Origin of the sequence: Devosia sp. XGJD_8, from assembly GCF_046614475.1 — a bacterium.
GTDB lineage: Bacteria > Pseudomonadota > Alphaproteobacteria > Rhizobiales > Devosiaceae > Devosia.
This window is the reverse complement of the sequence record NZ_JBKJHF010000001.1, coordinates 1,236,700-1,349,393: the sequence shown is the minus strand read 5'-3', so window position 1 is coordinate 1,349,393 and position 112,694 is coordinate 1,236,700. Positions and strand designations below refer to the sequence as shown.

The 112,694-nt window shown below is 64.9% G+C and carries 104 protein-coding genes, 2 tRNA genes, 1 pseudogene and 1 riboswitch (1 of these 108 running past the window's edge); of the genes and pseudogenes, 46 read left to right on the top strand and 61 right to left on the bottom strand.

The genetic code is table 11. From position 1 onward, the window contains the following. Nucleotides 1-45: 45 nt before the first annotated feature. Entirely contained in the window at nt 46-585 is a 540-nt protein-coding gene (locus ACLI1C_RS06320) for a two-component system response regulator (RefSeq protein ID WP_411396020.1), read from the top strand. 108 nt (nt 586-693) lie between these two features. Here ACLI1C_RS06320 and ACLI1C_RS06315 read toward each other — a convergent pair whose 3' ends face one another. From ACLI1C_RS06315 to ACLI1C_RS06295, 5 genes are all read right to left on the bottom strand, one after another. Then, a complete protein-coding gene (locus tag ACLI1C_RS06315) occupies nt 694-1,263 on the bottom strand; it encodes a hypothetical protein (protein ID WP_411396019.1) in 570 nt (189 codons plus the stop codon). After that, complete coding sequence (locus tag ACLI1C_RS06310; protein ID WP_411396018.1) at nt 1,260-2,750, bottom strand: helicase HerA-like domain-containing protein; 1,491 nt, start codon at nt 2,748-2,750, stop codon at nt 1,260-1,262. Before ACLI1C_RS06310 ends, ACLI1C_RS06315 begins: the two co-directional genes overlap by 4 nt. A 150-nt stretch (nt 2,751-2,900) precedes the next feature. Further along, the gene (locus ACLI1C_RS06305) at nt 2,901-3,899 is read right to left on the bottom strand and encodes an asparaginase (protein ID WP_411396017.1); all 999 of its coding nucleotides are present in this window, start codon (nt 3,897-3,899) and stop codon (nt 2,901-2,903) included. A 189-nt stretch (nt 3,900-4,088) separates the two neighbouring features. Further along, nucleotides 4,089-4,427, bottom strand: coding sequence for an SH3 domain-containing protein (locus ACLI1C_RS06300; protein ID WP_411396016.1), 339 nt, complete (start codon nt 4,425-4,427; stop codon nt 4,089-4,091). A gap of 108 nt (nt 4,428-4,535) precedes the next feature. Then, the gene (locus ACLI1C_RS06295; RefSeq protein WP_411396015.1) at nt 4,536-4,958 is read right to left on the bottom strand and encodes a hypothetical protein; all 423 of its coding nucleotides are present in this window, start codon (nt 4,956-4,958) and stop codon (nt 4,536-4,538) included. Between the two features lie 186 nt (nt 4,959-5,144). Here ACLI1C_RS06295 and ACLI1C_RS06290 point away from each other — a divergent pair, with 186 nt between their 5' ends. From ACLI1C_RS06290 to cysG, 9 genes are all read left to right on the top strand, one after another. Continuing rightward, on the top strand, nt 5,145-6,014 hold the full coding sequence (locus ACLI1C_RS06290) for an NAD-dependent epimerase/dehydratase family protein (RefSeq protein WP_411396014.1): 870 nt from the start codon (nt 5,145-5,147) through the stop codon (nt 6,012-6,014). A gap of 81 nt (nt 6,015-6,095) precedes the next feature. After that, entirely contained in the window at nt 6,096-6,686 is a 591-nt protein-coding gene (locus tag ACLI1C_RS06285; RefSeq protein WP_411396013.1) for an ANTAR domain-containing response regulator, read from the top strand. Between the two features lie 10 nt (nt 6,687-6,696). Then, complete coding sequence (locus tag ACLI1C_RS06280) at nt 6,697-7,905, top strand: CmpA/NrtA family ABC transporter substrate-binding protein (protein WP_411396012.1); 1,209 nt, start codon at nt 6,697-6,699, stop codon at nt 7,903-7,905. Between the two features lie 331 nt (nt 7,906-8,236). Next, nucleotides 8,237-9,526, top strand: a complete 1,290-nt coding sequence (locus tag ACLI1C_RS06275) for a CmpA/NrtA family ABC transporter substrate-binding protein (RefSeq protein ID WP_411396011.1) — start codon at nt 8,237-8,239, stop codon at nt 9,524-9,526. A 65-nt stretch (nt 9,527-9,591) separates the two neighbouring features. Continuing rightward, nucleotides 9,592-10,485: a nitrate ABC transporter permease gene (gene ntrB / locus ACLI1C_RS06270; protein WP_411396010.1), complete on the top strand. Its 894-nt coding sequence runs from the start codon at nt 9,592-9,594 to the stop codon at nt 10,483-10,485. Between the two features lie 11 nt (nt 10,486-10,496). Then, on the top strand, nt 10,497-11,288 hold the full coding sequence (locus tag ACLI1C_RS06265) for an ABC transporter ATP-binding protein (RefSeq protein WP_411396009.1): 792 nt from the start codon (nt 10,497-10,499) through the stop codon (nt 11,286-11,288). Beyond that, nucleotides 11,288-11,623: a nitrite reductase small subunit NirD gene (gene nirD, locus ACLI1C_RS06260; RefSeq protein WP_411396008.1), complete on the top strand. Its 336-nt coding sequence runs from the start codon at nt 11,288-11,290 to the stop codon at nt 11,621-11,623. Before ACLI1C_RS06265 ends, nirD begins: the two co-directional genes overlap by 1 nt. Next, entirely contained in the window at nt 11,620-14,259 is a 2,640-nt protein-coding gene (locus ACLI1C_RS06255; RefSeq protein WP_411396007.1) for a molybdopterin-dependent oxidoreductase, read from the top strand. Before nirD ends, ACLI1C_RS06255 begins: the two co-directional genes overlap by 4 nt. Further along, nucleotides 14,231-15,676 (top strand): siroheme synthase CysG, encoded by a 1,446-nt coding sequence (gene cysG / locus ACLI1C_RS06250; protein ID WP_411396006.1) that lies wholly within the window; start codon nt 14,231-14,233, stop codon nt 15,674-15,676. The genes ACLI1C_RS06255 and cysG overlap by 29 nt, the downstream gene beginning before the upstream one ends. Before the next feature lie 22 nt (nt 15,677-15,698). Here the strand turns inward: cysG and ACLI1C_RS06245 are convergent, their stop codons facing one another. The 15 genes from ACLI1C_RS06245 to ACLI1C_RS06175 form a co-directional block, all read right to left on the bottom strand. Further along, the gene (locus ACLI1C_RS06245; protein ID WP_411396004.1) at nt 15,699-17,360 is read right to left on the bottom strand and encodes a urocanate hydratase; all 1,662 of its coding nucleotides are present in this window, start codon (nt 17,358-17,360) and stop codon (nt 15,699-15,701) included. Nucleotides 17,361-17,419: 59 nt separating this feature from the next. Next, nucleotides 17,420-18,508 carry a DUF917 domain-containing protein gene (locus ACLI1C_RS06240; protein ID WP_411396003.1) on the bottom strand — a complete coding sequence of 363 codons (1,089 nt, stop codon included), beginning with the start codon at nt 18,506-18,508 and terminating at the stop codon, nt 17,420-17,422. Beyond that, nucleotides 18,508-19,761, bottom strand: coding sequence for a Zn-dependent hydrolase (locus tag ACLI1C_RS06235; RefSeq protein ID WP_411396001.1), 1,254 nt, complete (start codon nt 19,759-19,761; stop codon nt 18,508-18,510). The genes ACLI1C_RS06240 and ACLI1C_RS06235 overlap by 1 nt, the downstream gene beginning before the upstream one ends. After that, on the bottom strand, nt 19,758-21,113 hold the full coding sequence (locus tag ACLI1C_RS06230) for a dihydroorotase (RefSeq protein WP_411396000.1): 1,356 nt from the start codon (nt 21,111-21,113) through the stop codon (nt 19,758-19,760). The genes ACLI1C_RS06235 and ACLI1C_RS06230 overlap by 4 nt, the downstream gene beginning before the upstream one ends. 169 nt (nt 21,114-21,282) lie before the next feature. Continuing rightward, nucleotides 21,283-22,035, bottom strand: a complete 753-nt coding sequence (locus ACLI1C_RS06225; RefSeq protein ID WP_411395999.1) for an ABC transporter permease — start codon at nt 22,033-22,035, stop codon at nt 21,283-21,285. Then, entirely contained in the window at nt 22,032-22,967 is a 936-nt protein-coding gene (locus ACLI1C_RS06220; RefSeq protein WP_411398240.1) for an ABC transporter ATP-binding protein, read from the bottom strand. The genes ACLI1C_RS06225 and ACLI1C_RS06220 overlap by 4 nt, the downstream gene beginning before the upstream one ends. Before the next feature lie 172 nt (nt 22,968-23,139). Beyond that, a complete protein-coding gene (locus ACLI1C_RS06215; RefSeq protein ID WP_411395998.1) occupies nt 23,140-24,330 on the bottom strand; it encodes an ABC transporter permease in 1,191 nt (396 codons plus the stop codon). Nucleotides 24,331-24,542: 212 nt separating this feature from the next. Then, complete coding sequence (locus ACLI1C_RS06210) at nt 24,543-25,454, bottom strand: ABC transporter substrate-binding protein (protein ID WP_411395997.1); 912 nt, start codon at nt 25,452-25,454, stop codon at nt 24,543-24,545. 90 nt (nt 25,455-25,544) lie between these two features. Continuing rightward, complete coding sequence (locus ACLI1C_RS06205) at nt 25,545-27,104, bottom strand: aromatic amino acid lyase (protein WP_411395996.1); 1,560 nt, start codon at nt 27,102-27,104, stop codon at nt 25,545-25,547. Nucleotides 27,105-27,157: 53 nt separating this feature from the next. Then, complete coding sequence (gene rhaM, locus ACLI1C_RS06200; protein WP_411395995.1) at nt 27,158-27,490, bottom strand: L-rhamnose mutarotase; 333 nt, start codon at nt 27,488-27,490, stop codon at nt 27,158-27,160. Continuing rightward, complete coding sequence (locus ACLI1C_RS06195; RefSeq protein ID WP_411395994.1) at nt 27,487-28,482, bottom strand: ABC transporter permease; 996 nt, start codon at nt 28,480-28,482, stop codon at nt 27,487-27,489. The genes rhaM and ACLI1C_RS06195 overlap by 4 nt, the downstream gene beginning before the upstream one ends. Then, the gene (locus tag ACLI1C_RS06190; protein WP_411395993.1) at nt 28,479-29,456 is read right to left on the bottom strand and encodes an ABC transporter permease; all 978 of its coding nucleotides are present in this window, start codon (nt 29,454-29,456) and stop codon (nt 28,479-28,481) included. Before ACLI1C_RS06190 ends, ACLI1C_RS06195 begins: the two co-directional genes overlap by 4 nt. Continuing rightward, nucleotides 29,453-30,958 carry a sugar ABC transporter ATP-binding protein gene (locus ACLI1C_RS06185; protein ID WP_411395992.1) on the bottom strand — a complete coding sequence of 502 codons (1,506 nt, stop codon included), beginning with the start codon at nt 30,956-30,958 and terminating at the stop codon, nt 29,453-29,455. The genes ACLI1C_RS06190 and ACLI1C_RS06185 overlap by 4 nt, the downstream gene beginning before the upstream one ends. Nucleotides 30,959-31,169: 211 nt before the next feature. Then, nucleotides 31,170-32,156: a rhamnose ABC transporter substrate-binding protein gene (gene rhaS, locus ACLI1C_RS06180; RefSeq protein WP_411395991.1), complete on the bottom strand. Its 987-nt coding sequence runs from the start codon at nt 32,154-32,156 to the stop codon at nt 31,170-31,172. A 44-nt stretch (nt 32,157-32,200) separates the two neighbouring features. After that, the gene (locus ACLI1C_RS06175; RefSeq protein WP_411395990.1) at nt 32,201-33,007 is read right to left on the bottom strand and encodes a DeoR/GlpR family DNA-binding transcription regulator; all 807 of its coding nucleotides are present in this window, start codon (nt 33,005-33,007) and stop codon (nt 32,201-32,203) included. 180 nt (nt 33,008-33,187) lie between these two features. On the opposite strand from ACLI1C_RS06175, the gene ACLI1C_RS06170 reads away from it, so the two are divergent. Both ACLI1C_RS06170 and rhaI read left to right on the top strand, forming a co-directional pair. Continuing rightward, nucleotides 33,188-35,287: a bifunctional rhamnulose-1-phosphate aldolase/short-chain dehydrogenase gene (locus ACLI1C_RS06170; protein WP_411395989.1), complete on the top strand. Its 2,100-nt coding sequence runs from the start codon at nt 33,188-33,190 to the stop codon at nt 35,285-35,287. A 164-nt stretch (nt 35,288-35,451) separates the two neighbouring features. Continuing rightward, on the top strand, nt 35,452-36,741 hold the full coding sequence (rhaI, locus tag ACLI1C_RS06165) for an L-rhamnose catabolism isomerase (RefSeq protein WP_411395988.1): 1,290 nt from the start codon (nt 35,452-35,454) through the stop codon (nt 36,739-36,741). 182 nt (nt 36,742-36,923) lie between these two features. On the opposite strand, the gene ACLI1C_RS06160 is transcribed toward rhaI, so the two are convergent. Continuing rightward, the gene (locus ACLI1C_RS06160) at nt 36,924-38,420 is read right to left on the bottom strand and encodes a CoA-acylating methylmalonate-semialdehyde dehydrogenase (protein WP_411395987.1); all 1,497 of its coding nucleotides are present in this window, start codon (nt 38,418-38,420) and stop codon (nt 36,924-36,926) included. A 94-nt stretch (nt 38,421-38,514) separates the two neighbouring features. On the opposite strand from ACLI1C_RS06160, the gene ACLI1C_RS06155 reads away from it, so the two are divergent. After that, complete coding sequence (locus ACLI1C_RS06155; RefSeq protein WP_411395986.1) at nt 38,515-39,393, top strand: LysR family transcriptional regulator; 879 nt, start codon at nt 38,515-38,517, stop codon at nt 39,391-39,393. Between the two features lie 20 nt (nt 39,394-39,413). Here the strand turns inward: ACLI1C_RS06155 and ACLI1C_RS06150 are convergent, their stop codons facing one another. Continuing rightward, nucleotides 39,414-40,304, bottom strand: coding sequence for a LysR substrate-binding domain-containing protein (locus ACLI1C_RS06150; protein ID WP_411395985.1), 891 nt, complete (start codon nt 40,302-40,304; stop codon nt 39,414-39,416). Nucleotides 40,305-40,422: 118 nt separating this feature from the next. On the opposite strand from ACLI1C_RS06150, the gene ACLI1C_RS06145 reads away from it, so the two are divergent. Both ACLI1C_RS06145 and ybaK read left to right on the top strand, forming a co-directional pair. Continuing rightward, nucleotides 40,423-40,605 carry a hypothetical protein gene (locus ACLI1C_RS06145; RefSeq protein WP_411395984.1) on the top strand — a complete coding sequence of 61 codons (183 nt, stop codon included), beginning with the start codon at nt 40,423-40,425 and terminating at the stop codon, nt 40,603-40,605. Between the two features lie 52 nt (nt 40,606-40,657). Then, nucleotides 40,658-41,131, top strand: a complete 474-nt coding sequence (ybaK, locus tag ACLI1C_RS06140; RefSeq protein WP_411395983.1) for a Cys-tRNA(Pro) deacylase — start codon at nt 40,658-40,660, stop codon at nt 41,129-41,131. A gap of 117 nt (nt 41,132-41,248) precedes the next feature. On the opposite strand, the gene ACLI1C_RS06135 is transcribed toward ybaK, so the two are convergent. The 4 genes from ACLI1C_RS06135 to ACLI1C_RS06120 form a co-directional block, all read right to left on the bottom strand. After that, the gene (locus ACLI1C_RS06135) at nt 41,249-41,395 is read right to left on the bottom strand and encodes a DUF1127 domain-containing protein (RefSeq protein WP_411395982.1); all 147 of its coding nucleotides are present in this window, start codon (nt 41,393-41,395) and stop codon (nt 41,249-41,251) included. Between the two features lie 264 nt (nt 41,396-41,659). Next, nucleotides 41,660-41,791, bottom strand: a complete 132-nt coding sequence (gene cydX / locus ACLI1C_RS06130; RefSeq protein ID WP_411395981.1) for a cytochrome bd-I oxidase subunit CydX — start codon at nt 41,789-41,791, stop codon at nt 41,660-41,662. 9 nt (nt 41,792-41,800) lie between these two features. Then, nucleotides 41,801-42,949, bottom strand: coding sequence for a cytochrome d ubiquinol oxidase subunit II (gene cydB, locus ACLI1C_RS06125; protein ID WP_411395980.1), 1,149 nt, complete (start codon nt 42,947-42,949; stop codon nt 41,801-41,803). Further along, nucleotides 42,946-44,547: a cytochrome ubiquinol oxidase subunit I gene (locus ACLI1C_RS06120; protein WP_411398238.1), complete on the bottom strand. Its 1,602-nt coding sequence runs from the start codon at nt 44,545-44,547 to the stop codon at nt 42,946-42,948. Before ACLI1C_RS06120 ends, cydB begins: the two co-directional genes overlap by 4 nt. Before the next feature lie 166 nt (nt 44,548-44,713). Here ACLI1C_RS06120 and cydD point away from each other — a divergent pair, with 166 nt between their 5' ends. Together cydD and cydC are read left to right on the top strand one after the other, a co-directional pair. Beyond that, entirely contained in the window at nt 44,714-46,447 is a 1,734-nt protein-coding gene (cydD, locus tag ACLI1C_RS06115; RefSeq protein ID WP_411395979.1) for a thiol reductant ABC exporter subunit CydD, read from the top strand. Then, nucleotides 46,444-48,093 carry a thiol reductant ABC exporter subunit CydC gene (gene cydC / locus ACLI1C_RS06110; RefSeq protein ID WP_411395978.1) on the top strand — a complete coding sequence of 550 codons (1,650 nt, stop codon included), beginning with the start codon at nt 46,444-46,446 and terminating at the stop codon, nt 48,091-48,093. The genes cydD and cydC overlap by 4 nt, the downstream gene beginning before the upstream one ends. 301 nt (nt 48,094-48,394) lie before the next feature. On the opposite strand, the gene ACLI1C_RS06105 is transcribed toward cydC, so the two are convergent. Continuing rightward, entirely contained in the window at nt 48,395-49,114 is a 720-nt protein-coding gene (locus ACLI1C_RS06105; protein ID WP_411395977.1) for a Crp/Fnr family transcriptional regulator, read from the bottom strand. A 427-nt stretch (nt 49,115-49,541) separates the two neighbouring features. Here ACLI1C_RS06105 and ACLI1C_RS06100 point away from each other — a divergent pair, with 427 nt between their 5' ends. Genes ACLI1C_RS06100 through ACLI1C_RS06090 form a run of 3 tightly spaced genes read left to right on the top strand, consistent with a single transcriptional unit; the run spans nt 49,542 to nt 52,409 of the window. Next, complete coding sequence (locus tag ACLI1C_RS06100) at nt 49,542-51,800, top strand: heavy metal translocating P-type ATPase (protein ID WP_411395975.1); 2,259 nt, start codon at nt 49,542-49,544, stop codon at nt 51,798-51,800. Next, nucleotides 51,797-52,207 carry a Cu(I)-responsive transcriptional regulator gene (cueR, locus tag ACLI1C_RS06095; RefSeq protein ID WP_411395974.1) on the top strand — a complete coding sequence of 137 codons (411 nt, stop codon included), beginning with the start codon at nt 51,797-51,799 and terminating at the stop codon, nt 52,205-52,207. The genes ACLI1C_RS06100 and cueR overlap by 4 nt, the downstream gene beginning before the upstream one ends. Nucleotide 52,208: 1 nt before the next feature. Then, a complete protein-coding gene (locus ACLI1C_RS06090; protein ID WP_411395973.1) occupies nt 52,209-52,409 on the top strand; it encodes a heavy-metal-associated domain-containing protein in 201 nt (66 codons plus the stop codon). A 102-nt stretch (nt 52,410-52,511) separates the two neighbouring features. Here the strand turns inward: ACLI1C_RS06090 and ACLI1C_RS06085 are convergent, their stop codons facing one another. From ACLI1C_RS06085 to ACLI1C_RS06075, 3 genes are all read right to left on the bottom strand, one after another. Then, complete coding sequence (locus ACLI1C_RS06085) at nt 52,512-53,459, bottom strand: substrate-binding domain-containing protein (RefSeq protein ID WP_411395972.1); 948 nt, start codon at nt 53,457-53,459, stop codon at nt 52,512-52,514. An 81-nt stretch (nt 53,460-53,540) separates the two neighbouring features. Next, entirely contained in the window at nt 53,541-54,560 is a 1,020-nt protein-coding gene (locus tag ACLI1C_RS06080; protein WP_411395971.1) for an ABC transporter permease, read from the bottom strand. Then, nucleotides 54,541-56,082, bottom strand: coding sequence for a sugar ABC transporter ATP-binding protein (locus ACLI1C_RS06075; protein WP_411395970.1), 1,542 nt, complete (start codon nt 56,080-56,082; stop codon nt 54,541-54,543). Before ACLI1C_RS06075 ends, ACLI1C_RS06080 begins: the two co-directional genes overlap by 20 nt. A gap of 196 nt (nt 56,083-56,278) precedes the next feature. Here ACLI1C_RS06075 and ACLI1C_RS06070 point away from each other — a divergent pair, with 196 nt between their 5' ends. Continuing rightward, entirely contained in the window at nt 56,279-57,304 is a 1,026-nt protein-coding gene (locus tag ACLI1C_RS06070) for a LacI family DNA-binding transcriptional regulator (protein ID WP_411395969.1), read from the top strand. Nucleotides 57,305-57,444: 140 nt separating this feature from the next. On the opposite strand, the gene ACLI1C_RS06065 is transcribed toward ACLI1C_RS06070, so the two are convergent. Further along, entirely contained in the window at nt 57,445-57,798 is a 354-nt protein-coding gene (locus tag ACLI1C_RS06065) for a DUF305 domain-containing protein (RefSeq protein WP_411395968.1), read from the bottom strand. Nucleotides 57,799-57,898: 100 nt separating this feature from the next. Here ACLI1C_RS06065 and ACLI1C_RS06060 point away from each other — a divergent pair, with 100 nt between their 5' ends. Continuing rightward, a complete protein-coding gene (locus ACLI1C_RS06060) occupies nt 57,899-58,237 on the top strand; it encodes an ArsR/SmtB family transcription factor (RefSeq protein WP_411395967.1) in 339 nt (112 codons plus the stop codon). After that, entirely contained in the window at nt 58,234-58,707 is a 474-nt protein-coding gene (locus ACLI1C_RS06055) for an SRPBCC family protein (RefSeq protein WP_411395966.1), read from the top strand. The genes ACLI1C_RS06060 and ACLI1C_RS06055 overlap by 4 nt, the downstream gene beginning before the upstream one ends. A gap of 136 nt (nt 58,708-58,843) precedes the next feature. Here the strand turns inward: ACLI1C_RS06055 and ACLI1C_RS06050 are convergent, their stop codons facing one another. Together ACLI1C_RS06050 and ACLI1C_RS06045 are read right to left on the bottom strand one after the other, a co-directional pair. Then, the gene (locus tag ACLI1C_RS06050; protein WP_411395965.1) at nt 58,844-59,347 is read right to left on the bottom strand and encodes an SRPBCC domain-containing protein; all 504 of its coding nucleotides are present in this window, start codon (nt 59,345-59,347) and stop codon (nt 58,844-58,846) included. An 11-nt stretch (nt 59,348-59,358) separates the two neighbouring features. Then, on the bottom strand, nt 59,359-59,700 hold the full coding sequence (locus ACLI1C_RS06045) for an ArsR/SmtB family transcription factor (protein ID WP_411395964.1): 342 nt from the start codon (nt 59,698-59,700) through the stop codon (nt 59,359-59,361). Between the two features lie 91 nt (nt 59,701-59,791). On the opposite strand from ACLI1C_RS06045, the gene cobF reads away from it, so the two are divergent. From cobF to cobM, 7 genes are all read left to right on the top strand, one after another. Beyond that, nucleotides 59,792-60,520, top strand: coding sequence for a precorrin-6A synthase (deacetylating) (gene cobF / locus ACLI1C_RS06040; RefSeq protein WP_411395963.1), 729 nt, complete (start codon nt 59,792-59,794; stop codon nt 60,518-60,520). A 56-nt stretch (nt 60,521-60,576) separates the two neighbouring features. Further along, nucleotides 60,577-61,755 (top strand): precorrin-3B synthase, encoded by a 1,179-nt coding sequence (locus tag ACLI1C_RS06035; RefSeq protein WP_411395962.1) that lies wholly within the window; start codon nt 60,577-60,579, stop codon nt 61,753-61,755. Nucleotides 61,756-61,757: 2 nt separating this feature from the next. Further along, complete coding sequence (locus ACLI1C_RS06030) at nt 61,758-62,390, top strand: precorrin-8X methylmutase (protein WP_411395961.1); 633 nt, start codon at nt 61,758-61,760, stop codon at nt 62,388-62,390. Next, a complete protein-coding gene (locus tag ACLI1C_RS06025) occupies nt 62,387-63,109 on the top strand; it encodes a precorrin-2 C(20)-methyltransferase (RefSeq protein WP_411395959.1) in 723 nt (240 codons plus the stop codon). Before ACLI1C_RS06030 ends, ACLI1C_RS06025 begins: the two co-directional genes overlap by 4 nt. Beyond that, on the top strand, nt 63,106-63,867 hold the full coding sequence (locus ACLI1C_RS06020) for a precorrin-3B C(17)-methyltransferase (RefSeq protein WP_411395958.1): 762 nt from the start codon (nt 63,106-63,108) through the stop codon (nt 63,865-63,867). The genes ACLI1C_RS06025 and ACLI1C_RS06020 overlap by 4 nt, the downstream gene beginning before the upstream one ends. Beyond that, on the top strand, nt 63,864-65,069 hold the full coding sequence (gene cbiE, locus ACLI1C_RS06015; RefSeq protein ID WP_411395957.1) for a precorrin-6y C5,15-methyltransferase (decarboxylating) subunit CbiE: 1,206 nt from the start codon (nt 63,864-63,866) through the stop codon (nt 65,067-65,069). Before ACLI1C_RS06020 ends, cbiE begins: the two co-directional genes overlap by 4 nt. 157 nt (nt 65,070-65,226) lie before the next feature. Next, complete coding sequence (gene cobM / locus ACLI1C_RS06010) at nt 65,227-65,985, top strand: precorrin-4 C(11)-methyltransferase (protein ID WP_411395956.1); 759 nt, start codon at nt 65,227-65,229, stop codon at nt 65,983-65,985. 54 nt (nt 65,986-66,039) lie between these two features. Here cobM and ugpC read toward each other — a convergent pair whose 3' ends face one another. From ugpC to ACLI1C_RS05985, 5 genes are all read right to left on the bottom strand, one after another. Beyond that, nucleotides 66,040-67,089, bottom strand: a complete 1,050-nt coding sequence (gene ugpC / locus ACLI1C_RS06005; protein WP_411395955.1) for a sn-glycerol-3-phosphate ABC transporter ATP-binding protein UgpC — start codon at nt 67,087-67,089, stop codon at nt 66,040-66,042. Between the two features lie 2 nt (nt 67,090-67,091). Continuing rightward, nucleotides 67,092-67,940 carry a sn-glycerol-3-phosphate ABC transporter permease UgpE gene (ugpE, locus tag ACLI1C_RS06000; RefSeq protein WP_411395954.1) on the bottom strand — a complete coding sequence of 283 codons (849 nt, stop codon included), beginning with the start codon at nt 67,938-67,940 and terminating at the stop codon, nt 67,092-67,094. Between the two features lie 15 nt (nt 67,941-67,955). After that, nucleotides 67,956-68,840 carry a sn-glycerol-3-phosphate ABC transporter permease UgpA gene (gene ugpA / locus ACLI1C_RS05995; RefSeq protein ID WP_411395953.1) on the bottom strand — a complete coding sequence of 295 codons (885 nt, stop codon included), beginning with the start codon at nt 68,838-68,840 and terminating at the stop codon, nt 67,956-67,958. Between the two features lie 108 nt (nt 68,841-68,948). Further along, complete coding sequence (gene ugpB / locus ACLI1C_RS05990; RefSeq protein WP_411395952.1) at nt 68,949-70,277, bottom strand: sn-glycerol-3-phosphate ABC transporter substrate-binding protein UgpB; 1,329 nt, start codon at nt 70,275-70,277, stop codon at nt 68,949-68,951. Nucleotides 70,278-70,647: 370 nt separating this feature from the next. After that, the gene (locus tag ACLI1C_RS05985; RefSeq protein ID WP_411395951.1) at nt 70,648-71,394 is read right to left on the bottom strand and encodes an SDR family NAD(P)-dependent oxidoreductase; all 747 of its coding nucleotides are present in this window, start codon (nt 71,392-71,394) and stop codon (nt 70,648-70,650) included. A gap of 184 nt (nt 71,395-71,578) precedes the next feature. On the opposite strand from ACLI1C_RS05985, the gene treY reads away from it, so the two are divergent. Further along, nucleotides 71,579-74,038, top strand: a complete 2,460-nt coding sequence (treY, locus tag ACLI1C_RS05980; RefSeq protein ID WP_411395950.1) for a malto-oligosyltrehalose synthase — start codon at nt 71,579-71,581, stop codon at nt 74,036-74,038. A gap of 8 nt (nt 74,039-74,046) precedes the next feature. Here the strand turns inward: treY and ACLI1C_RS05975 are convergent, their stop codons facing one another. From ACLI1C_RS05975 to ACLI1C_RS05935, 9 genes and pseudogenes are all read right to left on the bottom strand, one after another. Beyond that, nucleotides 74,047-74,316, bottom strand: a complete 270-nt coding sequence (locus ACLI1C_RS05975) for a hypothetical protein (RefSeq protein ID WP_411395949.1) — start codon at nt 74,314-74,316, stop codon at nt 74,047-74,049. 266 nt (nt 74,317-74,582) lie between these two features. Then, a complete protein-coding gene (atzF, locus tag ACLI1C_RS05970) occupies nt 74,583-76,388 on the bottom strand; it encodes an allophanate hydrolase (protein WP_411395948.1) in 1,806 nt (601 codons plus the stop codon). Then, complete coding sequence (uca, locus tag ACLI1C_RS05965; RefSeq protein WP_411395947.1) at nt 76,388-79,924, bottom strand: urea carboxylase; 3,537 nt, start codon at nt 79,922-79,924, stop codon at nt 76,388-76,390. Before uca ends, atzF begins: the two co-directional genes overlap by 1 nt. A gap of 188 nt (nt 79,925-80,112) precedes the next feature. Next, entirely contained in the window at nt 80,113-80,712 is a 600-nt protein-coding gene (locus ACLI1C_RS05960; protein ID WP_411395946.1) for an urea amidolyase associated protein UAAP2, read from the bottom strand. Nucleotides 80,713-80,724: 12 nt separating this feature from the next. After that, nucleotides 80,725-81,525 (bottom strand): urea amidolyase associated protein UAAP1, encoded by an 801-nt coding sequence (locus tag ACLI1C_RS05955; RefSeq protein WP_411395945.1) that lies wholly within the window; start codon nt 81,523-81,525, stop codon nt 80,725-80,727. After that, nucleotides 81,522-82,343 (bottom strand): ABC transporter ATP-binding protein, encoded by an 822-nt coding sequence (locus ACLI1C_RS05950; RefSeq protein WP_411395944.1) that lies wholly within the window; start codon nt 82,341-82,343, stop codon nt 81,522-81,524. Before ACLI1C_RS05950 ends, ACLI1C_RS05955 begins: the two co-directional genes overlap by 4 nt. Beyond that, nucleotides 82,343-83,158 (bottom strand): ABC transporter permease, encoded by an 816-nt coding sequence (locus tag ACLI1C_RS05945; protein WP_411395943.1) that lies wholly within the window; start codon nt 83,156-83,158, stop codon nt 82,343-82,345. Before ACLI1C_RS05945 ends, ACLI1C_RS05950 begins: the two co-directional genes overlap by 1 nt. 158 nt (nt 83,159-83,316) lie before the next feature. Next, nucleotides 83,317-84,387: pseudogene (locus ACLI1C_RS05940) on the bottom strand (putative urea ABC transporter substrate-binding protein); the annotation flags it as partial. A 72-nt stretch (nt 84,388-84,459) separates the two neighbouring features. Further along, nucleotides 84,460-84,567, bottom strand: a riboswitch (guanidine-I (ykkC/yxkD leader). A gap of 324 nt (nt 84,568-84,891) precedes the next feature. Beyond that, nucleotides 84,892-84,966, bottom strand: a tRNA-Gln gene (locus ACLI1C_RS05935). Nucleotides 84,967-85,144: 178 nt separating this feature from the next. On the opposite strand from ACLI1C_RS05935, the gene ACLI1C_RS05930 reads away from it, so the two are divergent. Beyond that, nucleotides 85,145-85,221: transfer RNA gene (locus ACLI1C_RS05930), tRNA-Pro, on the top strand. 355 nt (nt 85,222-85,576) lie between these two features. Here ACLI1C_RS05930 and ACLI1C_RS05925 read toward each other — a convergent pair. Genes ACLI1C_RS05925 through ACLI1C_RS05915 form a run of 3 tightly spaced genes read right to left on the bottom strand, consistent with a single transcriptional unit; the run spans nt 85,577 to nt 88,440 of the window. After that, the gene (locus tag ACLI1C_RS05925) at nt 85,577-86,395 is read right to left on the bottom strand and encodes a DeoR/GlpR family DNA-binding transcription regulator (RefSeq protein ID WP_411395942.1); all 819 of its coding nucleotides are present in this window, start codon (nt 86,393-86,395) and stop codon (nt 85,577-85,579) included. Then, a complete protein-coding gene (locus tag ACLI1C_RS05920) occupies nt 86,392-87,408 on the bottom strand; it encodes a hypothetical protein (RefSeq protein ID WP_411395941.1) in 1,017 nt (338 codons plus the stop codon). The genes ACLI1C_RS05925 and ACLI1C_RS05920 overlap by 4 nt, the downstream gene beginning before the upstream one ends. A gap of 39 nt (nt 87,409-87,447) precedes the next feature. After that, on the bottom strand, nt 87,448-88,440 hold the full coding sequence (locus ACLI1C_RS05915) for an extracellular solute-binding protein (protein WP_411395940.1): 993 nt from the start codon (nt 88,438-88,440) through the stop codon (nt 87,448-87,450). A 132-nt stretch (nt 88,441-88,572) separates the two neighbouring features. Between ACLI1C_RS05915 and ACLI1C_RS05910 the strand changes: the two genes are divergently transcribed. Genes ACLI1C_RS05910 through ACLI1C_RS05890 form a run of 5 tightly spaced genes read left to right on the top strand, consistent with a single transcriptional unit; the run spans nt 88,573 to nt 95,116 of the window. Further along, on the top strand, nt 88,573-89,628 hold the full coding sequence (locus ACLI1C_RS05910; protein ID WP_411395939.1) for an ABC transporter ATP-binding protein: 1,056 nt from the start codon (nt 88,573-88,575) through the stop codon (nt 89,626-89,628). A 5-nt stretch (nt 89,629-89,633) separates the two neighbouring features. Continuing rightward, a complete protein-coding gene (locus ACLI1C_RS05905; RefSeq protein WP_411395938.1) occupies nt 89,634-91,274 on the top strand; it encodes an ABC transporter permease in 1,641 nt (546 codons plus the stop codon). 50 nt (nt 91,275-91,324) lie between these two features. Beyond that, nucleotides 91,325-92,353 carry an extracellular solute-binding protein gene (locus tag ACLI1C_RS05900; protein WP_411395937.1) on the top strand — a complete coding sequence of 343 codons (1,029 nt, stop codon included), beginning with the start codon at nt 91,325-91,327 and terminating at the stop codon, nt 92,351-92,353. 31 nt (nt 92,354-92,384) lie between these two features. After that, the gene (locus ACLI1C_RS05895; RefSeq protein ID WP_411395936.1) at nt 92,385-93,470 is read left to right on the top strand and encodes an ABC transporter ATP-binding protein; all 1,086 of its coding nucleotides are present in this window, start codon (nt 92,385-92,387) and stop codon (nt 93,468-93,470) included. Then, nucleotides 93,467-95,116 carry an ABC transporter permease gene (locus ACLI1C_RS05890; protein ID WP_411395935.1) on the top strand — a complete coding sequence of 550 codons (1,650 nt, stop codon included), beginning with the start codon at nt 93,467-93,469 and terminating at the stop codon, nt 95,114-95,116. Before ACLI1C_RS05895 ends, ACLI1C_RS05890 begins: the two co-directional genes overlap by 4 nt. A 116-nt stretch (nt 95,117-95,232) precedes the next feature. Here ACLI1C_RS05890 and ACLI1C_RS05885 read toward each other — a convergent pair whose 3' ends face one another. Genes ACLI1C_RS05885 through ACLI1C_RS05870 form a run of 4 tightly spaced genes read right to left on the bottom strand, consistent with a single transcriptional unit; the run spans nt 95,233 to nt 97,937 of the window. Next, a complete protein-coding gene (locus ACLI1C_RS05885; protein WP_411395934.1) occupies nt 95,233-96,108 on the bottom strand; it encodes a sigma-70 family RNA polymerase sigma factor in 876 nt (291 codons plus the stop codon). Beyond that, nucleotides 96,092-96,556 (bottom strand): carboxymuconolactone decarboxylase family protein, encoded by a 465-nt coding sequence (locus ACLI1C_RS05880; RefSeq protein WP_411398236.1) that lies wholly within the window; start codon nt 96,554-96,556, stop codon nt 96,092-96,094. The genes ACLI1C_RS05885 and ACLI1C_RS05880 overlap by 17 nt, the downstream gene beginning before the upstream one ends. Before the next feature lie 23 nt (nt 96,557-96,579). Then, complete coding sequence (locus ACLI1C_RS05875) at nt 96,580-97,185, bottom strand: glutathione S-transferase C-terminal domain-containing protein (protein WP_411395933.1); 606 nt, start codon at nt 97,183-97,185, stop codon at nt 96,580-96,582. After that, on the bottom strand, nt 97,182-97,937 hold the full coding sequence (locus ACLI1C_RS05870; RefSeq protein ID WP_411395932.1) for an SDR family oxidoreductase: 756 nt from the start codon (nt 97,935-97,937) through the stop codon (nt 97,182-97,184). The genes ACLI1C_RS05875 and ACLI1C_RS05870 overlap by 4 nt, the downstream gene beginning before the upstream one ends. A gap of 458 nt (nt 97,938-98,395) precedes the next feature. On the opposite strand from ACLI1C_RS05870, the gene ACLI1C_RS05865 reads away from it, so the two are divergent. The 3 genes from ACLI1C_RS05865 to gabD all read left to right on the top strand — a co-directional run bounded on the left by ACLI1C_RS05865 (nt 98,396) and on the right by gabD (nt 102,101). Then, the gene (locus ACLI1C_RS05865; RefSeq protein ID WP_411395931.1) at nt 98,396-99,265 is read left to right on the top strand and encodes an amidohydrolase family protein; all 870 of its coding nucleotides are present in this window, start codon (nt 98,396-98,398) and stop codon (nt 99,263-99,265) included. Further along, a complete protein-coding gene (locus ACLI1C_RS05860) occupies nt 99,252-100,382 on the top strand; it encodes a Bug family tripartite tricarboxylate transporter substrate binding protein (RefSeq protein WP_411395930.1) in 1,131 nt (376 codons plus the stop codon). Before ACLI1C_RS05865 ends, ACLI1C_RS05860 begins: the two co-directional genes overlap by 14 nt. Nucleotides 100,383-100,637: 255 nt before the next feature. Beyond that, nucleotides 100,638-102,101 (top strand): NADP-dependent succinate-semialdehyde dehydrogenase, encoded by a 1,464-nt coding sequence (gabD, locus tag ACLI1C_RS05855; RefSeq protein ID WP_411395929.1) that lies wholly within the window; start codon nt 100,638-100,640, stop codon nt 102,099-102,101. On the opposite strand, the gene ACLI1C_RS05850 is transcribed toward gabD, so the two are convergent. Continuing rightward, the gene (locus tag ACLI1C_RS05850) at nt 102,102-102,815 is read right to left on the bottom strand and encodes a spermidine synthase (protein ID WP_411395928.1); all 714 of its coding nucleotides are present in this window, start codon (nt 102,813-102,815) and stop codon (nt 102,102-102,104) included. A 67-nt stretch (nt 102,816-102,882) separates the two neighbouring features. After that, nucleotides 102,883-103,494: a biotin transporter BioY gene (locus ACLI1C_RS05845; protein WP_411395927.1), complete on the bottom strand. Its 612-nt coding sequence runs from the start codon at nt 103,492-103,494 to the stop codon at nt 102,883-102,885. Nucleotides 103,495-103,589: 95 nt separating this feature from the next. On the opposite strand from ACLI1C_RS05845, the gene ACLI1C_RS05840 reads away from it, so the two are divergent. Then, a complete protein-coding gene (locus ACLI1C_RS05840; protein WP_411395926.1) occupies nt 103,590-104,498 on the top strand; it encodes an MBL fold metallo-hydrolase in 909 nt (302 codons plus the stop codon). A gap of 41 nt (nt 104,499-104,539) precedes the next feature. On the opposite strand, the gene ACLI1C_RS05835 is transcribed toward ACLI1C_RS05840, so the two are convergent. The 4 genes from ACLI1C_RS05835 to pdxH form a co-directional block, all read right to left on the bottom strand. Then, nucleotides 104,540-105,367 (bottom strand): DUF1499 domain-containing protein, encoded by an 828-nt coding sequence (locus ACLI1C_RS05835; RefSeq protein ID WP_411395925.1) that lies wholly within the window; start codon nt 105,365-105,367, stop codon nt 104,540-104,542. Nucleotides 105,368-105,441: 74 nt separating this feature from the next. Then, nucleotides 105,442-106,593 (bottom strand): M48 family metallopeptidase, encoded by a 1,152-nt coding sequence (locus ACLI1C_RS05830; RefSeq protein WP_411395924.1) that lies wholly within the window; start codon nt 106,591-106,593, stop codon nt 105,442-105,444. Then, on the bottom strand, nt 106,593-107,771 hold the full coding sequence (locus tag ACLI1C_RS05825) for a DUF898 family protein (protein WP_411395923.1): 1,179 nt from the start codon (nt 107,769-107,771) through the stop codon (nt 106,593-106,595). Before ACLI1C_RS05825 ends, ACLI1C_RS05830 begins: the two co-directional genes overlap by 1 nt. 139 nt (nt 107,772-107,910) lie before the next feature. Continuing rightward, nucleotides 107,911-108,528 (bottom strand): pyridoxamine 5'-phosphate oxidase, encoded by a 618-nt coding sequence (gene pdxH, locus ACLI1C_RS05820; protein ID WP_411398234.1) that lies wholly within the window; start codon nt 108,526-108,528, stop codon nt 107,911-107,913. 127 nt (nt 108,529-108,655) lie between these two features. Between pdxH and ACLI1C_RS05815 the strand changes: the two genes are divergently transcribed. Then, a complete protein-coding gene (locus ACLI1C_RS05815) occupies nt 108,656-109,606 on the top strand; it encodes a DnaJ C-terminal domain-containing protein (RefSeq protein ID WP_411395922.1) in 951 nt (316 codons plus the stop codon). A 116-nt stretch (nt 109,607-109,722) separates the two neighbouring features. Here ACLI1C_RS05815 and ACLI1C_RS05810 read toward each other — a convergent pair whose 3' ends face one another. Further along, nucleotides 109,723-110,655 carry an L-threonylcarbamoyladenylate synthase gene (locus ACLI1C_RS05810; RefSeq protein WP_411395921.1) on the bottom strand — a complete coding sequence of 311 codons (933 nt, stop codon included), beginning with the start codon at nt 110,653-110,655 and terminating at the stop codon, nt 109,723-109,725. Between the two features lie 91 nt (nt 110,656-110,746). On the opposite strand from ACLI1C_RS05810, the gene ACLI1C_RS05805 reads away from it, so the two are divergent. The 4 genes in view from ACLI1C_RS05805 to ACLI1C_RS05790 are tightly spaced (at most 34 nt apart) and all read left to right on the top strand, a layout consistent with a single transcriptional unit that may run on beyond the window. After that, complete coding sequence (locus ACLI1C_RS05805; RefSeq protein WP_411395920.1) at nt 110,747-111,694, top strand: histone deacetylase family protein; 948 nt, start codon at nt 110,747-110,749, stop codon at nt 111,692-111,694. Between the two features lie 10 nt (nt 111,695-111,704). Then, nucleotides 111,705-111,953, top strand: coding sequence for an exodeoxyribonuclease VII small subunit (locus ACLI1C_RS05800; RefSeq protein ID WP_411395919.1), 249 nt, complete (start codon nt 111,705-111,707; stop codon nt 111,951-111,953). A gap of 34 nt (nt 111,954-111,987) precedes the next feature. Continuing rightward, nucleotides 111,988-112,593: an SCO family protein gene (locus ACLI1C_RS05795; protein WP_411395918.1), complete on the top strand. Its 606-nt coding sequence runs from the start codon at nt 111,988-111,990 to the stop codon at nt 112,591-112,593. After that, on the top strand, nt 112,590-112,694 hold the start of the coding sequence (locus ACLI1C_RS05790; protein ID WP_411395917.1) for a TlyA family RNA methyltransferase. It continues 633 nt past the right edge of the window; the window shows 105 of its 738 coding nt (coding positions 1-105); its start codon is at nt 112,590-112,592; the stop codon falls past the right edge of the window. The genes ACLI1C_RS05795 and ACLI1C_RS05790 overlap by 4 nt, the downstream gene beginning before the upstream one ends.

Genomic DNA, 112,694 nt, shown 5'->3' with positions numbered 1-112,694 from the left:
CACCCATGGTAACGCTTCGTTTACTATTGGGGAGCTTGAGAGCCCGTGTCGACCAAGGTGGTTGCCATCATCGCCGCAAATCCTGCCCTGTCGTCACTGCTGGCGATGGTGGTGGCCGGCGACTCGCATCTCAAGGTTCGTCAGTTCGAGAGCGAGGCCGAGCTGGTGGCCTATATGCGCATTGCGCCGCTCGACATGCTGGTCTGCGACTTCGACCGCGAGGACCGTCCGGCTTATGAAATGGTCGAGAGCATCCGTCTCAACAATGACCTGCTCAGCCAGGATGTCCCGGTGATTGCGCTGACCCGCACCATCACCCCGCCCATGCGGCACCAGGCGATCAGCGCCGGTATCGACGAGGTTATCATCAAGCCGATGTCGCCCCGCCACTTGCTACAGCGCATCCAGACGCGGCTGCGCAGCCGCAGTGTTGTCGGCGTGCTCGGCGGCTATCGTGGCCCCGAGCGGCGCAATCGCACCACCATGCCGACGCCACAGCCCGTGCCGACCCGGCGCATCACCGACAATGTGATTCCGCTCTTCCCCGACCGCCGCAAGCCAAGGCACCCCGGCCTCGACGGCTAAGCCTTCCTCACCTCTCCCTTCGGGCGAGAGGTCGGCCCTCTTGGGCCGGGTGAGGGGCCTTCCACAACCTTGTCTGTAGAGAAACCTCACCAACGAGAGGTATGTCTCTTACCGCGCCTCGCTGATCAGCCGGCTCAGCCGGCCCCACAGGTCCTCGATCGTATCGGCAAACTGCACGGCGCGCTCGTGGCCGGGCAGTCCTGGCGAGAGGACATCGGCAGCATAGCCGCGGATCACCTCATAGGCACGGTGACGGTTGAGCATGACGACGGGCGGCGTGCGCCCCATGGCCTTGGCCGCTGCCCAGGTGCCGAACAGGGCAGAAGCGGAGGCCAGCGAGCCCGGCAGTGCCACATAGGCCTCGGCCAGCTCCGACAGGCGCGCCAGGCGCTCCTCGCGCGTGGGCAGGATGTCCATTGTCACGCCCGCGAGAGCGGGCGGGAGGGTGATGCCGGGGTCAGCGACGATCCGCACTTGCCCCCCGGCCGCGCGCGCGGCGGTGATCAGCGGCACGGGAATGATGCCGCCTTCGGCAAGACACACGATGCTGGCGCCGCGCTTGGCAAAATAGGTGCCGGTCTGGCTCATGATCGAGGCGCGTTCAGGGTCACCGGGCCCCCGGTCGGAGGCAAAGACAGCGATGACATGGGCGGCGGCGGCAGGTTCCATCGTGCTCATCGGCCGCGCTTCAGCCCGCCCAGGATGCCGCGCACCAGCGCGCTTCCCAGCCGGTTGGCGACAGTGCGCGCCAGCGAGTTCATCGCCGCTTCGGCTGGTGTCTGGCGCGAAGAGGTGCGACGCGGCCGGTCCTCCTGGTAGCTGCGTTCCGCGGTCTTGCGCTCTTCGTCTTCCTGGCGCTGCCGTTCCTCGGCCAGTTGCCGGTCCCGCGCCTTGCGCGCCAGCACCTCGAAGGCGGAATCCCGGTCCACCAGAGTGTCATAGAGCCCGGCCACGGGCGAATTGGCCATGATGGCGCGGCGCTCTTCAGGCAATAGCGGCCCGACCTGGGCCGAGGGCGGCCGGATCATCGTGCGTCCCACCATCGAGGGGACGCCCTTGGATTCCAGCACCGACACCAGGGCTTCGCCAATGCCGAGCTGGGTGATGACCTCTTCTGTCGAAAAGGCCGGATTGGGCCGGAAGGTGTCGGCGGCAACGCGGACCGCCTTCTGCTCGCGCGGCGTATAGGCGCGCAGCGCATGCTGCACCCGGTTGGACAGCTGAGCGAGCACCGTATCGGGAATGTCGACCGGGTTCTGCGTCACGAAATAGACGCCGACGCCCTTGGAGCGCACCAGCTTGACGACCTGTTCGACCTTGTCGATCAGCACCTTGGGGGCGTCATCGAACAGCAGATGCGCTTCGTCGAAAAAGAACACCAGTTTGGGCCGGTCCGGGTCGCCCACCTCGGGCAGTTCCTCGAACAGTTCGGACAGCATCCAGAGCAGGAAAGTCGCGTAGAGCCGCGGCGCGCGCATCAGTTCATCGGCGGCGAGAATCGAGATGAAACCGCGGCCATTGCGATCGGTGCGCATCAGGTCGGCGATATCGAGCGCGCGCTCGCCGAAGAAATTCTCGGCACCCTGCTGTTCCAGCACCAGCAGCGCCCGCTGGATGGCGCCGATCGAGGCGGTGGACACATTGCCATAGGTGGCCGAGATTTCCTTGGCCCGCTCCTGGATGTCGATCAGCAGGGCCCGCAGGTCCTTGAGATCGAGCAGCAGCAGGCCTTCGTCATCGGCCAGCTTGAAGGCGATGTTGAGCACGCCCTCCTGGGTGTCGTTGAGTTCCAGCATGCGGCTGAGCAGCAAGGCGCCCATTTCCGAAATGGTGGCGCGGATCGGATGGCCCTGCCGGCCGAACAGGTCCCAGAAGATCACCGGGAAGATGTCGTCCTTGAAATCGGTGAAGCCGATTTCCTGCGCCCGCTGGGTCTGCCAGCCCTGCGCCGCACCCATCTTGGCCACGCCGGAAAGGTCACCCTTGATGTCTGCCGCGAAAACCGGCACGCCCGCTGCCGAAAATCCCTCGGCCAGCACCTGCAGCGTCACCGTCTTGCCGGTGCCGGTGGCGCCGGTCACCAGGCCATGGCGGTTGCCATATTTGAGGGCGAGATATTCGGGCTGCGTGCTGGTCCCGAGAAAGATCTTGTCGTCAACGAGCATCAGCGCCGCCTTGCTTTGGGTTGGGCTCTTATAGCCGTCCGCGTCGGCGCGGGACAACTCGTAACTCTCTTGTCCCGCAGGGCGCGTCCGGGCGAGCGCGACGCGTCACGGCGCGAACCGCGTGCCGGCCATGCAATCTGCCCGTGGCCACTAGCCGACTGCGCGCAGTTCACCCACCTCGGCCCCGCGCACGCTTCTGATCTTCTGGTGTGCCAGCCCCTCCAGCAGCGCGCGTTGCTTTGCATCGGGATCGGCCAGTTGCAGCAGCATGCCGGCGAGCATGGCCTGTGACGCGGCGATATTGCCGTCGTCGCATTTGAGGGCATAGCCCCAGCCCTTGTCGCGGATGGCGCCGCATTGCACGCCCTCGGCGCCCACCTTCTGCATCAGCCGCCCCTTGAATGCCGCCATCAGCAGCGTATCGGCATGGTCGGTTCCGGCTACCAGGTGTGGGTGGCTGGTCGCGGCATCGAAGAGCCGCCGCGCGGCAGTTGCCAGTTCGTCGGAAATGCCCCTTCCCGTCGCCATGCGGGCGAAGCCAAAGGCGAAGGCGCGCAGCGGTGCTGCATAAGTGGGGATCGAGCAGCCATCGGTGCCGCACTTGCCCTCGCTCAGCGGTTCGCCGATCACCGCTTCCACCGCGGTGCGGACCCGCTTTTGCACCTCATGCTCGCGGCCTACGTAGCCGACGGTCGGCACGCCCATGGCCAAAGCCACGCTCAGCATGCCCGAATGCTTGCCCGAGCAATTGTTGTGCAGGGCGCTCGGCTCGGCGCCGGCAGCCCGCAGCTTTTCGCGGGCAGCGCTGTTGGTGGGCTGATGCGCACCGCATTCGAGGTCGGCCACCGAGAGACCGAGGCGCGTGAGCAATCCCTGGGCCGTCGCCACATGGGCGTCTTCGCCATGATGGCTGGCACAGGCCAGGGCCAGTTCTTCCTCGGTATGGTGGAACTTGTCTTCGGCATGCTGGGCGAAGATCGGCAGGGCCTGCATGGATTTGATCGCCGAGCGCGGAAAGATCGGCCGCTCGATATCGCCGGACGAAGCGATGATCGTCCCATCGGCATCGACCACGACATAGGCGCCGCGGTGGCGGTTCTCGATCCAGTTGCCGCGAATGGTCTCGGCAAGAACGGGATTGGCATCCATCACAAAAAACTCCGGTCCAGGCTGTTCGTCACGAACAGCGCAGGACCGGAAAAGTCAACACAGCATGGGAAGGAGGCAGGCACGAAACTCGCATCGGCGAGGGTGGAGACCCGGACAGTCTGCAGCTGCGATTCGCGGCGATGGTCGAGCCGCAGCCTGCCGGGTCTCCGCCGTCGCCGACGGCCGGGATCAGATATCCCAGTCGTGGACGACGGTCAGGTAACGGGAATTAACCCAGCCCGTGGTGTCCTGCGCGCCAACCAGGCACCAGTCGGCGCCGGTCTTGGCTTCGATGCAGCGCTCGACCCAGACATGGCTGCCGGGGGCGAAAGCACCGACCTTCTGCGAATAGGATGCGGGCCATTTGCGGACATTGAGCTTGTCCCAGTGGGCGACACCGGTCACCTGTGCCAGCTGGTCGACCTGGTAGCCGGCCGCCATGGCTGGTTGCACCGCGAAGGCGCCGGCGGCGGCGATGATCACACCGCAGAGCGTGGCGACCAGAACCTTTTCCTGTTGCTTGTTCATTTCTGTCTCCCTCGACAGTGTTTCATCTGATGCCGGGAGGATGCCCTCCCGGCTTTGAACCGATCGTGATGGGGGCGTTCATTCACCGTTCAGACTCGTGACCGAATTTCAGCGCATGTCGCGCTGGTGGACGAAGAGATTGACCGAGTCATTCCGGCCAAAGCGCAGTGCAACCACGTCGAAATGGTCGTAGCCACGGGTGGTCAGCGTCGCCATCAAGGCCGGATTGCGGGCGATAAACTGGCGCAGCGTCTCGACATTTCCGTCGCGGAACAGCGTGCCGTAATTGTTGCGGTCCAGTTCATCCTCACAGACCGGCGTCAGCCAGATCCGCTGGTCGGCACCGATAGCCGAGACTTCATTCGTCCGCACAAGCGGATGCATGAAGGCATTGAAACTGCACTCGGTTTCGGTGTTGGACTTGGGATAGTTCGGCGTGTTCTTGCCCGGCACGGCCTGAGCATTGGCGCCCAGCGTGGCGAAGGCGGTGAGCAGTCCGGCGGCGAGGATAACGGTTGCGGTATGCTTCATTTTCGATCTCCCTGATTGATGGGCTCTTGGCCCTGTGGTGACCGTTATGTGCCTTTCCAGTTGAACTGCTCGTGAGGGGCGCGTTCATGTTCTATTTACCGAGAGGGACGGCTTGGCATTGGGTCGTTGGCATGCCACCCTTGCGCGATAGAAGGGGGAATTCCCTTGAATGCAGAGGAGGTTAGGATGGCCAAGGTTCTGGTGACGGGCGGCAGTGGCAAGCTTGGGCGCGCGGTGTTGCGCGACCTGGTGGCGCATGGCTACGACGTGCTCAACATCGATCAGCAGGCCCTGCCCGAGCCGATCTGCCCCAGCGTGCGCATCGATCTGACCAATTTCGGCGAGGTCGCAGCGGCGATTCTGGGCGGCGTCGATGAGCGCAAGGGCCCGTTCGACGCCGTGGTTCACCTGGCAGCAATTCCGGCCCCGGGCCTCGCCGCGAATGCCCGGATATTCGCCAACAATGTCCCGACCACCTACAATGTCTTCGAGGCCAGCCGCCTTGCCGGCATCAAGAACATCGTCTTTGCTTCGAGCGAAACCGTGCTGGGCCTGCCCTTTGATACGCCGCCACCCTATGCGCCGGTCGACGAAGAGTATTATCCGCGTCCGGAATCGGCCTATTCGCTGGGCAAGCTGCTGGACGAAACCATGGCCGCCCAATTCTGCCGCTGGGATCCCTCCCTGCGGATCGTCGGCCTGCGCTTCTCCAATGTCATGAACCCCGAGGACTACGCCGCCTTCCCCAAGTTCGACGCCGATCCGCACAGCCGCAAATGGAACCTGTGGGGCTATATCGATGCCCGCGACGGCGCCCAGGCTGTCCGCCGGTCGATCCAAGCCGACTTCACTGGCTTTGAGGCTTTCATCATCGCCAATGCGGACACCGTAATGAGCCGCTCCAACATGTCCCTGCTGGCGGAGGTCTTCCCGAGCGTCCCAACCAAGGGAAATTTGTCGGCCAACGGCACGCTGCTGTCCATCGAGAAGGCGAAGCGAATGCTGGGCTACTCCCCGCAGTTCAGCTGGAAGAGCGAGGCCGCCGCCAAGGTCTGAAAGCGCTGTGAACGTGTTTGCATAGGAAATGTGCACACGTATCACTTGTGCTTTTTGTGGGCACCGGCATAACTGCCGGCAATGCCGAGCCCTGACCTATCCATTCTGATCATCGACGAGAACCGCATTCGTGCGTCCATTATTGAGGACGGCCTGCGGGAGGCCGGCTATGGCCGCGTGGCAGTGATTCACGACGTCAACGAAGTGGCCCGCACCATCCAGGCGACCATGCCGGACGTGGTGTTCATCGATCTCGAAAATCCCAAGCGCGACACGCTCGAGCACTTCTTCTCGCTGTCACGCGCCATTCAGCGCCCGATCGCCATGTTCGTGGATCGCTCTGACGGCGCCATGATCGAGAAGGCGGTGGAGGCCGGGGTGTCGGCCTATGTGGTGGACGGCCTCAAGAAGGAACGGGTCAAGCCGATCCTCGACATGGCCATCTCCCGCTTCAACGCCTTTTCACGCCTGACGCGGGAGCTTGAACAGGCCCGCAGCGAGCTGGAAGACCGCAAGATCATCGAGCAGGCCAAGGGCATATTGATGAAAACGCGCGGACTCGCGGAGGCCGAGGCCTATGCCCTGCTCCGCTCGACCGCCATGAACCAGAACCGGAGGCTGGTCGACATCGCCCAGAGCCTTGTGACCGCCGCCGATCTCCTGGGCCCATAGGAAAATCGCCATGCCCACCACCCACCTCACCGCCGGATTCCTGCCCCTGCTCGACAGCGTGCTGCTGGTGCTGGCGCGCGAGAAGGGCTTTGCCGAGGCGCAGGGACTGGACCTGCACCTGGTACGTGAGACCAGCTGGGCCAATATCCGCGACCGTGCGGCCATCGGCCATTTCGACATTGCCCAGATGCTGGCGCCGATGCCGCTGGCGGCCAGCCTGGGCCTCACCCCGATTGCGACCCCGATGATCGCGCCGGTGGTATTGGGGCTGGGCAACAACGCCATCACCGTGAGCGCCGACCTCTGGAAGGCCATGGCGGATCAGGGCGCACCTGGCGACCTGGCCGCCGGCCCGGCTGGCACGGCACTGGCCAGGGTTGTCGCCGCCGGGCGCAAGCTTCGCTTTGGCGTCGTGCACCAGACTTCGTCGCACAATTACGAGCTGCGCTACTGGCTTGCGGCGAGCGGCATCATGCCGGATCGCGACATAGAGATTGTCGTGCTGCCACCACCCCTGCTGCCTGACGCGCTCGGTGCAGGCGGCATTGACGGCTATTGCGTGGGCGAGCCCTGGAACAGCATTGGCGTGGCAACCAAGGGCGCGCAGATCGCGACCGTCAAGGCCTCGATTTGGCAATCCAGTCCGGACAAGGTCATCGGCATGCGCGCAACCTGGGCCGAGGAGAACCCAGAACTGGTATCGGCCATGGTTCGCGCCATTTACCTCGCGGGCATCTGGTGTGCCGATCCGGCCAATCATGCGGAGGCCGCGCGGATCATGGCCGCACCCGCCTATCTGAACGCGGACGAGGCCATCGTCGCGCGCGCCCTGACGGGCATGCTCGATATCGGCGGCGGCACGGTGCGTCACGTGCCGGACTATTTCATTCCGCATGCCAGCGCGGCCAACTTCCCATGGAAGAGCCATGCCCTGTGGTACTATTCCCAGATGGTGCGCTGGGGCGAAGTATCGGCCAGCCCCGCCCATGCCGAGATTGCCGCAGCCTGCTTCCGCTCCGATCTCTATCGCACGGCCCTCGCCCCCCTGGGCGCCGCGGTACCCGTCTCCGACTACAAGACCGACGGGACACGCCAGACTGCCGCTCCGATACCGGCGGAAGACGGCAGCCTGACGATGGGCCCCGACCTGTTCTTCGATGGCCAGGTGTATGACCCCGACGCGCTCGACGCCTATATCGCGAGCCAGCGGCGTCCCTGATTCAATCTTGGGCATGCCACCCAGGATGATCGCAAAATAGGCAGTTTGGTGCAGATTTGGTCGGTTCTGGTTTCAGAGGGCGATTTTCACATCCGGCCCTCAATCCACCAAGCCGTTGCCTGCATTAAGAAAACTGTCGCACCGACGACTTGGCACGCTTCGTGCAATGTTGTTTGCGAACGGGCTCCTCCCAAGACGCTCTTCAAGTCGATGTCCAACGATGGGCGTCACCCAGGCAAAGCTGCCAACAAGTACGCATGCGGTGCAAACCGGATGCGATGCTCTGTTGGCAGCTTTTTTGTTTTTCCGATCGGTGCAGATGGAGAACTACATGACGAAGAATACGACCACCCGGCGCGGATTTCTCAAGGGGGCCACGGCAACCGCAGCGACGCTGATCGCAGCGCGGTCCCTGTTCCCGTCGGGGGCCTTCGCACAGGGTGCGGGTCCGGAAGTGACCGGTGCCAAGCTGGGCTTCATCGCGCTGACCGACGCAGCTCCATTGATCATCGCCCTCGAGAAGGGGCTCTTTGCCAAGCATGGCGTGCCTGACGTGGAGGTGCTCAAGCAGGCCTCCTGGGGCGCAACGCGTGACAATCTCGTACTTGGCGGCGCTGCCAACGGCATCGACGGCGCGCATATCCTGACACCCATGCCCTATCTGATGAGCCTGGGCACCGTCACCGGCGGCATGCCCGTGCCGATGTCGATCGTGGCCCGCCTGAACTATGACAGCCAGGGCATTTCGGTGGCGCAGGAATACAAGGATGTCGGTGTCGAGCTGGACAGCTCGCCGCTCAAGGCCGTGTTCGCCGAGCGCAAGGCTGCCGGCAAGGAAGTCAACATCGCCATGACCTTCCCTGGCGGTACACATGACCTGTGGATCCGCTATTGGCTGGCTGCCGGCGGTATCGACCCCAATGCCGACGTTTCTGTCATCACCGTGCCGCCGCCCCAGATGGTGGCGAACATGAAGGTGGGCACGATGGACGCCTTCTGCGTGGGCGAGCCCTGGAACGAGCAGCTCGTCAACCAGGGCATCGGCTTCACCGCGACGACTACAGGGGAGCTCTGGAAGCACCACCCCGAAAAGGCGCTTGGCCTGCGCACCGACTTCATCGACGCGAACCCGGTCGCCACGCAAGCCATCCTGATGGCCGTCATGGAAGCCCAGCAGTGGTGCGACGGAATGGAAAACAAGGATGAAATGTCCACCATTCTGGGCAAGCGCAGCTGGTTCAATGTGCCGCCGGTCGATGTTGCCGGCCGGCTCAAGGGCGATATCAACTACGGCAATGGCCGCGTCGCCACCGCCACCGGACTCGAGATGAAGTTCTGGAAGGATTACGCGTCCTACCCCTTCAAGAGCCACGATGCCTGGTTCCTCACCGAGAATATCCGCTGGGGCTATCTTCCGGGCACGACCGACATCACCGCAGCGGTCGACATGGTCAACCGCGAAGACATCTGGCGCGGCGCGGCTGCGGCGCTCGGTATCGCTGCCGCGGACATTCCTGAAGGCACATCGCGCGGTGTCGAGACCTTCTTTGATGGCAAGGTGTTCGATCCGGCCAATCCCTCCGCCTATCTCGACAGCCTCGCCATCAAGGCGATGGTCTGACCCAACGCGGTGCGGGGCCTCTCCCCCCCGCACCCTTTCCGGCCTGCCCCGAAAGGACACTGACCATGACCGCCACCGTCCAGCGCCTCGTCACCCCGACAGCGTCTGCGGCCACCGCCAATGCCGCGGTATTCGCCTTGCCCAAGCCTGCCTCGCGTCCGCGCTCCTGGCAGAAGACGCTGGGCCAGATCGCTGCCAATGTCATTCCGCCGCTGGTGGTCATCGCCCTGGCGCTGATCATCTGGGAAATCCTGTGCTCCACGCCCGGCGCGTCCCTGCCTGCGCCGAGCCGGGTCTGGACCGATGCTGCCGAGCTGATCTACAGCCCGTTCTTTGATTATGGTCAGGGCGATATCGGCCTGGGACTGCGCGTGCTGACCTCGCTGCAGCGCGTCGCCATTGGCTTCGGGATCGCGGCGCTGGTTGGCGTGACGGTCGGGGCCGTCATCGGCCAGTCGATCTGGGCCATGCGCGGGCTGGACCCGATCTTCCAGATCCTGCGCACCGTGCCCCCCCTTGCCTGGCTGCCGCTGTCGCTGGCCGCCTTCATGGATTCGGGGCCCTCGGCCATCTTCGTGATCTTCATCACCTCCGTCTGGCCGGTGCTGATCAATACCGCCGTGGGCGTGCGCAACATCCCGCAGGATTATCGCAACGTCGCCCTGATCCTGCGCCTCAACCAGTTCGAGTTCTTCTTCAAGATCATGATCCCGGCTGCCGCCCCCTACATCTTCACGGGCCTGCGCATCGGTGTGGGCCTGTCTTGGCTGGCCATCGTCGCAGCAGAAATGCTGACCGGCGGCGTCGGTATCGGCTTCTTCATCTGGGATGCGTGGAACAGCTCGCGCCTCTCCGACATCATCGTCGCGCTGGCCTATATCGGGGTCGTAGGGTTCATCCTCGACCGTCTGGTAGCTGCCATCGGCGCCTTCGTCACCCGCGGCACGTCCGCGAACTGAGGAACCCAGCCATGACCTATCTTCGCATCGACAACGTCGACAAGCATTTCGACCGCGGCGGCGTCCGCTCGGAAGTCCTCAAGGGGATCAGCATCGATATCGCCCAGGGCGAGGTGATCTCCATCATCGGCCATTCGGGCTGCGGCAAGTCCACCTTGCTGAACCTGATTGCGGGCCTCACCGAGGTCTCGTCGGGCGGCATCATGCTCGAGGGCAACGAGGTCAACGGCCCCGGCCCGGAACGTGCCGTGGTGTTCCAGAACCACTCCCTGCTGCCCTGGCTCACCGTCTATGAGAACGTCAACCTGGCCGTGGCCAAGGTGTTCGGCCGCAGCAAGACCGGCGCACAGCGCCACGAATGGATCATGCAGAACCTTGACCTGGTCCAGATGAGCCATGCCAAGGACAAGCGCCCGACGGAGATTTCCGGCGGCATGAAGCAGCGCGTCGGGATTGCCCGGGCACTGGCCATGCAGCCCAAGATCCTGCTGCTCGACGAGCCCTTCGGTGCGCTGGACGCCCTGACCCGCGCCCATCTGCAGGACGCCGTCATGGACATCCAGAAAAAGCTCGGCAACACCATGATCATGATCACCCATGACGTGGACGAAGCGGTGCTGCTGAGCGACCGGATCGTCATGATGACCAATGGTCCCTCCGCCCGCATCGGGGAAATCCTCGACGTGCCGCTGGAGCGCCCCCGCCAGCGGCTCGACCTGGCTGCCGACCGCACCTATCTCAAGTGCCGTGAAGCCGTGCTCAAGTTCCTCTACGAACGCCACCGTTTCGTTGAGGCCGCGTAGTGGACGGCTGGATCGACATCGGTACGGTTGACGCCATCCCGCGCCGGGGCGCGCGCTGCGTCAACACACCGACGGGCAAGATCGCGGTCTTCCGGACGCAGGAAGACCAGATCTTTGCCATCGAGAACCGCTGCCCGCACAAGGCCGGGCCCCTGGCCGAGGGCATCGTGCATGGCGCCTCGGTGACCTGTCCGCTGCACAACTGGGTGTTTGACCTGGCGACGGGCCAGGCACTCGGCGCGGACGAGGGGCAGGTCAAGACCTTCCCGACGGAGGTCGTCGACGGCCGCATCTTCATGGCCTACCAGGTGTCCAGCATGGCGGCGGCCGAATGAACCAGCCGCTTGCCAGCACGACCGTTCGCACCACCTGCCCCTATTGCGGGGTGGGCTGCGGCGTGCTTGCGACGCCGCAAGCGGATGGATCGGTGGCGATAGCCGGCGATCCGGAGCATCCGGCCAATTTCGGGCGCCTGTGCTCGAAGGGGTCGGCCCTGGGGGAAACCCTGTCGCTCGATGGTCGTCTGCTTTATCCGGAAATCGATGGCGCCAGAGTCACTTGGGACGAAGCGCTCGAGCGGGTTGCGAACACCTTCACGCAGACCATCGCCGAGTTCGGGCCCGACTCCGTTGCCATCTATGGCTCCGGGCAGTTGCTCACCGAGGACTATTACGTCGCCAACAAGCTGATGAAGGGCTTCATCGGCTCGGGCAATATGGACACCAATTCGCGCCTTTGCATGGCCTCCTCCGTGGCCGGCCACAGGCGCGCCTTCGGCTCCGATACGGTGCCGGGCAATTACGAGGACCTGGAGCTCGCCGACCTCGTGGTGCTAGTCGGCTCCAATCTGGGCTGGTGCCATCCGGTGCTCTACCAGCGCATCGTCAAGGCCAAGGCCGAGCGTCCGAACATGCGCGTCGTGCTCATCGACCCGCGCCGGACCGTCACCGCCGACATCGCCGACCTTCACCTGGCCGTGCAGTCCGATGGGGACAGCGCCCTCTTCGTCGGGTTGCTGGCTCATCTCGCAGACAATGGCGTCACCGCACCGGACTTCGTCGCCGCGCATACCAGTGGGCTCGACGCGACCCTGCTGGTCGCGGAAGACTGGTCCGTCGCCCGCGTCGCCAGCGCTACCGGTCTCTCCGAGAAGTCGGTTGCGCTCTTTTACGACTGGTTTGCCGCAACCGAAAAAGCGGTCACAGTCTATTCGCAGGGCGTCAACCAGTCGGCATCGGGCACCGACAAGGTCAATGCCATCATCAACTGCCATCTGCTCACCGGACGCATCGGCCGGCCGGGCATGGGCCCCTTCTCCGTCACCGGCCAGCCCAATGCCATGGGCGGCCGGGAGGTGGGCGGCTTGGCCAATATGCTTGCCGCCCACATGGATTTCACCCCTGAAGCCATCGATCGGGTCGGGCGCTTCTGGGGCAGCGACCGGGTCGCCAGCAGGCCTGGGCTCAAGGCCGTCGACCTGTTTGCGGCCATGGCGCGCGGCGAGATCAAGGCCGTGTGGATCATGGCGACGAACCCAGTCGACTCCATGCCGGAAGCCGATGCGGTGCGCGCGGCGCTCGCCGCCTGCCCCTTCGTGGTTGTCTCGGACATGTCGGCACGGACCGATACCGGCGTGACGGCGCATGTGCGCCTGCCCGCCGCCGGCTGGGGCGAAAAGGACGGCACGGTCACCAATTCGGAACGCCGCATATCGCGCCAGCGCCCCTTCCTCGCCCTGCCCGGCGAAGTCCGCCCCGACTGGTGGATCGTCAAGGAAGTTGCCAGCCGCATGGGCTTTGAGCAGGCCTTCAGCTATCGCAGCCCCGCGCAGATCTTTGCCGAGCATGTGGCCCTGTCCGCCTTCGAGAATGATGGCGCGCGCGACTTCGACCTCTCCGGCCTTGCCAGTGCTGACTATGGCAACCTGCCGCCGACGCAATGGCCGGTGCGCCACAGGCCCGCCGCCCGAATGTTTGGCGATGGAGCGTTCTTCACCAGTGACGGCAAGGCGCGCTTCGTACCGGTCCTGCCGCCGCCGCCCTTTGCGCCGGCCCCGGGATCCTTCATCCTCAATACCGGCCGCGTGCGCGACCATTGGCACACGATGACGCGTACCGGGAAAACCGCGCGCCTCTCGGCGCATTACGCCGAGCCATTCGTGGAGATTCATCCGGCCGATGCCGAGGCGCTCAACATCCGGCGCGCCAGCCTCGTGCGGCTCAGCAACCGGCATGGCAGCGTCGTGGTGCGGGCCCTGGTCACCGATCGCCAGCGGCGCGGCCACCTGTTCGTGCCCATGCACTGGACCGACCAGTTCGCCTCCAATGGGCGCATCGATGCACTGGTCACCGCCAAGGTCGACCCGTTCTCCGCCCAGCCCGCGCTCAAGATGGCCGAGGTGCATGCCGAACCGGTGCATACCCGGATTTACGGCTTCTTCGTCTCCGCCGGTCGCCCCGTGCTCGATGCGGGCTACTGGGCCATTGCCGAGGCCATCGGGGGCACGCGGGGAGAACTCGGCTGGTTCGAGGAACCCCTCGACTGGTCGGAATGGCTCAGGGCCGCCTTCGGCCTCTCCGGGGCCGCAATTGTCGAATCCGTGCTCGACGCCCGCTCCGGCCGGCGCAACTTTGCCGTCATCGAAAAGGGCCGGCTGGTCGTCGCGCTCTACACGGCGCCCGATCCGGTGCTGGTGTCTCGGCAATGGGCGACGGACCTGCTCGTGGCCGATAATCTCGGCGCCTCTGCAGTCCTCGCCGGCCGGCCGGGAGCCGATATGCCCGATAGCGGCGCCATTATCTGCTCGTGCTTTTCAGTGGGCATCAACACCATCACTGCCGCTGTCACCCAGCAGGGCTGCAGCACAGTCGAGGCCGTCGGCGCCTGCACCAGGGCCGGCACCAATTGCGGCTCCTGCCGCGCCGAAATCAGGGGGATCATCGATGCAAGTCGTCTCCAGGCAGCCGAATAGCACGCGTCACGACAGGGTCGCTCCGCTCGCCGTCCTGCCGGTCTTCTTCGACCTGGTGGGCAAGCGCGTTGTCGCCATCGGCGGTTCGGAACCCGCCACCTGGAAGATCGAGCTGCTCGCTGCAGCCGGCGCGCATGTCCAGGTGCTGGCGCCTATTGCCGAATGGTGCGACGACCTCATAGCCTTGGCCGAGACCGGTGCGGCCGCCGGCACGATCAGCCTCGTCGACCGCCACTGGGCGCCGTCCGACCTGTCCGGCGCGACGCTGGCCGTCGCCGACATCGAGGACGATGCCGACGCCTTGGCCTTCATCGCCGCGGCGCGCGACGCCAGCGTGCCTTACAATGTGATCGACCGCCCGGAATTCTGCCAGTTCCAGTTCGGCACCATCGTCAACCGCTCCCCCGTCGTGGTCGGCATTTCGACGGCCGGTGCGGCGCCCATTCTCGGCCAGGCCGTGCGCCGCCGCATCGAGACACTGCTGCCCAGTACGCTGAGCGCCTGGGCCCAGCTCGCCCAACAGGTGCGCGCCACCGTCATGGAACGCCTCGAAGCCGGCCCGCAGCGCCGCGCCTTCTGGGAGCGCCTGGTCGACCGCGCTTTCGGCGACAGCGCGCCGACGGCGATGGATGAAGATATCGACGCGATCAAAGCGGCGCCCGCGGTGGGTCGTGTCACGCTGGTTGGCGCCGGACCGGGGGATGCAGACCTGCTCACCATCAAGGCGGTGCGCGCGCTGCAGTCCGCCGACGTCATCCTGTTCGACGACCTCGTCTCCGCAGAGGTGCTCGAGCTGGCCCGCCGCGAGGCCAAGCGCATGCTGGTCGGCAAGCGCGCGGCGCGAGAAAGCTGCCGCCAGGAAGACATCAACGAGATGATGCTGACCCTGGCCCGCCAGGGCAAGCATGTGGTGCGTCTCAAGTCCGGCGACCCGATGATCTTCGGCCGCGCCGGCGAGGAGATCGAGATGCTGGAACAGCATGGCATTGCCGTCACGGTCGTGCCCGGCGTCACCGCCGCCCTGGCCCTGGCCAGCCGGCTTGGCCTGTCCCTGACCCATCGCGACCATGCCCAATCGGTGCGCTTCGTCACCGGCCATTCGCGCAAGGGCGTGCTGCCGGAAACCCTCAACTGGGTGGCACTCGCCGACTCCGCCACCACCAGCGTCTATTACATGAGCCGCCGCACCCTTCCCGAGATTGTCAGCCAGCTCCGCGCCCAAGGCATGAGCCTTGAGACGCCGGCGGTCATCGCCTGCAATGTCGGCCGGGCCGACGAGCAGGTCTGGCGCGGCACGATCGGGGAAGCGGTCGCAGCGGTGGAGGCCTTCCCGCTGTCAGCACCGACGATCTTTGCGGTGGGCGATGCGCTGAAGCAGCGTTCGATCGCCAGTGTCGCGATGGCGGCCAGCGCCTGATCCAGGGCGGTGGACTGAAGCTTCAGCCCACGGATATATGCCCAATCCCCTTGTTGGCGATTTCGTCGAGGCTTTCCTCGTAGCCGGCATCGGCATAGCGCATCACGCCCAGTGCCGTGTCATTGGTCAGCGCATGTTCCAGCCGCTCGTCACCGCCCGGCGTGCCATCGGCAATCACTGTTACGCCGGCCGAAGTCATATAGCCCGCATAGCCGCCACCGCCCGAGTGCACCACGACCAGGTCGGCCATAGATGAGCACAGCAGCATGGCATCGAGAATAGGCCAGTCGGCAATGGCGTCCGACCCGTCCTTCATGGCTTCCGTCATGATATTGGGATGCGCCATGGCGCCGGCATCGAGATGATCGCGGCTGAAGGCGACCGGGCCGGCCAGGGTGCCGTCGGCGACCATGGCGTTCACTGCCCGCGCCAGCGCGGTGCGCTCGCCGTGGCCAAACCAGGCGATTCGCGCCGGCAGGCCCTCGAAGGGCACGTGCTGGCGGGCCAGCTTGATCCAGTTTGTGACGATGCGGTTGTCCGGGAACATTTCGAGCAGCTTGTCGTCGATCTTGCGAATGTCCTCTGGATCGCCCGACAATGCCATCCAGCGGAAGGGCCCGATGGCGCGGGCGAAGAGCGGTCGCAGATAGGCTTCGGTGAAGATCCTGATATCGAAGGCATTCTCCACTCCACCCGCCTTGGCGTGGGTGCGGATCAGGTTGCCATTGTCGAATACTTCGGCCCCCGCCTGCTGGAAGGCGAGCATGGCCCGGACATGGTCGACGATCGATGCCCGGCTGGCCGCCATCAGCTGGCCCGGCCCCTCGACGCGCAGGCGCCTGACCTCGTCCAGCGACATGCCCTTGGGCACATAGCCATAGACCAGGTCATGCGCTGACGTCTGGTCGGTGACGATATCGGGAACGATGCCGCGCCGGGCAATCTCGGGATAGATTTCGGCGGCGTTGCCGACGAGGCCGATGGAGGTTGCGCGCTTTTCGGCGACGGCCCTGTCGATCATCGCCAAAGCCGTATCGAGATCGGGGGCAATCTCCTCAAGGTAGCCGATCTCCTTGCGCTTGCGCGCCCGTTCAGGGTCGATGTCGACGCAGAGGATCGCCGCCCCGGCCATGCGCCCGGCCAGCGGCTGCGCGCCACCCATGCCGCCGAGCCCGGCGGTAAGGATGAAGCGTCCCGCGAGCGAGCCGCCGAAGCGGTTCTCGGCAATGCGCATGAAGATTTCGTAGGTGCCCTGGATAACACCCTGGCTGCCGATATATTGCCAGGCGCCGGCAGTGAGCCCGCCCCAGCAGATCAGGCCCTTTTTCTCGAGTTCGTAGAACACCTCGGCCTTGGCCCACTGCCCGACAATGTTGCAATTGGCCATGATGACCAACGGCGCCCTGGCATGGGTCTTGAGCAGGCCGATCGGCTTGCCCGACTGGATGATCAGCGTCTGGTCCTCGTCCATGCGCAGCAGCGTTTCGACGATGGCCTTGTGGCTCGCCCAGTTCCGCGCCGCCTTGCCCAAAGCCGCATAGACGATCAGCTCCTCGGGATTCTCGCCGACCGCGAGAACGTTTTCCAGCAGGCGCAGCAGAGCCTCCTGCCGCCAGCCCCTGGCGCGCAGCTCCGGACCGCCTGGAATCGGAAAATTGGGGTGACGGAGATTGGGTGTGGGCATTTTTCTCGCTCTTTCTCTACCCCTCCCAGGGAGAGGTAAGGCAGGTCAGATCGCCATTTCTAGCCCTGCGCATACTTCGCCAGCTCGATCCCCATCCGCTCCTCGACGAATGGATAGACGGCCGGGTCGAGCACGGACGAACTCAGCGGGATGATGGTCTTGGGCACGTGCAGCACGAAGACATAGAGGCCGAGGCCGAGCTGCCCGACGGACAGCGCCTGCCCTGCCGCGTCGAGTGTGGTGATGACGTCGGGGAAGGTGGCGAGCCGGGTGCCACCGGCGTCGTCTACCGCCATATATTCGTTCATCACATGCAGGGTGGTCGCCGCGTCGCCATCGCCCAGGGTGATGCGGCCGATATCGAAGGCTTCCTTGGTATAGACCACGTCGAGAGCGGTGATGTAGCCCTTCGTGAGGATGGTGCCGCCCGTGGTGGCAACGATGGCATCGATCATCTTGCCCGGCCCCTTGCCTTCGGCCGCGATCATCGCCTCGCCCAGCTTCAGCGCCAGCGAAATACCCCCCAAGGCCGCGTGCTTCTGCACGTAACTCGCGCGCAGCGGGTTGCGGCAGGAGGCAATGAACCCGCCCGACATGTCGGCCGCCGTACGCAGGATGGGCGAGACCTTGGCTGTCGCGCCACGCGTCACCAGTTCTATATATCGGTTCTCGGCGCGATTGCCGCCAACCGCGGTCTGGATGACCTGCTCGGGCGAGCCGGCCATGCCGATGGAGCCCATGTCGCCGGTGGGATGCGCGCGGATATCGCCGACAGCGTCGACCACCTTGAGGCCCAGCGCCGCCGAGGGCAGCCAGCCGTTCAGCGTTGACGACTTGCCGTTCTGCCCCACCATCAGCCCGCTGAGCTTTTCGCCCAAGGCATCCTGCAGCAATTGCACGGCCTTGATATAGTCGACGCCCTGCATTTCCCATGGCGTGGTCGAGGCCGGCGCGCCGATGGCAGCGGCGGTGGCCACCCAGTCATCGGCATCCAGCTCATCAATGCTGACCAGTTCGGGCCTGCCGATGCTCACTGCGGCGTGGCCCAGCATGCGGCCATGGTCGGCCCAGCCGCCGCCGCCCGCCGCATAGACCGATCCTCCCCGCACGGCCGCCTCGACGTCCTTTTCGGTCAGAATACGCCCCATCAGGTCTTTCCTTGCAGTTTGGTATCGAGCGCCAGCACGGCATCGAGCAGCACGGCGGCACCGAGCGCGATGTCCTCGGCGGTGGCAAATTCATCCGCAGAGTGGCTGCGGCCATCGAGGCAGGGCACGAAGATCATTGCGGCCTTGGTGATGCGCGCCATCCAGGCCGTGTCATGCCCGGCGCCCGATGCCATGCGGCGATGCCGGGCGCCGGCGCTGTCGCAGGCGGCGTCGAGGACATTGAGCACATCGGGATCACAGACGGTTGGTAGGTTGTCGGAGACGATGCGCGGCGCCTCTACGGTGACGCCGGTTTTCTCGGCGATCGCGGCGACGCCGCGCTCCAGTTCCTCAATGAACCGCTCCATGTCCTGGCGCAACTCGGCCCGCGCATCGATCAGCATGCGCACGCGCGCCGGCACCACATTCGCGGCGTTGGGAGTCATCTCGAATTCGCCAACCGTTGCAGCAAAATGCTGCTCGCCGCTGGCCAGTGCCTTGCCCAGTTCCTCGACGCCCAGGGCGATCCAGGCCGCCGTGGTCAGGGCATCCTGCCGCGACCCCATGGGGGTCGTTCCCGCATGGTCGGCGCGGCCTTCGACGATGATCTCGATGCGGGTAATGCCGGCAATGGCCGTCACCACGCCCACGTCGAGCTGTTCGTTCTGCAAGACCGGCCCCTGCTCGATATGCAGTTCGAGAAAGGCCTTGATATCGTCGCGCTGGGCCAGGCGGTGGGTGGCGCCACCGACCGAGGCGATGGCCTGTTCCAGCGTCATGCCGTCGCTTTCCCGCGCCAGCCACTCGGCCGGCCGCGTGCCGCTGATGCCCCGGCTGCCGATGCAGGACACGCCGAAAATCGAGACTTCCTCCGCAAGAAAATCAACAACTTCAAGGGTGTGATCCAGCACCAGGCCCTGGTCGCGCAGGGCGCGCGCCACTTCCAGGGCCGCCACAACGCCGGCAATGCCGTCGAACCGGCCGCCATCGGGCACGGTGTCGGAATGGGAGCCGAGCATGATCGTGCCCAACTGCGGGTGTTTGCCGGGAATGGTGCCGACCAGGTTGCCTGCCGCGTCGATCCGGGTCACCGCGCCGGCCTCGCGCATCGCGGTTTCCAGCCATTTGCGGCCTTCGAGGAACATCGGCGTAAAGGCGCGGCGGGTCCAGGGGCGCTCCGGCTCGGTGATCGCGGCCAGTGCGTCGATGTCGGCGGCGATACGTTCGGCGCGGATAGACGTGTTTGGAATCAAGCCCTTACCTCCGGTCGAACGAAGCGGCCGGTGCCGGGTTCGGCGACGGTGGTGCCGTCAAAGACCTGTTGGCCGCGCAGGTAGGTGAGGCCGACGGTCCAGGGCAGTTCGATGCCGTTATAGGGGGACCAGCCCACGACATTGTGGCCACTGGCGGCGGCGTCGTAGCGGGTGGGCCGGGGGAAAAGCACTGTAATATCAGCGTCTTTTCCGGCCGTGAGCGCACCTTTCTGGGCCAGCCGGAAGTGTTTGGCCGGGTTTTCGGCCATCAGTCTGGCGGCCCACGTCAGCGGGATATCGCGCTGCAGCGCGCCCTTGACGAAGAGCGGCACCATCACTTCAAGGCCAGGCACGCCGGAAGCATTCGCCAGCATGCTGGCACTTTTCTTGCGGTTTTCTGACCAGCTGACGTGGTCGGTGGACACCAGCGTGACATTGCCGGCCCGCACATGCTCCCAGAGCTTTTCCACCTCGGCACGCGGACGGATCGGCGGATTGATCTTGGCCTTGCCGCCGAGGCGGGCGACGTCGTTTTCCTCGTCGAGCGTCAGGTAGTGGATGCAGCACTCGATGGTGGCGGCATAGCCTTGGTCGCGATAGGTGCGGGCGATCTCGTAGCCACGGCCGAGCGAGCAGTGCACGACATGGGCCGGGCAGCCGGTAGCGGCGCCGGTCTCGTAGATCTGCAGGCTGGCCAGGAGTTCGGTCAGCGGGGGGCGGCTCAGGGCATGGGCGCGATAATCGGTTATGCCGGCGGCCTCGACCTTGGCCATGGCGGCGCGGACCATTTCGTCGTCTTCGTTGTGCACGCCAGCGGTCAGGCCGGTTTTCGCGACGGCGGCGAAGCACTCCTCCAGCAGGGCCGGCGGAATGCGGGGGAAACGGATCGGGTCGGTGCCGAAGGTCGAGAACTTGAAGGCGGCGACGCCGGCCTCGGCCTGTTCGGCGATGCGGGTTGCGCCCTCTTCCGGGTTGATGGTGCCGTAAAGGGCAAAATCCACCCGCGCCTGCGGGCTGGCATGGGCCACCTTGATGCGCACGGCCTCGGCCGAGCAGACGAGGTTGCCCTCGTCATAGGGCATGTCGACGATGGTGGTGACGCCGCCGGCCGCTGCCGAGCGGGTCGACCAGATGAAATCCTCCTGGTTCTTCTGGCTCAACGAATGCACCTGGGCATCGATGGCGCCGGGCAGGATCAGCGCATTGCCCAGCTCGTGCCGCTCATGGGCTGAGGGCGCCTTGCCCTCGCCGACATGGATCACCTTGCCGCCGCGTACCGCGACATAACCGTCTTCAATGATGAGGCCGGGCAGGACGACCGTGCCGGACAGGACGAGGTCGAAATCGGACATTATGGGTGCTCCCAAGCAGGGGTCGTGGCTCCCAACACCCCCACCCGGCCTCCCCCATCAAGGGGGAGGTGTCGGGCCGGCGGTTTTGGCAACATCGAGCCCAGAACACAATGCGGCACCTCCCCCCGTGTGGGGTAGGCTGGGAGAGGGGTGTCGACGAGATCGAAATTCACGCTGCTGCCCTCCCCAGTTGTCCCGTGCGCGCCATCAGGAACCGCTCGAGTGCTGCAAGTGCATCATAGATCAGGACGGCCAGAACGCCGACAATCAACCCGCCCTGCAGAACGAAGGCCGTGTTGCTCGACAATAGCCCGGCAATGATCACCTCGCCCAGGGTGCGCGCCGCCACGGTGGAGCCGATCGTGGCCGTGGCCAGGGAGATCACCACCGACAGGCGGATGCCGGCGAGGATCACCGGCAAAGCCAGGGGCAGTTCCACCTTCACCAGGCGCTGCCAGCCGGTCATGCCCATGCCCTTGGCGGCGTCGGTCACGGTGGGCGGCAGGTTGGTGAGGCCGGTCAGCGTGTTCTCGAAGATGGGCAGCAGGCCATAGAGGAACAGAGCGACCAAAGTCGGCGCGGTGCCGAAGCCCAGCATGGGAACGGCCAGCGCCAGCACGGCCACGGGGGGAAAGGTCTGGCCGACATTGGCCAGCGAGCGCGACAGCGGCAGGAATTCGGCGCCGAAGGGCCGGGTGACGATGATGGCCAGGCCGACCGCCACCACGGTGGAGGCCAGGGTCGCCGCCGCCACGATGGCCAGGTGGTTGAGCGTGATATCGAGCAGGCTGCCCTGATTGTAGATGGCGGGCTGATTGTTCTTGGTGAAAAGGCCGAAAAAGCCGCTGAACAGGTCCGGGTTGACCAGCAGCAGCACGAGGGCCAGCAGGACCAGGCCGCGGATGAGGTTGCCGGGCGTCATTGCGGCCGCGCCGCCAGTCGAGCCAGGCGGTCCAGCGTCACCTGCCCGACGATCTGCCCGTCGCGCTGCACCGGCAGAGCCGGGCGGCCCGACCACAACAGTTCGGCATAGGCATCGCGCAGAGAGGCCGTGACGTCGATGGGCTGACCTTCGACCGTGCCGTCCTCGATATGGTCGGCAACCCGCGCCAGCGAGAGCAGGCGGAACGGGCGCTCGCTGGTGCCGATCAGTTCTGCCACGAAGGGCGTCGCCGGATTGGCGATGATCTCGGCCGGCGCCGCGCATTGCAGCAGCTTGCCCTTGTCCATCACCGCAATGGTGTCGCCGAGATGGATGGCCTCTTCCATGTCATGGGTGACCAGCACGACAGTCGTGCCAAACTTGCGCTGAATGGCGAGCAGGTCCTCCTGCGCCTTGGCGCGGATCACCGGGTCGAGCGCGCCATAGGGTTCGTCCATCAGCAGGATATTGGGCCCGGCCGCCAGCGCCCGCGCCACGCCGACGCGCTGCTGCTGGCCGCCCGACAGCTCATGCGGCAAGCGATCGCGGAACTCGGCCGGATCGAGCTGGAAGAGGTTGAGCAGTTCATCGACCCGGTTGGCGATCCTGGTCTTGTCCCAGCCCAGCAGCTTGGGCACGGTCGCCACATTCTGCCCCACCGTGCGATGGGGAAACAGGCCATGCCCCTGGATGGCGTAGCCGATGCGGCGGCGCAGCTCGTAGGCGGGAATGCCGGCAATGTCCTGGCCGTCGATGCGGATATGGCCGGAGGTGGGCTCGACCAGCTTGTTGATCATGCGCATCAGTGTGGTCTTGCCCGAGCCGGACGTGCCGACGATGACGCAGATGGTGTGCGGCTCGATGGTCAGCGTCACATGGTCGACCACGGTCGTGCCGCTATAGACCTTGGTGATGTCGTCGATCTCGATCATGCGGCGGGTCCCCGTGTGCATGGATAGAGCCCCCTCACCCGTCTCGGCCTGCGGCCGATCCACCCTCTCCCACGGGGGGAGAGGGGGAACCCAGTGGCTCCCAAAAATCGGAGCTCCCCTTCCCTCCTTGTGGGAGAAGGTGCCCGAAGGGCGGATGAGGGGGGCACCGATCTCATCGCGTCGCTCCCCGGCTCGTCATTTCCACCAAGGCATCGAGAACGACCGCGGCGGCGAAGGCCAAGGCGACGGTTGGCACGGCGCCCAGCAGGACCAGGTCCATGGCCGTCTGGCCAATGCCCTGGAAGACGAATACGCCGAAGCCGCCGCCCCCGATCAGTGCGGCGATGGTGGCCAGCCCGATATTCTGCACCAGCACGATGCGGATGCCGGTGAGGATGACCGGAAAGGCCAGCGGCAGCTCGACGCCCATCAGGCGCTGCGACCCGGTCATCCCCATGCCCTTGGCCGCATCGACGGCAGCGGGCGAAACGCTTTGCAGGCCGACCACCGTGTTGGAGACAATGGGCAGCAGCGAATAGGCGAACAATGCCACCATGGCCGGGGCCACGCCGATGCCGGAAATACCGATGGCCGAGGCGCCCGGCACATTGGCGGCAACCCAGGCCAGCGGGGCGATCAGGAGGCCGAACAGGGCAATGGAGGGAATGGTCTGGACGATGTTGAGGATGTTGAGCACGGCGGCCCGCAAGGGCCTGACCTTGTAGCAAAGGATGCCGAGCGGCAGCCCGATGGCGCCGGCTATGGCCACCGAGCCGAAGGCCAGCGCCAGATGCGTGCGCGCCTCGGCCCAGAAGGCCGGCGCCCGGGTGGCATATTCCTTGAGCATGGAGAGGTCATTCCAGCTGCCGCTCCACAGCAGCAGGGCCATGGCGACAGATACGGCCAGCAGGATGCCGATGCGCACCAGCGGGGCGAAGCGCAGCCGCGTCAGGGCATCGGTGACCAGAAGCGCAAAGGCGAAGACCAGCAGCCAGAAGCCGGCGCCGGGCGAGACGCGGGCAAAGGTGTCGCCCTCGGGCGTGAGATGGCTGGCGGACCAGCCGATGAAAACGAAGAGCACGGCCAGTACGAGAAAGCCGACAACCAGCTTGGTGACGACGGGGAAGCGTAGCAGTGCGGTGACAAATCCGGCCAGCAGAACACCGGATAGAACGGCGCCCGCGGCGCCCGGCAGCGCATCGAGCAGGGAAAGGGGGTCGCCCAGCACGATGCGATTGGCGCGGAACAGTGCGAAGGGCAGTACCGCACCGACGGCGGCAATCAACGCAATCAGCACGCCCAGTTTGTCGAGCGCGAGCCAGCGGGGGCGGGAAGCGCTGATGGTCGTGTCGGCGATGCTCATGCGGGCTCCGGCTGGTCAGTCGCTGGCTTCGCTGGGCGGCAGTGGTTGGGAAAATTTCTTCTCCGCCAACACTGCGCGTCACCCTCGGGCTTGAACCGAGGGTTCTTCACTTGCTGCCTGTCCGTCAAGTGCAGTGCCCTCGGGTCAAGCCCGAGGGTGACGGCCGGTGGGTGTGGTGGATGCGGAGGTATTACCCCCGCATCCCTATCGGCCTAGCTCAGAAAACCGCCCTGGGTCAGGTAGTCGGTGGCCACGGCGGCAGCGGCTTCGCCGCCGACCTGGACGCGGCCATTGAGGTCCTGCAGCACTTCGAGGGTCAGGCCTTCAAAGACGGGCTTGAGCAGTTCTTCGATCTGCGGATATTCGGCCAGCACTTCCTCGCGGATGATCGGGGCGGGCTGATAGACCGGCTGCACGCCCTTGTCGTCTTCCAGCACCTTGAGGCCGGATGGGGCAATGCCGCCATCGGTGCCATAGACCATGGCGGCGTTGACGCCATTGGTCTGCTGGGCAGCGGCGGCGATGGTCGCGGCGGTATCACCACCCGACAGGGTCACCAGCTGGTCCGGCGAGAGGGTGAAGCCATAGACTTCCTGGAACTTGGGCAGGGCGGCCGGCGAATTGACGAATTCGGCCGATGCCGCAAGTTTCACTTCGCCACCGCCGGCAACCCAGGCGCCGAATTCGGTGAACGTGTTGAGGCTGTTGGCTTCCGCGACATCGTTGCGGATGGCCACGGCCCAGGTGTTGTTGGCCGGCGACGGGGTCAGCCAGACGATCTTGTTGGCTTCGAGGTCGAGCTTGGCGGCCTCGGCATAGGCGGAAGCCGCGTCATTCCACAGCGGATCATCGGCCTTTTCGAAGAAGAAGGCGGCGTTGCCGGTATATTCGGGATAGATGTCGATTTCGCCGGCGGTGATCGCCTCGCGCACGATCGGCGTGCCGCCGAGCTGGATGCGGTCTTCGACGGGAATGTCGTTGGCCTCAAGCACCTGCTTGATGATGTTGCCCAGCACACCGCCTTCGGTATCGATCTTGGAAGAAACGACGACCTGGGCATTGGCGGCGGTCACCGAGATGGCGAGCACAGCGACGGCGCTCAGAAGCTTGGATGTAAGGCGCATTGGTTTCTCCGTTTTCTCCAGGTTTCCAGTTGGCTGGACCCGGCTGTCCCTAACGTAACGTCTTGGCAGAATTGGGCGAGGCCGCAAATTCTAGGCAATCGGGCCCAGGGCGAAAAACTCGTCCAATTCCATAATCGTCGAGTGAGAAATAAGTTCGTTCATCAGCGCATCGGATGCCAAAGCAAGTTCGACGGCTTCGACTTCGGCGGATAATGGCCGGTCCTGCCAGTATGTGTCAGCATGCTGGCGCACGAGCGCATAGATGATGCCCGGCACATTGCCGGGCCGGTCGCCCGAAATATCCATGGCCTGCGCCGCCAGCATGGCCTCGAGCGCGGCGAGGCGCCTGAGCGCCAGCACCTGGCGTTCGAACCGCTCGACAATCAGCGGCAGGAAGGTGGCCTCGTCCTCGATGCCGCCAGCCACCACCATGGAATTGGCGGAAATGGGGTTGGTCATGGACAGCACGCGGGCAAACAGCTCACCCGCCAGCTTGATGATCGGCCCGAAGCCGGTGGCGATGGCGCCCGGCTGCACCAGATTGACCGGCAGGTTGCGGCGCTGGCCATTGCCGAGCAGCACGCAGCGATTGAAGGAATTGCGGGCGATATGGGCCAGGCCTAGCTGCGCGGTCTGCAGGAATACGGTGACATCGAGCGGGAGCGAGCCGCCCGAGGTCAGCACCTGCCCGCCCGCGACCACGGGATTGTCGTCGGTGCGCCCGGTGGCGGCGAGCAGGATCTTGCCGGCCGCGACCAGCGTCTCGAAGCCGGTGGCAAAGACCTGGCTCATCATGCGCAGCGAGAGCGGATCCTGGATATGGGTGGCATCGGGCCAGTCCCAGCCCATGGCGTTGAAATAGAGCCAGGCGCCGATACCCGCTTCACGCTCGGTGCCGACATGGGCCACGGCCTTCCACGGATCGCGCGAGGCGCCCAGCGCGCCGGCGGTGGTGAGGCCGGTTGCCAGCATGACACGCACCGTGCCGGCGGCATCGCGAATGGCATTGGCCGCTGCGGCATAGCCCACGGCATTGGTGGAGATCGAGGCGAGGCTGTCGCGTGGCGCGAGGCGGAAGGCCTTGAGCCCGGCGGCGGCCAGCGCGTCGCCGGCCGATTGCCGGCGCCCCTGGAACATGGCTTCGCCGGCCCCGGTCAGCACGGCGCCGATCTGGCCCATCAGGCCGATATCGGCGCAGCCGATGGAGCCGGTGCGCCGCACCACAGGCACGACGTCGGCCGAGAGCAGGGCCAGATAGGCTTCCACCAGGTCCGTCGTGCAGCCCACCCGGCCGGTCAGCGCCATGTTGACGCGAATGGCCATGGCGGTGCGGACGATCTCGTCGGGAAAGGCCTCGCCGGTGCCGAAGTGATGGGCGCGCACCAGGCCCATATTGAAGGCATCGAGCTGGTCGGGCGACCATTCCACGTCCTTCATGGCGCCGACGCCGGTGGTCGAGCCATAGACGGGCTGGCCGCTGGCAATGGCCTGCTCGATGACGACGCGGGCCAGCGCCACGCGCTCGAGGGCTCCCGCATCAGCCTCCAGCCGCGCCTTGCGCGTGCCGATCCGGGCAATGTCGGAAAAGCTCAGCGGCTTGCCGTTGAGGGTGATGGAAGGCGCATGCAGGGTCGCGGGTCGTTCATTCATAGGCGCAAGCCTATGTGATCGGGGGCACAATGAACAGCGGTGGCGCAGTTGCGCTACTTCATCCAGAACATGGGCACGAGGTCGATGGCGATCGGCTCGTTTCTGTCATTGGTCGCCATGACATCGGCCATATGGGCCCACCAGCGCTGCATGATCGCCGTGCTGGGCAGGTCGGCCATGGCGTGGTCCTTGCGGCGCCACAGCACGCCGAAGAGGATATTGGTCTCTTCGTCGAGATGGATGGAATAGTCCTTCACCCCGGCGTCGTGCAGCAGGTCGACCAGCTCGGGGAAGATCTCGTCATGGCGCTTGCGGTATTCGGCGGCCATGCCGGGATTGAGCTGCATCTTGAAGGCGTGTTTTTCGTAGGCGCCGTCCTCGATCATGCGCGCTGCCTCCACATGCGGAACAGGATGGGCAGCGCGATCACCACGATCAGCAGCGAGCCGGTGAAGATGGTCATGACGATGCCGGGCACGTTGAGCAGGCCGAGGCCGAATGTCACGAGGCCCACGATCAGCGCGGCCAGCACTACGCCCAGGATGGAGCCGGCGCCGCCGAGGATCGAGACGCCGCCCAGTACGACCATGGTGATGGCCTCAAGCTCGAAGCCCTCGGCGATCGAGGGGCGGGTCGAGCCCAGCCGGGCCGTCAGCAGCACAGCGGCAATGCCGCTCATCAGGCCGGTAAGGCAGAACAGGATGAACTTGATGCGGTCGACGCGGACGCCGGAAAAGCGCGCGGCGACGTCATTATTGCCGATGGCAAAGACGCGGCGGCCGAAATTGGTGCGGTGCAGCAGCACCCAGTAGATGAGAGCGCAGACGAGGAAGAGCACCAGTTCGAACGAGATCACCCACCAGACATAGCCCTGGCCGAACCAGGAAAAGCTGGGCGGATAGCCCTTGAAGCTCTGGTCGCCCAGGATGATGAAGGCGATGCCGCGGAAAAGGCTCATCGTGCCGATGGTGACGACGATGGAGGGCAGCTTGAGGCCGGTGACGAGGAAGCCGTTGAAGGCACCGCACAGCAGGCCCACCCCGATGCCGACCGCCACCAAGGTGGGCGTGTCGGCACCATATTGCAGCACGAGGCCCATCATGGTGGAGGCCAGCGCGATGATGGCGGCCACCGAGAGATCGATCTCGCCCGAGATGATCAGCAGCGCCATGGCGAGGGCGATCAGGGCCTTTTCGGTGAAGTTGAACGTGAGGTCGGAGAGGCTCCAGGCGTTGAGGAAATAGGGCGAGGCGAAGGAATTGAGGATAAAGATGCCGACGGCCACGAGGACGAGCAGGCTCTCCCAGCTCAGCACGGCGGAGCGGAGCGGGTTATCCAGGCGGTCGGGGAGCGAGCGATGCAGGGTGGTGTCGGTCATGCTGCCTCCGCCTTCTTGAGAATGATGCGGCCCTTGCTGGCTTCGCCGCGGGCGTTGAGGACCACGGCCAGCAGGATGGCCGTGCCCGAGATGGCCATCTGCCAGAAGGGCGAGATGTTGATGACCGGCAGGGCATTGTTGATGACGCCGAGGAAGATGGCCCCCAGCAGCACGCCCGGTACGGTGCCGATGCCGCCGGCGATAGAGACGCCGCCGATGACGCAGGCGGCGATGATGGTCAGCTCATAGCCGCCGGCGACCTCCACCGAGGCGATGACGTAGCGCGAAATCCAGAGATAGCCACACAATCCGGCGACGGCGCCGGCGATGACGAAGGCATAGAACTTGGTGCGGCCGACATTGATGCCGGTATAGACCGAGGCCGTCGGATTGACGCCGATGGCGTAGAAGGCGCGGCCGAGCGGGGTGCGCGTCATCAGCACGTAGAACAGCGCCGCAGTGGCGATGGCGAACCAGCTCAGCAGCGGCAGGCCGAGAAAAACCGTGCGCTGCAGCCCGATGAAATCGGGGCTCATCTGCGCTGCGTTGACCCAGGCGCCACCGGAAATCACGAAGACCAGGCCGCGGAAGATGGTCAGCGTGCCCAGGGTCACGACGATGGGCGGTATATTGAGCTTCCACACCAGGATGCCGTTGAAGGCGCCGAGGCCCGCGCCGATGACAATGCACATGGCCATCAGAAGCGGGATCGGCACGCCCGGGAAAGCCGCATTGGTCATGGCGACGATCATGCCGGTAAGGGCTAGGTTGGAGGCCATGGACAGGTCGATGGAGCGGGTCAGGATGACCGCCATCTGTCCCAGCGCCAGCATCATCAGGATGGATGTGTCGTTGAAGATGGTCAGCAGGTTGCCCGGCTGGGCGAAGCGCGGGAAACGAATTGTCACCAGCACGAAGACCAGCAGGATGGCGAGGCCGAGGAAGATTTCGCGGTGCTTGAGAAGGCGGTTCATGCTGCCTGCTCCTCGGCAATGCCGGCGGCCAGCCGCACCAGTGTCTCGGGCTTGAGGCCCCTGTTGTCGAGCGTGTCGATCACCCTGCCCTCGCGCATGACGACGATGCGGTCGCTCATGCCCAGCACTTCGGGCAGTTCGGACGAGACCATGATCACGCTCAGCCCCTGCGCCACGAGTTCGCCCATGAATTCATGCACGGCGGCCTTGGAGCCGATATCGATGCCCTTGGTCGGCTCATCGAGAATGATGACCTTGGGGAGCGTCGCCAGCCATTTGGCGATCACCACCTTCTGCTGGTTGCCGCCCGAGAGGGTCGAGACGTCCTGGCTGAGCGAGGAGGCGCGCAGGTCGAGCCGCTCGGTATAGGTGCGGGCCAGCGCAAATTCCTCGGCCATGCGCAGGAAGCCCGACTTGGACGTCTTGTTCAGCGAGGGCAGCGAGACGTTCTTGAAGATCGGCTCGCCGGTGATCACGCCCTGCTTGCCGCGCTCTTCCGGCACATAGACGATGCCCGCCTCGACCGCGTCGGCGGGAGACTTCGGCGCGATGGCCTGCCCGTCGAGCACCAGCGACCCGGCGGACGGCCGGGTCAGGCCGAACACCGCCTGCATCACCTCGGAGCGCCCTGCCCCGACCAGGCCATAAAAGCCCAAAATCTCGCCCTTTCGCACCGAAAAGGAGATGCCCTCGAACTCGGTGGGATGGCTCAGCCCCTTGGCCTCGAGCACCACTTCGCCGATCACGGCGGCGCGTTCGGGGAAGATGTGGTCCACCGGGCGGCCGACCATCATCTGCACGATCTGGCTTTGCGTGGTGTCCTTGATAGAGCCCTTGCCCACCTGCTCGCCGTCGCGGAACACGGTGAAGCGGTCGGCGATGCGGTAGATCTCGTCGAACTTGTGGCTGATGAAGAGGATCGCCTTGCCATCCTGCTTGAGCAGATCGATGAGCACATAGAGCTCCTCGATCTCCTTCTGGCTCAGCGCGGCGGTCGGCTCATCCATGATGACGACGCGCGCATCGATGGAGAGGGCACGGGCGACGGCGACCAGGTGCTTCTTGGCAATGCCAAGTTCCTTGAGCTTGATATCGGGATCGATCCCGGCGGCCATGGAGTCCAGGGTTTCCCTGGCCTCGGCCCGCATCCTGCGCCAATCGATCATCCCGAAGCGATTGCGCGGCGCGTGGCCCAGATAGATATTCTCGGCGACGGTCATCTCGTCGAACAGCACGGTTTCCTGATGGATCGCCGTGATGCCCACGGCCGAAGCCGAATGTGCCGTTGGCAGGGTCACCACCGCGCCACCGATACGGATTTCGCCGGCATCGGGCTGGTAGATACCGGTGAGGGTCTTGACCAGCGTCGACTTGCCCGCCCCGTTCTCGCCTATCAGCGCGGTGACCTCGCCGGCATAAAGCTCCAGCGAGACCTCGTTGAGCGCCCGCACGCCGGGAAAGTTCTTGGATATGCCGGACAGGGTGAGGATCGGGTCGGTCATGGGGAATTCCTTCGCGTCGCAGGAGGATCGCCACGCGCTCGATATGGCTCCCTCTCCATTTTGGGGGAGAGGTTGGGAATGAGGGGGCCTTCCTGTGCTTGGAAAGGGCCCCCTCACGGTACGTTTCACGTCTGGGCCATTCGAGCGTAGCTCTCATGGCCTTCTCGGCTCAAATCGCTCCACTGGAGCGATTTGCGGGACGCCTCGAAGGTCAATAGATCTTGGAGAATTCTTCGATGTTGGACGCATCGAAGGTGAAGGGGGCAGCCATGGCACCCGAATTGGTGTCGTCGAGGGTCAGTTCACCCATGCGGCCCATGGAGAGGGTTGCGCCCGGCTCGGCAGTGCCGCCTTCGACCAGGTCATTGGCCAGCATGACTGCGGCATAGCCCAGGTCGATCGGGTTCCACAGGGCCACGGCCTGCGAAGCGCCATTGTCGATGAACTGCTTGAACTCGGACGGCAGAGCGAGGCCGGTCACGTTGACCTTGCCGATCAGGTTCTGGTCGGTCACGACCTGGGCGGCAGCCACGACGCCGACGGTGGTCGGGGCAATGATGGCCTTGAGGTCGGGATAGGACGCGATCAGGCCCTTGGCTTCGTCGGTCGACTTCACCGAGTCATCGTCGCCATAGACGGTGGCGACCAGCTCGATATTGGGGAACTTCTCGGGCAGGGCAGCCTTGGCCGCTTCGATCCAGGCATTCTGGTTGGTAGCGGTGGAGGCAGCCGACAGGATGGCCACCTGGCCGCCCTCGGGCAGGTAATCGGCAGCCAGCTTGATGATGGTCTCGCCGATCAGGTCGATATCGGACGGGTTGAGGTGGAGCTGACGGCCTTCGGGCGCAACCCCACTATCCCAGCTGATCACCTTGATGCCGCGTTCCATGGCGCGCTGCAGCGCTGGCACCAGGGCGTCCGGATCGTTGGCGGAGATGGCGATGGCGTCCACCTGCTGGGCGATCAGCGAGTTGATGACCTCGATCTGGGCCTCGGCGGTGGCAGCGGTCGGGCCGGTATAGATGACTTCGACGTCACCCAGTTCTGCGGCCGCTTCCTGGGCGCCCTTGTTGGCGGCGTCGAAGAAGCCGTTGCCGAGCGACTTCACCACGAGCGCGATGCGGGTCTGGGCATAGGCCGGGGCGGCGAGCAGCACTGCAACGGCAGTGGTGGCAGCCAAAATCTTCAAGAGTTTCATAGGTAATCCCTCCCTGGGACGTTCTGGTCTTGTAGTCCTTGATCTCAGGCGACCGTGGCTTGACGGTCCCCTTGAGCACTTGTTTCCGCCACGATGAGCCGCACGCCTGCCGTTTCCAGCATTTGGCGGTCTTCGTCGCGGATGCCGCTATCGGTGATGACAGCGGTTATCCGGTCGAGCCCACACAGGATGAGGCTCGATCTTCCCGAAAACTTGGATGAGTCAGCCAGGACGATCAGCTCGTCCGCCTGCCCGATCAGCCCCATTTCGGACTGGACGACCATGGGATCGGCCTCCATCAGTCCGTGCGCGCCGATGCCCTGGCAGCCGATGAACATGCGCTTGGCATAGAAGTGGGATGCCACCACGCCGCCAAAGGGCGAGAGGATGACATTCTGCTCGCGATAGACGGTGCCGCCGGGAATGACGACGGAATTGCGCGAATTGTGGATCAGGTATTCGGCAATGCCGAAGCTGTTGGTGAAGACGCTCAGCCGGCGATCGGTCAGGTAGTGGACCATCTGGTATGTGGTGGTGCCGCCATTGATGATGATCGGCTCGCCATCCCTGCACAGCTCGACGGCGGCGCGGGCAATGGCGCGCTTTTGAGCGATGTTGATCGTTTCATTGACCGAAAAGGGGCGCCCCATCAGCCCGCCCTGCTCGGGCGGGGTCAAGGCCTCGGCGCCGCCGCGCACCCGGCGCAGCTTGCCCTGCACATGCAGGGCCGCGATATCGCGGCGAATGGTGGCTTCGGACGATCCGGTGACCTCGCAGAGCTCGGCAACTGTCGCCACTGGCCGCGTCTGGACGGCCGCTATGATCACTCTCTGGCGCTCGGTTTCGTGCAAGGCTGCTATCTCCCTGGCGCATTCCTTCACACCGATTTCAATCAGTGTCAATCATCAAACAATCAAAATCGCGCCATGATGGCGATATATGCTCGTACATGATCGTTTCTGATTGACAGCCTTGATCGATCGTGGCCATGTCCGGCCAATAATTTCGCCAATACCCCTGGGAGGAGTCTCATGTCCACCACCGCGCCCAAGCGCCTCGCGAACCTCTGGGATGATGCCAAGGCCGCCGCGATGAGCGAGCCGGAACGGCTCGTCTACCGGAGCAACCTGCTCGGCAGCGACAAGCGCGTCACCAATTACGGTGGCGGCAATACCTCCTCCAAGATCTGGCAAAAGGACCCGCTGACGGGTCAGGATGTCGAGGTGCTCTGGGTCAAGGGCTCGGGCGGCGACAATGCCTCGATCAAGCTCGACGGGTTCTCGACGCTCTATATGGACAAGCTGCGGGCGCTCAAGGGCCTCTATCGCGGCGTTGAATTCGAGGACGAGATGGTGGGCTACCTGCCCCATGCCACCTTCAACCTCAATCCGCGCGCGGCCTCGATCGACACCCCGCTGCATGCCTATGTGAACCGGCCGTTTGTCGATCACATGCATCCCGATGCGATCATCGCCATCGCGGCGGCGAAGAACTCCAGGGAACTCACCCAGCAGATCTTCGGCGACACCATTGGCTGGCTGCCGTGGAAGAAGCCGGGCTTCGAGCTCGGCCTGTGGCTGGGCAAGTTCTGCGAGGAAAACCCCAATGCCAAGGGGCTGATCCTCGAAAGCCATGGCCTCTTCACCTGGGGTGACACGCCCAAGGAATGCTACGAGACCACGATCTCGGTCATCAACCAGGCCATCGAATGGTTCGAGCAGCAGACCGAGGGCAAGACCATTTTCGGCGGCCCCGCGGTGCACGCCCTGCCTGCCGAGCAGCGCCGCGCCATCGCCGCCAAGCTGATGCCGAAAATCCGCGGCCTCATCTCGGAAGAGAGCCATAAGCTGGGCCATTTCGATGACAGCCCGGCCGTGCTGGAATTCGTCAATTCCAACAACCTGCGGCCGCTCGCTGCCTTGGGCACATCGTGCCCCGACCATTTCCTGCGCACCAAGATCCGCCCGCTGGTGATCGAGTTCGATCCGGCCAATCCGGACATCGATGCGGTCGTCGCGAAAATCCCGGAAGACATCGCCGCCTATCGCGTCGACTACCAGGCCTATTACGACCGCTGCAAACACGACAATTCGCCCGCCGTGCGCGACCCCAATGCGGTGGTCTACCTGATGCCGGGCGTCGGCATGTTCACCTTCGCCAAGGACAAGGCGACGGCCCGTATTTCCGGCGAGTTCTATGTCAACGCCATCAATGTGATGCGCGGCGCCTCGACCGTCTCCACCTATGTCGGCCTCCCCGAGCAGGAAGCCTTCGATATCGAATACTGGCTGCTCGAAGAGGCTAAGCTGGCCCGCATGCCCAAGCCGAAATCGCTGGCCGGCAAGATTGCGCTGGTCACCGGCGGCGCCGGCGGCATCGGCAAGGCCACCGCGGTTCGGCTGCTTCGCGAGGGCGCCTGCGTGGTGCTGGCCGATATCGACGAGACGGCCCTGGCCGCCGCGACCGAGGAACTGAGTGGCGCCTTCGGCAAGGATTTCGTCCGCCCGGTCATCGTCAACGTCACGAGGGAAGACGCCGTCATCGCCGGCTTCGCCCATGCCGTGGTGGAGTTCGGCGGGCTCGACATCCTGGTCTCCAATGCGGGCCTGGCCTCCTCGGCGCCGATCGAGGAGACGACGCTCGAGCTGTGGAACAAGAACATGGACATCCTCAGCACCGGCTATTTCCTGGTCAGCCGCGAGGCGTTCCGCCTGTTCCGCAGCCAGAAGATCGGCGGCAATGTCGTCTTCGTTGCCTCCAAGAATGGCCTGGCCGCATCTCCCAATGCCAGCGCCTATTGCACCGCCAAGGCCGCCGAGATCCACCTCGCCCGCTGCCTCGCCCTCGAAGGCGCCGGCGAGCAGATCCGCGTCAACGTGGTCAATCCGGATGCCGTGCTGCGTGGCTCCAAGATCTGGGCCGGCGAATGGCTCGAACAGCGCGCCTCGACCTACAAGACCGACAAGGGTGGCCTCGAGGAAATGTATCGCGAGCGTTCGCTGCTCAAGCGCTCGGTCTTCCCAGAGGATATCGCCGAGGCCATCTACTTCTTCGCCTCGGAGGCCTCGGCCAAGTCCACCGGCAACATCATCAATGTCGACGCGGGCAATGCCCAGTCGTTCACGCGGTAATCAAGAAAAGAAGGCCCCCTCACCCGCCGTTTCGCGGTGACCTCTCCCCCAGAGGGAGAGGTGGGGGAGCCTCCCGTCGCGCAGCGACACCTCTCCCTTGGGGGAGAGGTCGGCCCGCAAGGGCCGGGTGAGGGGGCCTTCAGCATGCGCAGGAGGAGCCACACATGACCGAACACATTATCGACCCATCCATTGTCGAGGCCGAGAATGCCCGGCGCGCGGCGGACCTCAATGTCGATTACGACACGCTGGGCGAACGGCTCGACCGGCGCGGCATCGACATCAATGCCATCAAGGCCAAGGTTGCCGATTTCTCGGTGGCCGTCCCCTCCTGGGGTGTCGGCACCGGGGGCACGCGCTTTGCCCGTTTCCCCAGCCTGGGCGAGCCGCGCGACATTTTCGACAAGATCGAGGATTGCGCCGTCATCGCCCAGCTGACGCAGGCGACCAAAACCGTGTCACTGCATATCCCCTGGGACAAGGCCGATCCGAACCGGCTCAAGCAGGCGGCCAGCCGCTTCAATCTCGGCTTCGATGCGATGAATTCCAACACGTTCTCGGACGCCAAGGGGCAGTTGCAGAGCTACAAGTTCGGCTCGCTCAGCCACGCCGATGCGGCGACGCGCCAGCAGGCGATCGAGCATAATCTGGAATGTATCGAGATCGGCAAGACGCTGGGTTCCAGGGCCCTGACGGTGTGGATCGGCGACGGCTCGAACTTCCCCGGCCAGGTCAATTTCGCCCGCCAGTTCGAGCATTACCTGGACTCGATGAAGGCAGTCTATGCCGCCCTGCCCGATGACTGGCGCGTCTATACCGAACACAAGATGTATGAGCCGGCCTTCTATTCGACGGTGGTGCAGGATTGGGGCACCAATTACATCATCGCCAGGGAGCTGGGCGAGAAGGCCATGTGCCTGGTCGATCTCGGCCACCATGCGCCCAACGTCAATATCGAGATGATCGTCAGTCGGCTGGCCCAGTTCGGCAAGCTCGGCGGCTTCCACTTCAATGACAGCAAGTATGGCGACGACGATCTCGATGCCGGCGCCATCGACCCCTATCGCCTGTTCCTGGTGTTCAACGAGCTGGTGGATATCGAGACGCGCGACAGCGATTTCCGGCCCGCCCATATGCTGGACCAGAGCCACAATGTGACCGACCCGATCGAGTCGCTGATGCTGTCGGCCTCGGACGTGCAGCGCGCCTATGCGCAGGCCCTGCTGGTTGATCGGGCGGGTCTCAAGGCGGCGCAGGAGGGCAATGACGCCCTCGCCGCCACCCAGGCACTGCGCCTCGCCTATCGCACCGATGTCGAGCCGATCCTGGCCATGGCCCGGCTGGAACAGGGCGGCGCCATCGACGTGCTCGCCACCTACCGCGCCGCCGGCTATCGCGCCAAGGTCGCCGACATCCGCCCCGCCGTCGAGGGCGGCTCGGGCGGTATCGTCTAGGTTTTCAACGCTCCTCCCAGAGCGAAAAGGCCCGGTGAGCAATCACCGGGCCTTTATTGTTTTCTTCCTCACCTCTTGGGTCGGGTGAGGGGGCCTTCCCCAAACACCGTTCCCCGTAAAGGCCCCCTCACCCGGCGCTACGCGCCGACCTCTCCCCCCAAGGGAGAGGTGGCGGCCAGCGCTCACTTCATCGTCGGCATCTGGAATTCCGCCCCGTCCTTGATGCCGCTCGGCCAGCGGGCGGTCACCGTCTTGGTCTTGGTCCAGAACTTGATCGCATCGGTGCCGTGCTGGTTCAGATCGCCAAAGGCACTCGCCTTCCAGCCGCCGAAGCTGTGATAGGCCAGCGGCACCGGGACCGGCACGTTGATGCCCACCATGCCGACATTGACCCGGGCGGCGAAGTCGCGGGCTGCATCGCCGTCGCGGGTGAAGATGGCCGTGCCATTGCCATAGGGATTGTCCATGGTGAGTTGGAGCGCATCCTCATAGGTCCGGGAGCGCACGACGCTCAGCACCGGACCGAAGATCTCTTCCTTGTAGATGTCCATCTCGGCGGTGACATTGTCGAACAGGGTCGGGCCGACGAAGTAGCCATTCTCGTAGCCCTGCAGCGAGAAGCCGCGGCCATCGACGGCCAGCGTCGCGCCTTGGGCGATGCCGGATTCGACCAGAGCCGCGATGCGGTCCTTGGAGGCCTTCGTGATAACCGGGCCCATTTCGCTGGCCTTGTCAGTCGCAGGGCCCACCTTGAGGGCATCGATGCGCGGCTTGAGGGCCGCGATGATGCGGTCCGCCGTGTCGTCGCCCACCGGCACGGCCACCGATACCGCCATGCAGCGCTCGCCGGCCGAGCCGAAGCCGGCGCCCATCAGCGCGTCGGCGGCCTTGTCCATGTCGGCGTCGGGCATGATGATCATGTGGTTCTTGGCGCCGCCAAAGGCCTGCACGCGCTTGCCCTCGGAAGCAGCCGTTGCATAGACGTAGCGGGCGATCGGGGTGGAGCCGACAAAGCTCACCGCACCGATCTCGGCGTGGTGCAGGATGCCGTCGACCACCGACTTGCCACCATGGACGACATTGAGAATGCCCTTGGGCAGGCCCGCCTCGATGGCGAGCTGCGCCAGCTTGACCGGCACGGAGGGATCACGCTCGGATGGCTTGAGGATGAAGGCATTGCCGGCAGCGATGGCCGGCGACAGCATCCAGAGCGGGATCATGGCCGGGAAGTTGAACGGGGTGATGCCAGCGCCGATGCCCACCGCCTGGCGCATGGAATACATGTCGATGCCCGGCCCTGCCCCATCGGTGAACTCGCCCTTGAGCAGGTGCGGCGCCCCGGCGACGAATTCGGCGACTTCGAGGCCGCGCAGGATATCGCCCTTGGAGTCCTCAACGGTCTTGCCATGCTCGGCGCTCAGCAGCTCGGCCAGCTCCTGCATGTCGCGATTGATCAGCGCCACGAAGTTGAAGAAGACGCGGGCCCGGCGCTGCGGGTTGGTCGCCGCCCATTTGGGCTGGGCCGCGGCAGCGGAGGCCACGGCAGCGTTCAGGTCGGCCTCGGTCGCCAGGGCGACGCGGGCCTGGACTTCGCCGGTCGCGGGGTTGAACACGTCCTGGAATTCGGCGCTGTTGCCGGTGGTTTCGACGCCGTCGATGAAATGGCCGATGGTGCGCATGAGGGTCTCCCTTGTTGGGGAACACTCTTGGCGCTATATTTTCCGCATCTCAATGCGATAGTTTCCGCATCTGTTGTGCAGGATTTATAGCCCGATGAATTGGGACGACGTTCGCATCTTCCTCGCCGTCGCCCGCAACGGCCAGATCCTGGGGGCCGCACGTGCGCTGGGGCTCAACCATGCCACGGTCGCACGCCGCCTCAGTGCCCTGGAGCAAGCGCTGGGCAGCAAGCTCTTCGTCCGCAAGACCAACGGCTCCGAACTGTCGGGCGAGGGCGAGCGCTTTCTGGTTCACGCCGAGCGGATGGAGAGCGCCATGCTCGCCGCGAGCGAGGCGACGGGCGGCGACAGCCTGCTCGAGGGGACCGTGCGCGTCGGCGCGCCCGATGGCTTTGGCGTCGCCTTCCTCGCGCCGCGCCTGGGCCAACTGACCGAGCGCCACAGGGGATTGCGCATCGAGCTGGTGCCGGTGCCCCGCGCCTTCTCCCTGTCGCGCCGCGAGGCCGATATTGCCGTCACCCTGGAGCGGCCGCGCGAGGGGCGGCTGGTTGCCCGCAAGCTGACCGACTACCGGCTCGGGCTCTACGCCGCCCGAAGCTATCTTGACCAGCATGGCGCGCCATCCGATCTGGCCGCGCTCGCCGACCATCGTCTTGTCGGCTATGTGGAGGACCTGCTCTATGCCGCTTCGCTCGACTATACGGCAGAGTTCCTCAAGGGCTGGCGCTCGAGCCTGGCGATCTCATCGGCCATGGGCCAGACCGAGGCGGTGCGCGCCGGGGCCGGCATCGGCATCCTGCACGCCTTCATGGCGCAGGGAGATGATCGCCTCGTGCAGGTCCTGCCGGAACACAATCTCAGCCGCAGCTACTGGACCGTGGTGCATGAAGACCTGCGCAGCATCCGCCGCGTGGCGCTGGTGGCGGAATTCCTGAGCGAGATCGTGGCACGGGACCGGGCGATGTTTGGGTAGGCCGACACTCCCGCCGGAGTCTATTCCCCGCGCAATCCCGCTGTCGCGGGGATGATCCAATCGCGAAACGCCTTGATCTTGGGGGAATTCCGGCGCGCTTCGGGATAGGTGAGATAGTAGCCGTGCCCATCCCAGCCCTTCAGGTCGAACGGCTGCACCAGCCGGCCGCTGGCGACATCTTCGGCATAGAAGGCCGGCGTCACCATCGCCAGGCCCCGGCCGGCAATGGCGGCGGTGGCCTCCAGGTTTTGCGAGCCCAGGCGGCTGAAGGGGCGGTCCGCGGTTGGTGGCATGCTGACGCCCGCCAGCTCCAGCCAGGCGCAGAACCAGGGATCGTCGGGCGTGATCTGGGGCACGCGCAGAAGGTCTGCGGGCACGAGTACCTGGTATTCTTCGACCAGTCTCGGGCTCAGCATCGGCGCGAATTCTGCCTTGACCAGCAGGTGCCACACCATCCCGGCCTGCAACTTGCTTGTCGCCCGAATGCCGAGGTCAAATTCCTCGGTGCCGAAGTCCACCAGATGCGGCGAGCTTTCGACCCGCACTGCGATCTCTGGATTGGCGAGCTGGAACAGCCCGATATTGGCCGCCAGCCAATGGCTGGCAAAGGTCGGCACCGAGGTGACGCTGAGCATGCCGTCGACCAGGCCCCGTGAGTCGGCAAAGGCATTGCGGAGGATGTCGAAGGCCTGCGCCACGTCGGGCGCGAGCCGGGCACCGGTCTCGCTCAGGGCGATCTGCCGCGGCTTGCGCAGGAAGAGTGGCGCCCCCACCCGCTCCTCCAGAATCTTGATCTGATAGCTGACCGCGGCCTGGGTCATCCCCAGTTCCTCGGCAGCGCGCGTAAAGCTCAGGTGCCGCGCCACGGCATCGAAGGCGCGCATGGCCGTCAGTGGCGGAAGGGTGCTCATGGATAAAATCTCCTTATGCACTGGCATCGAGCTTTAGTTGGAAATCCGGCCCATTGCCAGCGATTCTGAGATCATGGACAACCGAACAGGAGCCATCCGCATAAGGATGGTCATAGCCATGATCGCCATCGCCAAGCCTATCGCCAATGCCATTCACCTGCCTGGTCTGCGCTTGCCCCGCCTGTTCGGCGCCGCACGCCGCCGCAGGCAGGCAACCATCGACCTGATCCATGCCTCACCGCATCTGCTGCGCGATATCGGGGCAACCGAGGACAATGTTGGGGGCCACCGCCGCAGATGAGCTCTAGCGAGCTATCTTGCCTGCCGACACCAGTGCGCTAGAACAGGCCACCATGTCGAAAACCACCCCCGCCACTCTGGCGCTGACCAAAGCCGGCTTTGCCTTTGCCACCGCGACCTATGACTATGACCCCGATGCCGACCGCGTCGGGCTGCAGGCGGCCGAGGCCATGGGCGTATCGCCCTCGATCGTGCTCAAGACGCTGATGGCCGAGGTCGATGGCAAGCCGGTCTGCGTCGCCGTCCCTTCGGACGAGGAAGTGAACATGAAAAAGCTCGCCGCGGCGTTTGGCGGCAAGTCGGCGCATATGATGAAACCGGCCGATGCGGAGCGCCTGACCGGCTACAAGGTGGGCGGGATCAGCCCCTTCGGGCAGAAAAAGCTCGTGCCGACGGCTATCGAGGAGCTGGCGACGCTGGAAGACGAGGTCTTCCTCAATGGCGGACGACGCGGCCTGCAGATCCGGATGAAACCCGACGATCTGGTGGCGGCACTCGGTGGCAAGGCCGCCGACCTGATCCGGTGACCCCTTTGCACCTCTCCCTTCGGTGGAGAGGCAAGAGAGAACCCTGCAAAACAGACCCCAGAATAGACAAAAGGCGCCCGGGAGGACGCCTTCATCTACAGGGCAGAGCTTGGTCGCTTAGTTGGCGTAGGTGCCGCGAGCGATGCTCTTGATGTCGCCCTTGGTGATGCCGAGATCGTTCAGCTGACGGGCGTCGAGAGCGTTGAGCTCGCGCATCGTGCGCTGGTACTGGGCAAACTGTGCGATTTTCTGGCGGATGTTCATTTTGGTTCCCCTTCGTTTTCGATGACCAATATCTATAGCCAGCCGGTCGTGATTAGAAGATGGACTCTATGCACATCCGTTATGCACTCAGTGCAAACAAAAGAGGCAGTTTGTTCATGTTCCTGTCATGCGCGAATCCGCCTCGCCGGACCAACTCCAATCCAAGCCACTCCGTAAGCCACTGAATCATAAAGCAAAAACGGGCGCCAATTGCCTGGCGTCCGCGTTAATCGATTTTTGACCATCTGGACAAGAGCCCTGCGCTCAGCGCTGGATCGGGCTCCGCCCCTCCTCCCGCGCAATGCGCCGGTCCTCGCGCATTTCAAACCACATGGCGTTGAGAATGGCGAAGGTGCAGGCCAGCCCGACGCCGAGGATCCACGAAAAATACCACATGACGTTCTCCTAATAGGCGTTGGGGTTCTTCTCGAGCGACTGCGTCGAGACGGTGCCCCGCATGACCCGGAAGACCCAGGCGGTGTAGGCCAGGATGATGGGCAGGAAGACCACGGTCACCAGGAGCATGATGAAGAGCGTGAGGTGGCTCGAGGAGGCATCCCACAGCGTCAGGCTCGCCTGCGGCATGGTCGAGGAGGGCAGCAGGAACGGGAACAGCGACAGGCCGGCGGTCGAGATGATGCCGAAGATGCCGATGCTCGACGCCAGCAGCGTGGGTATGCCCAGCCGGGCCCTGAGGCCAAAAGCGGCGCCGACCATGCCGACAAAGCCGAGCACGGGGCCCGCGATCATCCACGGATAGAGGCCGTAATTGGCCAGCCACCCGCCGCGCGTCAGTTCCACCGTCTTGGCCAGCGGATTGATCGGCGCATTGGGGTCGGTGACGCTGGTGATGGCATAGCCGTCGATGCCGAAGGCAATCCAGATCCCGCCGAGCGCAAAGAGGAACACGGTGGCGATTGCCGCCCAGGTGCCATAGGTGCGGGCCCGCTCGGCCAGTGGGCCGACCGTGCGGCCGACGATGACAGCAGCGCCCTGCGTCACGATCATCCCGAGGCTGACGAGACCCGCCAGCAGGGCAAAGGGCATCAGCAGCAGGAAGAAGTTGCCGGTGTAGAAGGCCCGCATCGTGTCATCGAGGTGGAAGGGTGCCCCCAGAAGCACATTGCCCACCGCGACGCCCATGATCAGCGCCGGCACGGCGCCGCCGATGAACAGCGCCCAGTCCCAGGTCTCGCGCCAGCGCGGATCCTTGATCTTGCCACGGAACTTGAAGCCGACCGGGCGCAGGATCAGCGCCAGCAGGATCACGATCATGGCGAGGTAAAAGCCCGAAAAGCTTACCGCATAGAGCGGCGGGAAGGCGGCGAAGATCGCCCCGCCCCCGAGCACCAGCCACACCTGGTTGCCCTCCCAGGTGGGCCCGACCAGATTGAGAAGCACACGCCGCTCTTCGTCGGTCCGGGCGGCAAAGGGGAGCAGCGCGCCCACGCCAAGGTCGCGTCCACCCATGATGGCGAAGCCGATGAGCAGCACGCCGAGCAGGAGCCACCAGATGAGGCGGAGGGTTTCATAGTCGAGCGGAATGGTGCTCATGATCCGAGTTCCTTGGTAGCGGGTGTCGCCGGCAATGCGGCCATGACGAAGTCCTCGTCGCTGTCGCGGTCGATCGGGAACAGCTTGTCCTGCGGTCCGGCCTTGATGATCTTGATCATCAGCATGACCATGATGGCGAAGAGGACCGAGTAGAGGGCGACAAAGAAGGTCAGGGAAATGACCAGGTCCCAGAAGTTGAGGCCCGATGCCGCGTAGAAGGTCGGCAGCACGCCTTCCACCACCCAGGGCTGTCGCCCATATTCGGCGATGAACCAGCCGCTTTCGATGGCCACCCAGGGCAGCGGCAGCGTGACGAAGGCGAACCACAGCATGGGCCGGTTGGTGTCGAGCCAGCCGCGCGAGGCGCGGTAGAACCACACCGCGAAGAAGGCGATGTAGAAAAAGCCCAGCCCCATCATGATGCGGAAGGTCCAGAACAGCGGCCACACATCGGGCACGGTGTCCTCTGCGGCCATGCGGACTTCTTCTGGCGTGGCGTTGCCCACATCCTCGCGGTAGCGCTTCAGCAGCAGGCCATAGCCGAGATCGGGCCAGTATTCGTCGAAGGTCGCCCGGGCGGCCGTATTGGTGCCGTCGGCGCGGATCTCCTGCAGCGTGTCATAGGCGATCATGCCGCGGCGGACGCGCTCTTCGGCATTGTCGACGAGTTCTTCGATGCCCGGCAGTTCCTGGTCGAACGAGCGCGTGGTGATCAGGCCGCCCACCCAGGGCACCTGGATGGCAAAGCTCGGCGCGCCGCCATCGGGTCCGGGCAGCGCGAAGACTGTCCAGGGCGCGGGCGCCGGATCGGTGTGGTAGCTGGCCTCGAGCGCGGCGATCTTCATCTTCTGGTGTTCGGTGGCGACATAGCCGCTCTCATCGCCCAGCACGACGACCGACAGGGCCGAGGCGAGGCCGAAGCTGGCCGCCACAACCATGGAGCGCTTGGCCAGCTCGGCATGCCTGCCCTGGAGCAGGAACAGGGCCGAGATCGCCATGATGAAGACGGCACCCGACAGGTAGCCCGCGCTCACCGTGTGCACGAACTTGGCCTGGGCGACCTGGTTGAAGATTACTGCGACGAAGTCGGTGACTTCCATGCGCATCGTATCGGGGTTGAACTTCGAGCCGACCGGGTTCTGCATCCAGCCATTGGCGACCAGGATCCAGAGCGCCGAGAGGTTGGCGCCCAGGGCCGTCAGCCAGGTCACCGCCAGGTGGCCCACCTTGCTCAGCCGGTCCCAGCCGAAGAAGAACAGCCCGATAAAGGTCGCTTCGAGGAAGAAGGCCATCAGGCCCTCGATGGCCAGCGGCGCGCCGAACACGTCGCCGACATAATGGCTGTAATAGCTCCAGTTCATGCCGAACTGGAATTCCATGACGATGCCGGTGGCAACGCCCATGGCGAAATTGACGCCGAACAGCGTACCCCAGAACAGGGTGGCCTTGCGCCAGATGTCGCGCCCCGTCATCACATAGACGCTCTCCATGATTGCCATCATGAAGGAGAGCCCCAGTGTGAGCGGCACGAAGATGAAATGATACATGGCGGTGGCGGCGAATTGCCACCGCGAGAGTTCGACGACAGTCATGTCGATCATGGCGCTACTGCCCCTATGCCCTGGCAGCGCCTTGAGTCGGCGCCGTCACCGCGCACCCTATGCCCAAGTAGACTTGCGCATGCATTGATTCAGATCAAGGCTGGTTTCACCCAGTATTCTAACAAGCGTCCGAATGCGGTGATGATGAGGATAATCGAGGCTCGTGACTAACGCGGACACCGACCGCCAGAACGGCAAGACACTCTCCGGACTGCGCAATTATGCGGGGCCGGCGCTGATTGTGGCCATTGCGGCGCCACTGCTGGGTGGGGCTTTGCTGGTCTGGCAGGCCGCTACGCTGGCGGGTGTTCTGGGCGCCGCCATTGAAGCACAGGCGCCAGTTGCTACCGCTTTACCTGCCATCATGCTGCTGCTTTGCTTGCTGGTTGCTCGCGCCGCGCTGGCGGCCATTGGCGATCGGGCCGGCGCGGCCGCCGCCGAGGCGATCAAGGGGCGCGTCCGCGGCGCGCTGTTTGCCAGATTGCTGTCGAACTCGCCCCGCGCGGCCGAGCAGCCGCAATCGGGTGCGGCTTCGGCCGCCATTGTCGACCAGGTCGAGGCGCTGCACGGCTTCTTTGCGCATTACCTGCCGGCGATGATCCAGGCGACGCTGCTGCCGCTGGCCTTTGGCGCGATCATCCTGCCGCTCGACTGGCTGGCGGGGCTGCTTTTCCTTTTCACCGCACCGCTGATCCCGGTTTTCATGGCGCTGGCCGGCTGGGGCGCCCAGGCGGCAACGCGGCGGCAGGCGCGCGCCCTGTCGGTGCTCAATGGCCGCTTTGCGGATCGCCTGCGGGGCCTGCTCACCCTCAAGCTGTTCGGGCGCGCCGAGGCGGAGACGGATGGTATCGTCGCGGCCAGTGACGAGCTGCGCCGCCGCACCCTGGGCGTGCTGCGCATCGCCTTCCTGTCCTCCGCGGTGCTCGAATTTTTCGCAGCACTGGGCGTTGCGGGCATCGCGCTCTATGTCGGGCTGACCTTTATCGACTACCTGCAGCTGCGGAGCGCGCCGCTGACGCTGGAGCTGGGCCTGTTCCTGCTGCTGATGGCGCCCGAGGTCTATAATCCTCTGCGCCTGCTGGCCGCCCATTACCATGACCGCGCCGCGGCCAAGGCGGCGATCGGCGAGATCGAGGCGCAGCTCGGCGCCCTGCCGCAGACCACGCCTGTGCTGGCCGATGTCCCCACCCCTGCCTCCAGCGGATCGCTTGGCCTGGCGCTGGCGGGGCTGACGCTGCGCACGCCGGACAGTGCGCGGGTCGTGCTGGCGGGTGCCAGTCTCACCGTAGCGGCGGGCGAGCATGTCGCCATTCTCGGGCCCAGCGGCATCGGCAAATCCACCCTGCTCGAAGCGGTGGCGCGGCTGCGCCCGCATGAGGGCACCATCCTGCTGGGCGAAAGGGTGCTGGCCGACTGGCCCGAGGCCGAACTCCGCCGGCGCGTGACCATGCTGGGGCAGAAGCCGCGCATCTTTGCCGGCTCCATGGCACATAATATCGCGCTGGCACGGCCCGGCGCCTCGACCAGCGACGTCCGCCGGGCGGCCGAGCGTGCGCATGTCGCAGGATTTGCCGACGCCCTGCCCGAGGGGCTCGACACCATGCTGGGCGAAGGCGGGCTCGGGCTTTCCGGTGGACAGGCCCAGCGCATCGCGCTGGCGCGCATCTATCTGCGCGATACCGGCCTGATCCTGCTCGATGAGCCGACCGCCCATCTCGACGCCGCGCTCGAACAGATCGTGCTCGACGAACTCAAGCACTATGCCAGGGGCCGCACCCTGATCATCGCCACCCATTCGCTGGCCGTGGCGGCCCGCATGGACAAGGCGTGGCGCATTGCGGGGGAGTCGCTGCTGCCGACGCCCCTGCCCGCCCGCAAGGACAGGAGCGTCGCATGAAGTCGTTGCTCGCCTTCCGGAGCCTGTTTGCCCGCCAGGCCGGTGGCTTCACCCTCGCCCTGATACTGTCGCTGGTGACGCTGGCGTCGGGCGTCGCCCTGCTGGGCACGTCCGGCTGGTTCATCACGGCCGCGGCGCTGACCACGGCCGGCCTTGCCTTCAACCTCTTCGTCCCGTCGGCGCTGGTTCGCGGCTTTTCCTTTATCCGCATCCTCGCCCGCTATGGTGAGCGCCTCGCCGGGCATGACGCCACGTTGCGCCTCCTGGCCGACCTGCGCGGCTGGCTGTTTGCGCGGCTGTTTCCGCGCCTGCCCCTCACCGACCGCAGCCTGCGGCACGGCGACCTGGTCAGCCGGCTGACGGCCGATGTCGATGCGCTCGATACGGCCTTTCTCGTCGCCATCGGCCCGGTCGTCGCCGCGCTGGTCATTGGCGGCGTGCTGACCGGGGTGCTGGCCTGGCTGCTGCCCGGCGCAGCTTTGCTCTATGGCATCTGCTATGGCGTGGCGGCGCTGGTGGTTCCGGGCAGCCTTGTCCTCGCGACCCGCCGTGCCGGCAGCGATGTCGTTGCCCGCGCCGCCGAGGCGCGCTCGGCGGTTCTCGATGGCCTGGACGGCCATGCCGATCTCACCATTTTCGGCGTGCTCGGCACGGCGCAGGCCGGCTTCAGCCAGGCCACGCAGCGCCTGGGCGAGGCAAGGCAGCGGCTGGCGACGCTGACAGCCATAGCCGGCTTTGCCGTGCAATCGGCCGCCGGCCTGGCTCTCGCGGGCTCGCTCTGGCTCGGCCTGCAGGCGCTTGGCGCAGGGGCCGTTGATGGGCCGGTGCTGGCCGGGCTCCTGCTGGCCATTCTGGGCAGTTTCGAAGCCACCAGTGTCATCGTGCGCAGTGTCGGCAAGCTGACAACTGCCATGGCGGCCGCCGAGCGGCTCACCGCCATTGCCGAGAGCCCGATTGCGATTGCCGACCCGGCCATGCCCGTGGCCTGGCCTGCCGACACGACCATTGCGCTGAGCGATGTCACCTTCGGCTATGGCGGCCCGCCCGTGCTCGGCAATCTGAACCTGACCATTGCGCCGGGCGAGCATGTCGCCATTGCCGGGCCCAGCGGCAGCGGCAAATCCAGCCTGCTGACGCTGCTGCTTCGGCTGGCCGACCCACAGCTGGGAACGGTCACGGTCGGGGGCACGCCGCTCGCCGCCTTGCGGCAGGCCGATATCCATGCCGGCATGGCCCTGCTCAGCCAGGACAGCCCGCTGTTCAACGACACGATCCGCGCCAACCTGCTGATTGCACGACCCGAGGCCGACGACGCGGCCCTGTGGGCGGCGCTCGCCGATGCCGGCATTGCCGACTTCGTTCACGCCCTGCCCAAGGGGCTGGATACGATGGTGGGCGAAGGCGGGCGCACTGTCTCGGCCGGACAGGCACGGCGCCTGTGTCTTGCCCGGGCGCTGTTGTCGCCGGCCAGCATCCTGTTGCTCGACGAGCCGACCACCGGGCTGGACCGGACGGCGGAAGTCGCGTTCTTCGAAACGCTGCACAGGGCGGCGAGGGACCGCACCGTGGTTGTGGTGACCCATGCCGCCATCCCCGAAAGCACGGTGGACCGGGTGCTGACGATGCGGAACGGGATGCTGGGGTGAGGCTGATCTGGCGGTCGCTGACCCTCTCCCCTTGAGGGCGGGTCAATGCTGGTCCGCGATGGTCCAGTCGACACCCTCCCCCTTGTGGGGAGGGATCAAGGGTGGGGGTGTTTAGCCACGATATTGGGGCTCTCACACCCCCTCCCACCCTTGCGCGCTCAAATCGCTCCACCGGAGCGATTTGTCCCTCCTGGCCGCTTGCAAGCCCATCAAGGGGGAGGTGCCGTCCGGTGTATGGGCGAGATCGCACCACAGTCCATATGCGATAGCCCTCTCCCCAGAGGGAGAGCTGAGAAGTGCCTTACCCGCAGCGGACGCGGAGGCGGGTCAGGTCGGGGACCGAGACGTGGCGGTAGTTTTCGATCTCGATGACGCCATCGGCCTTGAGGCGGCTCATCTGGCGGCTCACCGTCTCGATGGTCAGCCCCAGGAAGTCGCCGATATCGCCGCGGCTGAGCGGCAGGTCGAAGGTGGTGACCTCGGCCTGGGTCGGGTCGATATGGCTGGCGATCAGATAGAGGAAGCTGGCGACCTTTTCGGCCGCCGTCTTGCGGCCCAGAGTCACCATCCAGTCGCGCGCCTCATCGAGCTCGCGCAGGGTCTGCAGCATGACGCGGTGTTCCAGCGCCGGATTGTCCCGCAGCAGGTCTTCCATGGCCGCCTTGGGCACCATGCAGAGATCTACGTCGGACGCCGCCTGGGCCGATACCCGGCTTTCGCTGGCAAAGAGACGCCCGAGCAGGTCCGGCGCAAACTGCAGGCCCACGACCTGCTGGCGCCCGTCTTCGAGCACCTTGGAGAGCTTGACCACGCCGCGCAGCACATTGCCGTAGGCGGTGATCGGCTCGGCATCGGCCAGCAGCTCATCGCCGGCGTCGCGATGCACGCGCCGCGACTGTCGGGACAGGGTCAGCAGCTGCTCGGGCGTGAGCGCGCCGCAGATGCCCTGGTGACGCGCCTGGCAACTCTGGCAGAGGACGGGAAGGGGAGAATTGTGGATGTCGTTGCGAGCGGGCTGCATGAACGTCGCCTCCTGACAGCCTTGATATAGGCGCCGGCCGTCAAGCCTTTAAGTTGCGCAACTGTCGCAGCGCCATCCTGCCGCACTTCATCGCGGCCCTACGGGCAAAATCGCTCCAGTGGAGCGATTTTAGCGATGAAGGCCATGCGGGCTACGCCCGAATGGCGACCGGCGCAGTCTGCGATCCTTTACCATTCCGATATCGGGGCCAAACATACCCCCGCCCTTGATCCCTCCCCCTTAGGGGGAGGGAGACGATGAACACGGGCATTGGAGTTTGCGCCTCCCTCCCCTTGATGGGGAGGGACCGAGGGTGGGGTGACGGGAGCCACCGAGGCCACAGCCGCACCTCCCCACGATTGCCGAAATCGCGCCTTGACCTTCCCATGATTGGAAGGTCTATATGACTGAGGACGAGGTGATAGAAATGAATGAACACGTCCACTCCAAGCCAGTTTCCATCGATATCGAAGGCATGACCTGTGCGTCCTGCGTGCTGCGGGTCGAGAAGGCGCTGCTCAAGGTGCCGAGTGTCACATCGGCCTCGGTCAACCTGGCGACCGAACGCGCCACCGTGCAGCTCGACGATGCAGGCAATGTCGATGCCCTGTTTAAGGCCATCGAAAAGGTCGGCTACAAGGGCAGCCAGACGCCGCAGAGCCATGATCATGGCCATGCCGGCCATCACCACCATGACGAAGACGCCGCCGTGCTGCGTCGCGACGTGCTGGTTGCCGGGCTGCTGACCCTACCCCTCTTCGTGCTGGAGATGGGTAGCCATCTCTATCCGCCCATGCATCACTGGCTGCTGGGCATGGTGTCCCAGCAGGCGCTCTATGTGACCTATTTCGTGCTGGCCAGCGTCGTGCTGTTCTGGCCGGGCTGGCGCTTCTTCAAGATCGGCTTTCCGGCGCTGTTCCATGGCGCACCGGAGATGAATTCGCTGGTCGCGCTGGGCGCCGGCGCGGCCTATCTCTATTCGGTCGTCGTGACCTTCGCGCCGCAACTGCTGCCGGCGCAGACGCAGTATGTCTATTATGAAGCGGCCGCCGTGATCGTCACGCTGATCCTGGTCGGCCGCTGGCTCGAGGCCCTGGCCAAGGGCCGCACCGGCGAGGCCATCCAGCGGCTGGTGCGCGAACAGGCCAAGACGGCTCGCGTGCAGCGCGATGGCGGCATTGTCGAGCTGCCCATCGAAGAGGTGAAAGCCGGCGACATCATCATCGTGCGTCCGGGCGACAAGGTCGCGGTGGATGGCGAGATCGTCGAGGGGGCCAGCCATCTCGATGAATCGATGATTTCGGGCGAGTCCCTGCCCGTCTCCAAGACGGTCGGCGCCACGGTGATCGGCGGCACGCTCAATACATCGGGCAGCTTCAGCTTCCGCGCCACCAAGGTGGGCGGCGACACCATGCTGGCCCAGATCATCCGCATGGTCGAGGAAGCCCAGGGCGGCAAGCTGCCGATCCAGGGCGTGGTGGACCAGATCACCGCCTGGTTTGTCCCGGCCGTGATCGGGCTGGCCATCATCACCTTCGGCATCTGGACCATCTGGGGGCCGGAGCCGGCCTATGTGTTCGGCCTCGTCAATGCCGTGGCCGTGCTGATCATTGCCTGCCCCTGTGCGATGGGCCTGGCCACCCCCACCTCGATCATGGTGGGTACGGGCCGCGCCGCCGAGCTGGGCGTGCTGTTCCGCAAGAGCGAAGCGCTGCAGCAGCTGCGCGACGCCAGGGTCGTCGCCTTCGACAAGACCGGCACGCTGACCGCGGGCAAGCCGGCGCTGACCGATCTCATCCTCGATGACGATTTCGAGCATGACGAGGTGCTGGCGCTGGTGGCCGCTGTCGAGGCGAAGTCCGAGCATCCGATCGCCAGTGCCATCGTCACGGCGGCGGAACAGGCCGGGCTCGCGCTGGGCACGGTCACCGACTTCCAGGCCCATGCCGGCAATGGCGTCACCGCCCGCGTCGATGGAAGACTGGTCTCGATCGGGTCGCAGCGCCATCTCGGGCATCTCGACTTTGCCGATTTCAGCGACGCCATCGAAAAACTCGCCGACGAGGGCAAGACCCCCGTTTTTGCCGCCATCGACGACAAGCTGGCCGCCGCCATCGTGGTCGCCGACACGATCAAGCCCTCCAGCGCCATGGTGATCGCGGCGCTGCATGAAATGGGCCTCAAGACCGTGATGATCTCGGGCGACAACCGCCGCACCGCCGAGGCCATTGCCCGCCAGCTGGGCATTGACGAAGTGCGCGCGGAGGTGCTGCCGGCCGACAAGGTGGCGACGCTCAAGGCGCTGCGGCAGTTCGGCAAGGTTGCCTATGTCGGCGACGGCATCAATGACGCCCCTGCCCTCGCCGAAGCCGATATCGGCATTGCCGTGGGCACGGGCACGGACGCTGCCATCGAGAGCGCCGACGTGGTGCTGCTGGGCGGCGACCTCAAGGGCGTGCTCAACGCGCTCACCATCAGCCGGGCCACGATGAAGAACATCTGGGAAAACCTGTTCTGGGCCTTTGGCTACAATGTGCTGCTGATCCCGGTGGCGGCGGGCGCGCTTTATCCGGGTTTCGGCATCCTGCTCAACCCGATGATCGGCGCCGGGGCCATGGCGCTCAGCTCGATCTTCGTGGTGGGCAATGCGCAACGCCTGCGCGCTGTGAAAGGAGTTTCGGCATGAATATTGGCGAAGCATCGAACGCCTCGGGCGTCTCGGCCAAGATGATCCGCTATTACGAATCCATCGGCCTGATCCGGGCGCCGCTGCGCACCGACAGCAATTACCGGGTCTATCGGGAAGACGAGGTGCATGTGCTGCGCTTCGTCAAGCGAGCCCGGACGCTGGGCTTTTCGGTGGAGGAAACGGCGACCCTGCTGGGCCTGTGGCAGGACAAGTCCCGCGCCAGCGCCGAGGTCAAGGATATCGCCGTGGGCCATATCGCGGCGCTCGAGACCAAGATTGCGGAGCTGCAATCCATGGTCAAGACGCTCAAGCACCTGGCCCATTGCTGTGGCGGAGACAATCGCCCCGATTGCCCCATACTCGACGACCTGGCCGGCGAGCATCCCCATTCGAAAGGACACTGACATGACCGAAAAGACCATTCTCTCCGTCAACGACATGACCTGCGGCCACTGCGTCGGCACCGTGCGCAAGGCGCTGGAAGAGGCGCTGCCGGGGGCAGAGATCGCGGTGGACCTGGCGACGCACAAGGTGGAATTCACCGGCGACCGCGCCAAGGGCGAGGCGGCGATCCGCGAGGCGGGCTATACGCCGGAAGCGGGGTAGCCGGGCTTCGGCGTGCGACTCCACCGCGGGCGCTCAGTTGAGATAGAGCCGGAAAAACAAAGGGCGCCTTGCGGCGCCCTTTGCTGTCCGTTCAGTGGGAGATCAGAACGGGCTGTCGGGGAAGTAGAACTGCTCGGCATTTTCCTGGGTGATCAGCGGCGAGCCGAGGATATAGCTGCCGGTGACCGGGCCGTTGGAGATGAAGTGGTTCACCGTCACGTCCATGGCCGTGGCGATCTGTGCCGGCGGATAGAGCACGTCGACGGGGACCAGCGGATCGCCATCCATCACGCCCTTGACGATTTCCTTCATGCCGGCGCCGCCGACCACGAACATTTCGCTTTCCCGGCCGGCCTGCTTGATGGCCTCGACCACGCCCAGGGTGATGTCGTCATCCTGCGCCCAGACGCCGTCGATATCGGGGAAGCGCGACAGGAAATCCTGCATCACTTCGAAGCCGTCATCGCGGTTCCAGTTGGCGAACTTGTTGTCGAGCACGTTGATGCCCGAGCCTTCGATCGTGGCCATGAAGGCGTCGAAACGTTCGGTATCGAGCACGGTCGGAATGCCGCGCAGGATCACGATGTTGTCGCCTTCGCCGAGGCGGGTCATCATGTATTCGGCCGAGACCTGACCCATTTCGGTGTTGTTGCCCGAGACATAGACGTCCTGGATGGACGGATCGGTCAGGCCGCGGTCGACGACGGTGATGAAGGCCCCGGAATCCTTGACGGCGCGGACCGGCTCGGTCAGCGGCTCGGATTCGAAGGGCAGCACGACGAGGGCGTCGATCTGGTGCACCGAAACCAGGTCTTCCAGGTCGCTGGCCTGGTCGGCGGGGCCGTCGGCCGTGACGATGATCAGGTCGATATGCGGATTGGCGGCTTCCAGGCGCTTTTCGGCTTCAGCGGCATGCCAGTTGAGGCCGCCCATGAAGCCGTGCGTTGCGGCCGGAATGGAGACGCCGATCTTGACCGGATCCTGCGCGGCGGCTGCGCCGGCCAGGACGCTGGTGGCCAACAGGCCAAGTGCGATTGCCTTCAAAGACATAAGTATAGTCCTCCCTACCAGTGTTTGGCGCCATTATGGGACGCCGGTGATCCTGCCCGTTCGGGGCATGGAATTCGAAATCTAGTCAGCCTTCTTGCGCCTTGTGCGGAGCGAGCCGCGCTGCAGGTAGACTGCCGCCACGATGATCACGCCCTGCACTGCCCCGTTGAGGTAGTTGGAGATGATCTCGGTGAGATTGAGGATGTTGCCGATCGAGGTCAGGATGAGCGCGCCGATGACGGTGCCGCCAATGCGCCCGAAGCCGCCCTTGAGCATGGTGCCGCCGATGATCACGGCCGCGATGGCCTCAAGCTCCCACAGCACGCCGGTGGCCGAGGAGGCCGAGCCCAGGCGCGGCACGTAGATGATGGTGGCCAGCGAGACGCAGAGGCCCTGCAGGATATAGGTCGCGGTCTTGACCCGGTCGACCTTGATGGCCGAGTAGCGCGCCACGTTTTCATTGCTGCCGATGGCCATGCAATAGCGGCCGAAGGCGGTGCGGTTCATCAGCACCCAGCCCAGTATGGCGACGAAGATGAAGACCCAGACCGGGTAGGGAATGCGCAGGAAGCTGTCGTAGTAGACCGGGCGGTAGATTTCGCGCGCGGCATTGTTGAGCGACAGCGTGCCGCCATCGGCGAAATAGGTCACCAGCGAGCGATAGATGCCCATGGTGCCCAGCGTCACGATGAAGGCCTCGATCTTGCCCTTGGTGGTGAGGAACCCGTTGATGAAGCCGGCGCCAATGCCCAGGATCAGCGAAGAACCGATGCCCAGCAGCACGGTCCAGATCGAGGCGCCCATGGCATCGACGGCGCTGTTCATGATGATGATCATGACGCCGGCGATGAAGGCGGCCATCGAGCCGACGGACAGGTCGATCCCGCCGGCGGTGATGACGAAGGTGGCGCCCACCGCGATGATGCCGATAAAGGCCGAGCGGGTCAGGATATTGGTGATATTGCCTTCATTGAGGAAGGCCGGATTGAGCGAATAGCCCAGGATCACCAGCAGGATCAGCGCCAGCAGCGGTCCCGCAGTCTTGAGGTCGAGCCGGAACCCCTTGGCCGGCTTGGCTGCCTCATGCGCTGATACGCTCATCGTCCCCATCCTGTTTGATGCCAGCGGCGTACCGCATGATTTCCGCTTCCGAGATTTCGGCGCCTTCCAGCCGGCCGGCGAGGCGCCCGTTGCGCATCACCAGCACGCGATGGCTGAGGCCGATGACTTCCTGCATCTCCGAGGAGATGACGATGATCGATTTGCCCTCGGCCGCCAGCGCCGCGATGATGTGATAGATCTGCTGCTTGGTGCCGACATCGATGCCGCGCGTCGGCTCATCCATGATGATGATGTCGGGCTCGCTCTCCATTGTCTTGCCCAGCATCAGCTTCTGCTGGTTGCCGCCCGAGAGCTGGCCCACCCGCACCGAGGCGTCGCGGGCGCGGATGTCGAAGCGGCGCACGGCGCGATCGAGCGCCTGTTCCTCGCTCTTGCCATCGAGAAAGCCGTTCTTGAGATGCTTCTTGAGCGTCAGCAGCGTCAGGTTGGGCTGCAGGCCCACATTGAGCAGCAGGCCGCGCCCCTTGCGGTCCTTGGTCATATAGGCCAGTCCGGCATCCACCGACTTGGCCACGTCGGTGAAATTGGCCGGCTTGCCATTGACCTCGACCTGGCCCGCGCTCTTGGGCAATAGGCCGACAATGGCCTCGGCCACGGCGGTGCGGCCCGAGCCGATCAGCCCGGCAAAGCCCAGGATTTCGCCGCGGCGCAGATCAAAGGAAATATCGCTGACGCCCGGTGCCGACAGGTTGCGCACCGACAGCACCACCGGTGCATCGATATCGGGCTCATGCTTGGGCGGATAGAGATTGGAGAGCTCGCGCCCCACCATCATCTGGGCGATGGAATCGGGGGTCAGCGCCTCGGTGCCGACAGTGGCGATCAGCTGGCCGTCGCGCAGCACCGTGACCCGGTCGGCCAGTTCCATGATCTCGTCGAGCTTGTGCGATATGAAGATCACCGCCACGCCGCGCGCGGTGAGGCGGCGGATCTGCTCGAACAACGTCTCGGTTTCGCCCACCGACAGCACCGCGGTCGGCTCGTCCATGATCAGCACGCGCGCATCGCGGCTGATCGCCTTGGCAATTTCCACCATCTGCTTGTCGGCGACCGGCAGCGTATTGATCCGCGCATCGGGGTCGACATGCACATGCAGGGTTTCCATCACGGCCGCCGAGCGCCGGCGCATCTCGGCCAGGTCGAGGAAGCCATATTTCTTGATTTCGCGGCCGAGAAAGATCGAGTCCGCCACCGTCAGGTGCTCGGCTAGGTTCATCTCCTGGTGGATCAGCACGATGCCCATGGCTTCGGCCTCGCCATTGGGCGGCAGGACCACGGTCTTGCCGTCATAGCTGATCGAGCCGGAGGTAGGCTGCTCGATGCCGGACAGGATCTTGATCAGGGTGGATTTGCCGGCGCCGTTTTCGCCGATGATGGCGTGAACCTCGCCCGGGCGAATGTCGAAATCGACGCTGAACAGGACGGGGATTTCGCCAAAGGACTTGGAAATCCTGTTGGCTGACAGAATGGCCGGTCCGGACGTGCCTTCGGCACTGGTCATGTCTGATACCCCTCCCCTCGGACGCGGCGGTTGACCCGGCTCTTCGTCCTTGCCTAACGATGTAAAGGTTTTCATGTTTGATGTAAAGGTTTACACAATCGGAAAACGGTATAACCGTGTCGGGAGGGTCTGGCGCGCTCTGCAGCATCTGCTACAGGCAGAAAATGCGGACGCCAGAGGGTGTGCGGGGGCATTTTTGCAGCACCAGAAACTGGCCACGATCGAGGATGTTGCGGCGATTGCCGGCGTATCCATCGCCACGGTCAGCCGTGCCATCAATGAGCCGGGCAAGGTCGCGGACGAGACCCGCCGTCGCGTCACCGAGGCGGTTGCCAAGACCGGCTATACCACCAATGCCATGGCCCGCTCGCTGCGCATGCGGCGCAGCAACATGATCCTGATTCTGGCGCCCGATGTGGGCGACCCGAACTTCTCCAACATTCTCGTCGGGCTCGAGACGGAAGCCAGCAAGCGCGGCTATGGCGTGCTGATCGGCAATACGCAGAACGACGCCACGCGCGAGACCGACTACCTGCGCTTCATCAGCTCCAACCAGGCGGACGGGCTGATCCTGTTTACCGGCCACCTGCCCTATGGCTTTGGCAATGAGGCCGGGGAATCGCGCCTGCCGCCCATGGTTGCGGTCAACGAACCGGTCAGCGACAGCGACGTGCCCTTTGTGGGCGTCGACAATTTCGAGGGCTCGCGTGTCGCCACCGAGCATCTGATCTCGCAGGGCCATCGCCGCATTGCCTTTATCGGTCACTCGACAACCAAGGCCGTCAACATGCTGCGCGAGCGGGGCTACCGCGCCGCGCTGGAAGGCCAGGGCATTGCCGTCGATCCGCGGCTGATCCTCGATGGCGACGGCACCACCGAATCCGGCCGGGCCGCCACCGAACAGATGTTCGTGCGCGACGTGCTGCCCACGGCCTTTCTTTGCGTCAACGACGCGACGGCGCTGGGCGTGATTATTTCCCTCAATGCGCGAAAATACGACCTGCCCCGCCAGTTCTCGGTGATGGGCTTTGACGACATTTCCTTTGCCAGCTTCGTCACGCCATCGCTGACCACGATGAAGCAGCCCCGCCTCAAGATCGGCGAGGAAGCCATGGACCTGCTGCTGGCCCTACTCGCCGGCAAGACGCCGGAAAAGAAGGAAGTGCTGCTGCGCAGCGAGCTGATCGTGCGCAACTCGGTAAGCCGGATCGGGCGGGAGTAGACACCGGACTTTCAGTCGTCACCCTCCCCCTTGCGGGGAGGGTCAGGGAGGGGGGGTGTTTGGCCCGGATACCGGGGCTCTCGCACCCCCTCCCAACCTCCCCGTCGAGGGGGAGGTGCCGTTCCGTGCGTGCTGAACGATCACATGCCCTTCTTGGCCAGCCAGGCCTGCATCCAGGCGATTTCTTCTTCCTGCGCCGCGATGACGGCTTCGGCCAGGGCCTTCACTTCGGGGTCGGTGCCATGCTCGAGCACGATGCGGGCCATCTCGACCGCGCCCTGGTGATGCGGGATCATGTTGCGGATGAAATCCACATCGGCGTCGCCGCTATATTCAATTTCCATGTCGGCATGCATGCGCATGTTGGCGTCCTTGTAGGCGGTGGTCGCCGCACTGTCGCTCATCATGGCGCCATGGCTGGCGTCGTGCTCCTGGGCCAGGCCCGGTGCAGCCAGGGCAAGGGTCAGCGCGGCGGCAAGCATCACTCTTTTCATTGTCGGTTCCTCTGGTTCGGTGCCGCAGCTGTGTGCCGGATTCCCCCGTGGGAAGGTCAAGTCGATTGACAGCCAGCGCGCCGATTTGTTACTTAAGATCATGCTTAACCAAAATCCCAATCTCGACCTGATGTTCCAGGCGCTGGCCGACCCGACGCGTCGCGCCATGATCGACAGGCTGAGCCATGGCCCGGCATCGGTCAGCGAACTGGCCAAGCCCTTCGCCATGTCCCTGCCCGCCGTGGTGCAGCATCTGCAGGCGCTGGAGCAGTCGGGCCTGGTCAGCTCGCAAAAGCTCGGCCGCGTGCGCACCGTCCGCATCGAACCCGAGGCGCTCAGCCTGGCCGAACAATGGATCAATGACCGCCGCACGCTGTGGGCCAGGCGCCTCGACCGGCTCGGCGACCTTCTCTCCGAGACCGAGGGCGAACCGGAATGAGCGAACGCAGCGTCACCCATGCCAGCTTCACCCTGGAGCGGCGCTACAAGGCCACGCCGGCACGCGTTTTCAAGGCGCTGTCCGACCCGGCCACCAAGCAGAAATGGTTCAACCCGCCCGAATCCTGGGGCAAGAGCGAGCATCACCTGGATTTCCGCATCGGCGGTGTCGAGACCAGTGTTGGCGGCCCGCCCGGTGGCGCGGTGCACAAGTTCAAGGCGATCTACCAGGACATCGTGCCCAACCAGCGCATCGTCTACAGCTATGACATGGAGCTGGACGACGTGCGTATCTCGGTGTCGCTGGCCAGTTTCGAGCTGGTGGGAGATGGCGACTATACCACGCTCAAGCTCACCGAAATGGGCGCCTATCTCGACGGCTTCAGCGACGGCAACGACATCCGCCGGCAGGGCACCGAAATCCTGCTCGACCAGCTCGGCCAGCACCTGGTGCGTGAAGGGGCGAACTGAGTCCGCCACGTGTTGCCCCCACCTAACCTCCCCCTGAAGGGGGAGGAACAGATTGGGTTCTGGGGCTGATCCAGCCACATCCACTGCGCGGTCCCTCCCCCTTCAGGGGGAGGTTAGGTGGGGGCTGGGAGCGCGCCTACCGCCCCGCTTTCAGCCGTTCCAAAATCTCATCCACCTTGGCCATGCTGGCATTGGCGCCCCATTCCATGCCGCTGTCGATGACGCCCTGGCGCTGCTCAAAGCTTTCGAGCCTCGAGACCGAGCGGTAGAATACCTTGCCGTCGCACTCCTCGAAATTGTGCTCCTCGAAGAAGCGGTCGTCTTCCTCATACATGCCCTCGACCACGAAGGTGTTGCGGATCATGGTCTTGGGCGTGACCTCGAGATAGGTGCCGTGGAAGGTGACCGCGGAACCGTCTTCCATGGTCGAGATGATGCGCCATTTGCCGCCCTTGCGGACGTCATACTCGACGATTTCGTTGTCCTCGCGCGGGCCGAACCAGTAGGCGACGTGCTCCGGCTGCGTCCAGACCGTCCAGAGCAGGTCGAGCGGCGCGTTGAAGGTGCGGGTCATGATGATGACCGGCTCGTCTTCCGGCAGTTCGGTCTTGAACAGGTTGGACGTTGCGTGGGTGGTCATTTCTCTTCTCCTCAGTTCTTGCTGTCGGTTTGCGGGGTCTGCAATTTGGTGAGATAGGCGTCGAGCTGATCGAGGTTCTGTTCCCAGAACCTGCGGTAGAACTCGACCAGCGAGGCCACGTCGCGCATGGGCGCGGCCTCCAGCTTGCAGGGGCGCCATTGCGCCTGCCGGCCGCGGCTGACGAGACCGGCATGTTCCAGCACCTTGATGTGCTTGGAGACGGCGGCCAGCGTCATGTCGAAGGGTTCGGCCAGTTCGTTGACGCTGGCTTCGCCCTGGGTCAGCCGGGCCAGGATGGCGCGGCGGGTCGGGTCGGCCAGGGCAGCCAGCGTGGTGCTCAGGGGGTCGGTCATTTGTATTAAACCGTTTTGTATAACACTAATTGGTTGAATACAGATGTGCGGGTGGCTTGTCAACGCCCCTGCCCTGGGGCAAGGAAGCCGCATGAAGACAATTCTCATCGTGGGCATCGGCACCGGCAATCCGGAGCATGTGACGGTGCAGGCCATCAACGCGCTCAACCGCGCCGACGTGCTGTTCATCCCCGACAAGGGCGAAGGCAAGGCGGACCTGGCCGATCTGCGCCGCGAGATCGTCGCCCGCTATGTGACCAATCCGAACAGCCGCACCGTCGAATACACGGTGCCCAGGCGCGACGCCGCCAATCCCGATTATGGCGCCGGCGTCGATGACTGGCATGCGGCGCTGGCCACGCGCTTCGGCGCCCTGCTGGACGCGGTGCCCGACAATGGCGCCTGCGCCTTCCTGGTCTGGGGCGATCCGGGGCTATACGATTCGACCATTCGCATCGTCGAGCGCCTGCGGTCCGAACATGTCGTGGAGATCATCCCCGGCATTACCAGCATCCAGGCCCTTACTGCCGCACATGGCATTGCGCTCAATCGGATCGGGGAGCCGGTGCATATCACCACCGGCAGGCAACTCGGCGCGGTGGAGGATGACACCGTGGTCATGCTCGATGGGCAGAGGGCGTTTCTCCATGCCGATCCGGAGCTCGACATCTTCTGGGGCGCCTATCTCGGCACGCAGGACGAGATCACCATTTCCGGCCGGCTGGGCGATGTTGCGGACAGGATCGTCGCGACGCGCAAGGCCGCTCGGGAGCGGCATGGCTGGATCATGGATACCTATCTGCTGCGCAAGCGGGATTGAGAATCGGCCACGTGTCGCAGTTGGATATGGTCCACCAATCCGCTAGACCTCTTCTCATGTCCCATGCCTTGCCCATAGCACCGCTCCGCCGGGGCGCCTGTCCGTCGCTCGACATGCCGATGCAGACCGGTGATGGGCTGCTCGCGCGCATTCGCGTGGCGGGGGGCCAGATCGATCCGGTCCGGCTCGAGCAGCTGGCCGTGCTCTGCGGCACCCATGGCAATGGCATTATCGAGATCACCGCCCGCGGCAACCTGCAGGTGCGCGGGCTGACGGCAGCGACGGCACCGGTTTTCGCCGACGCGGTGCGGGACATTGTCACGGTCGAGACGGGACTCGTGGTCGAGACGCCGCCGCTGGCGGGGGATGATCCGCTGGAATTTGTCGATCCGCGTCCTCTCGCCGCTTCGATCAAGGCGCTGGCGGCGCCTTTCGCGCATCGGCTGGGCCCCAAGGTGGCGGTGATTGTCGATGGCAATGGGCAGATCGGGCTGGGGGCGCTGAGGGCCGATCTGCGGCTGGTGGCCGTCGGGGCAGAGGTCTGGCTGGTTTCGGTTGGCGCCACGCTCATGGGCACCACGCGCCGGCCGCTCGATTGCGCCCGCATCGTGCTGACGGCGCTGGCCGGATTGGGGCCGCTGGGCCGGGCCACGGACCTCGCTCCAGACGGACTGGACCTGGGGGACCTCATCAGCCCCTCGGCCCCGGTGCGCCAACCGGTCAGTTCGCCCGTCGGTCAGTTTCCGCTGCGGAGGGGCAAGGCGATCGGCCTCGGGCTGCCGTTTGGCGCCATGGGCTGGGAGTCCATGGCCGCGCTGGCCGATGGTGCCTGGCGCTTCGGCATCAGTGCGTTCCGTCCTGGCCCGCACCATTCCCTGCTTGCCATCGGCGCCGATGGCAACCTGCTGGCGGAAGCCGCGGAAATCGGCTTTGTCACGCATCCGCACGATCCGCGCACCCGCATCAGCGCCTGCATCGGCAGCGATGGCTGTGCGTCGGGCCATATCGCGGCGCGCGCGGTTGCCTCGCGGCTGGCGCCAGGCCTCGCGCCCGGCAGTAGCCTCCATGTCTCTGGCTGCCAGAAGGGCTGCGCCCATCCCGGCCCTGCCGATGTGACGCTTATCGGGCGCGCCGACGGCTATGGCCTTGTCATCGACGGCCGGGCGGGCGATACGCCACGGGCAGTGCTGCGGGCCGACCAGCTCGAAACCGCGCTGCTCGCGGCCCAGGGATGACGATGACCGACTACGACTACATCAAGGATGGCGACGCGATCTATGCGCAGTCCTTCGCCATCATCCGCGCCGAGGCGGACCTTGCCGCCTTCTCGCCGGACGAGGCGGAGCTTGCCATCCGCATGATCCATGCCGCCGGGTCGGTCGAGGCGGCACGGCATTTCGAATTCGGTCCCGGCTTCGTCGCGGCCGCGCGCACCGCCCTTGCCCTGGGCGCGCCGATCTTCTGCGATGCGGAAATGGTGGCGCGCGGCGTCACAGCCACCCGCCTGCCGGCCAATAACGAAGTCATCTGCACCCTGCGCGACCCACAGACGCCGGCCATCGCCGCCGAAATCGGCAATACGCGCTCGGCCGCCGCTTTGCGCCTCTGGCTGCCGCGGCTTGCCGGCGCCGTCGTCGCCATCGGCAATGCGCCCACGGCGCTGTTCTTCCTGCTCGAACTGCTGCGCGATGGGGCGCCCAGGCCGGCCGCCATTGTCGGCATGCCGGTCGGCTTTGTCGGTGCGGCCGAATCCAAGGCGGCTCTGGCAGAGAATGCCTATGGCGTGCCCTATGCCATCGTGCGCGGGCGGCTGGGTGGCTCGGCCATGACGGCCGCGGCTCTCAATGCCTTGGCGAGGCCGGGCATATGACCGGAAAGCTCATCGGCGTCGGCACCGGACCGGGCGATCCGGAACTGCTCACCATCAAGGCCGTCCGCGCCATCGAAGGGGCGGATGTGGTCGCCTATTTCGCCAAGCAGGGCAATTCCAGCAATGCCCGCCGGATCGTGGCTGACCTGATGACCGGCCAGATCGAAGAGCAGCTGGGCTATCCGGTCACCACCGAGATCGACCGCCGCCACGACGATTACAAGTCGGCCACCAACGGTTTTTATGGCGATGCCGCCGCGCGCGTTGCCGCCCATCTCGATGCCGGGCGCACTGTGGCCGTGCTGAGCGAGGGCGATCCGCTGTTTTACGGCAGCTACATGCATATCCATGTGCGGCTCTCCAAGCTCTACCCCACCGAGGTCATCCCCGGAGTGACCGCCATGTCGGGCTGCTGGTCTGCCGCCGGCCTGCCGCTGGTGCAGGGCGACGATATTCTGTCGGTTCTCCCGGGCACGCTGGACGAGGTCGACCTGCGCAGCCGGCTCGACAATACCGACGGCGCCGTGATCATGAAGGTGGGGCGGAACCTGCCCAAGATCCGCCGCGCCATCGAGGCCGCCGGCCGGCTGGAGGATGCCGTCTATGTCGAGCGCGGCACCATGGAAGGCGGGCTGTCCATGCGCCTGGCCGACAAGCCGGACGACATTGCCCCCTATTTCGCGCTGATCCTGCTGCCCGGCTGGAGCACGCGACCATGACCGGCCGGCTCAGCGTCGTCGGCACCGGTCCGGGCAATCCTGACCAGACCACGCCCGAGGCGCTGGCCGCCATCGCCGCATCGCATGTGTTCTTCGGCTACGGCCCCTATCTCGACCGCCTCACGCTGCGCGACGACCAGCGCCGTGTCGCCTCCGACAATCGCGAGGAACTCGCCCGCGCCAAGGATGCCCTCATGACCGCCGCCAGTGGCGAGCAGGTCTGCGTCGTCTCGGGTGGCGATCCGGGCGTCTTCGCCATGGCGGCCGCGATCTGCGAGGCCATCGAGGAAGGTCCGCCCGCCTGGCGCAGCGTCGATCTCACCATCGTGCCGGGCGTTACCGCCATGCTGGCCGTGGCGGCCCGCGCCGGCGCGCCGCTGGGGCACGATTTCTGCGCCATTTCGCTGTCGGACAATCTCAAGCCCTGGACCGTGATCGAAGCGCGGCTGCGGGCCGTCGCCGGCGCGGGCCTGGTCATCGCGCTCTACAATCCCATTTCCAGGGCCCGCCCCTGGCAGCTGGGCACGGCCTTCGCCATCCTGCGCGAGGTGCTGCCCTGGTCGACGCCCGTCATCTTCGGCCGCGCCGCCGGGCGCCCCGACGAGGCCATCACCCTGATGACGCTGGCAGAAGCCGATGCCAGCAAGGCCGACATGGCCACCTGCGTCATCATCGGCTCGCCCGAAACCCGCGTCATCGAACGGCCCGACCGGGCGCCGCTGGTCTATTCTCCGCGTTCCACCGGAGGCGGGTCATGAGCTGGCTGTCGATCGTCGGCATTGGCGAGGATGGCCTTGCCGGGCTCGGCGACGCGGGCATGGCTGCCATTTCCGGTGCCGAGATCGTCTTTGGCGGTGCGCGGCATCTTGAGCTGGCGGCTCCGGCCATCACCGGGGAAGCCCGCGCCTGGCTCTCCCCCTTCTCGGCATCCATTGATGCCATCATCGCCCTGCGCGGACGCAGGATCTGCGTGCTGGCTTCCGGCGATCCGTTTCATCATGGCGTCGGCGCCACGCTGGCCCGGCAGATCGATGCCAGCCAGATGCAGGTCTTCCCGCATCCCTCCTCGTTCAGCCTTGCCGCCGCGCGGTTGGGCTGGCCGCTGCAGGATGTGCTGAGCCTGTCGCTGCATGGCCGCCCGCTCGACCTGATCCGACCGCACCTGCATGCCGGCGCCCGTATCCTGGCGCTGACCTCGGATGCGCATGGGCCGGCGGCACTGGCGGCCCTGCTGACCGAAGCCGGCTTCGGCATTTCCATCGTGACGGTGCTCGAGGCGCTGGGCGGTCCCGGCGAACGGGTGCGCTCGCATGTCGCCATGAACTTTGCGCTGGACGAGATCAACCCGCTCAACATCTGCGCCATCAGCGTCGTCGCCCTGCCCGGCGCGCGCATCCTGCCGCTGTCGGCCGGCCTCGACGATGCGCTGTTCGAGCATGACGGGCAGATCACCAAGCGGGAGTTGCGCGCGCTAGCGCTGTCCGCGCTGGCGCCGCGCCATGGCGAGGTGCTCTGGGATATCGGCGCCGGGTCGGGCTCGGTGGGCATCGAGTGGATGCTGGCCGATCCCAGCCTGCGCGCCATTGCCATCGAAGCCAATCCCGACCGCGCGAGCCGCATCACCCGCAACGCTGCCGCCTGCGGCGTGCCCGACCTCAAGCTGGTGATCGGCACGGCGCCCGATGCCCTGTCCGGCCTCGAAGCGCCCCATGCCGTCTTCATCGGCGGCGGCGGTTCCGATCCCGGCGTGCTCGACGCCGCCATGGCGGCTTTGCGCCCCGGCGGACGGCTGGTGGCCAATGCCGTGACGCTGGAACTCGAAGCCATGTTGCTGGACCACCATGCCCGGCTCGGCGGCAGCCTGGCCCGCATCGCGATTGCGCGCGCCGACGCCGTCGGCAGCATGACCGCCTGGCGCCCCGCCATGCCGATCACCCAATGGGCCTGGACCAAGCCATGAGCAGCGCGCCCTTCTTCACCTCTCCCTTCGGGGGAGAGGTCGGCGCGCCGCGCCGGGTGAGGGGGCCTTCCTTGTGCACCACACCCGGTAAAGGCCTCCTCACCCGACCGAAGACGGTCGACCTCTCCCCCAGAGCGAGAGGTAAGAAAGTGCTGCCATGACCGTCCATTTCATCGGCGCCGGCCCCGGCGCGGCCGATCTTATCACCGTGCGCGGCATGAAGCTGCTCGCCGCCTGCCCGGTCTGCCTCTATGCCGGCTCCATCGTGCCGCCCGACATGCTGGCCTGGTGCGGCCCGGATACCCGTCTTGTCGACACCGCCCCGCTGTCGCTCGACGAGATCGAAGCCGAGTATGTCCGGGCCAACGCCGCCGGAGAGGACGTCGCCCGGCTCCATTCGGGGGATCTGTCGGTATGGAGCGCGGTGGCCGAACAGATGCGCCGGCTCGATCGGCTGGGCATTGGCTATACGCTCACGCCGGGCGTCCCCGCCTTTGCCGCCGCCGCCGCCGCGCTGGGTCGCGAGCTGACCATTCCGGCCGAGGCACAGAGCCTGGTACTGACCCGCGTGTCGGGTCGCGCCTCCCCCATGCCCGAACGCGAGACGCTTGCCGCCTTCGGCGCGACCGGCGCAACTCTGGCCATCCATCTGGCCATTCATTCACTGGTCAGGGTCGTGACCGAATTGCGGCCGCTCTACGGCGACGACTGCCCTGTCGCCATCGTCTTCCACGCCTCCTGGCCCGACGAAAAGATCATCGCAGGCACCCTGGCGGACATCGAAGCCCGCTTTGCCGCCGATCCGGTCGAGCGCACGGCCATCATCTTCGTCGGCCGCGGCCTCGGCGCCGCCGACTTCCGCGAGAGCAGCCTCTACGACCCCGACTACCAGCGCCGCTTCCGGGATCGCAGCTAAGCTTTTGATCACACTGCGCTTTCCAGCACCAGCGTGTCGGGTCCCCGAGATGTCCTAGAGACGACGGCCGCTGGCGCGGTTGAAGGGGTGCAGTGTGGCGACGGGCACGGCAAAATCCACCTGGCCGGTTTCGGTCAGGGTCGTGCGGCCCTGCGCGACGATGACGAAGATCTGCTCCAGACCCGCCACCCGCACATAGAGATGGCTCTCGCCGCCCACAGGCTCGATCAGTTCCACCGTGCCGGTCAGCGGGATATCGCCCGCCGCGCCCTTGCCCATGACGACGGCGTCGGGCCGGATGCCCACGATATCGGTGCCGGCCGGCAGGCTTGCGGGCAGGCTTACGCCGGGCAGCGCGCGGATCCGCTCGACATCGATCAGGTTCATCGGCGGCGAGCCGATGAAGCCGGCCACGAAGAGCGAAGCCGGGCGGTCGTAGAGTTCGGTCGGCTTGCCAACCTGCTCGATATGGCCGCCATTCATCACCACCAGCCGGTCGGCCAGGGTCATGGCTTCGAGCTGGTCATGGGTCACGTAAACACTGGTGGTGCCCAGCGAGCGCTGCAGGCGGCGGATTTCGATGCGCATCTGGCCGCGCAGCTTGGCGTCGAGATTGCTCAGCGGTTCGTCGAACAGGAAAGCCTTGGGCTGGCGGACAATGGCCCGGCCCATGGCGACGCGCTGGCGCTGACCGCCCGAAAGCTGGCGCGGCTTGCGGTCGAGGAAGGGGGCGATTTCCAGCGTCTGCGCCGCGGCATTGACGCGGGCATCGATCTCGTCGCGCGGCGTGCCGCGGTTCTTGAGCCCGTATTCCAGGTTTCCCCGCACCGTCATGTGCGGATAGAGCGCGTAGTTCTGGAACACCATGGCGATGTCGCGCTCGGCGGGCTCGCGCTTGTTGACCACGGCGCCACCGATGGAAATCGTGCCCTCGGTGATGGATTCGAGGCCGGCAATCATACGCAGCAAGGTGGACTTGCCGCAGCCGGATGGTCCCACCAGCACGACCATTTCGCCATTGGCAATGGCCAGGTCGATGCCGTGGATCACCTGGGCGCCGCCGGGATAAGTCTTCTTGACGCCCGAGAGTTCGATGGCGGCCATTGCTATTTCTCCGTTTCGACCAGGCCCTTGACGAACAGGCGCTGCATGAAGATGACGACGAGAACTGGGGGCAGCATGGCCAGCATTACGGCGGCCATGACGAAGTTCCACTGCGGTTCGGAATCGGCCGTGGCGGCCAGGCGCTTGATGCCCATGACGACCGTGTAATAGCGGCTGTCGGTGGTCACCAGCAGGGGCCAGAGATACTGCACCCATCCATAGATGAAGAGGATGACGAAAAGCGCCGCGATATTGGTCCGGCTAAGCGGCAGCAGGATATCGCGGAAGAACTTGATCGGGCCGGCGCCGTCGACGCGGGCGGCTTCCATCAGCTCGTCCGGGACGGTCAGGAAGAACTGGCGGAACAGGAAGGTGGCCGTTGCCGAGGCGATCAGCGGCAGGGTCAGCCCGACATAGGAATTGAGCAGGCCCAGATTGGCCACGACCGCGAAGGTGGGGATGATGCGCACCTCGACCGGCAGCATCAGCGTGATGAAGATGATCCAGAAGGCGACCATGCGGAACGGGAACTTGAAGAACACGATCGCATAGGCCGAGAGCAGCGAGATGGCGATCTTGCCCACGGCGATGATGATGGCGATGATCAGCGAGTTCATCAGCATGATCCACAGCGGCGGCGCACCAGCGGTGGAAATGCCCTCGGTGAGCATCTTGCCGTAGTTCTCGATCAGGTGCGGCCCCGGCAGGAGCGGCACCAGTCCGCGCATGAAGTCGCCGCTGCCATGGGTGGAGGCGATGAAGGCCAGATAGACCGGAAACACCACCACGATGACGCCAACGATGAGCACCAGGTGGGTGAGGACGGTGAGGAGAGGACGATTTTCGACCATGTTATGCTGCGCTCCTCAATACTGTACGCGCCGCTCGACATAGCGGAACTGGATGGCGGTCAGCACGATGACAATGGCCATCAGCACCACGGATTGCGCTGCGGACGAGCCGATATTGAGCCCGAGGAAGCCGTCGGCATAAACCTTGTAGACCAGGATATTGGTGGCCTGGTTGGGCCCGCCCGACGTCGTCGCATCGATGATGCCGAAGGTGTCGAACATGGCGTAGTTGATGTTGACGATCAGCAGGAAGAAGGTGGTGGGCGAGAGCAGCGGAAATACAATGGTCCAGAAGCGCTTGAAGGGTCCGGCACCATCGATGGCGGCCGCCTCAGTCAGCGATTGCGGCACCGATTGCAGCCCCGCGACGAAGAACAGGAAATTGTAGGATATCTGCTTCCAGCTCGCGGCGATGATGACGAAGATCATCGCCTGGTTGCCATCCACGCGGTGGTTCCAGGAAATGCCCGCGGCGCGCATCAGATAGGGCGCGATGCCGATGGTGGGGTTGAACATGAACCACCACAGGATGCCGACGACCACGGGGGCCACGGCATAGGGCCAGACCAGCAGGGTGGTATAGGCGCGATTGGAGCGCAGCACGCGGCTTACGGCCACCGCGAGAATGAGCGACAGGGTCATGGACAGCAGCGTCACCGACACGGCGAACATCGCCGTCTTGGTGAGCGAGTTCACATAGCCGGGGTCGGCGAACAGGCGCGAATAGTTCTCGAACCAGATGAAGGTGGTCTTGAAGCCGAAGGGATCTTCACGCTCGAAGGATGATTTGACCGCCTGGGCTGCAGGCCAGATGAAGAAGATCAGGGTCACGGCAAGCTGCGGCGCCAGCAGTGCATAGGGCAGCAGCTTGTTGGGAAAGGTAGTGCGCTTGGTTTGCATTTGGGCCGAGAACTCCCCCGACGATCACGGCCAGACAAGCCGGGCGGCAATAGCCGCTTGGTTGGTAGGCCGCCCGCGACTTTGCGGTCGCGGGCGGCCCGGGGAGACTTACTGATTGGCGGCTTCGAAGTCGCGCAGGATCTGGTTGCCGCGTTCGACGGCGGCGTCCAGCGCTTCCTGGGCGGTCTTGTTGCCGGCGAGCAGGGCTTCGAACTCCTCATCGACCACGGTGCGGGCCTGGGTCAGGTTACCGAAGCGGATGCCCTTGGAATTGGCCGTCGGGGTGCCGCGGGTGATCTGGTTGATGGCGATGTCCGAGCCGGGATTGGCTTCGTAATAGCCCTGTTCCTGGCCGAGTTCATAGGCCGCATTGGTGATCGGCAGGTAGCCGGTCGCCTGGTGCCAGTCGGCCTGGACTTCGGGGCTCGAGAGGTAGGTGAAGAACTGGGCGACGCCCTTGTAGACTTCCGGATCCTTGCCATTGAGGGCCCAGAGGGTGGCGCCACCAATGATCGAGTTCTTCGGCTCGGTGGTCACGTCGTCATAGTAAGGCAGGGGTGCGAAGCCGACTTCGAACTCCTTGGAATTGTTGACGACGCCAGCGCGCGATGCCGACGAGTTCATGTAGATCGCGCATTCCTGGGCGTAGAATTTGGGTGGAGCATCGGCGCCGCCGACCGGGCCACCATACTGGAACAGGCCTTCGTCAGCCCACTTCTTCAGGTTTTCCCAATGCTTGACCTGAACTTCACCATTGAAGGTGAACTCGCTGCCCAGACCGCCAAAGCCGTTTTCGAGCGTGCCATAGGGCTGGTCGTGGATGGCCGAGAGGTTTTCGAGCTGTACCCAGGAGATCCAGCCGGAGGTGAAGCCGCAGGGGGCAGCACCTGATTCCATGATCTGGCGGCTCATGGTCTCGAGCTCGGCCCAGGTCTTGGGCGGGGTTTCGCGGTCAAGGCCGGCTTTTTCGAACACGTCCTTGTTGTAGTACATGATCGGGGTGGACGAGTTGAACGGCATGGACAGGATGTTGCCGTCGGTGTCGGAATAGTAGCCGGTCACGGGAGCCAGGAAGCCTGACGGGTCCCAGGCTTCGCCATTCTCAGTCATGAGCGAGTAGACCGGGTTCACGGCGCCCTTGGCGGCCATCATGGTGCCGGTGCCCACTTCGAAGACCTGCACGATGGCGGGTTGTTCGTTGGCGCGGAAAGCGGCAATGGCGGCGGTCAGCGTCTCGGGATAGCTGCCCTTGTAGCTGGGAACCACGACGAATTCGCTCTGGCTTTCATTGAAGCCCGTGGCGATGGCTTCAAGGCGCTGGCCGAGCTCGGCATCCATAGCGTGCCACCAGGCGATCTCGGTCTGCGCAAAGGCAGCCGAAGAGGAAAGCATCAGCGACAGGGCGGCAAGCCCGGCTACGCCATTCAGATTCTTCATGGTTATCTCCCGTTGTTACCGGCTCGGCCTTGTGACCGACCAGCTTCTTCCAGAACTTCGAATTTGAGCGCTGAGGACTGTCATCAAGGCTTCACGAAACAGAAGCGAAATCTATCAGACAGAAAACGAAACCTCATACGCGCACGCCACCCTCCTCGTGGCGGGGACGCATGGTGTGCGGCCCCGATCTAGTCAGGCCAGATAACAGCTGCGTGACAACTAGGTAACAGAAATGTGACTGTGGACCAAGAGGCGACTGCAGGCCGTAGAGTCAGGCCTGTTCAACGCGCGTTTGCGACGTCATCGACAGCGTGAAACGCAGGGTCTGCAGGGCATTGCGCCAGTCTTGTCGCGGTGTTGCGCGGCGCAATCAATAGGTCGTACGGCCGCCGGAGAGATCGAAGACGCTGGCGGTGGTGAAGCTGTTTTCCCGGCTGACCAGCCAGGCCACCATGGAGGCGGCCTCGTCCACCTCCAGGAACCGGCCGCGCGGAATGCGCACCAGCATGTAGTCGATGAATTCCTTGGTCAGCGTATCGAGGATGCGCGTCTTGGCAGTGGCGGGCGTGATGGCGTTGACCGCGATGTCATATTTGGCGAGTTCCTTGCCCAGTGACTTGGTGAGCCCGATGACGCCGGCCTTGGCGGCCGAATAGGCCGACAGGTTCGGATTGCCCTCCTTGCCGGCAACCGATGAGATGTTGACGATTCGGCCGTAGTTGCGCGCCTTCATCGCGGGGATGACCACCTTGTTGACGTAGAAGGTGCCGTTGAGATTGATCTCGACGACGCGACGCCACTCGTCGGGGTCGTAGTCTTCCAGCGTGGCATTGGGGCCGGCAATGCCCGCGGAGTTGACCAGTATCGACACCGGCCCGAGTTCTGCCTCCACCTCGGCATGCGCCCGCTGCAGACCCGCGAGATCGGTGATGTCGACCGTCTTGGCCGAAGACGCGGGGCCAAGATTGTCCAGCGCCATGGCCAGGGCCCCGGCATTGGTGTCCCACAGGCTGACCCTGGCACCCGAGGCGATCAGCCGCCGGGCAATGGCAAAGCCGAGCCCCTGCGCGCCGCCGGTGACGACGGCGATCTGGTCGTTGAGGTCGATGACATTCATGGGGCAAACACCTTGGTCAATCATGCGGCGCGAAGCCGACTCCGCGCCCACCAGGCGTAGTACCGGCCCGGCCCATTGTCCATTTGCGGGCTCCCCCTTCCTTTAGCCCGCGTCACACCCCCGGCACCCGGAACCGGGCCGGTCCCGGTTCGTTGTGGCCAGTGCACACAGGCTCGGACCGCTCATGACATCCCAGACGCCTTCTTTCGACGGGGACCGGGCGCCCCGCGCCACCTACCGGCTGCAACTCAACAGCGCCTTCACCTTCGCCGATGCGCAGAGGCTTGCGCCTTATCTTAATGCGCTCGGGGTCAGCCACGTCTATCTCTCGCCGATCCTCAAGGCGCGGCCCGGCAGCACGCATGGCTATGACACGGTCGATCATCAGCAGATCAATCCGGAGTTGGGATCGCTGGACGATTTCCGCGCCTTGGTGGCAGCGCTGCGGCAGCACGGCCTGGGCGTCATTCTCGATTTCGTCCCCAACCACATGGGGGTGGGCGGCGCCGACAATGGGTTGTGGCTCGATGTGCTCAAGCACGGCCCGTCCAGCCGCTATGCCGACTGGTTCGACATCGACTGGCACCCGCCAAGGCCGGGCATGGCGGGCAAGTTGCTCGTGCCCTTTCTGGGCGCCAGCTATGCCGAAAGCCTGACATCCGGTCTCCTGCAGCTCAAAGCCGATGCCGACGGCTTCGCCATCTGGGCGGGGGACGACCAGAAGCTGCCCATCCGTCCCGAGGACGAAAGCGAGCTGCTCGCGCGCCATGGCACGGCCGAGGCGGCGATTGCCGCGCTTTCTGGCCAGCCGGAACAGGCGGGCTCCTGGGCGTCCCTTGATGCGCTGATCGCGAGCCAGAACTGGCGGATCGCCCACCATTCGGTCGCGGGCGACGAGATCAATTACCGGCGATTCTTCATCAACAGCGACCTGGCCGGCATTCGCATCGACCGGCCGGATGTGTTCGCGCATGCCCATGTGCTGATCTTCGACCTGATCGAAGAGGGGCTGGTCGATGGCCTGCGCATCGATCACATCGACGGTCTGCTCGACCCCAAGGGGTATATCGAGAAGCTGCGCGAATGCGCGCCCAGGCCGATCTATCTGATTGTCGAGAAGATCCTGGCGCCGCATGAGCAGTTGCGCGGCGATTGGCCGGTTGAAGGAACAACGGGCTATGAAGTTGGCGCGCAGCTCACCCGGATCCTGATGCCGGCCCATGCCGAGCCGGCGGTGACCGCTGCCTATGAGGCCTTTGTCGGCGCGGTCGACGATCCGCAGGAGGAGGCCTATCGCTGCAAGCTGCGGGTCATGGACAATGAGCTGGCGGCCGAGCTTGCGGCCCTGGCGCGGCGCTTCGCCACGATCGCCTGGGCGGTTGGGACCACCATGGACCTCGCCGAGGCCGGCTTGCGCCGGGCGCTGCGCGAAACCATTGCCCAGCTCGAGGTCTATCGTGTCTATGCCGACGATGCCGGCAGCGGCGCGCGCGACAGGCGCGAGATCGGGGTTGCCATTGGCAAGGCGCGGCGATCGGCGGCGCACCTGTCCCCTGCCCTGTTCGACTTTGTGAGGGATGTGCTCTGCGGCGCGTTGGGCAATGAGTATGATCCGAGGCTGGTCGCCGAGGCCGTCGGCCGCTTCCAGCAATATAGCGGGCCGGTGATGGCCAAGGGCCTCGAGGACACCGCGCTCTATCGCTACAACCGGCTGGTTGCGCTCAACGAGGTGGGGGCGCATCCGGACCGGTTTGCCCTTTCCGTTTCCGCCTTCCATGACAGCAATCGCCGGCGTCTCGCTACCCATCCGGCCTGCATGATCGCCACCTCGACCCATGACACCAAGCGGGGAGAGGACCTGCGCGCCGTGGTTGCAGCGATTGCCGGTGACCCGGCCCGATGGAAGGCCGCGACGCAGGAATGGCGGGGCATTCTGGCGGCCGATGGCGCCGACGCGATTGCGGCCAACGATCTTTACCTGCTGTTCCAGCTGCTGCTGGGCGGCTGGCCCATCGAGGGTGAGGCCCATGACCTTGCCGACCGCGTCAAGGCCGCGATGACAAAATCGCTGCGCGAGGCACGGCAGCGCAGCGACTGGGGCGTCACCAATACCGGCTACGAAAACCGGGTTTTGGCCTTCATCGACGCTGCCCTGGCCAACCAGGCATTCCTGCGCAGTGTCCACGCGGCGCGGCTGCCGCTGGTCGAGATCGGCCGCCGCAAGGCACTGATCCAGCTGGGACTGAAGCTGACCATTCCGGGCGTGCCGGACATCTATCGTGGCGCCGAGGATTGGGAGCAGAGCTTTGTCGACCCCGACAACCGGCGCCCGGTCGATTTCACGCGTCTGGCGCATCGCCTGGCCCAGCCGATGGCGCAGCGTGACGACAAGATGATGCTGACCCAGACGCTGCTGCAGCTCCGCCGCCGGCTGCCGGAGGTGTTTGCCCAGGGGCGCTACGAGCCCGTTGTGCTGGACCCCGCAGTGCTCGCCTTCCGCCGCTGTCATGGCGCCGACGAGGTGCTGGTGATCGCCGATCTCTCTGCCCGCCACGATGCCGGCTTGGCACGCTGGCTCAACATTGTCGGCGCGCCGCCTGAAGAGGTCTATCGCTCCGACATGCTCGTGGTCTTCTCGACCTAGGACAGGCGTTACGCGCGGCGGCCGGGCTCGGCAGAGGTCAGCCGCGACAGCCAGCGCGCCGCCTGGTCCGCCACCCGCCGCCGCTGGATCAGATGCTCGGTCAGCAGCACCTTCACCGTGTCTGCGGCCGGCGCATTGCCGAGCGGACTCAAGACGGGGTGTCCGCCGATCCGCGCATGGATGATGTTGTTTTCAACGTAGTAACTCGCACGGTGAATCTCACCGTCAAGCGTGACTTCGACAGTCTGAACAATGCACTCCCGTTCGGTACTATTCATGGCCACCTCCGGCCATAACCATGGACACGGGCGCTAGGCCCTTCAAGTTAGCACTGCTGACCTTTCTGCCTCGCCAACCAGGTCGGTGCAGCAATCACAAGGGGCTCGACCTCACGGGCGTCTGGCGCGAACAATCACATTGCCTCGATTGCGGCTGATCTTGCCTTCCCGGGAGTAGCCAATCGCCCCGCTCCGGGCGGCAAAGCCGTTGACGATGAGAGTGATTCCGGTCCGTAGCCACTGGAGCATTGCGCTGTCCTCCCAGATTACACGCGGCTGGCGAGATAAGCGCGCCAGCCGCCGTGATGGGTGATGTCCTCGGCACCAGCCAGGGCATGGGCCTCGCACAGGAATCCGGACACCTGCGATCCATCGTCGAGCGTCACCTTGCCGATGCCGAGCGGCGCCGGAATGCGTGCCACGAATTGACCGAAGGCTGCAGCCGGCAGTTCCCAGACTTCCACCGCGAGCCCGCTCCCGGCAAAGCCTGGCTCCTGCAGCATGCCCGGCTTGGGCGGTACAGTGCCCGGCAGGGCGAAGAGCCGGTAGTTGGCGGCCGTCCGGCAGGCCTTGAGCATGCGTCCGCCGGGCCCGGTCAGTTCCTTGTTGAGCGGCATGCCGGTGAGATGGGCACCGACCACGACGATCGGGACCATGTCGCTGGCCGTGGGGAGCACTTTGCTCGTTTCTGGCAGGCCTGCCGCCTTGTCCCTGCCCATGCCACGCGCGCCCCGGCGGTGCAGGGCATCGGCCAGGGGCGCCAGGGCGTTGTCGGTGAAGGCAGGGGCGACCAGGGTCACGCCGGCAGGCAGGTGGTCGGCGCTGTCGAAGCCGGCGGGAACGGCAATGGCCGCGCAATCGAGCAGGTTGACGAAGTTGGTGTAGCGGCCGAAATGCGAATTGAGCCGGATCGGGTCGGCCCGCATGGCCTCCACGGTGTAAGTGGTTGGGGAGGTTGGCAGCAGCAGCACATCGGCCTTGGTCCATTCGGCCTCGGTGATGCGGCGCAGTTCTTCGAGGCGATACTTGCCCTTGAAGGCCTCGACCGCCGTCTTGCCCTTGGCGCCGCCGATGATGGCCCGCACTGTGGGATCGAAATCGGCCTCGTTGCTGGCGAAGAACTCTTCCACCGCTGCAAGCCGCTCGGCCACCCATGGGCCCTCATAAAGCAGCGCCGCCGCCTCGCGAAACGGGGCGTAGTCGAAGGGGACAATGGTGGCGCCGAGGGCGCGGATATTGGCGATGGCGGCATCGTAGAGCCGCTCGACCTCTGCATTGCTGAAGAATTCGCGCTCGGCCCCGTCGAGCACGCCGACGCGGAGATTGTCGACGGGCAGGCCGGCCCACCTGGCCCTGCGCGAGAACGGATCGGCGGCGTCGAAGCCTTCGGCGACCTGGCGGATGGCAACGCCATCGCCGACCGTTGCGGCAAAGATGGTGACGCAGTCGACGCTGCGGCAGGCAGGCACGACGCCGGTATTGGGCAGCAGACCCGGCGTCGGCTTGATGCCGACGAGGTTATTGAACATGGCCGGGACGCGGCCCGAGCCAGCGGTGTCGGTGCCCAGCGAGAAACTCGCGAAACCCGCCGCGACCGCGACGGCCGAGCCCGAGCTGGAACCGCCCGAGACATAGTCGGCATCAAAGACCGAACGTGGCGCGCCGTAGGGCGAGCGGGTGCCGTTGAGGCCGGTGGCGAACTGGTCGAGATTGGTCTTGCCGATGACGATGGCCCCGGCAGCGCGCAGGCGGGCAACCACTGTGGCGTCGGCGGCTGGGTGATAGGCGAAGGCCGGGCACGCCGCCGTGGTCGGCAGGCCGGCCACATCGATATTGTCCTTGACCGCAAAGGGAATGCCCCAGAGCGGCAGGCTGTTGGGCTCGGGGTGCTGGGTCATCAGCGCCTCGGCGGCGGCGCGCAGGTCGGCATCACTGGTGGGCGTGATGAAAACCGCCTTGTCGAGCCAGGCGGCGCGGCGTTCGATGACGGCCTCCATCACATCGCGGGGCGTGACCGTCCGATCGGCATAGAGCGCCTTCAGGGTTGCCAGGTCGAGCATGATCGGCAGCATCAGATTTCCTCCAGCACGACGACGACGTCGCCGGTTTTGACATTGCGGCCCGGGCCGGCCCGCACTTCGCGGACACGGCCGGGGGCATGGGCGGTGACGGTGATTTCCATCTTCATGGATTCGATGATGGCGACGGCGTCGCCCTCGGCGACTGCGGCGCCGTCCTCGACGAGGATCTTCCAGATATTGCCCGGCACGCCGCTGGCGACGCCGAAGCATCCGAGCGGAATGTCGCCTTCCACCGCGCCATTGCCGGCATCGTCGGCGATGAAACTGTCGAGGCCCTCGGCTTTCCAGCGGTTGCGCTCGGCGTCGAAGGCGGCTTGCTGGCGGGTCTTGAAGGCGGCGATGCTGCCGGCATTGGCCGCCAGGTCGGCGGCATAGTCGGCATAGGAGAACTGCGTCTCCTCGATGCGCAGGGGATAGGCGCCGTGCGGGAAGGCGGCGCGGGCCTCGGTGAGCTCGTCGTGACTGACCGGAAAGAAGCGGATCTGGTCGAAGAAATTGAGCAGCCAGGGCTTGCCCGGTGTGAATTCCGGGGTCGAACGCCAAGTGTTCCAGACCTGGATGGTGCGGCCGAAAAGCTGATATCCGCCAGGGCCTTCCATGCCGTAGACGCACATATAGGCGCCCCCGATCCCCACCGCATTTTCCGGCGTCCAGGTGCGGGCCGGGTTGTATTTGGTGGTGACGAGGCGATGGCGCGGATCCATGGGGGTCGCTACCGGCGCGCCGAGATAGACATCGCCCAGGCCCAGCACCAGATAGCTGGCATCGAAGATGGTACGCCTGACTTCGTCGATACTCTCCAAGCCATTGATGCGGCGAATAAATTCGATATTGTCCGGGCACCATGGAGCGTTGGGGCGCACCAGCTCCTGGTACTTGCGCATGGCCAGCTGGATGTCGGGGTCGTTCCACGACAGAGGCAGATGGACGACGCGGCTGGGCACCACGACATCCTCGGCAGCGGGAAGCGAGGCCTCGATTTCGGCCAGCAGGCCGAGCAGGCGGGTGCGCGACAGGGTCGTGCCATCATAGTGGATTTGCAGCGAGCGAATGCCAGGCGTCAGGTCGATTGGCGCCAGCATGCTGGCACTTTTCTTCAGTTCTTCCTGCAGCAGATGAACGCGCAGCCGCAGGGCGATGTCGAGCGACATGTCGCCATATTCGACGAGGAGATTGTCGTCGCCCTGGCGGCGATAGACGACCGGCACCGGACCCGCATCGGATCGCGCCAGGATGGCCGAACCGGTATCAAGCTGCGGGCGGTGAATGGCCGGACCGGCAATGGGATCGTCTGGACGCTCCACGGGGTGGAAGCGGATGGTGTCGCCGGGCTTGAACTGGCCCATCTTCCAGAGTTCGTCGCGCGCGATCACGGCCGGGCAGACGAAGCCGCCGAGGCTCGGGCCATCGGGACCGAGGATGATCGGCATGTCCCCGGTAAAATCGATGGCGCCGACGGCATAGGCATTGTCGTGCAGGTTGGAGGGGTGGAGGCCGGCTTCGCCGCCGTCGGTGCGGGCCCATTTGGGCGCCGGGCCGATGAGGCGTACCCCCGTGCGGGCACTGTTGAAATGGACTTCGTAGTCGGTGGCGAAGAGGGTTTCGATATCGCCATCCTGGAAGAAGTCCGGCGCGCCGTGCGGGCCATAGAGCACGCCGACATTCCAGTGGCGGGTGAGTGGCGCCGGCGCTTCGGCCGGCGGCCCAATTTGGTCCGCGCGTGCGAGGTGCAGGACCTGCCCGGCTTTGAGCGCACCGGTGGCGTGGCCGCCGAACTGGCCGAGGCCGAAGGTGGCGCGGGACCCCAGCACCACTGGCGCGGCAAAGCCGCCCGCCACGGCAAGATAGCTGCGCTGGCCCGGTCCATCGACGGCGCCGATGGCCAGCGTCTGGCCGGCACCGATGGCGATGGGGGCATTGTGGGCGACCGGGACGCCATCGAGCTTCATCGGCATGGTCGCGCCCGACAGGGCGATGGTGACTGGGGCATGGAAGCGCAGGGTTGGTCCGGCGACTGTCAGCTCCAGCGCCGCCGTAGTGTCGGCATTGCCGACCAGCCGGTTGGCGTGGCGGAAGCTGTATTCGTCCATCGGGCCGCTGGGCGGCACGCCGACATGCCAGAGACCCAGCCGCCCCGGCAGTTCCTGAATGCTCGACTGGGCGCCGGGGGCGATGACCTCCACCACGTCGGGCACGAAGACAAAATCCTTTAGCGCGGTGGTGGCCACCTTGCCGCTGGCGAGCAGATCTGAGGCGGCGATGGCGCGGAGATAGCTCAGGTTGGTCTCGATGCCACAAATGGACGTGGCCTTGAGCGCGGCGCGCAGATTGGCGATGGCGGTGGGGCGGTCGATGCCGGCGACGATGATCTTGGCCAGCATGGGATCGTAGTAGGACGTGACCTCGGTGCCGGTCTCGATCCAGCCATCGACGCGGATGTGGTCGGGGAAGCTGACTTCGGTCAGCAGGCCCGCACTGGGCCGGAAATCGGCATGCGGAATTTCGGCATAGAGCCGGACTTCGATAGCCGCACCTTGCGGAGTGAGCGGACCGGCCTTGGCAATCGGGTCCTCGCCGGCGGCCTGGCGGATCATCCATTCGACCAGATCGATGTCGAACACCGCTTCGGTGACGGGATGCTCGACCTGAAGGCGGGTGTTCACTTCGAGGAAGTAAAAGTCCTCGCGGATGGGGTCATAGATGAACTCCACCGTACCGGCCGAAGCGTATTTGACGGCGGAGCCGAGATCGGTCGCGGCCTGGTGCAGCCGCGCGCGCACGGCGTCGGACAGGCCCGGGGCTGGTGTTTCTTCCAATACCTTCTGGTTGCGGCGCTGCAGCGAGCAATCGCGTTCGCCCAGGGCAACCACCCTGCCCTTGCCATCGCCGAAGATCTGCACTTCGACATGGCGCGCCGCGGAGACAAAGCGCTCGATATAGACGCGCGCATCGCCGAAGCTGGCTGTCGCCGTGCGCTGCACGCTGTCGAAGGCGGCGGCGAGCGCGGTCGCGTCGGCGCAGAGCTGCATGCCGATGCCCCCGCCCCCGGCCGTGCTCTTGAGCATGACCGGATAGCCGATGGTTTCGGCGGCGCTGAGGGCTTCGGCGGCGCTGCTCAGCAGGCCGGTGCCCGGCAGCAGCGGCACGCCGCTGGCCTTGGCCAGCTCGCGCGCGGTGTGCTTGAGGCCGAAGGCCTCGATATTGGCCGGCGTCGGGCCGATGAAGGTGATGCCGGCATCGGCGAGGCGCTGGGCGAAGCCGATATTCTCGGACAGAAAGCCATAACCGGGATGCACCGCCTGGGCGCCGGTGGCCTTGCAGGCGGCAATGACGGCATCGACGTCGAGATAGCTGTCGCTGGCCGGAGCGGGGCCGAGGCGGACAGCTTCGTCGGCAAGCTGGACCGCCCGGGTGAAGCGATCGGCATCGGAATAGACGGCCACCGAGGCAATGCCCATGCGGCGCAGCGTCTTGATGATGCGCACGGCGATTTCGCCACGATTGGCGATGAGGACTTTGGTGAACATGGCCTAGCGTTCCCCGCAGGCACGGTCGGCACCCTCCCCCTTGCGGGGAGTGATGGGGATGGGGATGGGGATGGGGATGGGGATGTTTAGGCACGAACCATCGGGGCCAGTCCACAACCCCTCCCAGCCTCCCCCGTCGAGGGGGAGGTGCTGTCCGGTGAATGCGGTGAGATCGAGCAAAATCGCACTCATTCCGCACCACCCGAAATCACCACCAGGATCGGCGTGGGGTTAAAGCCGTTGCAGGGGTTGTTGACCTGGGGGCAGTTGGAGATGACGCAGAGGACGTCCATTTCGGCGACCATTTCGACATGGTCGCCGGGGGCGGACAGGCCGTCGACAATGGTCATCTGGCCGCTCGGCTCGATGGGGACGTTCATGAAGAAGTTGATGTTGGGGACGATGTCGCGCTTGGACATGCCGTGCCTGGTCACCTCCAGCAGGAAGTTATCGCGGCAGGCATGGAGATATCTGGTGTCGTGGCCGAAGCGGACAGTGTTGCTCTCACACGAGCAGGCGCCGGCCGAGGTGTCATGCCGACCACAGGAGTCGGCGGTGACGGTCAGCATCACATTGCCTTCGTTGCTGACGATCTTGGTGCCCAGGCCAACATAGGCATTGCCGTTGACGCGCAAGGTGTCCTGGCCGCTATAGCGCTCGGAGAAGTCGTCGGCCTTGTAGAACAGCGTATCGACGGCCTGCTGGCCTTCGCTGTCGATGATGCGGATAGTCTGGCCCTTGCGGACAAGGCCGGACCAGGGCTTTTCGGCGGGGATGAGATAGTCCATTTTCGCCTCCCCTCAAGCCAGCTGCATGGCGTTGTTTTCAAAGCCGCGCACGGCTTCGGCGGTGGCAGTGCGGCAGAGATCATCCCCGGCAACAGGCGCGCGGAAGCGCGTCACGGTGACGGGCTGCGGCGCATAGTCGGGGCTCGGATCGAGCGGATGCGGGCAATTGGAGAGGGCGATGATCAGGTCCATCTCGGCGCGCAGCTCGACATAGTCGCCGGCGACGCGCAGCTCGTCGCGCCAGATGAAATTGCCTTCAGCATCGACCCGCACGGCCGCGAAGAGGGTCAGCGCCGAAGGGATGTCGCGGCGGTCGAGGCCGAGCTTGCCGGCGACGAGGATGAAATTGTCGCGCGTGTTGCGCTGGTCACCGGCATATCTGGCGGCATTGGAGGCGGCGGTTGAGCCGCCGACCAGCGCGTCATGGGCCGTGGAGGCGGCTTCGGTCACCGAGAAGAGCACCCGGCCCATATCGGTGAACAGCACGCGGCCACGGGCGATGGCGGTGGTCCACTGCACCTTGACGGTATCGGGCAGGTTGAGGCGCTCGGACGGATCGGCGGATGACCAGGCGATCAGCGACACGGCAGAGGGGCCATGGTCCTGCGCGATGCGGATGGTGTCGCCGGCCTTGAGGGTGGTCGACCAGTACCAGCCGCCTGGAATGGTCTCGACATGGATGGGGGCGGCAATCGGCGCGGCGGGAATGGCGCTCGGGCCGGGCAAGGCCCTGGGGGCATTCTGCAGGCCCTTGCGCTGGTGTTCCTCGTAGCGCGCGCGGTCGGCGGCGATCTGATCCGGGGTGCGGCTCATGGATTGTCTCCTTGTGGCGCCGGGTCGTCCTGGCTGAGGCCCAAAGGAATGGCCGGGTCGTCCCGGTCGGGGGCAAAGAGGGATGGCTCGCCAGCGATGCGCGGCGGCCAGATGTCGATGTCGCGGCTAAGCAGCGCGCCGTAACGCTCGCGCTCTTCCGGGCGGTCGCGCGGACGCTCGAAGGCGATGACGCGGGTGCCCAGGGTAAAGGCCTCACGCATGTCATGGGTGACCATGACGACGGTGAGTTCAGTCTCGTGCCACAGCCGCTTCATCAGCACATGGATGTCGGCGCGGATGCCGGGGTCGAGCGCGCCGAAGGGCTCGTCGAGCAGGAGGACCTTGGGCTTCATGATCAGCGCCTGCGCCAAAGCCAGCCGCTGCTGCATGCCGCCGGAAAGCTGGGCGGGATATTTGGTTTCCGAACCAGCCAGGCCCACCTCGGCGATCAGCGCCATGGCTTCGTCCACGGCATTGCGCCGCGCAGCGCCAAAGAGCCGTGCCGCCACGGGGCTCCTGAACTCCTTGCCCAGCAGCACATTGCCCAGCACGGTCAGGTGCGGGAACACCGAATAGCGCTGGAACACCACGCCGCGGTCGGGACCGGGCTCGGCGACGAGCGGCACGCCATCCATGGTGATGGTGCCCTGGGTGGGGGCTTCCTCGCCCAGGAGCAGCTTGAGGAAGGTGGTCTTGCCGCAGCCGGAGGGGCCGACCAGGGCGACGAAGGCGCGCGAGGCAATGGTCAGGCTGATCTTCTCGAGGACGATCTGGTCGCCATATTCCTTCCAGACCTTGTCGAAGACGATGGTGCTCATCAGCGCGCCCCCAGATTGGACCAGGGGAAGACGACGATGCGCAGCCGATCGAGCGCGAAGCTGGTGATGACCGCGAGCAGCGTGATCCAGGCCACATAGGGAAAGATCACATCCATCGAGAGATAGCGGCGGACGAGGAATATGCGGTAGCCAAGGCCGCTGTCGGCCGAAATGGCTTCGGCGGCAATGAGGAACAGCCAGGCTGGGCCCATCTGGAGGCGCAGGCTGGTGATCAGCCGCGGCAGGATTTGCGGCAGCACGACGCGCAAGGCAATCTGCCAGGAGGAGCCGCCCAGCGTCTCGGCCTTGGTGATCTGTTCCTTGGGCAGCTCGATGACGCGCAGGGCCAGGTCGCGGATCATGGCCGGGGCGACGCCGATGACGATCAGGGTGATCTTGGCGGTTTCGCCCAGGCCCAGCACGATGAAGAGGATGGGCAACAGCGCCAGCGGCGGGACCATGGAAATGGTGGCGATGAAGGGCGCGAGCAGCGCCCTGACATAGGGCAGCATGCCGACAAGCATGCCGAAGACCAGAGCGATGAGCGTGGAAATACCCAGCGCCGAGAACAGACGGACGAGGCTCGCCGAGGTATCGGACCACAGGATGAGTTCGCCGGTGCGCGGATCGGGAATGAAGGCCAGGCGGTTGACGGCGTCGACCATGGTCTGCAGTGCCGGCAGCAGCTTGTCGCTGGGATTGTCCGCCAACCGCGCGGCCGAGCCCACGCCATAGGCGATGACCAGCAGCACGAAGGGCGCCAGCATCAGCAGCGTGGCGACGGCCGGCGATGGTTTGGTATTGATCCAGCGCATGGTTTTTGCTCGGACGGTTGGTGACCTTCGAAGCCCCTCATCCGCCCTTCGGGCACCTTCTCCCACGGCGGGGAGAAGGGGATGGAACCGGGAGGCCTCAGGCGGGCCCTTCTCCCCTCGTGGGAGAAGGTGGCGCGTAGCGCCGGATGAGGGGGCTTCAGCGCCCGGTCAGCCGCCATCTGCATGTATTCGGCCGTGAAGCGCAGCTTCACATTGGCGCTGTCGCCCAGCACGGTGCCGTCGGGCAGTTCGATGCCGATGACGTCGGCCGAGGGGGCGCCGCTTCCGAGCAGGCCCTTGTCGAAGAGGAAGGTGCGCACCTTGTCCATGGTGGTGGCGAGATCGGGCGAGGTGGTGAAGGTTACGGCCTCGGCGGCGGTGGGGAAGAGCTTGGTGGCGGCGAGTTGCGCTTCAAAGCCCGCCTGGTCGGTGCCCGAGGCGGCGCCCATGGCCTCGCGCGCGGCGGCGCCTTCGGGCGTATCTGCCGTCATGATCGCCATGGTGTCATACCAGATGCCGACCAGCGCCTTGCCGAAATCGGGATTGGCCTCGAGCACCTCGGTATTGGCGACCATCATGTCGATGATCTCGCCGGGGATCTGGGCGCTGTCGAAGACCTTGGTGGCGTCGGGGAGCGCCAGAATTTCCGAAACCATCGGGTTCCAGGTGACCATGGCGGTGACATCGGCGGTCTGGAAGGCACCGACCATGTCGGGATCGGAGGTATTGACGACGCTGACATCACGCTCGGTCATGCCGACGCTTTCGAGCGCCCGGGCGAGCAGGTAGTGCGACACCGAGAATTCGACGAGGTTGACCGATTGGCCCTTGATCGACGCCAGGTCGCCGGCGCCCTTGAGGATGACCGCGTCATTGCCGGCCGAGAAATCGCCAATGACTACGGCGGTGGTATCGACGCCACCGGCGGAGGGGATGGAGAGGCCATCCATATTGGTCAGCGTCACCGCGTCATAGGCGCCGGCGGTGTATTGATTGATTGATTCCACATAGTCGTTGAACTGGGTGACCTCGATGGTGATGCCATACTGGTCGGCCCATTTCTGGACGATGCCGGCGTCGGCGGCGTAGCCCCAGGGCATCCAGCCGACATAGATCGACCAGGCGACCTTGAAATCGGTCTTGGCCTGGGCCAGCGCCAGGCTGGATGTGCCGGTGGCGAGGGCCATCGAGAGGGCGGCTACGGTTGCAATCCTGGTCAGAAACGTCATCTCAATTCCCCTTTGCGTTCTCACAAAAAGGGATTGGGCAGAAACCATCGCGCCAATCCCTTGGCTATCGAGGTCTCCCGGGCTTTTGTCCCGCCGTGCGTCCGGCCGGATGTCTCCCGGCTGGTGGCAGCTCTCGGACCAGACGCGCCGTGCAGCGCCGGAACCCTAGCTCCTTACTCGGTTCAGAAGGAGCAAGCGGCGTGCCAATTGGAAAAGTGAGTGGAATCAATGGCTTACGGATAGGAAGCTCCAGCACGCCTGCGCAATATCTGAGCAAGGCGATGCGGTTCGGCTAAAATTTGGGCAGGGAGCCGGGACGCGGGCGGTCCGCGAAATCGTGGATTTCGGGGCGCTTTTGCGGTGCGGATGGGCTTGGTTCGCCGTGTTTTTGGTGGGGGGTGTCGATTCTGCAGCTGCCATGTATGCAAGGCGGCGTGGCCTGATCATTTATCAGGCAGACGCGACCGGCACGGCAGCGGGGGCACATGGTGATGATGAGGGGACTGGCTGGGGCGCCAGGATTCGAACCTGGGAATGCCGGTACCAAAAACCGGTGCCTTACCGCTTGGCGACGCCCCAACTGGCGCGGTTCCTACACGGTTTGGAAGTGCTGCGCAACACGACCGCTGACCCCGCAAAAAGCCGCTGCGAGACGCTTGAACGGGATGGCAAGCGCGGCTATAACCCGCCCCATCGCGACGGGCAGCGATCGCATGAAAATGCGGCGCCGCCACCAAACCCCGTGTCGCCTTCCTGACGGAGTATAGCGCAGCCTGGTAGCGCACCTGCTTCGGGAGCAGGGGGTCGAGTGTTCGAATCACTCTACTCCGACCAATCAACCCCGGCGTCTCAGGACGTCGGGGTTTTTTTACACCGACAGGGCTGAAGGAAAACTGCGCTTCCAGCGGCGATGGACCTGCCGCAGGCGTGGCAGCTTGGCGTGCCATTTCGGCCGTTCAGATAAGGCCGGCCAGTACCTGAAAGCAGATGTCCGCCAACCGGCGATCGAGCGGGCGCATCGTAGCGAGATCCACTGGCGGTCGCGACGAGTGTGTGGTTGACTGTCAGAGGCCGAGTCGTGCTCTGGAACCCACGAGACCCAGACTTCCCGCGGGCAAATTTTCATGACTGAAATCGCCGAGCTCGGCAGTCCAGGTTCTCCAACTCCGCTCGAAACCGCCGTCAGGGCTTAGTCGAGCGCGATCACCCGGGTCGAGGCAAGCGTTGCGGCGTCGTCGAAACGCTGCAGCGGGTCGCCGTTGGTGATCAGGACGTCAACATCGGCCATCTGGGTCACGACATGGGGTGCGCGACGCTCGAACTTGTCATCATGGGCGACCAGGATGACTTGCCTGGCATGGGGCAGGATGGAGCGTACCAGATCGACCTCCATCGGATCGAACTCCTGCACCGTGCCCTCGCGGTCGATGGCGCTCGCACCGATGACCGCAATATCGAACTTGAAGCGCTGCCGGCTGTCATCGCCAAGCGTCAGGACCGAGGAGTCCTTGTTGCGGACGTAACCGCCATAGACATAAACGGTGGCGTCGGTCTTGAGCGCACAGGAGTGTGCGACCTCGAGATTGGGGGTGGCGATAAGTACGCCCGGATGACGCGCCAGAATCTCATGGAGGGAATCAAATGTCGTGCCAAGCCCGACAAAGATGGTAGCGCCGGGCAGGAGGAATTCCTCGAGCGCCTGCACCAGCCGGCGCTTCACCGAGAGCTGGCTGGCATGACGTTCGTCATGGGTATGATGGGCGACACCAGGAGAGGCAAAGGCGCCGCCAAACCCCTTTTGCAGCAGTCCCTGCAGCTCAAGGGCACGCAGGTCGCGCCGGATGGTCTGGTAGGTCACGTCGAACCGGGCCGCGAGTTCGGCCACCGATGCTGCGCCATTCGCGCGCACGGCCCCGAGGATGGCTTGGCGGCGGTCACGGGCACGGCCGTTTTCGGCAGGCGTGACGGATGATGCGGAGCGCAAACTCGGAGCGACGTCGCCGCTCATTTCAGCCTCACGCCCAGATAGCTCCGGTCATCAGTGAGCTGCGTATCCGTTGTACCCTTGGTGCTCATATAGCGGCCGATCTTGTGGTAGTCTTCGGTTTCGACCTCCTGGAAAGCCGCTTCCCAGGCCGCCACACCGAATCCCTCGCCCGGTTTGAAGTAACCGTCGGAGAATAGCTCGATCGTTTCCACTTCTGCCAGATCATAGCTGCGGGTTTCGATGAAACGGGGCGGCACCAGGAAGCCGTCAATGCCGCCATAGCCCAGCACCGGCTCGGTGACATTCTGGAAATTGCCCTGGCCATGCGCAATGCCGTGCTGGATAAGGTCCAGCAATTCGTTGTCGGGAACGCCGGGCAGATGGTTGCGACAGGCTTCCAGCACCCGGCCTTCTATGGTGGCCAGCAGGTCCGGGTCCGCAGTGGCACTGCCTTCCGGCTGGTTGTGGGTGCCCTGCCAGGTCAATGACGTGGCGTAGCGATCGCAATCGGCGGTCGAGCTGCCAAGCGCCTCGAAATAGTGCCAGGTTTCCCGGCGCAGTATGGCGGTGACATCGTCGAGCGGCTTGAGCACCTGCAGGGTATCGTGGCCATTGATGCGGATGCCGCTATCACCCACGGCGACGACTTCGAGCCGATCTCCAATCAGCATGGCGGCCATGACGGTGCAGCCACCGCGCAGCTTCCAGTCCGCTTCCACTGCGGCAAGTGCATCGTGGGCGACATAGCCGGCATGAATGGACCTGCCGAGATAGTCGATGAAGTGCTCGCCGCCCTGAAACTGCAGGTCGGGCTGGCTCGGATCGCCCTGCGCGAGCAGGAATATCTCGATGGCACGCTTGACGGTGCGCGAGGCAAATTGGCCTGACAACATGCCGTCATAGCGCGTTCCGTTGCGGTCGGTTACGCCGTCGATGACGGCGTAACCCAGGTTTGGCATGACCACGAGGCTGTCTTCGTTGGTCTCGGGATGGCCGAACTTCTTGCCCAGCGAAAAGGCTTCAAGTTGCCTCATTTGGTCCTGTCTCTAGTCTGGCTGTAGTGAACGGCCCGCTTATTCGCCGATGGCAGTCCGCCATTCTGCGAGAACGGCTTCGGCACCGCCGAAATCGCTCAGTGGCTTGACATCGACCAGGGTGAGGTCGGCCAGGTTCGGCGTGCCGGCAGGACCGGCAACATCGAGACGTACCGAGCGACGGCCGATATCCATGGCCAGCTTTTCCTGGGTGGACTTGGACATGGCCCAGTCGATAAAGGCCTTGCCGCCTTCCGGATTCGGGCTGCCCTTGACGAGGGCGACACCATCCGGCGTTGCGGCAGTGCCGTCGGACAGGTGCACGATGGAGATCGGCGCGCCGCCCTGGACATATTCCAGTGCATTGTCTTCCAGCGTCAGGCCCATCGAAGTTTCGCCATCGGCCACGAAACGCGGAACAGCGCCCGAGGAATCGGCAAACACAAAGTTCTTGGCCATTTCTGCGTATTTGGCCCAGCCTTCGTCACCGAAGACGGTGAGGACGGTCTGTAGCTGCTGCATGGCCGAACCCGAACCATCGGCGCGGGCACTGGCGATCTGGCCAGCCCATTTAGGATCGGCAAGTTCGGCCCAGGTCTTGGGTGCCGTGTCGAGCGGCTGCAAGTCGGTATTGACCGCGAGCACGTAGACCACGGCGGTATAAGGCGTCCAGGCATCGTCCTTGACGAATTGCGGATCGATCTGGTCGGCCTCGGGTGGGGTATAGGGCTCGAGCAGGTCCTTGAGCTCGGTGAGCTGGCTGCCCGAAATGGACCAGATGACGTCGGCGGCGGGAGCGCCGGACTCGGCCTGCACGCGCTTGGCGATGTCACCCGAGCCGAGCTTGACCACCTCGGCCTTGAGGCCGGTTTCCTGCTCGAAAATGGGCAGCAGCGTGTCGACGATGGACGACTTGTGGGCGGTGTAGATCACCACCGATCCGTCCTGGGCAAAGGCGATCGACGACATGCTCGTGGAGCCAATGAGCGCCGCGACAGACAGCGCCAGAAATGTACGTTTGCGAATGACCATCAGAATCCTCCAGTTCGAATATGATCAATTGGGGTCGAAATGATCGTGAACTACGCGAATAAATGTTGCAATACGAAAGTTTGTCGGTGTCATATGTGACGGTTCTGTGACGAAGATGTCTGGGGGATCGGCGTGAGTTACCTAACCGTCAGCAATGCGATGAAGCGTTTTGGGCCCGAGTTCATGGCGCTGAACGGGGTGTCAGTTGCCGTGGAGCGCGGGGAGTTTTTTACCCTGCTGGGCCCCAGCGGCTGCGGCAAGACAACATTGCTGCGCTCGATCGCCGGCTTCAATGACCTGACCTCGGGTGACATCACTCTCGATGGCGCCAACCTGCGCATCGTGCCGCCGCACCAGCGCGATATCGGCATGGTGTTCCAGGACTATGCGGTGTTCCCTCACCTCAGCGTCTTTGAAAATGTTGCTTTCGGGCTCAAGCCGCGCAAAGTGCCGGCCGCCGAGATCAAGACCCGTGTCACGCAGGCGCTCGATGCAGTTCGTCTCGGGGCCATGGCGGATCGTCTGCCGGCGGCCATGTCCGGCGGGCAGCAGCAGCGCATCGGGCTCGCCCGCGCCATGGTTATCAAGCCGCGCCTGTTGCTGATGGATGAGCCGCTGTCCAACCTCGATGCAAAGCTGCGCATCGAGCTGCGAGAGGAAATCCGCGATATCCAGAAGCAGGTCGATATTGCGACCATCTATGTGACGCATGACCAGGAAGAGGCGCTGGCCATTTCCGACCGCATCTGCGTGATGAACGCCGGCCGGATCGAACAGGTCGGCACGCCGCCCGAAATCTATGGCGATCCGCAGACCCGCTTCGTCGCCGAGTTCGTCGGGACCCTCAATACGTTCGCGCCGGGAGCGGCCCTTGATGCCATGCTGAGCCAGTTGGGCCTGAGCCTGCCGGGAGCAACGGCGTGGACCGCGCGTCCGGAGCGGCTAGGGCTGGCGGCGCGCGGCGGCGACACTGGTGGCGCTGCGACGCTTGAGGGCACCATCGCCAAATTCACCTATCTGGGTCGCGAAGCGCATGTGCAGGTGGAAACACCGGCGGGCCTTGTGGTCGTGCAAATTGCCAATCCGGGCATGACCCTGACACACCAGCCGGGCGAGCAGGTGAGTGTACTGGTGCCGCGCGAGGCGCTTATGGCCTTTGGCGCCGACAACATCCGTATCGGAGGGTGAGCGCCATGCCGCGCCTCAACTTCTGGACCGTGGTGATGATCCTCACCTGGCTGATGCTGTTCGTGCTGCTGTTTATCCCGGTCGGCTCTGTTCTGACGGCCAGCTTCTACGACCAGCAGGGCAATGCCACGATCGCCAACTACCTCAAATTCCTCGGCGAACCGCGATTTCACCAGGCGTTCTTCAATACTCTGGTTGTCGGTTTCGGCGGGCTGTTTGGCGCGCTGCTGCTGGGCTCCATCATGGCTTTCTGCGTGTCGCGCTTCGTCATACGCGGCGGCAAGTTCGTGTCGCTGCTGGCCATTCTCGCTTTGGTATCGCCGCCGTTTATCGGCGCCTATTCGTGGATCGTGCTGTTCGGTGCCGGTGGCGTGGTGCGCGGGTTTCTGCGCGACATGGGCATCAACATGCCGCCTATCTATGGCGTGGGCGGCATTCTCATCGTCTTCTCGCTCAAGTTCTATCCATACGTCTACCTGATGGTCTCGGGGGCGCTGAGCAATGTGAACCGCTCGCTCGAAGAGGCCGCCGAGGGCCTGGGGCTGACGCCCTGGCAGCGGACGATGAAGATCTCGTTCCCCATGGTGTTTCCAGCACTCACCGCCGGCGGCCTGCTGGCGCTGATCCAGGCCATTGCCGATTTCGGCACGCCGCGCCTGCTCGGACGTGGCTATAATGTGCTGGCGACCGAAGCCTTCACGCTCTATTCGGCCGAAGTGGGCTCCAACATGTCGATGGCCACCACGATCAGCGTCGTGCTGATCCTGGTATCGATGGTCTTCGTCATGCTGCAGCGCTACGTGTCGCGCCGGAACGTCTACCACGGCAACATGATCAACAAGCCGCTCCGTATCCAGCTCAAGGGCTGGCGGAATGTGCTGGCCCATTTTGCCGTCTACTTCATCGGCCTGTGCGGCGCGCTGCCGGTCATTATCTCGGTCATCTATTCCTTCCGCAAGACCAGCGGCCCCGTGTTCCAGGATGGCTTTGCGCTGCAGAGCTATGAGCGCATCCTGTTTGGACTGGGCGATGTGGTGCGCAATTCGCTGACCTTTTCGATGGCGGCAGTAGCGCTGATCGTGATCGTGGGTACGGTGGTTGGCGTGCTGGTCGCCCGGCGCACCAACTTCAACACGGCGCTGCTCGATGGCGCATTCATGGTGCCCTATGTCATGCCGGGCATCGTCATCGGCATTGCCTTCATCGCCGCCTTCAATACCGGCCCGATCGTGCTGACCGGCACGGCGACCATCATCATCCTGTCGATCTTCATCCGGCGCCTGCCCTACACGGTGCGCACCACGGCATCGTCGCTGCGACAGATTTCGCCCAGCATGGAAGAGGCGGCAATCTCACTGGGCTACAGCCCGTTCCAGGCGTTCCTGCGCATCACCGTGCCGCTGATCGTGCCGGGCATCATCGCGGGCGGCATGCTGAGCTTTGTTACGGCAATCAACGAGCTATCGTCGTCGCTGGTGCTCTATGTCGGGAGCACCATGACCATGCCGGTGCGCATCTACCTGCTGATCCTCGACGGCGATTTCGGGGTGGCCGCGGCGCTCTCGACCATCCTGCTGCTGCTCAGCGGCTGCGCAGTCTACATCGCCTTCCGCTTCATGGGCCGCAACGAGCAGGCTTTGTTGTGAGGAGCCCATTCAACCATTCAAGACGAACAGTCCAAATCCGGAGGAACGCCATGCCTAGCCTGACCAAGATTACCGCTACCGCCTTTTTCGCTACCGCCGTGTCGCTTGTCGCCCTTGCCAGTGCGCAGGGCCAGGAGATTTCCGGCACGACGCTGGTGGTCTATACGCCCAACGAGGAAGGCATGTTGCAGAGCCTGATCCCGGTGTTTGAAGAAAGCACGGGCGTAACCGTCCAGCTCATCACCGCCGGCACGGGCGAGCTCTATTCGCGTATCCGCAGCGAAGCGGGCAATCCGCAGGGCGACGTGATGTTTGGTGGCGGGGCTGCCCAGGCCGCCGTCAATGCCGAGCTCTGGCAGGAATATGTCTCGCCAGAAGATGCCGGCATGGTCGAAGCGGGCAAGAACACCACGGGTGCCTTCACGCCATACCAGGCGGACGGCTCTAACCTGCTGGTCAATACCGAGGCATTGGCCGAAGCCGGCATAGAGATCACCAGCTATGCCGATCTGCTGCAGCCTGAGCTCAAGGGCAAGATCGCCTATGGCGACCCCACCGGATCGTCCTCGGCCTTTGCCCAGCTCACCAACATGCTCAAGGCTGTTGGCGGCGATTATGAAGCGCAGGCCGGCTGGGACTATGTCACCGCGCTGGTCGAGCAGCTCGATGGCATCTCGATCGGCTCGTCCAGCCAGGTGGCGGCAGACGTTGCCAATGGCGAATATATCGTCGGCCTGACCTATGAGCCGCTGTCGCTGAACTTCGTGCTGAGCGGCTCTCCGGTCGAGATTGTCTATCCTGCCGAAGGCGCGGCCTTCCTGCCTGCAACGGTCCAGATCATCAAGGGTGGACCCAACCAGCCGGCAGCCGAAGCCTTTATCGACTTCGTCATATCCGAAGAGGGCCAGACGATCATCGCCGAACAGACCGCCGGTCGTCCGCTGCGCGAAGGCATAGTCAAGCCAGGCCTGCCTGCGCTGGCCGACATCCCGACCGTGCAGGAAGACGGCGCCTATGTCGCTGCAAACCGCGAAGCGATCGTCGAGAAGTATCGGGCGATCCTCGAGGCCCGTTCCTGATCGTGACAACCGACCAAACTGGAGAAGCGCTATGACCCGTATAGCGCTTCAGGCGCTCCGCAAGGAATATGCCGGGCAGGTTGCCATCCTCGATCTTACCCTCGAGATCGAGGATGGTGAGTTTTTTACCCTGCTCGGGCCTTCGGGCTGCGGCAAGACCACGCTGTTGCGCATGATCGCCGGCTTCAATTCCATTGAAGCCGGAACGATCTCTTTCGATGGCACGGTCATCAATGACCGCCCGGCCTCGGAGCGCAATATCGGCATGGTGTTCCAGAACTATGCGCTCTTTCCGCAGATGACCGCGGCAAAAAACGTCGGCTTTGGCCTGCAAACACACAAGATCGCGCGGGCCGAGGCCGAGCGCCGTGTTGCCGAAGCGCTCGAGTCGGTGCGCATGGGGCACCTCAAGGATCGCCTGCCCGGTCAGATGTCGGGTGGCCAGCAGCAACGCGTCGCCCTGGCGCGTGCGCTGGTGATCCAGCCGGCGCTGTTGCTGATGGATGAACCGCTGTCCAATCTTGACGCCAAGCTGCGCGTCGAAATGCGCGACACGATCCGCCAGGCGCAGCGCGATGCCGGCATCACCACGGTCTATGTCACCCATGACCAGGAAGAGGCCATGGCCGTTTCCGACCGGATCGCGGTGATGAATCTGGGTGTCGTGCAGCAGGTCGGCACCCCTGCCGAGATTTATCGCCGCCCCGCCAATCGTTTCGTGGCCGAATTCATCGGCAAGACCAATCTGCTCGAACGCGACCTCGTCCGGCAGGATGGCAGGGCACTGATTGACCTGGGCAGCGGTCAGCTTATCGACGTGGCGGACATGATCAATCCATCAGCCAGCGGCCGGGTACAGGTCTCGGTGCGCCCGGAGGCCGTCAAGGCCGCAAGCACCGGCCTGGCCGCCGAAGTCGTGGATGAAACCTTCCTCGGGTCACACTCCCAGGTCCGGGCGCAGCTGGTCAGCGGCGATATCGTCGAGTTCCTCGAATTCTCGCAACGTTCCGTCCTGTGGCAGCGCGGTGAAAAGGTGTTCCTCCATGTCGATACGAACCTCCTGACCTTTTTTGATGCGGCGAGCGGCGTGTCGATCATGGCGGGAGCAGCGGTTTGAAAATCGGTGGCAAACCCGTTGATGGATGGACCTCGATCGCACTGCTGCTGACGGGCGGCTATCTCTTCATGGTGGTCTGGCCACTGGTCACGGTGCTGTTGGCCAGCGTCACCAATGGCGAGGGCTTTTCGCTCGATGGCTTCGCGACATTTTTCTCGTCGCGGCTCTATTACGGCACGCTGCTCAACAGCCTCCTCGTGACGATCTGCGTGACGGTGCTGGCTTTCGTCATCGCCTTCCCGCTCGCCTATTTCATGACGCTGTTCCGCATTCCTGGCACGCGCACGATCCAGGTGCTGATCCTCGCCTCGATGATGTCACCACCCTTTATCGGCGCCTATTCGTGGATCCTGATGCTGGGCAATAACGGGCTCATTACCCGCTGGTTCAAAGATGTCGGGCTCGAAGTCCCCAGCATCTATGGCTTTACCGGCATCGTGCTGGTGCTGACGCTACAACTGGTGCCGCTGATCTTCACCTACCTGATGGGCGCCTGGCGCACCATCGACGTCTCGCTGCTCGAGGCGGCGGAAAGCATGGGCATGACCGGCTGGCGCCGGGCCCTCAAGGTCATCATGCCCTTGCTGCTGCCCACGATCCTGGGCGGAAGCCTGTTGGTCTTCGTGCGCGCCTTTGCCGACTTCGGTACGCCCATGCTGATCGGGCAAGGATTCCGCACGATTCCGGTGTTGATCTACAGCTCCTTTGTTGGAGAAGTCAGTGTCGACCGCAGCTTTGCCGCCGCCGTGGCGGTGATCGTCATTGCGGTGACGCTGGGCGTGTTCCTGGTACAAAAATTCATCGTCGATCGCCGCACCTTCTCGATGACGGCGATGCGGCCGATCGAACCCAGCCCCCTTACCGGATGGAAAGGCTGGGGCGTCTACGCCTATGTCTATGGCTTCCTGGTGCTGGCCCTGGCGCCGCTCGTCGTCGTGGTGGTCAGCTCGTTCCGCAACACGCTTTATGGCCAGTTCGTCGACGGATTCTCGTTCCGCAACTACCTCACGGCGCAGCGCGACATCATTCGCTACATCACCAACACCTTCAGCATCGGCCTGACGGCGCTGGTACTGCTGGTCATCGTGGCGGTGCTGGTGTCCTATCTTACGGTTCGCCGCAAGGGCGCGCTGACAGGGGCGCTCGATACCATGACCATGGTGCCCTATGTGGTGCCCGGGCTGATCATCGGCATCGCGCTGATCACCGCCTTCAGCCAGCCGCCGCTGGTGTTGACGGGAACATTTGCGGTCATGGTGCTGGCCCTGGCCATCCGTCGGCTGCCCTATTCGGTACGCTCCACAACAGCGCTGATGTATCAGTTCAGCCCCAGTATCGAGGAAGCGGCTGTGAGCCTGGGGGCGTCCAAGTTCCGCACGCTGGTGCAGGTCATCGTGCCGGCACTGGCACCCGGCATCGTATCGGGCGCGGTGCTGAGCTGGGTCACCATCATCACCGAACTCAGCACGACGCTGTTTCTCTATAACACGTCGACCCAGACGCTTTCGCTTGGCATCTATGCTCAGGTCATCCGTGGGCAGTTGGGAACGGCCGCAGCGCTATCCACCATCCTGCTCATCCTGACCATGCTGTCCTTGTTCCTGCTGATGCGCCTGTCCGGCGGCAGCAGAGAGATCCGCCTTTGATTGCTACGACCGACCGTGGAGATCGGCCGGTCGTAGCGAGGGCCCAGGCTGCTGAAGATGTCAGCGAATTTCTGACAGGTTGGACACGTCGCACCGCCCAGTCAATGCGAGGCCATCTAGTGTGTGGCGCCGATCTGCGCGGAAATATGCGCGAGCTTGTCCGGGTTCCGGATCTTGTAGATGGCGGTGACAAGACCTTCCTCGATCTCGAACGAGGTTGTCTGCAATGTGCCGTTATACAGGCTGACATAGCCCGGCAGACCGTCGATCCAGACCCGTCTCACCAGGCTCTCGGTATCGCCGTACTTCCGGAAGAGCCCCTCGTAGAGACGGAGTGCCTTGTCGAGGCCAACAATGGCGTTCGGGAAGGCCAGCACCTTGCCGCCACCATCCGAAACGATCCTGACCCCTTCGGCAAGGATCGTCCGGAGCGTGCCGATATCGCCCGTCCTTGTCGCGTCGAGGAAGGCCAGGGCGATCCGCTCGCCATCGTCGCGGGCAACAGGATAGCGAGGCTTGTCGGCCTGCACGTTGCGGCGGGCGCGGGATGCCAGTTGCCGCACGGTCACGACATCGCGGTCGAGCGTCGCGGCGATCTCGTCCATCGGCGTGTCAAACACATCGTGCAGCAGGAAGGCGGCGCGTTCGAGCGGCGACAGCCGCTCCAATGCCAGCATGAGCGTCAGGGTGAGATTGTCGGCCCTCAGATCGTCGTCTGGCTCGGGCAGCGGGTCCGGCAACCAGCTGCCGATATACGTCTCGCGCTGGGCGCGGGCCGACTTCATGGCGTCGAGGCATAGCCGGGTGACGATACGGGTCAGAAACGCCGGCGCATTCTGAACTTCGGACACGTCCGCGCGCTGCCAGCGCAGCCAGGCGTCCTGCACGACGTCCTGTGCCTCGGCGACCGAACTCAGCATCCGGTAGGCGAGGCGCAGCAGCCGTGGTCGCTGCGCCTCGAACAGGCGAGTTGCTTCAGGCAGCCTGCCCATTGCTTTCCTCGGGTGGATGGACGGCGCGGAGACCCACCTGCAGCCTGTTCCACAGGTTGATCGCGCCAATTGCCAGGGTCAGGTAGACCCTTTCCGTTTCGTCGAAGGAGGCCTCTACGAGCTCATAGTCTGTGTCGGACGCTCCGTTGCGGGCGACGTCGGTCAGCGCTTCCGTCCAGGCGAGCGCGGCGCGCTCGCGCGCCGAGTACAAGGTGGATTCACGCCACGCGTCGAGCAGGTAGATGCGCATCTCGGTCTCGCCGTCTGCTCGGGCGGCGGTGGCATGCATATGCAGGCAGAAGGCGCAGCCATTTATTTGCGAGGCGCGCAGCTTGACGAGGTGCAAGAGTGTCTTGTCCAGGTTCCCTGCAATGGCTGCCTCAACGGCATACATGCCCTTGATCCCTGCAGTGGCCTTGGAAAACGGGTCGACAATTCGCGGTATCATCATGATCTCCAGTGTAAAACTTCTCAGACTTTGAGGCCAGCGAGGCCTTCGGCTGCCATGGCAGCAGCTACGGCGGGCCGCTCGCGCATCTTCGTGCGCAGTTCGGCCATCGGTTCGGGAACCTCCACGTCGAAGCGCTCGGCCCACAGCAGCATGACGAACAGGTAGAAGTCGGCGACCGTCGGGTCCTTGCCGAACAGGAAAGTGCCCTTCATGCCCGCCGAGAGCAGGACCAAGAGGCCGGTCACCGTCTCATTGGCCTGCGCGCGTTCGCGCTCGGAGCCGCCATGCCACATGGGCTTGAAGGCCCGATGCAGTTCGGTGGAGATCGTCGCGAGCGCTTCGAGCATTCGGGTGCGGCCCAGCGCGCCGGCAGGCGCAAGCTGTGGATGGAGCGCTGCCAGATGGTCGAGCACGGCGATGTTCTCTGTCAGCAACTGGCCGTCCGCAAGGATCAGCGCCGGAACATAACCCTTGGCACTGATGGTCCTGAAGTCGACGCCGCTCTCGTTGGTGTGAGTGCGGATATCAACGCGCTCGATGTCGAAAGGTGCACCCGCTTCGTGCAGGGCGATGTGGTCGGCGAGGCTACAGGCGCCCGGCGCGTAGTAGAGCTTCAACCGGCTCATGTACGCAGGTCTCCGCGACCAAGGAAGGCGTCGAACGTGGTCGCGCCAAACCTGGCCTTGCCCGCAGGCACGAGCGAGGTCTCTTCAAGCACGACGCCGAAATAGGGCGATGCAGGATCGGTGACGACCACCCGCGGATCCTGCGCGGCCGACAGAAAGCGCGCGACCATGCGGTCCATCGGTTCGCGGTCTGGCCCGGCGATCTCGACCAGCCCGTTAACCGGAGCGCCCAGCGCGATGTCGGCTACCGCTTCGGCTACGTCGTCGGAGATGATCGGCTGGATCAGCGCCGACGACAGCCGGACCTCGTTGCCCTGGGTCCCTGCGCGGGCGATGGCGCCCATGAATTCGAAGAACTGCGTGGAGTGAATGATCGTATAGGGCGTGCCGGAGGCTTCGATCAGTTCTTCCTGCGCCTGCTTGGCGCGGAAGTAGCCGCTGTCCTGCAGCCTCGCGGTGCCCACAACTGACAGAGCCAAGTGGTGGACGACGCCTGCCTTCTTCTCTGCGGCAAGCAAGTTGCGGCCCGAGGTCTGGAAGAACTCCATTGCAGGCTCATCCTCGAAGGAGGGCGAGTTGGCGAGGTCGATGACAACCGAGGTTCCTTCAAGGGCTGCGTCCAGTCCTTCACCCGTGATCGTATCCACCCCTGTCGAGGGCGCGGCAGCGAATGCCTCATGAGCGCGCTCGCGCAGTTTCGCGACGGTTTTCGACCCGATCAGGCCGGTTCCGCCAATGACGACGATCTTCATGTTCGTGGCTCCTGTGGGATGCTTCACGAACAAGACGAGATGGCGTGCGCCAACGTGACATCAAACCGGAATTATTCTCCGACTGAGCAGAAGCGGCCAAGGTCGCCTGCCGAACTGCCTGGTAAGGAGACGTACCGGTGTGCCTGCTGGAAGCGAACGCCAAAGACACTTTGGGGCAATTAGCTGAGACGGCGGTGACGGTCACGGTCAGGGTTGTGGAGCGAGCGCACACGTTCCGTCCATGACGTTTTCACAAGTGGAGGCTCAACAGCTGGCCTCAAGCGGGAGCTCGCTGCTCGTTTTCGTTCCGAAGTTCCCTGCACTCGAGCTGTTCTGAACTCCGGCGTGGCGCCGCGCTATGGCAGTCACATTCCGCAGGTCGGAATCGGCGCGCCGCGCAATAGTCCGGCCTCCGCCTTGCCGATACATGGGCGGCGCCAGAGCAAAGGATCGAGTTGATGCAAGCGCAACGCAATTGCCCGCCCCCGCACCCCAGCCCGTCGCGTCCCGCCCTGAAACTGCCGGACGGGGCCTGTGACACGCATTGCCATGTCTTCGGACCCGCTGCGAAATACCCCTTCAGCCAGGCGCGCGCCTACACCCCCGAGGACGCCCCCGTTGAGCGCCTCCAGGCACTGCACGACCTGCTGGGCATTTCGAAAGCCGTCTATGTCCAGGCCAGCTGCCATGGCTTCGACAACAGCGCCATGCTGGACGCCATCGCGCTGAACCCGGCTGACCGGCGCGGCGTCTGCATTGTACCGGCTGACATCGACCAGGCCGCATTGGTCCAACTCGACCGGCGCGGCGTGCGCGGCGCCCGGCTGAATTTCATGGCGAGGCTCTCGGCGGCCCCTGACCGGGACGCCGCCACACAGCTGGCCAAGCGCATTGCCGCCCTGGGCTGGCACCTTGTCGTACATTTCGATCCCGAGGTGCTGCCGGATCTGTCGAGCTGGCTGGGTGCCCTGCCCCTGCCCGTCGTCATAGACCATATGGGGCGCCTGTCGGCGTCGGACGCCGACGGACCGGAAATGAAGATCCTTCTTCGCCTGCTCGAAAAAGACAACGTCTGGTGCAAGATATCGGGGGCCGAACGGAACTCACTCACCGGTGCGCCCTGGCACGACGTTTTGCCCATCGCTCACGGCATCCTCGACGTCGCTCCGCACAGGGTATTGTGGGGAACCGACTGGCCCCATCCGGTTCTGGACCGGGAGATGCCTGATGATGGCAAACTCGTGGATCTGATTTCCAACCTCATTCCCGATGCTCAGATGCAGCAGGTGCTCGTGGACAATCCGAAACGCCTCTATGGCTTTGCATGACCGCCTCGGCAGCGGATGGGCAGCAGCAGGCGTACAGGCGGTCAATCAAGCGTTCCGCCAGCCGAAATCCGCTGCACTCTGCAATGCGGTCGCCCTGCCCGCCTGCCATGAGTTCCCCAGTTTTTGCCAACCAGGCTTCGGGAGGAGCAGCATGAAAAAACTATTGGGGGTTGTCAGTGGGATACTGGCGTCTGTTGTCATGGTCGGGTCGCCGGCCCTGGCCCAGGAAGAATACCCCGTGGACACGGTAACGGTCATCGTGCCCTACGCGGCCGGGGGAGCCGCTGACCTTGTGGGCCGGATCGTGGCCGAGGAACTGTCCAAGCGTTTCGCCGCAAACTTCATCGTCGAAAATGTCGGCGGCGGTGGCGGCACGATCGGTGCCGAGCGAGCAGCACGCGCCGCGCCCGATGGCGCAACACTGCTGCTCGCGGGCAATGCCATCATCACCACTTCGCCGCATCTGTCCGAGGTCGGCTTTGACCCACTCAATGACCTGGTTGCCATTGCAAATGTCAGCGAAGCCCCACGCATGCTTGCGGCAACGAAAGAAATCGCCGAGCTGAGCAATTTCGAGTCGTTTGTTGCCTACGCCAAGGACCATCCAGGCGAGCTGAACTATGGCTCGGTCGGCGTCGGTTCCACCGGCCATATTGCGATCGCCGACCTGCTGGCGTCGGCTGGTATCGAGGCCACCCACATCCCCTATTCGGGCGCGAGTGAAGTAGTGCAGGCCGTGCTGTCCGGCGACGTCCATTTCATGCTGGAGGCATCCACCATCGGTCAGGTCAGGCAGGGCACAATGACACCGCTGGCGCTGCCAGGCGCTGAGCGCATGGCAGAATTTCCCGATGTCCCGGGCCTGGCCGAATTGGGCTACCCCGATGTCCGCGGGACGGGACGTCAAATGCTGATGGCGCCCGCGGGAACCCCGCCGGACCTGTTGGCGCGGGTCGAGCTCGCGCTCAATGCCGCAATCCAGGATCCGGAGGTACAGGACAAGTTTGCGCGCATCGATATCACGCCGAAATTCATGACGATGCTCGAGACGAATGAGGCTCTGCAGCAGGAATACCATCACTACGATGGCCTGTTGGCCGAGATGGGTCTGAAGTAGCCCACCAGATCACTGCAACTCCGGGACGCTGGGCCCAGCAGTTTCATCACGCGTAAATGTGGCGACGGTCCGGTAATCCGGGCCGTCTCTTTTTGACGACACTCCCATAGCCCGCCGAATGCGCGCCGGATGACGGGTATGCGCCGCGGGCGTTCGGAAAATTCTCGCCACTTGCCGACACCATAAGGCGGTGTGAAGAGTTCCGGTCTTGGCCGTGACGGGTGGCGGCGCGGCTTATGGAGTGAGGTTATACAGATGGTGCCCAATCTCAAGGACAGCGGGCTGGTGCGGCAGGCGGCCTATATCGGCGGCGAATGGATCGAGGCGGCGGGTGGCAAGACCATCGCGGTGACCAATCCGGCCACGGGCGAGGTCATCGGCCAGGTGCCTGATCTCGATGCGTCGGCCACGCGCCGCGCCATCGAGGCGGCCGAGGCAGCGCAGAAAGACTGGGCGGCCCGCACCGCCAAGCAGCGCTCCGACCTGTTGCGCGCCTGGTTCGACCTGATGATCGCCCATCGCGACGATCTGGCATCGATCCTGACGGCGGAACAGGGCAAGCCGCTGGCCGAGGCGCGCGGCGAGATCACCTACGGTGCCAGCTTCATCGAATGGTTTGCCGAGGAAGCGCGCCGCATCAATGGCGACATCATTCCCGGCCACCAGAAGGACAAGCGCATCATGGTGCTGAAACAGGCCATTGGCGTCGTGGCCGCGATCACCCCGTGGAATTTCCCCAATGCCATGATCACCCGCAAGGTGGGGCCGGCCCTGGCGGCCGGCTGCGCCATGGTGCTCAAGCCGGCCAGCCAGACGCCGTTCTCGGCTATTGCCCTGGCAGTGCTGGCCGAGCGCGCGGGGCTGCCGGCGGGGCTGTTCAGCGTCATCACCGGCTCGGCCCGTGCCATTGGCGGCGAGATGACCAGCAACCCGCTGGTGCGCAAACTGACCTTTACCGGCTCGACCGAGGTCGGCGCCGAGCTCTACCGGCAATGCGCCCCCACGATCAAGAAACTGAGTCTCGAACTGGGCGGCAATGCGCCCTTCATCGTCTTCGACGACGCCGATCTCGACGCGGCGGTCGACGGCGCACTGATCGCCAAGTTCCGCAACAATGGCCAGACCTGCGTCTGCGCCAATCGACTCTATGTGCAGGACGCCGTCTACGACGCCTTTGCCGAAAAGCTGGCCAAGGCCGTGTCCGGCCTGCGCACCGGCAATGGCTTTGACGAAGGCGTGGTGCTGGGGCCGCTGATTGACGACAAGGCCGTCGCCAAGGTCGAGGAACACATCGCGGACGCGCTCAGCAAGGGGGGTGCCATTGCCCTGGGTGGCAAGCGCCACGCCCTGGGCGGCACCTTCTTCGAGCCGACCGTGCTGACCGGGATGACCGCGGACATGGCCGTCGCGCGGGAGGAGACGTTCGGCCCGGTGGCGCCGCTGTTCCGGTTCAGCGACGAAGCCGATGTGATCGCACAGGCCAATGATACGGAGTTTGGTCTGGCCTCCTACTTCTATGCCCGCGACCTGTCGCGCGTCTGGCGCGTCGCGGAAGCGCTCGAATATGGCATGGTCGGGGTCAATACCGGCCTGATCTCCACCGCCGAGGCGCCATTCGGCGGTATCAAGTCATCGGGCCTCGGCCGCGAAGGCTCGCGCTACGGCATCGAGGAATTCATCGAGCTCAAATATGTCTGCCTGGGCGGCATAGGCGCCTGATCAGGCGCGGGGTCTGGCCTGGCGAGGTGCAGCCGTGCGACTCTTTCCGGCCACCCAGATATGGTGGCGCTCGCCGCCACTGGCGCCACGGGCGCGGACCCGGGCTTCCTCGACGTCAAACCCCGCCATGGCCAGCCGCTTGGTGAAGGGGGCGCTGGTATGGGATGACCAGACGGCCAGCACGCCGCCATCACGCAGCGCCCGCAGGGTGCGGCGCAATCCGGCGACGGTATAGAGCTGGTCATTGGCGTCGCGGGTCAGCCCCTCGGGGCCGTTGTCGACATCGAGCAGGATGGCGTCATAGAGCTTTTCCCCGTGTAGCAGGGCACCAACATCGGCCTCGCGGATCGTCACGCGCGGGTCGGAGAGGCTCGTCCCAAATACCTCGGCCATGGGGCCGCGCGCCCAGGCGACCACGGCGGGCACCAGTTCGGCGACCGTGACCTTTGCCTCGGCCGGCAGGATGGCCAGGGCGGCGCGGAGCGTGAAGCCCATGCCGAGGCCCCCGATCAGCATATGGGGCTGTTTCTGCTGGCTGATGCGCGCAAAGGCCAGGCTCGCCAGCGCCTCTTCGGAGCCGCTCATGCGGCTGTTCATCAACGAGGTCGAGCCGGCCATGATGGAGAATTCGCTGCCGCGCTTCATCAGGCGCAGCGTGCCTTCGCCGCCGGGCACGGTGGCCGTGTCGAGCAATTGCCAGGGATTGACCGCCATGCTGTCTCGCAAAAAAGAAAGCCGGCCGATTGGGCCGGCTTTCGGGAATAGACCGGAAGGAAGCGGTTTAGCGCTTGGCGAAGAGGTTCCAGGCGCCGGTCACCGTCAGTGCGGCCAGGGCCATCTTGAGGATGTCCCAGACGATGAAGGGCTGCACGGCCTTGGCAAAGGCGGAGGCGACGACATTGGACTGGTCGATCCAGCCAGCCTGGCCGGCCATGACCAGCAGCCAGGCAAAGCCCAGTACGAAGAGCACGGCATCGCCCACCAGCATGGCAGCAAACAGGGTCAGCGGCTTGCCCGAGGCGCCGCGATCGGCGGCATAGCCGACAATGGCAGCCAGACCCAGGAAGCCGATGAGGAAGCCGCCCGTCGGGCCGGCGAGATAGGCAAGGCCGCCGCCGGTGGCGAAGACCGGCAGGCCGAAAGCGCCTTCGAGCAGGTAGAGCGCCACCGTGGCAACGCCGATGCGCATGCCGAAAGCAGCGGCCAGCGCGGCAATGGCAAAGCCCTGCAGCGTCACCGGCACGGGCCAGACCGGCACGTTGATCTTGGCGCAGATGGTGATGAGCAGCGTGCCGAGCACGACCGTCGCGATGTTGGCCGCCAGTTTGGCAGCGTCGCCCTTGGGCTGGAATACGCCGAGGAGCGTGTTGGGCGTGGTCAAAGTCACGGCCATTTCATACCTTCCATGCTTGTCTGAACCGGCGTCCCCTCCCGGGCCGCACTGTCATTCAGGTATCGACTTCTTAGTCTCTCGGCAAAGTGAGTGCAATGGCATCGCCCGCCCCCGCCCTGTCCTTCGACCGGACCTTCCTACCACAGACCGGCGAGCCGGTCGTGCTGGCGGAAGGTATTACCCGCATCACCGCGCCCAATGCGAGTGCCTATACGTTCACCGGAACCAACAGCTTTCTACTGGGGCACGAGCGCCTTGCGCTGGTCGATCCGGGCCCGGACGACGCGGCCCACATGGCCGCCCTGCTGCGTGCCATTGCCGGAAGGCCGGTCGCGGCCATCATCCTGACGCATACCCACCGCGACCACAGCGCATTGGCGGCCAGGCTGGGACGGACGCTGGATGCGCCGCTCTGGTTCGGCGGCCGGCATCGGCTGTCGCGACCGCTGCGGCGATTCGAGCGCAATCCGATCCGCCGCTCCTGCGACTGGGACCTGGTGCCCGACCGCACGCTGGTCGATGGGGAATCCATCACGGCCGGCGATTTGGCGGCCAGCGTCCACAGCACGCCGGGCCATTGCGCCAATCACCTGGCCTTCGCGATCGGGTCCGACCTGCTGAGCGGCGATCATGTGATGGGCTGGAATTCGACGCTGGTCTCGGTCCCCGATGGTTCGATGGCCGATTATTTCGCATCGCTGGACAAGGTCATCGCCCTGCCCCAGCACCGCTACCTGCCGGCGCATGGCGGGCCGATTGCCGATGGCCGGGCCTATGCCACCGCCTTGCGGGCGCATCGCCAGCTGCGCAATGGGCAGGTGATTGCGGCAGTCGAGGCCGGCGCCAGCAGTATCGCGGCTCTGGTGGCGGCCATCTATCCCGACCAGCCGCTGCCGGTGCGGCTGGCTGCCCGCATGACCATTACCGCCCATGTCGAATATCTCGAAAGCCTGGGGCAGCTGACCGTCCGTCGTGGCCCGTTCGGCACGCGGATCATGAAGTAGGGCAGTTCTTCACCTCTCCCTCGAGGGAGAGGTCAGAAAGCCTATTCAGCCGTCGGCACATCCGGGGAGACGTCGTCTTCCGGGACCGTCTCGAGCGGCTGGTTGGCGCTGGGATTGTCGCGCAGCAGGGTGGTGACGGCATCGTCGAGCGCAGCGAGAAAGGTCTCGATGCGACGCCCATTCGAGCCGAAATCGTGCTGGGCATTGAGCGAGGCGGACCGCATGTCCACGACGGCGTCGGTATCGCTGCCGGTCACCCGGATCACCACTTCCTCGCGCCATCCGGCCAGGGTCATGACCTGGGCATTGAGCTGGCCGACGTCGACGCCGGTGCCCGGCTCGCGCAGCAGCCGGATCTCCCAGCCCCAGCCTTCGACCAGATCGCGCACCACCGCAAAGGTCGGCACGAGGCCAAGCGGATAGAGGCGGCGTTCGACATTGGGGAATTCCACCGCCAGTTCAGGGGCGGTCAGCGTCTTGGGTGGCGGCATCATGGCCGTGCCGGGCTCGAAGACCAGCGGCATCGATCCGCGATCGGCCGTCGCGATATCGGTCACCGCCGGGTAACGCAGCATCAGGCTGGCATACCAGCCGAAGGGCACGAGACTGATCAGCCCGAACAGCAGGCCGGCCAGCGCCCTGCCCCAGCCCTGATCGCCGGTCTGCCACAGCCGCGCCAGCGCGATCAGCCCGATCAGCACGGCCAGCAACGCCACAAGGCCGGATGCCAGCGCCGCCACGACAAACACATCGCTGGTGATGAGGCGCAGCCGGTGCAGCAGCAGCGAGATGACGACGAGCGGCACCGCGACGCTGCCCAGCCGGCGCGCCCAGATGGCCCATCTCGATGTTCGGATCAGTATGCGCAAAGCAGCCTCTTCACATGCGTGGGGAGATTAGCCGCAAGGTGTTGCGCGAACTTGAACATTTGCCTGCCAGGCGATCATTTGGTCTTGGTCCGGGGCTCTGCGGCGGGCGCCGCGCCGCACATGCTGCGAATGGCGCGCCATTCGGCAGCGGTGAAGGGCGGCTCGAGCCCGGTGGGGCGCTGCTGGCTGAGGATTTCCAGCGCCGCCTTGCGGTCCTCGGTCAGCGGATGGGTGTTGAGCAAGGCCAGGGCACGGGCGAATTCGTCGTCCGCGCCGACGCGGTTGATCAGGTCGGCGAGGCCCGCCGGATTGAAATCGAGCCGCTGCGCCACCTGCGCGGCAAAGGCGTCGGCCTGCCGCTCGGCATCGCGCGAGAAGCGCGCATCGATCATGGTGGCGCCCAGGCCCGCCGCGACCGAAAGACCTGTCATGTCGCCCAGGATGAAGCCGATCAGCGCGCCCGTTCCTGCTGTCGAGATCAGCTGCTCCATGCCGTGCCGATAGGCCACATGGCCGATTTCATGGGCCAGCACACCGGCAAACTCGTCCTGCGTCCGGGCCTGCTCAAGCAGCGAGGAGAAGAAGAAGACCTGCCCGCCCGGCAAAGCAAAGGCATTGGGAATGTCGGAGCGGACGACGCGGATATCGAGATCGAATGGCGAGCCCGATCCGGCCAGGGCCTCTGCGCCGAAGCGGGCAATGGCGCGGTTGGCGAGGCTGTCGGGGTTGGCATCGCAGAGCTGCAGGCCACCGCTTTCGCCCAGGCTGGCTTCCATCTGGCCGGCCACCGTCTCGCCCAGGCTGGCCTCCCAGGCGGCCGGCACCATGCCGACAATGCGGCTGGCCAGCAGGGGTACGCCATAGAGGTAGGCGGCAATGACCGCGGCCAGGGCCACCGTCGCGGTCACCGCCAGCCGCACCTGACGGCCGGTCTCCTGCCGCCGCTTTTCGGTGAGGACCGGCAGCGTGGCCAGCACCCGGGCCACATCGTGCTGCCCCTCGACCACGACGCGGGCGCCGGCAGGCTGGCCATTGGCCCCCAGTCGCAATTCGTCGCGCCGGCCATGCAGGGCATAGAGCGTAGTGGCCGGCCAGCGGCCCAGCTCGGCGCCGTCTCCGCTGCGCCGGATCACCAGCATGCCGACCGCGCCCGTAGCTTGGTATTCCAGCTCAACGGCCTCTACCTCGGCCACCAGCCCGTCGTGAAAGCGCGCCGCTATCGCCATCAATAGGCTCCGACATTGAGCGCATCGGCCAGGCCTTCGCCGGCCAGCGCCTTGTCTTCATCGCGCGCCCGTACGGTGCGGAGGCTATCAAGCCCGGAGATAGCGGCGCCGCGTGCCACCAGGGTCCATAGGCCCAGGCCGAGGAAGAGCTCGACCATGAGGCTGAAGGCCGCGAGGATCAGCAGGTAGCCGAAGATGATGGCCACAAGCGTGATCAGGCTCCCCCGCATGTGCTGCATGAAGATGTCGAGGTCGAACTGTCCGCCGGCAAAGGCAGTGCCGGCGACGATGCCCAGCACGACAACGCCACCGATGGCGAGGACGATATAGCTGCCGACCAGGCCCAGGCCGAACAAAGCGTGTTGCCAGACCAGACCGCGCGCCCGCACCTTGACCGTCAATGCGGCTCCGCCCAGCCGCACCGAGGAGAACATCTGCGTCAACTCGCGTGACCGGTAGTAGAGAAACACCAGGCCAATCAGCAGGGCGGCCACCAGCAGCGGCGGGAAGCCGGCCGGGTTTGGCGGGCTGTCGAACGCGCCAATGGGCGCGGCAAGGCCCAGGCCGATCGCCCCCATGACAACCACGATGCCATAGGCCAGATAGAATGGCCGGGCGAGCTGCCGCCAGGTCCCGACAAAGCCGAACTGCCGATCGCCATACCAGCTGTGGCGATAGCGATAGGCCCAGAGATTGGCGCTCATGAAAGGATAGGCCAGCCCCGCCGTCACGATCACCAGCAGCGACCAGAAGAAGCGCCGGAAGGCATAGTTCCAGGCGCTGCCGCCCTGGTCGCAGCGGATACCGCGCCACAGGGTGCGCGACAGCCGGAAGTCGCGCGCCCGGTAGATGGCATAGCCGGTGAGAAACCACAGCAGCACGCCGACCCCGCCATAGCCGACAATGGCCGCCTGCGAGGACAGGGTGGAGAGGTAGAAGAACAGGCCATAGAGCGGCACGAAGACGGCCAGCGCCATCAGGAAGCCGAGCAGCAGCTGCATGGCATGGCCGGTATATTCCAGCGGATCGCCGGCGATCTCGGTGTGGGACCAGTAGAAGCGCCGCTTCCAGGTGGTCAGCCAGAAGCGGTAGAGCCCAATGGTCGGGAGCAGCAGCAGATAGCCGCGCAGCAGCATGCCGCCCAGCTCACGCCGCGTGCCGGTGAACTTTACCGGCACTGGCTTTTCCACTGTCCCACCCCAGACCATCGCAGTCCTCACATCATGGTTTTCTAGGCGAGGCGTGGAGAATTGGGAAGCAGGGTGCGGGGGAGCCATCAGTCGACACCCTCCCCCTTCAGGGAGGCCGGTAGAAGGCCTATGGATAAAGCCGGGTACTCACCCAGGGCTGGTCCGCGCTTTCTCGGGTAAAACGTACCCGGTCATGCAGGCGAAATTCGCCGTCTTTCCAGAATTCGATGCTGGTCGGCACGATGCGGAAGCCCGACCAGTGCGGCGGGCGGATCACGGGGCCGTCGTCGATCGTGGTGGCGAGTTCGGATAGGCGATTGAGCAGCGTCATCTTGCTGTCGAGCGCCCGCGACTGTTGGGAGGCCGCCGAGGCAATCTGGCTGCCCTTGGGACGGCTGCCGAAATAGGCGTCGGCCTCTTCGGGCGAGACCACTTCGACCGGGCCGCGCATCCGCACCTGCCGGCGCAGCGATTTCCAGTGCATCACCATGGCGGCCTTGGGATGGGCCAGCAGCTGGCGCCCCTTCTCGCTCTCGAAATTGGTGAAGAAGCTGAACCCGCGCGCATCTCGGGCGTTGAGCAGCACCATGCGCACATCGGGCATGCCCTCGTCATCGACGCTGGCCAATGCCATGGTGTGCGGATCGTTGATCTCAGCCTCGCGGGCCAATGCAAACCACTCCTCGAACACGGCAAAGGGGTCGAGATCGGTCCGGTCGCCGTCGTCAAACAGGCGTTCAGTCAGCGTTTGAAGCATGAATTTCATCCCTTAGTCGCGAGCCGGCGGCTCAAAACTGGACAAGGCGGGGGGTGGTCGCCATATAGGACGGGAAACCTGGGCTAAGCAACGCCCGACTCATTGAATGGACCAAATGCGCGATCCCTATACCGTGCTTGGGGTGCCAAGATCGGCGAGCGAGAAGGACATCAAGTCCGCCTATCGCAAGCTGGCCAAGAAGTATCACCCCGACCAGAACCCAGACGACCCTGCGGCGCACGGCAAGTTTGCCGAGGCGACGAATGCCTATGACCTGCTCAATGACCCCGAAAAGCGCGGCCAGTTCGACCGCGGCGAGATTGATGCCGACGGCAATCCCAAATTTGCCGGCTTCAATCCCGGTGGCTTTTCGGGCGGGCAGCGCGGCGGCCGTACAGCCGCGGGCGGCTTTTCGGCCGAGGACATCCTCAAGGAATTCATGAGCGGCTTTGGCGGCCAGCAGCGTGGCGGACCCGGAGCGGGCCGCGGCCCGGCCGGCGGCGCGCAGTGGGACCCCTTTGCGGGAGCCGCTGCGGGTGGCGCTGGCGCCGGGCGGAGCATGAAGGGCGAGGATATTGTGGTCAACGCCACCGTCTCGCTCGAGGACGCCCACAAGGGTGGCTCGATCCCGGTGCGCATGCCTTCGGGCAAGGTGCTGTCGGTCAAGCTGCCTGACAAGGTCGAGGAAGGCCAGCAGATCCGCCTCAAGGGCCAGGGCTCGCCCGGGCTCGGCGAACCCGGAGACGCACTGGTCACCGTGCGCTTCGGCAAATCCAAGCAGTTCCGCCGCGACGGCGCGGACCTGCGCACCGATGTGCCGATCACGCTTTACGAAGCCGTGCTGGGCGCCAAGGTGCGCGTGCCGACGCTCGACGGCTCAGTGGAACTCAACCTGCCGCCCGGCATCGACACCGGCAAGGCGCTGCGCCTCAAGGGCAAGGGGCTCTACGGCGAGGGCGATCTCTATGCCAATCTCAAGGTCATCCTGCCCCCTGGCGGAGATCCGGACCTCGAGGCGCTGGCCCGGTTCATGCGCGAGCAGAAGCCGTACAAGGTGCGTGATTAGCAAGACCCCCACCCAGCCTCCCCCTGAAGGGGGAGGAGCAGGATGGTGGATGTGGCAAGATCGAGCCACAAACTGGATCGGTCCCTCCCCCTTCAGGGGGAGGTTAGGTGGGGGTCCTACCCCCGCGGCGCGGCCGCCCTTTGCAGCCGGTCGTTGATCGCCTCACCCAGTCTCTCGTCGGGGATCGGGGCCACGGCAATCATGCTGGCCCCTGCAGCGTCCAGCTCATGCAGCATCGAGAACAGGTTGCGTGCCGCCTCGTGCAGGTCCCCCGCCGGTGACAGGTTACGCATCGGGCCAGCAAACGCCGCTGCATTGCCAAATGCCAGATAGGCCTCGCCAGGGCGCGGCTCGGCATTGAGCCGCAGCAGCGCATTGGGAGCATAGTGACTGACCAGCATGCCCGGCGCGGTGACCGCGACATGCTTTTCCGCCAGCGCGACTGCCACGCCCAGGCGGCGCTCGATCTCCTCGCGCGCCACGGCCCCGGCCCGCAATTGCACCAGTCGCTCGCCCTCGACCCGGATGATGGTGGATTCAACGCCCGCCTGGCAGGGACCGCCATCCAGCACCGGCACCCGGCCGGCAAAGCCGCGCCGCACCTGTTCTGCCGTGGTCGGCGACAGGCGTCCCGACGGATTGGCCGACGGGGCGGCCAGGGGCCGGCCCACCGCCGCGATCAGCTGCAGCGCCAGGGGATGGTCGGGAATGCGGATGGCCACGCTGTCGAGACCGGCCGTTGCCACATCGGCCAGACCATTGCCCGGCCGCGCCGGCAGGACCAGCGTCAGGCTGCCTGGCCAGAGGCTCGCCACCCGGCGCGCCAGTGGCGAGAACTCGGCCAGGGTTTCAGCCATGGCCAGGTCGGCGCAGTGGATGATCAGCGGATTGAAGCGCGGCCGCCCCTTGGTTTCATAGATCGACAGCACCGCATCGGCATCGGTCGCGTCGGCACCCAGGCCATAGACCGTTTCGGTCGGGAAGGCGCAGAGCTGGCCGGCACGGAGCAGCGCGGCCGCCTCTGCCACCGATTTTGGTTCATCCGTCATACATCAACCGTTCATACTGGTGGCGGTTGTTTGACAACGGGACCCCGGCGCGTCAAGACGAAGTGACGAATCGACAGGAGACTCGCCCCGCGTGACCACGCTGCTCGTCAGTCAGCCGAATTTTGCCGACCACGTCACGCCGCAGGGTCACCCCGAGCGCGCCGACCGAATCCGGGCCGTCGAAGAGGCGCTCAGCCGGCCGCGCTTCGACAAGCTGCTGCGCCGCAATGCGCCGTCGGGCGACCTGATGCTGGCCGAATTGGTGCATGATTCCAGATACTTGTCGCGGCTGCGCGATGGCCGCCCGGCCGAGGGGATCGGACAGATCGATGCCGATACCTTCATTTCGGCGGATTCGCTGGCCGTGGTTGCCACGGGCCTCGGCGGCGCCCTCAACGCGCTCGACGCGGTGCTGCTGGGCGAAGTCGACAACGCCTTCTGCGCCATCCGCCCGCCCGGCCACCACGCCGAAATCGCCACACCCATGGGCTTCTGCCTGATCAACACCATCGCCGTCGTCGCCCGCGAAGCGCAGCGCAAATACGGCGCCGAACGTATCGCCATCGTCGATTTCGACGTGCATCACGGCAATGGCACGCAGGATATTTTCAAAGCAGATTCAACGGTCTTCTACGCATCCAGCCACCAGATGCCGCTCTATCCGGGCACGGGCAAGCCAAGCGAGACGGGCGTCGGCAACATCACCAATGTCCCGCTCGACCCCAATAGCGACGGCTCCAGCATGCGCGAGGCCTATGCCAGTCACATCATCCCGGCGCTGATCGATTTCTCGCCCGACCTGATCCTGATTTCGGCCGGATTCGACGCGCATGAGCGCGACCCATTGGCGCAGCTCAACTGGAATTCGGCCGACTTTGGCTGGCTCACGGGCAAGTTGATGGATGTGGCCGAACGCGCCTGCGGCAATCGCATTGTGTCGCTGCTCGAAGGTGGCTATGACCTCAAGGGCCTGGCGGGCGGTGCATCCCATCACGTCGCCATGCTGATGGACGGCGCCATCGGGCGCCTCGACGATTAGGACCTTTGCCATGGCCGAAACCAGCAATGACGACGTCAAGACCCTGACCTTCGAGGCCGCGTTGGCCCAGCTCGAAGAGATTGTCGGCAAGCTGGAATCCGGCCGCGCGCCGCTGGCCGAATCCATCGCCATCTACGAGCGCGGCGAAGCCCTCAAGGCCCATTGCGAAGCGCTGCTGCGCACGGCAGAGGCGCGCATCGAGAAGATCACCCTGAGCCGCGATGGCAAGCCGACGGGCACCGAACCGCTCGACGCCTAACCGCATTCGCATCCAGGCGTGCCACAGAGGCAATATGACCACCGCACCGAAGACCATCCGCAATTTCCGCATCGTCCTGTGGACGCTCGTTGCCCTCGTGGCCATTGGCGCCACGGCGCTTTATCTGTTCCGGCCACCGGCGCGGCCTCTGGGGATCACCGGCCAGGAATTTGCGCTCAACTCGACCAAGGGTGGAGCCTTCACGCAGGATGACCTGCGCGGCGTGCCCAGCCTGATCTTTTTCGGCTACACCTTCTGCCCTGATGTTTGCCCTACGACGCTGGCCGAGACGACGGCCCTGCGGTCGCAGCTGGGGCTGACCGACGAGCAATTGCGCATCATCTTCGTCTCGGTCGACCCCGAGCGCGACACGCTCGACATGGTCAGGGAATATGTCGAGGGCTTCGACCCCAGCGTCATTGGCCTTGTCGGGCACGATCTGGAGCAGACCGAAAACGCCAAGGCCGCCTTTGGCGTGTTCTCCGAAAAGGTCGGCGAGCCTGGCGACCCCTATTATCTGGTCAATCACACCGCGCTGACCTTCCTCATCGACGACGACGGCAGCTTCGAGGGCACCATCGCCTATGAGGAAGCGCAGGACACGGCCCTGGCAAAGGTCAAGCGCCTGGTCGAGGGATGAGCGAGCGCATCCGCCTCGATCTCGCGCTCGAACAGCGCGGCCTCGTGCCGAGCCGGGCCCGGGCGCGCGACGCCATCCTGCGCGGCACCGTCACCATCAAT

Bases quoted from the DNA above. Each gene is read 5' to 3' on its own strand.
- ACLI1C_RS06280 (WP_411396012.1), top strand. From the start codon at position 6,697: ATGCCCACCACCCACCTCACCGCCGGATTCCTGCCCCTGCTCGACAGC.
- ACLI1C_RS06055 (WP_411395966.1), top strand. From the start codon at position 58,234: ATGAGCGAACGCAGCGTCACCCATGCCAGCTTCACCCTGGAGCGGCGC.
- ACLI1C_RS06170 (WP_411395989.1), top strand. From the start codon at position 33,188: ATGTCCACCACCGCGCCCAAGCGCCTCGCGAACCTCTGGGATGATGCC.
- ACLI1C_RS06310 (WP_411396018.1), bottom strand. From the start codon at position 2,750: ATGCTCGTTGACGACAAGATCTTTCTCGGGACCAGCACGCAGCCCGAA.
- cysG (WP_411396006.1), top strand. From the start codon at position 14,231: ATGCAAGTCGTCTCCAGGCAGCCGAATAGCACGCGTCACGACAGGGTC.
- ACLI1C_RS06285 (WP_411396013.1), top strand. From the start codon at position 6,096: ATGCCGAGCCCTGACCTATCCATTCTGATCATCGACGAGAACCGCATT.
- ACLI1C_RS06195 (WP_411395994.1), bottom strand. From the start codon at position 28,482: ATGACCGACACCACCCTGCATCGCTCGCTCCCCGACCGCCTGGATAAC.
- cydB (WP_411395980.1), bottom strand. From the start codon at position 42,949: ATGAGCACCATTCCGCTCGACTATGAAACCCTCCGCCTCATCTGGTGG.
- ACLI1C_RS06035 (WP_411395962.1), top strand. From the start codon at position 60,577: ATGTCCCATGCCTTGCCCATAGCACCGCTCCGCCGGGGCGCCTGTCCG.
- rhaI (WP_411395988.1), top strand. From the start codon at position 35,452: ATGACCGAACACATTATCGACCCATCCATTGTCGAGGCCGAGAATGCC.
- ACLI1C_RS05865 (WP_411395931.1), top strand. From the start codon at position 98,396: ATGCAAGCGCAACGCAATTGCCCGCCCCCGCACCCCAGCCCGTCGCGT.
- ACLI1C_RS06155 (WP_411395986.1), top strand. From the start codon at position 38,515: ATGAATTGGGACGACGTTCGCATCTTCCTCGCCGTCGCCCGCAACGGC.
- cueR (WP_411395974.1), top strand. From the start codon at position 51,797: ATGAATATTGGCGAAGCATCGAACGCCTCGGGCGTCTCGGCCAAGATG.
- ACLI1C_RS06090 (WP_411395973.1), top strand. From the start codon at position 52,209: ATGACCGAAAAGACCATTCTCTCCGTCAACGACATGACCTGCGGCCAC.
- ACLI1C_RS06225 (WP_411395999.1), bottom strand. From the start codon at position 22,035: ATGACGCCCGGCAACCTCATCCGCGGCCTGGTCCTGCTGGCCCTCGTG.
- ACLI1C_RS05960 (WP_411395946.1), bottom strand. From the start codon at position 80,712: ATGGACTATCTCATCCCCGCCGAAAAGCCCTGGTCCGGCCTTGTCCGC.
- ACLI1C_RS06295 (WP_411396015.1), bottom strand. From the start codon at position 4,958: ATGAAGCATACCGCAACCGTTATCCTCGCCGCCGGACTGCTCACCGCC.
- uca (WP_411395947.1), bottom strand. From the start codon at position 79,924: ATGTTCACCAAAGTCCTCATCGCCAATCGTGGCGAAATCGCCGTGCGC.
- ACLI1C_RS06135 (WP_411395982.1), bottom strand. From the start codon at position 41,395: ATGAACATCCGCCAGAAAATCGCACAGTTTGCCCAGTACCAGCGCACG.
- ACLI1C_RS05875 (WP_411395933.1), bottom strand. From the start codon at position 97,185: ATGAGCCGGTTGAAGCTCTACTACGCGCCGGGCGCCTGTAGCCTCGCC.
- ACLI1C_RS05895 (WP_411395936.1), top strand. From the start codon at position 92,385: ATGACCCGTATAGCGCTTCAGGCGCTCCGCAAGGAATATGCCGGGCAG.
- cbiE (WP_411395957.1), top strand. From the start codon at position 63,864: ATGAGCTGGCTGTCGATCGTCGGCATTGGCGAGGATGGCCTTGCCGGG.
- ACLI1C_RS06100 (WP_411395975.1), top strand. From the start codon at position 49,542: ATGAATGAACACGTCCACTCCAAGCCAGTTTCCATCGATATCGAAGGC.
- ACLI1C_RS05925 (WP_411395942.1), bottom strand. From the start codon at position 86,395: ATGAGCGGCGACGTCGCTCCGAGTTTGCGCTCCGCATCATCCGTCACG.
- ACLI1C_RS06065 (WP_411395968.1), bottom strand. From the start codon at position 57,798: ATGAAAAGAGTGATGCTTGCCGCCGCGCTGACCCTTGCCCTGGCTGCA.
- ACLI1C_RS06025 (WP_411395959.1), top strand. From the start codon at position 62,387: ATGACCGGAAAGCTCATCGGCGTCGGCACCGGACCGGGCGATCCGGAA.
- ACLI1C_RS05950 (WP_411395944.1), bottom strand. From the start codon at position 82,343: ATGAGCACCATCGTCTTCGACAAGGTCTGGAAGGAATATGGCGACCAG.
- ACLI1C_RS05880 (WP_411398236.1), bottom strand. From the start codon at position 96,556: ATGATACCGCGAATTGTCGACCCGTTTTCCAAGGCCACTGCAGGGATC.
- ACLI1C_RS06185 (WP_411395992.1), bottom strand. From the start codon at position 30,958: ATGACCGACCCGATCCTCACCCTGTCCGGCATATCCAAGAACTTTCCC.
- ntrB (WP_411396010.1), top strand. From the start codon at position 9,592: ATGACCGCCACCGTCCAGCGCCTCGTCACCCCGACAGCGTCTGCGGCC.
- ACLI1C_RS06265 (WP_411396009.1), top strand. From the start codon at position 10,497: ATGACCTATCTTCGCATCGACAACGTCGACAAGCATTTCGACCGCGGC.
- ACLI1C_RS05840 (WP_411395926.1), top strand. From the start codon at position 103,590: ATGGCATCGCCCGCCCCCGCCCTGTCCTTCGACCGGACCTTCCTACCA.
- ACLI1C_RS06045 (WP_411395964.1), bottom strand. From the start codon at position 59,700: ATGACCGACCCCCTGAGCACCACGCTGGCTGCCCTGGCCGACCCGACC.
- ACLI1C_RS05795 (WP_411395918.1), top strand. From the start codon at position 111,988: ATGACCACCGCACCGAAGACCATCCGCAATTTCCGCATCGTCCTGTGG.
- cydC (WP_411395978.1), top strand. From the start codon at position 46,444: ATGAAGTCGTTGCTCGCCTTCCGGAGCCTGTTTGCCCGCCAGGCCGGT.
- ACLI1C_RS06215 (WP_411395998.1), bottom strand. From the start codon at position 24,330: ATGAGCATCGCCGACACGACCATCAGCGCTTCCCGCCCCCGCTGGCTC.
- ACLI1C_RS06305 (WP_411396017.1), bottom strand. From the start codon at position 3,899: ATGGATGCCAATCCCGTTCTTGCCGAGACCATTCGCGGCAACTGGATC.
- ACLI1C_RS06290 (WP_411396014.1), top strand. From the start codon at position 5,145: ATGGCCAAGGTTCTGGTGACGGGCGGCAGTGGCAAGCTTGGGCGCGCG.
- ACLI1C_RS05905 (WP_411395938.1), top strand. From the start codon at position 89,634: ATGCCGCGCCTCAACTTCTGGACCGTGGTGATGATCCTCACCTGGCTG.
- ACLI1C_RS06145 (WP_411395984.1), top strand. From the start codon at position 40,423: ATGATCGCCATCGCCAAGCCTATCGCCAATGCCATTCACCTGCCTGGT.
- rhaM (WP_411395995.1), bottom strand. From the start codon at position 27,490: ATGATCGAGGACGGCGCCTACGAAAAACACGCCTTCAAGATGCAGCTC.
- ACLI1C_RS06245 (WP_411396004.1), bottom strand. From the start codon at position 17,360: ATGCCCACACCCAATCTCCGTCACCCCAATTTTCCGATTCCAGGCGGT.
- ACLI1C_RS05800 (WP_411395919.1), top strand. From the start codon at position 111,705: ATGGCCGAAACCAGCAATGACGACGTCAAGACCCTGACCTTCGAGGCC.
- ACLI1C_RS06315 (WP_411396019.1), bottom strand. From the start codon at position 1,263: ATGAGCACGATGGAACCTGCCGCCGCCGCCCATGTCATCGCTGTCTTT.
- ACLI1C_RS06075 (WP_411395970.1), bottom strand. From the start codon at position 56,082: ATGACCAGTGCCGAAGGCACGTCCGGACCGGCCATTCTGTCAGCCAAC.
- ACLI1C_RS06085 (WP_411395972.1), bottom strand. From the start codon at position 53,459: ATGTCTTTGAAGGCAATCGCACTTGGCCTGTTGGCCACCAGCGTCCTG.
- ACLI1C_RS06240 (WP_411396003.1), bottom strand. From the start codon at position 18,508: ATGGGGCGTATTCTGACCGAAAAGGACGTCGAGGCGGCCGTGCGGGGA.
- atzF (WP_411395948.1), bottom strand. From the start codon at position 76,388: ATGCTGCCGATCATGCTCGACCTGGCAACCCTGAAGGCGCTCTATGCC.
- ACLI1C_RS06080 (WP_411395971.1), bottom strand. From the start codon at position 54,560: ATGAGCGTATCAGCGCATGAGGCAGCCAAGCCGGCCAAGGGGTTCCGG.
- ACLI1C_RS06030 (WP_411395961.1), top strand. From the start codon at position 61,758: ATGACCGACTACGACTACATCAAGGATGGCGACGCGATCTATGCGCAG.
- ACLI1C_RS06190 (WP_411395993.1), bottom strand. From the start codon at position 29,456: ATGAACCGCCTTCTCAAGCACCGCGAAATCTTCCTCGGCCTCGCCATC.
- ACLI1C_RS05900 (WP_411395937.1), top strand. From the start codon at position 91,325: ATGCCTAGCCTGACCAAGATTACCGCTACCGCCTTTTTCGCTACCGCC.
- ACLI1C_RS06300 (WP_411396016.1), bottom strand. From the start codon at position 4,427: ATGAACAAGCAACAGGAAAAGGTTCTGGTCGCCACGCTCTGCGGTGTG.
- ACLI1C_RS05850 (WP_411395928.1), bottom strand. From the start codon at position 102,815: ATGGCGGTCAATCCCTGGCAATTGCTCGACACGGCCACCGTGCCCGGC.
- ACLI1C_RS06220 (WP_411398240.1), bottom strand. From the start codon at position 22,967: ATGATCGAGATCGACGACATCACCAAGGTCTATAGCGGCACGACCGTG.
- ACLI1C_RS05870 (WP_411395932.1), bottom strand. From the start codon at position 97,937: ATGAAGATCGTCGTCATTGGCGGAACCGGCCTGATCGGGTCGAAAACC.
- ACLI1C_RS05915 (WP_411395940.1), bottom strand. From the start codon at position 88,440: ATGGTCATTCGCAAACGTACATTTCTGGCGCTGTCTGTCGCGGCGCTC.
- ACLI1C_RS06060 (WP_411395967.1), top strand. From the start codon at position 57,899: ATGCTTAACCAAAATCCCAATCTCGACCTGATGTTCCAGGCGCTGGCC.
- ACLI1C_RS05985 (WP_411395951.1), bottom strand. From the start codon at position 71,394: ATGAATGTCATCGACCTCAACGACCAGATCGCCGTCGTCACCGGCGGC.
- ugpE (WP_411395954.1), bottom strand. From the start codon at position 67,940: ATGGTCGAAAATCGTCCTCTCCTCACCGTCCTCACCCACCTGGTGCTC.
- ACLI1C_RS05975 (WP_411395949.1), bottom strand. From the start codon at position 74,316: ATGAATAGTACCGAACGGGAGTGCATTGTTCAGACTGTCGAAGTCACG.
- ACLI1C_RS05885 (WP_411395934.1), bottom strand. From the start codon at position 96,108: ATGGGCAGGCTGCCTGAAGCAACTCGCCTGTTCGAGGCGCAGCGACCA.
- treY (WP_411395950.1), top strand. From the start codon at position 71,579: ATGACATCCCAGACGCCTTCTTTCGACGGGGACCGGGCGCCCCGCGCC.
- ACLI1C_RS05830 (WP_411395924.1), bottom strand. From the start codon at position 106,593: ATGGCGATAGCGGCGCGCTTTCACGACGGGCTGGTGGCCGAGGTAGAG.
- ACLI1C_RS06160 (WP_411395987.1), bottom strand. From the start codon at position 38,420: ATGCGCACCATCGGCCATTTCATCGACGGCGTCGAAACCACCGGCAAC.
- ACLI1C_RS05810 (WP_411395921.1), bottom strand. From the start codon at position 110,655: ATGACGGATGAACCAAAATCGGTGGCAGAGGCGGCCGCGCTGCTCCGT.
- ACLI1C_RS05860 (WP_411395930.1), top strand. From the start codon at position 99,252: ATGGCTTTGCATGACCGCCTCGGCAGCGGATGGGCAGCAGCAGGCGTA.
- ybaK (WP_411395983.1), top strand. From the start codon at position 40,658: ATGTCGAAAACCACCCCCGCCACTCTGGCGCTGACCAAAGCCGGCTTT.
- cobF (WP_411395963.1), top strand. From the start codon at position 59,792: ATGAAGACAATTCTCATCGTGGGCATCGGCACCGGCAATCCGGAGCAT.
- ACLI1C_RS06150 (WP_411395985.1), bottom strand. From the start codon at position 40,304: ATGAGCACCCTTCCGCCACTGACGGCCATGCGCGCCTTCGATGCCGTG.
- ACLI1C_RS05845 (WP_411395927.1), bottom strand. From the start codon at position 103,494: ATGGCCGTGACTTTGACCACGCCCAACACGCTCCTCGGCGTATTCCAG.
- cobM (WP_411395956.1), top strand. From the start codon at position 65,227: ATGACCGTCCATTTCATCGGCGCCGGCCCCGGCGCGGCCGATCTTATC.
- ACLI1C_RS05815 (WP_411395922.1), top strand. From the start codon at position 108,656: ATGCGCGATCCCTATACCGTGCTTGGGGTGCCAAGATCGGCGAGCGAG.
- ACLI1C_RS05955 (WP_411395945.1), bottom strand. From the start codon at position 81,525: ATGAGCCGCACCCCGGATCAGATCGCCGCCGACCGCGCGCGCTACGAG.
- cydX (WP_411395981.1), bottom strand. From the start codon at position 41,791: ATGTGGTATTTTTCGTGGATCCTCGGCGTCGGGCTGGCCTGCACCTTC.
- ugpA (WP_411395953.1), bottom strand. From the start codon at position 68,840: ATGCAAACCAAGCGCACTACCTTTCCCAACAAGCTGCTGCCCTATGCA.
- ugpB (WP_411395952.1), bottom strand. From the start codon at position 70,277: ATGAAGAATCTGAATGGCGTAGCCGGGCTTGCCGCCCTGTCGCTGATG.
- ACLI1C_RS06205 (WP_411395996.1), bottom strand. From the start codon at position 27,104: ATGAATGAACGACCCGCGACCCTGCATGCGCCTTCCATCACCCTCAAC.
- gabD (WP_411395929.1), top strand. From the start codon at position 100,638: ATGGTGCCCAATCTCAAGGACAGCGGGCTGGTGCGGCAGGCGGCCTAT.
- ACLI1C_RS06210 (WP_411395997.1), bottom strand. From the start codon at position 25,454: ATGCGCCTTACATCCAAGCTTCTGAGCGCCGTCGCTGTGCTCGCCATC.
- ACLI1C_RS05945 (WP_411395943.1), bottom strand. From the start codon at position 83,158: ATGCGCTGGATCAATACCAAACCATCGCCGGCCGTCGCCACGCTGCTG.
- ACLI1C_RS06255 (WP_411396007.1), top strand. From the start codon at position 11,620: ATGAACCAGCCGCTTGCCAGCACGACCGTTCGCACCACCTGCCCCTAT.
- ACLI1C_RS05920 (WP_411395941.1), bottom strand. From the start codon at position 87,408: ATGAGGCAACTTGAAGCCTTTTCGCTGGGCAAGAAGTTCGGCCATCCC.
- ACLI1C_RS06105 (WP_411395977.1), bottom strand. From the start codon at position 49,114: ATGCAGCCCGCTCGCAACGACATCCACAATTCTCCCCTTCCCGTCCTC.
- ugpC (WP_411395955.1), bottom strand. From the start codon at position 67,089: ATGGCCGCCATCGAACTCTCGGGCGTCAAGAAGACTTATCCCGGCGGC.
- rhaS (WP_411395991.1), bottom strand. From the start codon at position 32,156: ATGAAACTCTTGAAGATTTTGGCTGCCACCACTGCCGTTGCAGTGCTG.
- ACLI1C_RS06020 (WP_411395958.1), top strand. From the start codon at position 63,106: ATGACCGGCCGGCTCAGCGTCGTCGGCACCGGTCCGGGCAATCCTGAC.
- ACLI1C_RS06050 (WP_411395965.1), bottom strand. From the start codon at position 59,347: ATGACCACCCACGCAACGTCCAACCTGTTCAAGACCGAACTGCCGGAA.
- ACLI1C_RS06230 (WP_411396000.1), bottom strand. From the start codon at position 21,113: ATGTCCGATTTCGACCTCGTCCTGTCCGGCACGGTCGTCCTGCCCGGC.
- ACLI1C_RS06275 (WP_411396011.1), top strand. From the start codon at position 8,237: ATGACGAAGAATACGACCACCCGGCGCGGATTTCTCAAGGGGGCCACG.